The sequence below is a fragment of the Klebsiella sp. F11 genome (assembly GCF_056712265.1).
In genome coordinates this window covers 1,531,286-1,641,715 of the sequence record NZ_CM160060.1, presented here as the reverse complement: position 1 = coordinate 1,641,715, position 110,430 = coordinate 1,531,286, and the positions used below count along the sequence as shown (strand labels likewise).

The 110,430-nt window shown below is 54.4% G+C and carries 119 protein-coding genes, 1 tRNA gene, 12 pseudogenes and 1 other annotated feature (2 of these 133 only partly in view); of the genes and pseudogenes, 31 read left to right on the top strand and 101 right to left on the bottom strand.

Annotated elements, in window-relative coordinates; all coding sequences use genetic code 11:
• The 3 genes from truA to pdxB form a co-directional block, all read right to left on the bottom strand.
• Positions 1–538, bottom strand: partial view of a tRNA pseudouridine(38-40) synthase TruA gene (gene truA / locus AC1M2H_RS08285; protein WP_480150993.1) — the 5' portion only. 275 nt of this gene lie to the left of the window's left edge; only the first 538 of its 813 coding nucleotides appear in the window; its start codon is at positions 536–538; its stop codon lies beyond the left edge, outside the window.
• Positions 538–1,551: an aspartate-semialdehyde dehydrogenase gene (locus tag AC1M2H_RS08280; RefSeq protein ID WP_480150992.1), complete on the bottom strand. Its 1,014-nt coding sequence runs from the start codon at positions 1,549–1,551 to the stop codon at positions 538–540. Before AC1M2H_RS08280 ends, truA begins: the two co-directional genes overlap by 1 nt.
• Before the next feature lie 63 nt (positions 1,552–1,614).
• The gene (pdxB, locus tag AC1M2H_RS08275) at positions 1,615–2,751 is read right to left on the bottom strand and encodes a 4-phosphoerythronate dehydrogenase PdxB (RefSeq protein WP_480150991.1); all 1,137 of its coding nucleotides are present in this window, start codon (positions 2,749–2,751) and stop codon (positions 1,615–1,617) included.
• 109 nt (positions 2,752–2,860) lie between these two features.
• On the opposite strand from pdxB, the gene flk reads away from it, so the two are divergent.
• Positions 2,861–3,844 (top strand): flagella biosynthesis regulator Flk, encoded by a 984-nt coding sequence (flk, locus tag AC1M2H_RS08270; RefSeq protein WP_480150990.1) that lies wholly within the window; start codon positions 2,861–2,863, stop codon positions 3,842–3,844.
• Positions 3,845–3,963: 119 nt separating this feature from the next.
• Here the strand turns inward: flk and AC1M2H_RS08265 are convergent, their stop codons facing one another.
• Positions 3,964–5,139: an arabinose transporter gene (locus AC1M2H_RS08265; RefSeq protein WP_480150989.1), complete on the bottom strand. Its 1,176-nt coding sequence runs from the start codon at positions 5,137–5,139 to the stop codon at positions 3,964–3,966.
• A gap of 111 nt (positions 5,140–5,250) precedes the next feature.
• Entirely contained in the window at positions 5,251–6,468 is a 1,218-nt protein-coding gene (gene fabB, locus AC1M2H_RS08260; RefSeq protein WP_480150988.1) for a beta-ketoacyl-ACP synthase I, read from the bottom strand.
• A gap of 158 nt (positions 6,469–6,626) precedes the next feature.
• Between fabB and mnmC the strand changes: the two genes are divergently transcribed.
• Complete coding sequence (gene mnmC, locus AC1M2H_RS08255) at positions 6,627–8,615, top strand: bifunctional tRNA (5-methylaminomethyl-2-thiouridine)(34)-methyltransferase MnmC2/FAD-dependent 5-carboxymethylaminomethyl-2-thiouridine(34) oxidoreductase MnmC1 (RefSeq protein WP_480150987.1); 1,989 nt, start codon at positions 6,627–6,629, stop codon at positions 8,613–8,615.
• A gap of 89 nt (positions 8,616–8,704) precedes the next feature.
• On the opposite strand, the gene AC1M2H_RS08250 is transcribed toward mnmC, so the two are convergent.
• Genes AC1M2H_RS08250 through prmB form a run of 6 tightly spaced genes read right to left on the bottom strand, consistent with a single transcriptional unit; the run spans position 8,705 to position 13,244 of the window.
• Positions 8,705–8,980, bottom strand: coding sequence for a YfcL family protein (locus AC1M2H_RS08250; protein WP_480150986.1), 276 nt, complete (start codon positions 8,978–8,980; stop codon positions 8,705–8,707).
• Positions 8,981–9,011: 31 nt separating this feature from the next.
• Positions 9,012–9,560: an elongation factor P hydroxylase gene (locus AC1M2H_RS08245; RefSeq protein ID WP_480150985.1), complete on the bottom strand. Its 549-nt coding sequence runs from the start codon at positions 9,558–9,560 to the stop codon at positions 9,012–9,014.
• The gene (locus AC1M2H_RS08240; RefSeq protein ID WP_480150984.1) at positions 9,560–10,369 is read right to left on the bottom strand and encodes a sulfite exporter TauE/SafE family protein; all 810 of its coding nucleotides are present in this window, start codon (positions 10,367–10,369) and stop codon (positions 9,560–9,562) included. The genes AC1M2H_RS08245 and AC1M2H_RS08240 overlap by 1 nt, the downstream gene beginning before the upstream one ends.
• Entirely contained in the window at positions 10,369–11,193 is an 825-nt protein-coding gene (gene mepA / locus AC1M2H_RS08235) for a penicillin-insensitive murein endopeptidase (protein ID WP_480150983.1), read from the bottom strand. Before mepA ends, AC1M2H_RS08240 begins: the two co-directional genes overlap by 1 nt.
• Positions 11,194–11,196: 3 nt before the next feature.
• On the bottom strand, positions 11,197–12,282 hold the full coding sequence (aroC, locus tag AC1M2H_RS08230) for a chorismate synthase (protein ID WP_133599292.1): 1,086 nt from the start codon (positions 12,280–12,282) through the stop codon (positions 11,197–11,199).
• 29 nt (positions 12,283–12,311) lie between these two features.
• A complete protein-coding gene (gene prmB / locus AC1M2H_RS08225; protein ID WP_480150982.1) occupies positions 12,312–13,244 on the bottom strand; it encodes a 50S ribosomal protein L3 N(5)-glutamine methyltransferase in 933 nt (310 codons plus the stop codon).
• Positions 13,245–13,410: 166 nt separating this feature from the next.
• On the opposite strand from prmB, the gene smrB reads away from it, so the two are divergent.
• Positions 13,411–13,962, top strand: a complete 552-nt coding sequence (smrB, locus tag AC1M2H_RS08220) for an endonuclease SmrB (protein ID WP_076945821.1) — start codon at positions 13,411–13,413, stop codon at positions 13,960–13,962.
• Positions 13,963–13,983: 21 nt separating this feature from the next.
• Here the strand turns inward: smrB and sixA are convergent, their stop codons facing one another.
• The 4 genes from sixA to AC1M2H_RS08200 form a co-directional block, all read right to left on the bottom strand.
• Positions 13,984–14,469, bottom strand: coding sequence for a phosphohistidine phosphatase SixA (gene sixA / locus AC1M2H_RS08215; RefSeq protein ID WP_480150981.1), 486 nt, complete (start codon positions 14,467–14,469; stop codon positions 13,984–13,986).
• Between the two features lie 209 nt (positions 14,470–14,678).
• Positions 14,679–16,823: a fatty acid oxidation complex subunit alpha FadJ gene (fadJ, locus tag AC1M2H_RS08210; protein WP_480151876.1), complete on the bottom strand. Its 2,145-nt coding sequence runs from the start codon at positions 16,821–16,823 to the stop codon at positions 14,679–14,681.
• On the bottom strand, positions 16,823–18,133 hold the full coding sequence (gene fadI, locus AC1M2H_RS08205; protein WP_480150980.1) for an acetyl-CoA C-acyltransferase FadI: 1,311 nt from the start codon (positions 18,131–18,133) through the stop codon (positions 16,823–16,825). Before fadI ends, fadJ begins: the two co-directional genes overlap by 1 nt.
• A gap of 158 nt (positions 18,134–18,291) precedes the next feature.
• The gene (locus tag AC1M2H_RS08200) at positions 18,292–18,576 is read right to left on the bottom strand and encodes a YfcZ/YiiS family protein (protein ID WP_480150979.1); all 285 of its coding nucleotides are present in this window, start codon (positions 18,574–18,576) and stop codon (positions 18,292–18,294) included.
• Between the two features lie 371 nt (positions 18,577–18,947).
• On the opposite strand from AC1M2H_RS08200, the gene fadL reads away from it, so the two are divergent.
• Entirely contained in the window at positions 18,948–20,288 is a 1,341-nt protein-coding gene (gene fadL / locus AC1M2H_RS08195; RefSeq protein WP_480150978.1) for a long-chain fatty acid transporter FadL, read from the top strand.
• Between the two features lie 61 nt (positions 20,289–20,349).
• On the opposite strand, the gene mlaA is transcribed toward fadL, so the two are convergent.
• Positions 20,350–21,111, bottom strand: coding sequence for a phospholipid-binding lipoprotein MlaA (gene mlaA, locus AC1M2H_RS08190; protein ID WP_480150977.1), 762 nt, complete (start codon positions 21,109–21,111; stop codon positions 20,350–20,352).
• Between the two features lie 271 nt (positions 21,112–21,382).
• Between mlaA and AC1M2H_RS08185 the strand changes: the two genes are divergently transcribed.
• The 4 genes and pseudogenes from AC1M2H_RS08185 to AC1M2H_RS08170 all read left to right on the top strand — a co-directional run.
• Positions 21,383–22,297, top strand: a complete 915-nt coding sequence (locus AC1M2H_RS08185) for a formate/nitrite transporter family protein (protein ID WP_480150976.1) — start codon at positions 21,383–21,385, stop codon at positions 22,295–22,297.
• Positions 22,298–22,371: 74 nt separating this feature from the next.
• Positions 22,372–22,443 (top strand) — tRNA-Arg (locus AC1M2H_RS08180).
• Between the two features lie 164 nt (positions 22,444–22,607).
• Positions 22,608–23,765 (top strand): tyrosine-type recombinase/integrase, encoded by a 1,158-nt coding sequence (locus AC1M2H_RS08175; protein WP_480150975.1) that lies wholly within the window; start codon positions 22,608–22,610, stop codon positions 23,763–23,765.
• A 612-nt stretch (positions 23,766–24,377) separates the two neighbouring features.
• Positions 24,378–24,470 (top strand): annotated as a pseudogene (locus AC1M2H_RS08170) (DinI-like family protein); the annotation flags it as partial.
• Positions 24,471–24,658: 188 nt separating this feature from the next.
• On the opposite strand, the gene AC1M2H_RS08165 reads toward AC1M2H_RS08170, so the two are convergent.
• From AC1M2H_RS08165 to AC1M2H_RS08020, 30 genes are all read right to left on the bottom strand, one after another.
• Positions 24,659–25,411, bottom strand: coding sequence for a hypothetical protein (locus AC1M2H_RS08165; protein WP_480150974.1), 753 nt, complete (start codon positions 25,409–25,411; stop codon positions 24,659–24,661).
• Positions 25,412–25,414: 3 nt separating this feature from the next.
• The gene (locus AC1M2H_RS08160) at positions 25,415–27,217 is read right to left on the bottom strand and encodes an SGNH/GDSL hydrolase family protein (RefSeq protein ID WP_480150973.1); all 1,803 of its coding nucleotides are present in this window, start codon (positions 27,215–27,217) and stop codon (positions 25,415–25,417) included.
• A 32-nt stretch (positions 27,218–27,249) separates the two neighbouring features.
• Entirely contained in the window at positions 27,250–27,447 is a 198-nt protein-coding gene (locus AC1M2H_RS08155) for a hypothetical protein (protein ID WP_480150972.1), read from the bottom strand.
• Positions 27,447–28,313 (bottom strand): hypothetical protein, encoded by an 867-nt coding sequence (locus AC1M2H_RS08150; protein WP_480150971.1) that lies wholly within the window; start codon positions 28,311–28,313, stop codon positions 27,447–27,449. Before AC1M2H_RS08150 ends, AC1M2H_RS08155 begins: the two co-directional genes overlap by 1 nt.
• Positions 28,313–29,086, bottom strand: a complete 774-nt coding sequence (locus tag AC1M2H_RS08145) for a baseplate wedge 1 family protein (protein WP_480150970.1) — start codon at positions 29,084–29,086, stop codon at positions 28,313–28,315. Before AC1M2H_RS08145 ends, AC1M2H_RS08150 begins: the two co-directional genes overlap by 1 nt.
• The gene (locus AC1M2H_RS08140; protein WP_480150969.1) at positions 29,083–30,279 is read right to left on the bottom strand and encodes a baseplate J/gp47 family protein; all 1,197 of its coding nucleotides are present in this window, start codon (positions 30,277–30,279) and stop codon (positions 29,083–29,085) included. Before AC1M2H_RS08140 ends, AC1M2H_RS08145 begins: the two co-directional genes overlap by 4 nt.
• The gene (locus tag AC1M2H_RS08135; protein WP_480150968.1) at positions 30,279–30,632 is read right to left on the bottom strand and encodes a contractile injection system sheath initiator; all 354 of its coding nucleotides are present in this window, start codon (positions 30,630–30,632) and stop codon (positions 30,279–30,281) included. The genes AC1M2H_RS08140 and AC1M2H_RS08135 overlap by 1 nt, the downstream gene beginning before the upstream one ends.
• Complete coding sequence (locus AC1M2H_RS08130) at positions 30,629–31,285, bottom strand: Gp138 family membrane-puncturing spike protein (RefSeq protein WP_480150967.1); 657 nt, start codon at positions 31,283–31,285, stop codon at positions 30,629–30,631. The genes AC1M2H_RS08135 and AC1M2H_RS08130 overlap by 4 nt, the downstream gene beginning before the upstream one ends.
• Positions 31,286–31,497: 212 nt before the next feature.
• Positions 31,498–32,706, bottom strand: a complete 1,209-nt coding sequence (locus AC1M2H_RS08125; protein ID WP_480149382.1) for an IS256 family transposase — start codon at positions 32,704–32,706, stop codon at positions 31,498–31,500.
• A gap of 58 nt (positions 32,707–32,764) precedes the next feature.
• A complete protein-coding gene (locus AC1M2H_RS08120; protein WP_480150966.1) occupies positions 32,765–33,154 on the bottom strand; it encodes a hypothetical protein in 390 nt (129 codons plus the stop codon).
• 38 nt (positions 33,155–33,192) lie between these two features.
• On the bottom strand, positions 33,193–33,534 hold the full coding sequence (locus AC1M2H_RS08115; protein WP_064793747.1) for a hypothetical protein: 342 nt from the start codon (positions 33,532–33,534) through the stop codon (positions 33,193–33,195).
• Positions 33,534–34,556, bottom strand: a complete 1,023-nt coding sequence (locus AC1M2H_RS08110) for a hypothetical protein (protein ID WP_480150965.1) — start codon at positions 34,554–34,556, stop codon at positions 33,534–33,536. Before AC1M2H_RS08110 ends, AC1M2H_RS08115 begins: the two co-directional genes overlap by 1 nt.
• Positions 34,557–34,558: 2 nt before the next feature.
• Positions 34,559–34,861, bottom strand: coding sequence for a phage baseplate plug family protein (locus tag AC1M2H_RS08105; RefSeq protein WP_480150964.1), 303 nt, complete (start codon positions 34,859–34,861; stop codon positions 34,559–34,561).
• Positions 34,862–35,461, bottom strand: a complete 600-nt coding sequence (locus AC1M2H_RS08100; RefSeq protein WP_226323381.1) for a phage baseplate protein — start codon at positions 35,459–35,461, stop codon at positions 34,862–34,864.
• Positions 35,461–37,347 (bottom strand): hypothetical protein, encoded by a 1,887-nt coding sequence (locus AC1M2H_RS08095; protein ID WP_480150963.1) that lies wholly within the window; start codon positions 37,345–37,347, stop codon positions 35,461–35,463. The genes AC1M2H_RS08100 and AC1M2H_RS08095 overlap by 1 nt, the downstream gene beginning before the upstream one ends.
• Positions 37,337–37,489, bottom strand: a complete 153-nt coding sequence (locus AC1M2H_RS08090) for a DUF6889 family protein (protein WP_032409090.1) — start codon at positions 37,487–37,489, stop codon at positions 37,337–37,339. Before AC1M2H_RS08090 ends, AC1M2H_RS08095 begins: the two co-directional genes overlap by 11 nt.
• A 35-nt stretch (positions 37,490–37,524) precedes the next feature.
• Positions 37,525–37,953, bottom strand: coding sequence for a phage tail assembly chaperone (locus AC1M2H_RS08085; RefSeq protein ID WP_142970217.1), 429 nt, complete (start codon positions 37,951–37,953; stop codon positions 37,525–37,527).
• A gap of 3 nt (positions 37,954–37,956) precedes the next feature.
• Positions 37,957–38,400, bottom strand: a complete 444-nt coding sequence (locus tag AC1M2H_RS08080) for a DUF3277 family protein (RefSeq protein WP_480150962.1) — start codon at positions 38,398–38,400, stop codon at positions 37,957–37,959.
• Positions 38,401–38,410: 10 nt separating this feature from the next.
• Positions 38,411–39,556 carry a DUF3383 family protein gene (locus AC1M2H_RS08075; protein ID WP_480150961.1) on the bottom strand — a complete coding sequence of 382 codons (1,146 nt, stop codon included), beginning with the start codon at positions 39,554–39,556 and terminating at the stop codon, positions 38,411–38,413.
• Between the two features lie 3 nt (positions 39,557–39,559).
• Positions 39,560–40,102, bottom strand: coding sequence for a phage neck terminator protein (locus AC1M2H_RS08070; RefSeq protein ID WP_480150960.1), 543 nt, complete (start codon positions 40,100–40,102; stop codon positions 39,560–39,562).
• Positions 40,095–40,481: a head-tail adaptor gene (locus tag AC1M2H_RS08065; RefSeq protein ID WP_480150959.1), complete on the bottom strand. Its 387-nt coding sequence runs from the start codon at positions 40,479–40,481 to the stop codon at positions 40,095–40,097. The genes AC1M2H_RS08070 and AC1M2H_RS08065 overlap by 8 nt, the downstream gene beginning before the upstream one ends.
• The gene (locus AC1M2H_RS08060; RefSeq protein ID WP_480150958.1) at positions 40,481–40,978 is read right to left on the bottom strand and encodes a hypothetical protein; all 498 of its coding nucleotides are present in this window, start codon (positions 40,976–40,978) and stop codon (positions 40,481–40,483) included. The genes AC1M2H_RS08065 and AC1M2H_RS08060 overlap by 1 nt, the downstream gene beginning before the upstream one ends.
• Positions 40,975–41,382, bottom strand: a complete 408-nt coding sequence (locus tag AC1M2H_RS08055; protein WP_480150957.1) for a DUF4054 domain-containing protein — start codon at positions 41,380–41,382, stop codon at positions 40,975–40,977. Before AC1M2H_RS08055 ends, AC1M2H_RS08060 begins: the two co-directional genes overlap by 4 nt.
• Before the next feature lie 33 nt (positions 41,383–41,415).
• Entirely contained in the window at positions 41,416–42,366 is a 951-nt protein-coding gene (locus AC1M2H_RS08050) for a DUF2184 domain-containing protein (protein WP_480151875.1), read from the bottom strand.
• A gap of 18 nt (positions 42,367–42,384) precedes the next feature.
• Complete coding sequence (locus tag AC1M2H_RS08045) at positions 42,385–42,909, bottom strand: structural cement protein Gp24 (protein WP_480150956.1); 525 nt, start codon at positions 42,907–42,909, stop codon at positions 42,385–42,387.
• A 3-nt stretch (positions 42,910–42,912) separates the two neighbouring features.
• Entirely contained in the window at positions 42,913–44,142 is a 1,230-nt protein-coding gene (locus AC1M2H_RS08040; RefSeq protein ID WP_480150955.1) for a DUF2213 domain-containing protein, read from the bottom strand.
• Positions 44,143–44,389: 247 nt separating this feature from the next.
• Complete coding sequence (locus tag AC1M2H_RS08035; RefSeq protein WP_480151874.1) at positions 44,390–44,938, bottom strand: phage head morphogenesis protein; 549 nt, start codon at positions 44,936–44,938, stop codon at positions 44,390–44,392.
• Positions 44,939–44,993: 55 nt separating this feature from the next.
• Complete coding sequence (locus AC1M2H_RS08030) at positions 44,994–46,454, bottom strand: DUF1073 domain-containing protein (protein WP_480150954.1); 1,461 nt, start codon at positions 46,452–46,454, stop codon at positions 44,994–44,996.
• Positions 46,455–46,463: 9 nt separating this feature from the next.
• The gene (locus AC1M2H_RS08025) at positions 46,464–48,074 is read right to left on the bottom strand and encodes a TerL protein (protein WP_480150953.1); all 1,611 of its coding nucleotides are present in this window, start codon (positions 48,072–48,074) and stop codon (positions 46,464–46,466) included.
• A 207-nt stretch (positions 48,075–48,281) separates the two neighbouring features.
• A complete protein-coding gene (locus AC1M2H_RS08020) occupies positions 48,282–48,911 on the bottom strand; it encodes a hypothetical protein (RefSeq protein WP_480150952.1) in 630 nt (209 codons plus the stop codon).
• Between the two features lie 146 nt (positions 48,912–49,057).
• Here AC1M2H_RS08020 and AC1M2H_RS08015 point away from each other — a divergent pair, with 146 nt between their 5' ends.
• Positions 49,058–49,183, top strand: coding sequence for a small membrane protein (locus AC1M2H_RS08015; RefSeq protein WP_480150951.1), 126 nt, complete (start codon positions 49,058–49,060; stop codon positions 49,181–49,183).
• A 3-nt stretch (positions 49,184–49,186) separates the two neighbouring features.
• On the opposite strand, the gene AC1M2H_RS08010 is transcribed toward AC1M2H_RS08015, so the two are convergent.
• The 8 genes from AC1M2H_RS08010 to AC1M2H_RS07975 form a co-directional block, all read right to left on the bottom strand.
• A complete protein-coding gene (locus AC1M2H_RS08010; protein WP_480150950.1) occupies positions 49,187–49,369 on the bottom strand; it encodes a hypothetical protein in 183 nt (60 codons plus the stop codon).
• A gap of 652 nt (positions 49,370–50,021) precedes the next feature.
• Positions 50,022–50,411 carry a hypothetical protein gene (locus AC1M2H_RS08005; RefSeq protein ID WP_480150949.1) on the bottom strand — a complete coding sequence of 130 codons (390 nt, stop codon included), beginning with the start codon at positions 50,409–50,411 and terminating at the stop codon, positions 50,022–50,024.
• Positions 50,412–50,439: 28 nt separating this feature from the next.
• Entirely contained in the window at positions 50,440–50,691 is a 252-nt protein-coding gene (locus AC1M2H_RS08000; protein WP_480150948.1) for a DUF1378 family protein, read from the bottom strand.
• On the bottom strand, positions 50,688–50,942 hold the full coding sequence (lysC, locus tag AC1M2H_RS07995; protein WP_480151873.1) for an Rz1-like lysis system protein LysC: 255 nt from the start codon (positions 50,940–50,942) through the stop codon (positions 50,688–50,690). Before lysC ends, AC1M2H_RS08000 begins: the two co-directional genes overlap by 4 nt.
• A complete protein-coding gene (locus AC1M2H_RS07990) occupies positions 50,830–51,234 on the bottom strand; it encodes a DUF2570 domain-containing protein (RefSeq protein WP_480152069.1) in 405 nt (134 codons plus the stop codon). The genes lysC and AC1M2H_RS07990 overlap by 113 nt, the downstream gene beginning before the upstream one ends.
• The gene (locus AC1M2H_RS07985) at positions 51,231–51,443 is read right to left on the bottom strand and encodes a DUF7940 domain-containing protein (protein WP_480150947.1); all 213 of its coding nucleotides are present in this window, start codon (positions 51,441–51,443) and stop codon (positions 51,231–51,233) included. Before AC1M2H_RS07985 ends, AC1M2H_RS07990 begins: the two co-directional genes overlap by 4 nt.
• Positions 51,440–51,889, bottom strand: a complete 450-nt coding sequence (locus tag AC1M2H_RS07980; protein WP_480150946.1) for a lysozyme — start codon at positions 51,887–51,889, stop codon at positions 51,440–51,442. Before AC1M2H_RS07980 ends, AC1M2H_RS07985 begins: the two co-directional genes overlap by 4 nt.
• Positions 51,873–52,196: a phage holin, lambda family gene (locus tag AC1M2H_RS07975; protein ID WP_480150945.1), complete on the bottom strand. Its 324-nt coding sequence runs from the start codon at positions 52,194–52,196 to the stop codon at positions 51,873–51,875. Before AC1M2H_RS07975 ends, AC1M2H_RS07980 begins: the two co-directional genes overlap by 17 nt.
• Before the next feature lie 561 nt (positions 52,197–52,757).
• Between AC1M2H_RS07975 and AC1M2H_RS07970 the strand changes: the two genes are divergently transcribed.
• The gene (locus AC1M2H_RS07970; protein ID WP_480150944.1) at positions 52,758–53,138 is read left to right on the top strand and encodes a hypothetical protein; all 381 of its coding nucleotides are present in this window, start codon (positions 52,758–52,760) and stop codon (positions 53,136–53,138) included.
• On the opposite strand, the gene AC1M2H_RS07965 is transcribed toward AC1M2H_RS07970, so the two are convergent.
• Positions 53,127–53,932 (bottom strand): IS5 family transposase gene (locus tag AC1M2H_RS07965; protein WP_480147878.1). Its coding sequence is split into 2 segments (ribosomal slippage): positions 53,127–53,579 and positions 53,582–53,932, totalling 804 coding nucleotides; the frame shifts between segments, so codons are not numbered across the junction. The two genes, AC1M2H_RS07970 and AC1M2H_RS07965, sit on opposite strands and share 12 nt — an antisense overlap.
• A gap of 284 nt (positions 53,933–54,216) precedes the next feature.
• On the opposite strand from AC1M2H_RS07965, the gene AC1M2H_RS07960 reads away from it, so the two are divergent.
• A protein-coding gene (locus AC1M2H_RS07960) for an IS3 family transposase (protein ID WP_480151872.1) occupies positions 54,217–55,424 on the top strand; the annotation gives its coding sequence in 2 pieces (ribosomal slippage) (positions 54,217–54,538 and positions 54,538–55,424; 1,209 coding nt in all).
• A 61-nt stretch (positions 55,425–55,485) separates the two neighbouring features.
• A complete protein-coding gene (locus tag AC1M2H_RS07955; protein WP_480150943.1) occupies positions 55,486–55,653 on the top strand; it encodes a hypothetical protein in 168 nt (55 codons plus the stop codon).
• 229 nt (positions 55,654–55,882) lie between these two features.
• On the opposite strand, the gene AC1M2H_RS07950 is transcribed toward AC1M2H_RS07955, so the two are convergent.
• The 17 genes and pseudogenes from AC1M2H_RS07950 to AC1M2H_RS07870 form a co-directional block, all read right to left on the bottom strand.
• Positions 55,883–56,698, bottom strand: coding sequence for an antitermination protein (locus tag AC1M2H_RS07950; RefSeq protein WP_480150942.1), 816 nt, complete (start codon positions 56,696–56,698; stop codon positions 55,883–55,885).
• Entirely contained in the window at positions 56,695–56,844 is a 150-nt protein-coding gene (locus AC1M2H_RS07945) for a YlcG family protein (RefSeq protein ID WP_480151871.1), read from the bottom strand. The genes AC1M2H_RS07950 and AC1M2H_RS07945 overlap by 4 nt, the downstream gene beginning before the upstream one ends.
• 35 nt (positions 56,845–56,879) lie before the next feature.
• Positions 56,880–57,164, bottom strand: a complete 285-nt coding sequence (locus AC1M2H_RS07940; RefSeq protein WP_480150941.1) for a hypothetical protein — start codon at positions 57,162–57,164, stop codon at positions 56,880–56,882.
• 19 nt (positions 57,165–57,183) lie between these two features.
• Entirely contained in the window at positions 57,184–57,888 is a 705-nt protein-coding gene (locus tag AC1M2H_RS07935) for a phage antirepressor KilAC domain-containing protein (RefSeq protein WP_480150940.1), read from the bottom strand.
• A complete protein-coding gene (locus tag AC1M2H_RS07930) occupies positions 57,885–58,322 on the bottom strand; it encodes a recombination protein NinB (RefSeq protein ID WP_480150939.1) in 438 nt (145 codons plus the stop codon). The genes AC1M2H_RS07935 and AC1M2H_RS07930 overlap by 4 nt, the downstream gene beginning before the upstream one ends.
• A 232-nt stretch (positions 58,323–58,554) precedes the next feature.
• Positions 58,555–58,815, bottom strand: a complete 261-nt coding sequence (locus AC1M2H_RS07925) for a DNA polymerase III subunit theta (protein WP_480150938.1) — start codon at positions 58,813–58,815, stop codon at positions 58,555–58,557.
• A 739-nt stretch (positions 58,816–59,554) separates the two neighbouring features.
• A protein-coding gene (locus tag AC1M2H_RS07920; RefSeq protein WP_480151850.1) for an IS3 family transposase occupies positions 59,555–60,762 on the bottom strand; the annotation gives its coding sequence in 2 pieces (ribosomal slippage) (positions 59,555–60,441 and positions 60,441–60,762; 1,209 coding nt in all).
• Between the two features lie 212 nt (positions 60,763–60,974).
• A pseudogene (locus tag AC1M2H_RS07915) lies at positions 60,975–61,196 on the bottom strand (ead/Ea22-like family protein); the annotation flags it as partial.
• Between the two features lie 277 nt (positions 61,197–61,473).
• The gene (locus AC1M2H_RS07910; RefSeq protein WP_480150937.1) at positions 61,474–61,908 is read right to left on the bottom strand and encodes a dynein light chain family protein; all 435 of its coding nucleotides are present in this window, start codon (positions 61,906–61,908) and stop codon (positions 61,474–61,476) included.
• Positions 61,905–62,129 carry a hypothetical protein gene (locus tag AC1M2H_RS07905; RefSeq protein ID WP_480150936.1) on the bottom strand — a complete coding sequence of 75 codons (225 nt, stop codon included), beginning with the start codon at positions 62,127–62,129 and terminating at the stop codon, positions 61,905–61,907. Before AC1M2H_RS07905 ends, AC1M2H_RS07910 begins: the two co-directional genes overlap by 4 nt.
• 64 nt (positions 62,130–62,193) lie before the next feature.
• Positions 62,194–62,985 carry a replication protein P gene (locus AC1M2H_RS07900; protein WP_480150935.1) on the bottom strand — a complete coding sequence of 264 codons (792 nt, stop codon included), beginning with the start codon at positions 62,983–62,985 and terminating at the stop codon, positions 62,194–62,196.
• Positions 62,967–63,305: pseudogene (locus AC1M2H_RS07895) on the bottom strand (replication protein); the annotation flags it as partial. The gene AC1M2H_RS07900 and the pseudogene AC1M2H_RS07895, both read right to left, overlap by 19 nt.
• A 117-nt stretch (positions 63,306–63,422) precedes the next feature.
• Positions 63,423–64,661, bottom strand: a complete 1,239-nt coding sequence (locus tag AC1M2H_RS07890; protein WP_480150934.1) for a hypothetical protein — start codon at positions 64,659–64,661, stop codon at positions 63,423–63,425.
• 4 nt (positions 64,662–64,665) lie between these two features.
• Positions 64,666–65,319 (bottom strand): hypothetical protein, encoded by a 654-nt coding sequence (locus tag AC1M2H_RS07885; RefSeq protein ID WP_480150933.1) that lies wholly within the window; start codon positions 65,317–65,319, stop codon positions 64,666–64,668.
• Positions 65,320–65,615: 296 nt separating this feature from the next.
• Positions 65,616–66,116 (bottom strand): annotated as a pseudogene (locus AC1M2H_RS07880) (replication protein); the annotation flags it as partial.
• An 87-nt stretch (positions 66,117–66,203) separates the two neighbouring features.
• Positions 66,204–66,524 carry a CII family transcriptional regulator gene (locus AC1M2H_RS07875; RefSeq protein ID WP_480150932.1) on the bottom strand — a complete coding sequence of 107 codons (321 nt, stop codon included), beginning with the start codon at positions 66,522–66,524 and terminating at the stop codon, positions 66,204–66,206.
• Between the two features lie 39 nt (positions 66,525–66,563).
• Complete coding sequence (locus AC1M2H_RS07870; protein WP_480150931.1) at positions 66,564–66,809, bottom strand: helix-turn-helix domain-containing protein; 246 nt, start codon at positions 66,807–66,809, stop codon at positions 66,564–66,566.
• An 84-nt stretch (positions 66,810–66,893) separates the two neighbouring features.
• Here AC1M2H_RS07870 and AC1M2H_RS07865 point away from each other — a divergent pair, with 84 nt between their 5' ends.
• The 4 genes from AC1M2H_RS07865 (at position 66,894) to tnpC (ending at position 70,597) form a co-directional block, all read left to right on the top strand.
• Entirely contained in the window at positions 66,894–67,658 is a 765-nt protein-coding gene (locus tag AC1M2H_RS07865; RefSeq protein WP_480150930.1) for a S24 family peptidase, read from the top strand.
• Positions 67,659–68,213: 555 nt separating this feature from the next.
• Positions 68,214–68,627: an IS66-like element accessory protein TnpA gene (gene tnpA, locus AC1M2H_RS07860; RefSeq protein WP_480148419.1), complete on the top strand. Its 414-nt coding sequence runs from the start codon at positions 68,214–68,216 to the stop codon at positions 68,625–68,627.
• The gene (gene tnpB / locus AC1M2H_RS07855) at positions 68,624–68,974 is read left to right on the top strand and encodes an IS66 family insertion sequence element accessory protein TnpB (protein WP_191939720.1); all 351 of its coding nucleotides are present in this window, start codon (positions 68,624–68,626) and stop codon (positions 68,972–68,974) included. Before tnpA ends, tnpB begins: the two co-directional genes overlap by 4 nt.
• 30 nt (positions 68,975–69,004) lie before the next feature.
• The gene (gene tnpC, locus AC1M2H_RS07850) at positions 69,005–70,597 is read left to right on the top strand and encodes an IS66 family transposase (protein ID WP_480150929.1); all 1,593 of its coding nucleotides are present in this window, start codon (positions 69,005–69,007) and stop codon (positions 70,595–70,597) included.
• 29 nt (positions 70,598–70,626) lie between these two features.
• Here the strand turns inward: tnpC and AC1M2H_RS07845 are convergent.
• The 11 genes and pseudogenes from AC1M2H_RS07845 to AC1M2H_RS07795 form a co-directional block, all read right to left on the bottom strand.
• Positions 70,627–71,748 (bottom strand): annotated as a pseudogene (locus tag AC1M2H_RS07845) (ParB/RepB/Spo0J family partition protein); the annotation flags it as partial.
• A gap of 941 nt (positions 71,749–72,689) precedes the next feature.
• The gene (locus tag AC1M2H_RS07840) at positions 72,690–73,196 is read right to left on the bottom strand and encodes an antirestriction protein ArdA (protein ID WP_480150928.1); all 507 of its coding nucleotides are present in this window, start codon (positions 73,194–73,196) and stop codon (positions 72,690–72,692) included.
• Positions 73,197–73,240: 44 nt separating this feature from the next.
• A complete protein-coding gene (locus tag AC1M2H_RS07835; RefSeq protein WP_480151870.1) occupies positions 73,241–73,669 on the bottom strand; it encodes an antirestriction protein in 429 nt (142 codons plus the stop codon).
• A 437-nt stretch (positions 73,670–74,106) separates the two neighbouring features.
• On the bottom strand, positions 74,107–74,871 hold the full coding sequence (locus AC1M2H_RS07830; protein WP_480150927.1) for a hypothetical protein: 765 nt from the start codon (positions 74,869–74,871) through the stop codon (positions 74,107–74,109).
• 52 nt (positions 74,872–74,923) lie between these two features.
• Positions 74,924–75,334 carry a DUF1380 family protein gene (locus tag AC1M2H_RS07825; protein ID WP_480149783.1) on the bottom strand — a complete coding sequence of 137 codons (411 nt, stop codon included), beginning with the start codon at positions 75,332–75,334 and terminating at the stop codon, positions 74,924–74,926.
• Positions 75,335–75,379: 45 nt separating this feature from the next.
• Positions 75,380–75,601: a hypothetical protein gene (locus tag AC1M2H_RS07820; RefSeq protein WP_480150926.1), complete on the bottom strand. Its 222-nt coding sequence runs from the start codon at positions 75,599–75,601 to the stop codon at positions 75,380–75,382.
• Positions 75,601–76,302: a DNA methylase gene (locus AC1M2H_RS07815; protein ID WP_480150925.1), complete on the bottom strand. Its 702-nt coding sequence runs from the start codon at positions 76,300–76,302 to the stop codon at positions 75,601–75,603. The genes AC1M2H_RS07820 and AC1M2H_RS07815 overlap by 1 nt, the downstream gene beginning before the upstream one ends.
• A 381-nt stretch (positions 76,303–76,683) precedes the next feature.
• A complete protein-coding gene (locus AC1M2H_RS07810) occupies positions 76,684–77,019 on the bottom strand; it encodes a hypothetical protein (protein WP_480150924.1) in 336 nt (111 codons plus the stop codon).
• Positions 77,016–77,246: pseudogene (locus AC1M2H_RS07805) on the bottom strand (hypothetical protein); the annotation flags it as partial. The pseudogene AC1M2H_RS07805 and the gene AC1M2H_RS07810, both read right to left, overlap by 4 nt.
• A 35-nt stretch (positions 77,247–77,281) precedes the next feature.
• Positions 77,282–77,437, bottom strand: a complete 156-nt coding sequence (locus AC1M2H_RS07800; protein ID WP_480150923.1) for a hypothetical protein — start codon at positions 77,435–77,437, stop codon at positions 77,282–77,284.
• A 437-nt stretch (positions 77,438–77,874) separates the two neighbouring features.
• Positions 77,875–78,105 carry a hypothetical protein gene (locus AC1M2H_RS07795; protein ID WP_480150922.1) on the bottom strand — a complete coding sequence of 77 codons (231 nt, stop codon included), beginning with the start codon at positions 78,103–78,105 and terminating at the stop codon, positions 77,875–77,877.
• 206 nt (positions 78,106–78,311) lie between these two features.
• Between AC1M2H_RS07795 and AC1M2H_RS07790 the strand changes: the two genes are divergently transcribed.
• Genes AC1M2H_RS07790 through AC1M2H_RS07780 form a run of 3 tightly spaced genes read left to right on the top strand, consistent with a single transcriptional unit; the run spans position 78,312 to position 80,286 of the window.
• Positions 78,312–78,557, top strand: coding sequence for a DinI-like family protein (locus AC1M2H_RS07790; protein ID WP_480150921.1), 246 nt, complete (start codon positions 78,312–78,314; stop codon positions 78,555–78,557).
• Complete coding sequence (umuD, locus tag AC1M2H_RS07785) at positions 78,554–79,003, top strand: translesion error-prone DNA polymerase V autoproteolytic subunit (RefSeq protein ID WP_480150920.1); 450 nt, start codon at positions 78,554–78,556, stop codon at positions 79,001–79,003. Before AC1M2H_RS07790 ends, umuD begins: the two co-directional genes overlap by 4 nt.
• 11 nt (positions 79,004–79,014) lie before the next feature.
• Positions 79,015–80,286: a Y-family DNA polymerase gene (locus AC1M2H_RS07780; RefSeq protein WP_480150919.1), complete on the top strand. Its 1,272-nt coding sequence runs from the start codon at positions 79,015–79,017 to the stop codon at positions 80,284–80,286.
• Positions 80,287–80,432: 146 nt separating this feature from the next.
• On the opposite strand, the gene AC1M2H_RS07775 is transcribed toward AC1M2H_RS07780, so the two are convergent.
• Together AC1M2H_RS07775 and AC1M2H_RS07770 are read right to left on the bottom strand one after the other, a co-directional pair.
• Positions 80,433–81,404, bottom strand: a complete 972-nt coding sequence (locus AC1M2H_RS07775; RefSeq protein WP_480150918.1) for a ParB family protein — start codon at positions 81,402–81,404, stop codon at positions 80,433–80,435.
• On the bottom strand, positions 81,401–82,606 hold the full coding sequence (locus tag AC1M2H_RS07770; protein WP_480150917.1) for an AAA family ATPase: 1,206 nt from the start codon (positions 82,604–82,606) through the stop codon (positions 81,401–81,403). Before AC1M2H_RS07770 ends, AC1M2H_RS07775 begins: the two co-directional genes overlap by 4 nt.
• Before the next feature lie 321 nt (positions 82,607–82,927).
• Between AC1M2H_RS07770 and AC1M2H_RS07765 the strand changes: the two are divergent.
• The 3 genes and pseudogenes from AC1M2H_RS07765 to AC1M2H_RS07755 form a co-directional block, all read left to right on the top strand.
• Positions 82,928–83,077 (top strand): annotated as a pseudogene (locus AC1M2H_RS07765) (recombinase family protein); the annotation flags it as partial.
• A gap of 63 nt (positions 83,078–83,140) precedes the next feature.
• Positions 83,141–84,004: a PA3715 family protein gene (locus AC1M2H_RS07760; RefSeq protein WP_480150916.1), complete on the top strand. Its 864-nt coding sequence runs from the start codon at positions 83,141–83,143 to the stop codon at positions 84,002–84,004.
• Between the two features lie 378 nt (positions 84,005–84,382).
• Positions 84,383–84,961, top strand: coding sequence for a recombinase family protein (locus AC1M2H_RS07755; protein ID WP_480150915.1), 579 nt, complete (start codon positions 84,383–84,385; stop codon positions 84,959–84,961).
• Between the two features lie 165 nt (positions 84,962–85,126).
• On the opposite strand, the gene AC1M2H_RS07750 is transcribed toward AC1M2H_RS07755, so the two are convergent.
• Entirely contained in the window at positions 85,127–85,357 is a 231-nt protein-coding gene (locus tag AC1M2H_RS07750) for a VOC family protein (RefSeq protein ID WP_480150914.1), read from the bottom strand.
• 85 nt (positions 85,358–85,442) lie between these two features.
• Between AC1M2H_RS07750 and AC1M2H_RS07745 the strand changes: the two genes are divergently transcribed.
• Positions 85,443–86,656 (top strand): IS3 family transposase gene (locus AC1M2H_RS07745; protein WP_480150913.1). Its coding sequence is split into 2 segments (ribosomal slippage): positions 85,443–85,731 and positions 85,731–86,656, totalling 1,215 coding nucleotides; the frame shifts between segments, so codons are not numbered across the junction.
• Positions 85,724–85,840: a sequence feature (AL1L pseudoknot), on the top strand. It overlaps the preceding gene by 117 nt.
• A gap of 225 nt (positions 86,657–86,881) precedes the next feature.
• On the opposite strand, the gene AC1M2H_RS07740 is transcribed toward AC1M2H_RS07745, so the two are convergent.
• On the bottom strand, positions 86,882–87,913 hold the full coding sequence (locus AC1M2H_RS07740) for an IS630 family transposase (protein WP_480151833.1): 1,032 nt from the start codon (positions 87,911–87,913) through the stop codon (positions 86,882–86,884).
• 331 nt (positions 87,914–88,244) lie between these two features.
• Here AC1M2H_RS07740 and AC1M2H_RS07735 point away from each other — a divergent pair, with 331 nt between their 5' ends.
• Complete coding sequence (locus tag AC1M2H_RS07735; protein ID WP_480150912.1) at positions 88,245–88,913, top strand: epoxyqueuosine reductase QueH; 669 nt, start codon at positions 88,245–88,247, stop codon at positions 88,911–88,913.
• Positions 88,914–89,237: 324 nt separating this feature from the next.
• On the opposite strand, the pseudogene AC1M2H_RS07730 reads toward AC1M2H_RS07735, so the two are convergent.
• The 8 genes and pseudogenes from AC1M2H_RS07730 to AC1M2H_RS07695 all read right to left on the bottom strand — a co-directional run.
• Positions 89,238–89,543: pseudogene (locus AC1M2H_RS07730) on the bottom strand (GTP-binding protein); the annotation flags it as partial.
• 1 nt (position 89,544) lies between these two features.
• Positions 89,545–90,731, bottom strand: a protein-coding gene (locus AC1M2H_RS07725; RefSeq protein WP_480151836.1) for an IS3 family transposase whose coding sequence is annotated in 2 segments (ribosomal slippage) — positions 89,545–90,455 and positions 90,455–90,731 — 1,188 coding nt in all. Because the reading frame shifts where the segments join, the coding sequence is not laid out codon by codon here.
• 84 nt (positions 90,732–90,815) lie between these two features.
• Positions 90,816–90,887, bottom strand: a pseudogene (locus tag AC1M2H_RS07720) (hypothetical protein); the annotation flags it as partial.
• A gap of 251 nt (positions 90,888–91,138) precedes the next feature.
• A complete protein-coding gene (locus tag AC1M2H_RS07715; protein WP_480150910.1) occupies positions 91,139–91,612 on the bottom strand; it encodes a hypothetical protein in 474 nt (157 codons plus the stop codon).
• A 3-nt stretch (positions 91,613–91,615) separates the two neighbouring features.
• Positions 91,616–93,688, bottom strand: coding sequence for a kinase (locus AC1M2H_RS07710; protein WP_480150909.1), 2,073 nt, complete (start codon positions 93,686–93,688; stop codon positions 91,616–91,618).
• A 10-nt stretch (positions 93,689–93,698) separates the two neighbouring features.
• The gene (locus AC1M2H_RS07705) at positions 93,699–96,050 is read right to left on the bottom strand and encodes a type VI secretion system Vgr family protein (RefSeq protein WP_480150908.1); all 2,352 of its coding nucleotides are present in this window, start codon (positions 96,048–96,050) and stop codon (positions 93,699–93,701) included.
• Positions 96,047–96,325, bottom strand: a pseudogene (locus tag AC1M2H_RS07700) (type VI secretion system ATPase TssH); the annotation flags it as partial. The pseudogene AC1M2H_RS07700 and the gene AC1M2H_RS07705, both read right to left, overlap by 4 nt.
• An 18-nt stretch (positions 96,326–96,343) precedes the next feature.
• Positions 96,344–96,544, bottom strand: a pseudogene (locus tag AC1M2H_RS07695) (type VI secretion system contractile sheath small subunit); the annotation flags it as partial.
• 759 nt (positions 96,545–97,303) lie between these two features.
• On the opposite strand from AC1M2H_RS07695, the gene AC1M2H_RS07690 reads away from it, so the two are divergent.
• Entirely contained in the window at positions 97,304–97,702 is a 399-nt protein-coding gene (locus AC1M2H_RS07690; protein WP_480150907.1) for a VOC family protein, read from the top strand.
• A 10-nt stretch (positions 97,703–97,712) separates the two neighbouring features.
• On the opposite strand, the gene AC1M2H_RS07685 is transcribed toward AC1M2H_RS07690, so the two are convergent.
• Together AC1M2H_RS07685 and AC1M2H_RS07680 are read right to left on the bottom strand one after the other, a co-directional pair.
• Positions 97,713–98,936, bottom strand: coding sequence for an arabinose transporter (locus AC1M2H_RS07685; protein WP_480150906.1), 1,224 nt, complete (start codon positions 98,934–98,936; stop codon positions 97,713–97,715).
• Positions 98,937–99,021: 85 nt separating this feature from the next.
• Positions 99,022–99,681 (bottom strand): O-methyltransferase, encoded by a 660-nt coding sequence (locus AC1M2H_RS07680; RefSeq protein WP_480150905.1) that lies wholly within the window; start codon positions 99,679–99,681, stop codon positions 99,022–99,024.
• Between the two features lie 127 nt (positions 99,682–99,808).
• Between AC1M2H_RS07680 and AC1M2H_RS07675 the strand changes: the two genes are divergently transcribed.
• The gene (locus AC1M2H_RS07675; protein WP_480150904.1) at positions 99,809–100,456 is read left to right on the top strand and encodes a TetR/AcrR family transcriptional regulator; all 648 of its coding nucleotides are present in this window, start codon (positions 99,809–99,811) and stop codon (positions 100,454–100,456) included.
• A gap of 54 nt (positions 100,457–100,510) precedes the next feature.
• Here the strand turns inward: AC1M2H_RS07675 and cynR are convergent, their stop codons facing one another.
• Positions 100,511–101,398 carry a transcriptional regulator CynR gene (cynR, locus tag AC1M2H_RS07670; protein WP_480151869.1) on the bottom strand — a complete coding sequence of 296 codons (888 nt, stop codon included), beginning with the start codon at positions 101,396–101,398 and terminating at the stop codon, positions 100,511–100,513.
• Between the two features lie 215 nt (positions 101,399–101,613).
• On the opposite strand from cynR, the gene AC1M2H_RS07665 reads away from it, so the two are divergent.
• Entirely contained in the window at positions 101,614–102,819 is a 1,206-nt protein-coding gene (locus AC1M2H_RS07665) for a cyanate transporter (protein ID WP_480150903.1), read from the top strand.
• 360 nt (positions 102,820–103,179) lie between these two features.
• Positions 103,180–103,251, top strand: coding sequence for a membrane protein YpdK (gene ypdK, locus AC1M2H_RS07660; RefSeq protein ID WP_115193904.1), 72 nt, complete (start codon positions 103,180–103,182; stop codon positions 103,249–103,251).
• Positions 103,252–103,307: 56 nt separating this feature from the next.
• Here the strand turns inward: ypdK and alaC are convergent, their stop codons facing one another.
• Positions 103,308–104,546: an alanine transaminase gene (gene alaC, locus AC1M2H_RS07655; RefSeq protein WP_426811896.1), complete on the bottom strand. Its 1,239-nt coding sequence runs from the start codon at positions 104,544–104,546 to the stop codon at positions 103,308–103,310.
• A gap of 399 nt (positions 104,547–104,945) precedes the next feature.
• Here alaC and AC1M2H_RS07650 point away from each other — a divergent pair, with 399 nt between their 5' ends.
• The gene (locus AC1M2H_RS07650; protein WP_480151868.1) at positions 104,946–106,625 is read left to right on the top strand and encodes a LytS/YhcK type 5TM receptor domain-containing protein; all 1,680 of its coding nucleotides are present in this window, start codon (positions 104,946–104,948) and stop codon (positions 106,623–106,625) included.
• An 11-nt stretch (positions 106,626–106,636) separates the two neighbouring features.
• The gene (locus AC1M2H_RS07645; protein WP_480150902.1) at positions 106,637–107,383 is read left to right on the top strand and encodes a LytR/AlgR family response regulator transcription factor; all 747 of its coding nucleotides are present in this window, start codon (positions 106,637–106,639) and stop codon (positions 107,381–107,383) included.
• Between the two features lie 40 nt (positions 107,384–107,423).
• Here AC1M2H_RS07645 and glk read toward each other — a convergent pair whose 3' ends face one another.
• Complete coding sequence (glk, locus tag AC1M2H_RS07640) at positions 107,424–108,389, bottom strand: glucokinase (RefSeq protein WP_480150901.1); 966 nt, start codon at positions 108,387–108,389, stop codon at positions 107,424–107,426.
• Positions 108,390–108,654: 265 nt separating this feature from the next.
• On the opposite strand from glk, the pseudogene AC1M2H_RS07635 reads away from it, so the two are divergent.
• A pseudogene (locus AC1M2H_RS07635) lies at positions 108,655–109,889 on the top strand (ion channel protein).
• Here the strand turns inward: AC1M2H_RS07635 and AC1M2H_RS07630 are convergent.
• Positions 109,886–110,430, bottom strand: partial view of an alpha-keto acid decarboxylase family protein gene (locus tag AC1M2H_RS07630; protein ID WP_480150900.1) — the final stretch only. 1,117 nt of this gene lie beyond the right edge of the window; only the last 545 of its 1,662 coding nucleotides appear in the window; the start codon falls outside the window, past its right edge — the gene reads right to left on this strand; the stop codon is at positions 109,886–109,888. The pseudogene AC1M2H_RS07635 and the gene AC1M2H_RS07630 overlap by 4 nt on opposite strands.

Here is a 110,430-nt window from a genome sequence, read left to right as displayed (position 1 = left end):
GGCTAATATTGCGCCACGGCGTGCGCGACTGGCACTGCACCGCCCGGAACGAGGTAAAATCATTCTCGCCCAGCAGGCACTGCGCCGCGCGCTGCATCCGCTCGGCGTCCAGAGGCTGATGATAATGGGTCACCCCCTGGCTTAACACCGCCGGGCGCAGCCGATGATTATAGATAACGTAGCGGTAGCGGCGCGCCGTGGCGCTAAAGCGCGCGTGGAACGCTTCCGGCACATGTTTAACCCAGCGCACGGCAATGTCACCAGGCAAATTCGCATTCACGCCCAGCGTCCAGGCCGCGTCTTTACGCAGCGCCCGCGTTTCAAAATGCACTACCTGGCCGGTGCCGTGCACGCCGGCGTCGGTGCGGCCGGCGCAGAAGACGCTAATCGGCTCATTCGCCACCTGCGAGAGCGCCTTTTCCAGCTTCTCCTGCACGCTACGCACCTCGTTCTGCCGCTGCCAGCCGTAATACTTACTGCCGTCGTACTCGATGCCCAGCGCGATTTTATAGACCGGCTGCTGCTCCATCTCAGACATCAGTAAAAATACTCCTGCACCAGCTTCTCGGCGATTTTCACCGCCATCAGCGCGCCGCCGAAGCGGACGTTGTCGGCAACGGACCAGAACTGAACCTGCTCCGGCATCCCGTAATCGTTACGCACGCAGCCGACGGAGAGCTGAGTGGTGCCGGAAGCATCGCCAACCTGAGTCGGGAACTCGCTCGCTTCGGACAGCTCAATATCTTCGCCGCGTGCAAAGGCATCGCGCGTCTCTTCTGCGGCCAGCGGGCGCATGGCTTCGAAATTAACCATCTGCGCATGGCCGTAGAAAACCGGCGACTGAACCACGCTTGCGGAGATCATCAGCCCTTCATCCTGGAGGATCTTGCGCACCTCATCGACAATGCGTCGCTCTTCCAGCACGCTGCCTTCACGATCGGGCAGCAGCGGCAGCATGTTGAACGCCAGCTGACGACCGAAGTAATCATCTTCATCAATCGGCATGCCGTTGAGCAGCTTAGCGCTCTGCCCCGCCAGCGCGCTGACGGCTTTTTTACCGCGGGCGGAAACGGAGAGCAGGCTGGTGACCTGAATACGCGACAGACCGCCCTGATCAATCAACGGCTTCAGCGCGGCCAGCAGCTGGCTGGTCAGGCTGTTGGCCACGGCAATAACGTTCCGATTGCGGTAATCCGCCAGCACGAATGGGTTAACTTCCGGCACGACCAGCGGGACGTCCGGCTCCAGCGCGAACAGGCCGCTCAGGTCGATAACCAGACAGCCTGCGTTAGTCGCCTCTTCAACGTAGGCCGCGGTGGCCTCGACGCCGGCGGCGAAAAAGGCCAGCTGGGCCTGGGTCCAGTCAAACTCCGCGGCGTCCTGTACGATGACCGACTTACCGTTAAAGCGCAGATGTTCGCCCGCGCTTTCGTTACGCGCCAGGGCGTAAATATCTCCCACCGGGAACTGGCGTTCAGCAAGGGTTTCGAGCAGGGCTTCGCCAACGGCGCCCGTTGCGCCCAGTATGGCAATATTCCAGCCTTCAGACATGGTGGTTTACTCCAGGAAAAAGCGACCCTGCAGGAGTATCCAACAGGGTCATTAAGAATGATATTAACGAACAGGGTGATGTATGGCATTAAAGCCGAGCTGCCGCAACAGCGTCGCCGCCTGCTCATCGCTGCACTGTACGTACAGCGAAGACCATTCACGGCGTTCCTGGTAATTTTTGCGCAGCTTGTCAAATTCGCCCGCGGCGCCGGCCACTTTTCGCAGCGGCGCATCGTCGCGGCGCACATCATACACCAAATGGACCAGCCTTTTCAGGGTAGCCTGATCGAGCGCCTCGTGGAGAGTAATGCGGCCAAACTCAGGCGCCGGCAGCAGAGTATCCAGCGCCACCTGCTGCGGATGACCGATAAACGCGCTGTAGGCTTCAAACACCTGGGTCGTCCCGCGCGCTTTTCCTTCCAGAGTATAGCCCGCGATATGCGCGGTACCGATATCCACGCGCTCCAGCAGCTCAAGGTTAAGATCCGGCTCCGGTTCCCAGACGTCAAGCACGACGCTCAGCGGCTGTCCGACCTGCAGGCGTTTCAGCAGCGCGGCGTTATCGACCACCGGGCCGCGGCAGGCGTTAATTAACACCGTTCCCGGCTTCAGGCGGCTAATCAGCGCCTCATCCGCGAGATGCAGCGTCTTGTACTGCCCTTCTTTATATAAAGGCGTGTGGAACGTCAGCACATCGGCCTGCTGAACCAGCTCGTCGAGGCTGCGGAAATCGCCTTCATCGCCGCGATCCGCGCGCGGCGGATCGCAAAGCAGCGTTTTGATCCCCAGCGCTTCAAGACGTTTTTGCAGGTGTCCGCCGACGTTGCCCACCCCGACGATCCCGACGGTACGATCGGTCAGCGCAAAGCCGTCGCGCTCGGCCAGCATCAGCAGCGCCGAGAAAACGTACTCAACCACCGCAATCGCATTACAACCGGGCGCGGCGGAAAAACCGATCCCCGCCTGCTGCAGCCACGCCTGATCGACATGATCGGTACCCGCGGTCGCGGTGCCGACGAACTGAATAGCCTTGCCGGCAAGCAGCGCTTCATTGACTTTCGTGACGGAGCGGACCATCAGTGCGTCGGCATCGGTCAGCGCTTCAGCCGGAATTGGGCGGCCGGGGACCGCCCTCACCTCGCCCAAACGGCTAAAAAGCTCACGGGCATAGGGCATATTTTCATCAACGAGGATTTTCACGGTTCAGTACCTGTCTGAGAACGAGAGTAAACCGGGGAAGTGTGCCATAATCTCGCCGCCAGGAACATCATCACCGGGCCTCAGTACAGTAATACGGAAAGGATTAATCATGATACAACCCGTTTCAGGTATGTCCGATCGCCCTCCGGGGACAGCTCCCTCCGGCGCTTCCGTCGCCGGGGAGCTCTCGCTGACCACCCAGCAACGCACCGTTCTCGAGCGACTGATCACCCGCCTGGTGGCGTTAACATCGCAGCAGAGCGCGGAAGTATGGGCCGGAATCAAGCACGATCTGGGACTTAAAGGCGATGCGCCGCTGCTGGCATGCCACTTTGCCGCCGCCGAAAGTCACCTGAACCAGCGCCTGACCGTTGCACAACAAAACCATCACCACCGCCAGACTCTGGCTCAGCTCGGCGAGCTGCTGAATCAGGGCAACAATCGTCAGGCGGTGAGCGATCATATTCGCCAGCGCTACGGGCAAACCGCGCTACACGCGCTGAGCCAGCAGCAGCTTGAAAACGTGCTGCAGCTGCTGCAAAACGGTCGGCTGTCGATTCCCTCGCCCCAGCAGCGTCAGCCTACGCTGCGCCCGCTGCTGCCGGCGGAGCACAATACGCTGAACCAGCTGGTGACCCGCCTTGCCGCCGCAACCGGTGAGCCCGGCAAGCTTATCTGGCAATCGATGCTGGAGCTGTGCGGCGTGAAAACCGGCGAGCTGATCCCGGCAACGCATTTTACCCCGCTCTCCTACTGGCTGCAGGCGCGACAAACGCTAAGCACCCAGCCCAGCCCGACGCTCAACTCGCTGCAGGCCGCGCTGAAACAGCCGCTTGAAGCGCAGGAGTGGCAGAAGATCGCCGATTTTGCCCGCCACAGCTGGCACGTGACGCCGCAATCGGTGCTGAGCGCCAGCCAGATACTGACGCTACTAAACAAAGTTTTTGTGCTGCGCGTGGCGCGGGCCCAGGAGACCCTGGCGATCCCGTCTCTCCAGTCGGAGCCTGCCCCGCTCTTCGCGCGAATCAAAAAGCCGTGGCTTATCCTGCTGGCGCTGGTCGCGGTGGCGCTGCTATGGCTGATGGTTGCATAACCCTGTCCGCTGTCGATACGCTGTTGCAAAAGATGACGGGCCGCTAAATCACCGCTACGTTTACGATTACGCCCGCGCAAGGCGGCCGGCCCTCACTCACCGAGGGCCGAACCATAGGCCTATTTTCGTAACGATATCAACGTGATGACAATACCCAGCGCGGCGCAGACGGCTGCTGCCAGGAAGACGGACGAGTAGCCCAGGGAGGTCGCCAGCAGTCCGGCAAGCGGGCCGCTAATGCCGTATGAGATATCCTGAAACGCCGCATAGCCGCCCAGCGCGGTACCCCGCACCTGTGGCGGAACGCGTTTCACCACCTCCACGCCCAGCGACGGGAAGATAAGCGAGCAGCCGCAGCCGGTCAGCGCGGCGCCGGCCAGGGCTGTCCAGGCATTCGGCGCCAGCCACAGCAGCGTCAGGCCTGCGGCCTCAATCAGCAGTGAGACCGTCGCCACCTTCACCCCGCCGAAGCGATCGGGCATCCAGCCAAACAGAATGCGCATCAGCACGAAGGCGCCGCCAAAAGCGGTCAACGTAAAGCCGGCCATCGCCCAGCCGTTGCTGGCAAAGTAGAGCGAGACGAAGGTGCCAATCACCGCAAAGCCAACGCCCTGCAGGCCAAGACCAATCCCCGGACGCCAGATCATACCGACCACGCTCCACAGCGACGGGCGTTCGCCGCCGTGGGCCGGAACCTTGCGGACCGTGCCGTTAATCGCGAAGGCCAGCAGCGGCAGCGCCATGGTAACGCAGGCCAGCACCGCGACGCCGTAATGCGTGTAGATCAGCAGCCCCAGCGGGGCGCCAGCCGCCAGCGATCCATATATGGCCATTCCGTTCCACGACATGACTTTTCCCGAACGCGTCGGCCCAACGAGTCCCATCCCCCAGCTCAGGTTGCCGGTTAGCAGCTGGCTCTCGCCAAAGCCAAGGATCAGCCGGCCGAGCACCAGTAGCGCAAATTTCGCCGCAATCGGCACCGGCAGCAGCGCCGCCAGCAGCCACGCGCCGCCGGCCAGCGCGCAGGCCAGCATGCCCTGCAGCACGGAGCGTTTAGCGCCGTACTGGTCGGCCAGGCGACCGGCGTAGCCTCGCGTCAGCACCGTCGCCAGAAACTGTATCCCGACGGCGATGCCGACCATCGTGTTGCCAAAACCAAGCTCATGGTGGACAAAAAGCGGGATCACCGGCAGCGGAAGGCCAACGGTCATATAGGTCAAAAATACGGAGAGCGTAATGCGAAATAGCGAAATATTCGCCGAAGAGGGGTTTGCGGTTTCTGTCGCTGCGGACATGCTTTACTCCAGTTCGCAGAGTAAGACGAAGTGAGAGTGCCTCCCTGCGCCAGGCTCTGTCAATAATGAAAAAAAAGGAGCCAGCCGGCTCCCTTTTCAATTACTGACTGACTATGCGTCGTGTTTACGCATCACCAGGGTGGCGTTGGTGCCGCCAAAACCGAAGCTGTTGGACATCACGGTCTTCAGCGCACGTTCGGTCGGCCTGGTCACGATGTTCAGGCCTGCCGCCTGCTCGTCCATCTCGTCGATGTTGATGCTTGGCGCGATAAAACCGTGTTCCAGCATCAGCAGAGAGTAGATAGCTTCCTGCACGCCAGCGGCGCCCAGCGAGTGGCCGGTCATCGCTTTGGTTGCGGAGATTGCCGGGCTGTTATCGCCGAAGACTTCGCGGATCGCACCCAGCTCTTTCACGTCGCCAACCGGAGTGGAGGTACCGTGGGAGTTCAGGTAATCAATCGGGGTATCAACGCCCTGCATCGCCATGTGCATGCAGCGAACGGCGCCTTCGCCCGACGGGGCGACCATGTCGGCGCCGTCGGAAGTTGCGCCGTAGCCGACGACTTCCGCATAGATGTGCGCGCCGCGCGCCAGAGCGTGCTCCAGCTCTTCAACCACAACCATACCGCCGCCGCCGGCGATGACGAAACCGTCGCGGTGCGTATCATAGGTACGGGACGCTTTGTCCGGAGTTTCGTTGTATTTGGTAGACAGCGCGCCCATTGCGTCGAATTCGCAGGCCATTTCCCAGCATAGCTCTTCGCCGCCGCCGGCAAAAACGATGTCCTGTTTACCCAGCTGAATCTGCTCTACGGCATTGCCGATGCAGTGTGCGGAAGTCGCACAGGCGGAGCTGATGGAGTAGTTAACGCCGTGGATTTTGAACGGGGTAGCGAGGCAGGCGGAAACGGCAGAGGCCATCGCTTTGGTCACGACGTACGGGCCAACGGCCTTCAGGCCGCGCGGGCTGCGCATCGCGTCTGCGCCAAACACCTGGTATTTTGAGGAACCGCCGGAACCGGCAATCAGGCCTACGCGCGGGTTATTCTGATAAACCTCTTCTTTCAAGCCGGAGTCTTCTACGGCCTGCTGCATTGAGAGGTAGGCGTAGATGGAAGCATCGTTCATAAAGCGAACCACTTTACGGTCGATCAGACCGGTGGTGTCCAGCTTAACGTTGCCCCATACGTGGCTTCGCATGCCTGAATCTTGAAATTCCTGAGAGAAAGTGATCCCTGAACGTCCTTCACGCAGAGATGCCAGGACTTCCTGCTGGTTATTACCGATGCTGGAAACGATGCCCAAGCCAGTAATCACTGCACGTTTCATTCAATACCTCTGTAAGTCGCACTATTTTAAGTTTCGAGTCGCACAATAGCGTACACTTGTACGCCGAACAAGTCCGATCAGCCATTTTGTGTATAAATTTGCGCCTCCCGGCACACATCGTTAAGATCGTTCTACGCCTTGAGATTCGAGTAACTTACGTGAAACAAAACGCCATACAACCTGCCAACCTGGAATTCAACGCTGAGGGTACACCTGTTTCCCGAGATTTCGGCGACGTGTACTTTTCCAATGACAACGGCCTGGAAGAGACCCGCTACGTCTTTCTCGGCGGCAACCGCCTCGGTGAACGCTTTCCTGGTCATTCGCAGCCGCTGTTTGTGGTTGCTGAGAGCGGATTCGGCACCGGCCTCAACTTCCTCACGCTGTGGCAGGCGTTCGATGTTTTTCACCGTGACAACCCCGAAGCTACCCTGCAAAGATTACATTTCATCAGTTTTGAAAAATTTCCGCTCACCTCCGCCGATCTGCTCCTCTCCCACCGGCGCTGGCCGGAGCTGGCGCCGTGGGCAGAGCAGCTGCAGGCCCAGTGGCCGCTGCCCGTTGCCGGCTGCCATCGGCTGTTGCTTGATGACGGACGCGTGACCCTTGATTTATGGTTCGGCGATATCAACGAGCTGACCCTTGAGCTGGATGACTCCCTCAATCAGCAGGTCGACGCCTGGTTTCTCGACGGGTTCGCGCCGGCAAAAAACCCGGATATGTGGACGGCTGAACTCTTCGCGGCTATGGCCCGGCTGGCGAAACCGGGCGGAACGCTGGCAACCTTCACCTCCGCGGGCTTTGTCCGTCGCGGCCTGCAGGAGGCCGGCTTCACCATGCACAAGCATAAAGGCTTTGGCCGCAAGCGGGAGATGCTGATCGGCGAGATGAGCCGCGAGCTGAACCTGCCCGCGCGCGCGCCGTGGTTTGCCCGCAGCGCGACCGATAAACGCGACGCTGCCATTATCGGCGGCGGGATTGCCAGCGCCCTGCTGTCGCTCGCGCTGCTGCGCCGCGGCTGGCAGGTGACGCTCTACTGCGCCGACGATGCCCCTGCCACCGGCGCATCCGGCAACCGCCAGGGGGCCCTGTATCCTTTACTCAGCCAGCACGACCCGGCCCTGACCCGCTTCTTCCCCGCCGCATTTACCTTCGCGCGCCGGATTTACGATGCGCTGCCGGTTACCTTCGACCACCAGTGGTGCGGCGTGACTCAGCTCGCGTGGGATGAGAAAAGCGGGCAAAAAATCGCCCAGATGCTCGAGCTCAATCTGCCGGCGGAAATTGCCGTTGCCGTCAGCGCCGAAACGGCGGCGCAGGCGACCGGCGTCGAGACCGGCTGCGGTGGGATCGCCTATCCCGCAGGAGGCTGGCTCTGCCCACAGCAGCTGACGGCCGAACTCCTCGCCCTGGCGGCAACCCGCGGGCTGCACGCACGCTATGGCGTTAAGGTAGAGACGCTCACCGCCGACGGCGACGGCTGGCAGCTGAACCAGCGCCAGCGGCACGACGTGGTGGTATTGGCGAACGGCCATCAGCTGACCACCTTCAGCCAAACCGCGCAGCTGCCGGCCTATCCGGTAGGCGGACAGGTTAGCCACATCCCGACAACGCCGGGGCTTGCTCAGCTGCGGCAGGTGCTGTGCTATGACGGCTACCTGACGCCGCAAAACCCGCATAACCAGCAGCACTGTATCGGAGCCAGCTATCACCGCGGACGGACGGAGACGACATTCAGCGCAGAGGATCAGTGGCAGAACCGGCAGCGTTTGATCGACTGCTTCCCGGACGCGGAGTGGGCTCATGAGGTCGATGTCAGCGCCAATGAGGCCCGCAGCGGCGTACGTTGCGCCACCCGCGATCATTTACCGATGGTCGGCAACGTGCCGGACTATGATGCAACTCTTGCCCGCTACGCGCAGCTTGCCGGGCAGAAAGAGAATGCGCCGTCGGCGCCGGTGCACCGCAATCTGTATCTCCTCGGGGCGCTGGGATCGCGCGGGCTGTGCTCCGCGCCGTTAGCGGCGGAAATTCTGGCAGCGCAGATGAGCGGCGAGCCGCTGCCAATGGATCGCGAAACGCTGGCGGCGCTCAATCCCAATCGGCTATGGATAAGGAAACTGCTGAAGGGAAAAGCGGTGAAATAATCCGTAGAGGTAGTCCGGATGGCACTCACCGGGCGATTCCCCGACCTCGCGACGCTCGGCCGGGGCTTTCTAACAGGCGCTTCAGCTGATTAGCGTGTTGCCTGCTGATATAAACGTTCCCACATCTCCTGAACGAGGATCTGATCCGGTGGCGAGAGCTCTCCCGCGCCGATCGCTTTTTCCAGACTGTGAACGACCCGGTCATTGATCGCTTGCGCTGAATGATCGTCTCCGCCTTCCAGCTCGGCTATCGCCAGCGTCAGGTGGCCACGCAGATAGCCGCCGGCAAACAGTTCATCATCGCTGGCGTGGTCTACCATTTCGTCGATTAGCGCCAGAATGCGTGATTCAAACTCCGCGAGCATTGTCTTTCCTCTTCTAGTGTAAAGCGTGGCCTTAGTGCAGGTCTTCCGGCCACGGAAATTGTTCTGCCGTCAGTGGCGGCGTTTGATAATAGTTTTGTAATGCCTGAATAAATCTCGCCGGACGCTCCGGGATCCCCTGCTGCAGATAGCTCATCACCTGGGCATGGACCCGTCGCTGAAAGGCGATGCGATCGGGCTCGACGTCCCCTTCCAGGTTGTCGCAGCTGACGTTGAACGGGAAGCCCGCCGCCACGCAAAACAGCCACTCAAATGCCTGGGGTTTCACCTCGACGTCTTCAAACTGGCCCTGGGTCATCGCATCCCGGCCATCCGGGCAGTACCAGTAGCCGAAATCAACCTGTTCGCGACGCGCTTTCCCGGCAATACACCAGTGCGAAATTTCGTGCAGACCGCTGGCATAAAAGCCGTGGGCAAAGACGATACGGTTAAACGGTACGTCGTTGTCAGCCGGAAGATAGATCGGTTCGTCGTCACCTTTAATCAGACGGGTATTAAAATCATCGGCGAAGCAGCCGTCAAAAATGGCGATCAGCTGCTGATAATGGTGTTGCTGTTGCATTAATTCATTCCCAACCACTGCAGGATTTCCGCCCCGTGGCTGTCATAAAGAAGTTTCGCGCTCATCACTGCGGACACGATCACGATCATCGGTCGAATCAGCGATTGCCCTTTGCTCAGAACCAGCCGCGAGCCGGCGCGAGCGCCGATAAACTGCCCCGCCATCATCACGAATCCGGTGGCCCAAACCACTTTGCCGCCAATGATAAACAGCAGCAGCCCGCCAACGTTGGAGGTCGCGTTAAGCACCTTCGCGTGGGCGGTTGATTTCGCCAGGTTGAACCCGGCCAGGGTAACAAAAGCCAGGGCGTAGAACGAACCGGCGCCCGGGCCGAAAAAGCCGTCATAGAAGCCCACGCAGCCGCCGGCGACCAGCGCGAACGGCAGGCCGTATAAGCGGCGCTGACGATCGTCCTCGCCTAATTTTGGCATCAGCAGAAAATAGAGGCCAATGCCGATAATCAGCAGCGGCAGAATCTGTTTGAGGATATCGGACTGGACGTGCTGCACCAGCAGCGCGCCGCCGGTGGAGCCAATAAAGGTCATCAGAATATTAAGCTTCTGATCGGCGAGGTTCACCACCTTACGGCGGATAAAGTAGAGCGACGCGGAGAGCGAACCGCCGCAGGCCTGCAGCTTGTTGGTCGCCAGCGCCTGCGCCGGAGGAAGCCCCGCTGCCATCAGCGCCGGGACGGTCAGCAGCCCGCCGCCGCCGGCCAGGGAATCGATAAATCCGGCGAGAATGGCGACGAAGAACAGCACCACCAGTACCGTAGGCGAAACCATAAACAGGTCGATAAAACTATCCATTAAAGCACATGCTCATCCAGTAGCGCCTGGCAGGAAGGCGGCAGCGGAGGCGGCGTCTTCTTCACAGGAGAGGTTGATCCGGGTTTCGGGGGTTCGAACCAGCTTTGCAACTCTGCACCGCAGCCGTCGCCGGCAGGCGGCGGCGCCTGCTCTTCGCACTCCAGGCTTCCGGCAGGACAGCGCAGACGGACGTGCATATGCGCGCGATGCTGGAACCACGGGCGAACTTTATGCAGCCAGTCGCGATCGCTCCCGGCATCGAGGCATAGCTGCTGTTTGATCGCCGGGTTAACGAAGATGCGCGTGACTTCGCTATCTTCTGCCGCCAGCTTGATCAGCTGGCTAATTTGCGGGCTCCACCGCGCCGGGACAACGCGCTTGCCGTCGGCGGAAACCAGGTCCAGCGCCTGCGGCTTGAGCAGCTGCGCCTGGCTCCAGCGCACCTGCGGCAGTTGGAGGAAAATATCGACATCCAGGCCGCTCTGGTGGCTGGCGTGGCCGCCGTTAAAACGTCCGCCGGCGGGCATACCCATATCGCCAATCAGCATCGTGCCCATTCCCCGACTGTGCACCTGATTACTCAGGCGCTGGATAAAGCGGACAAGATCGGGATGGCCGAAATAGCGGCGCTGGTCGGTACGCATCACCTGGTAGTTTTCCGAGTTCAGCGGCAGCGCCTGGGCGCCCACAATGCAGCCGTTGGCAAAAGCGCCGATAGACTGCGCGCTGCCGGCTATCGGCTGAGTGATTTTTTGCCACGGCGTTGCCGCAGAACAGGCAGAGCTGGCCAGGAGCGCCAGCAGAGCGATAACGGTTTTTTTCATCGATTACCAGCGTGGAATTGATGTCGTCACGTCGCCGTTTTGCGCGCGTTGACGCATAAAGTGATCCATTAACACGATCGCCAGCATCGCTTCCGCGATCGGCACCGCGCGGATCCCCACGCACGGATCGTGACGTCCTTTGGTGATCATCTCAACTTCTTCGCCAAAGCGGTTAATGGTATGCCCCGGAACGGTGATGCTGGAGGTCGGCTTCAGCGCAATATGCGCAATAATCTGCTGGCCGCTGCTGATCCCGCCGAGCACGCCGCCCGCGTGGTTGCTCTGGAAACCGGCTTTGGTGATCTCATCGCGGTTTTCGCTGCCGCGCAGCTTAACCACCTCAAAGCCGTCGCCAATCTCAACGCCTTTCACCGCGTTAATGCTCATCAGCGCGTGGGCAATATCGGCATCCAGGCGGTCGAATACCGGCTCACCGAGTCCCGGAGGCACGCCATCGGCGACGACGGTGATTTTTGCACCAATCGAGTCGCCCTCTTTTTTCAGGCCGCGCATCAGCTCATCAAGCGCTTCGATTTTATCCGGATCGGGACAGAAGAACGGGTTCTGTTCAACCTGCTCCCAGTCCTTAATGGCCAGCGGGATATCGCCCATCTGGGTCAGGCAGCCGCGGATGACGATGCCAAACTTCTCCGCGAGGAACTTTTTGGCGATCGCTCCCGCCGCAACGCGCATCGCGGTCTCACGCGCCGACGAACGTCCGCCGCCGCGATAATCGCGCAGGCCGTATTTCTGCTCGTAGGTGTAATCCGCGTGGCCGGGACGAAAAACGTCTTTGATCGCGCCGTAGTCCTGCGAACGCTGGTCGGTATTCTCAATCAGCAGGCCAATGCTGGTGCCGGTGGTGACGCCTTCGAATACGCCGGACAGGATCTTAACCTGGTCCGGTTCGCGGCGCTGGGTGGTGTAGCGCGAGGTGCCGGGGCGGCGGCGATCGAGGTCGTGCTGCAGATCGGCTTCGGTCAGCGGAATGCCCGGCGGTACGCCGTCGACGATGCAGCCCAGCGCCAGGCCGTGCGACTCGCCGAAGGTGGTTACGCGAAAGAGTTGTCCAATTGTATTTCCTGCCATCACGGCTCCGTCATATTTGCGTGTTGTTTTTAGTCTTTATAAATACCGAAATGCACCCGGGCGGCGATCAGCTGCGGTTTGGTCAGCATAAACACGCCGTCTCCGCCGTTATCGAATTCAAGCCAGGTGAACGGGACATCCGGGTACTGCTCAATCAGATGTACCATGCTGTTACCGACTTCACAAATCAGAATACCGTCATCGTTGAGGTAATCCGGGACGCAGGCGAGGATGCGGCGGGTCAGCTTGAGGCCGTCGCTACCGGAAGCCAGGCCGAGTACCGGCTCGTGACGATATTCGCCCGGCAAATCGGACATATCTTCTTCATCGACGTACGGCGGATTGGTGACGATCAGGTCATATTGCACCTTCGGCAGGTCGCGGAACAGATCCGAGCGAATCGGCGTGACCTGATGAATAAGCCCATGCTCTTCCACGTTTTGTTCAGCGACGGCCAGCGCGTCAGGGGAAATATCCACCGCATCGACTTCCGCTTGCGGGAAGGCATAGGCGCAGGCGATGGCGATACAGCCGCTGCCGGTGCACATATCGAGGATGTGCTGCGGCTGATGGTCGATCAGTCCGGCAAACTGGTTTTCGATAAGCTCGCCAATCGGAGAGCGCGGCACCAGCACGCGTTCATCGACGTAAAACTCATGGCCGCAGAACCAGGCTTTATTGGTCAAATAGGCGACCGGAATACGCTCGTTGACGCGACGAATCACGCGCTCAACGATGCGATGTTTTTCACTGGAGGTCAGCCGCGCAATGCGCATGTCCTCCGGGATGTCCAGCGGCAGGTACAGTGAAGGCAGCACCAGCTGCACCGCTTCGTCCCACGGGTTGTCGGTGCCGTGACCGTACCAGATATTCGCCGCGCTGAAGCGGCTTACCGCCCAACGCAGCATGTCCTGAATGGTTTGCAGCTCATTGACCGCTTCATCAACAAAAATTTTATCCACGCCATCCTCCAGGACACGCTCTACTGTAAATTCGGCGGCTAGTTTGCCATGAAGACGGCGATAAATCAGCATTCTTACGTCAGGCAGAGGGGGAAAAGTACGTTTTGCTTGCCTGGATCTACTCCGGGTCAGGTAAACTAGCGCAAAGAAAAGATGAGAGTGGGCAATGAAAAAGAAAACATCGCTTAGCGTGGAGGATCAGACGCTGTTCCGTCAGCTCATGACCGGCACGCGTAAGATTAAGCAGGACACTATCGTTCACCGCCCGCTGCGCAAGAAAATAACCGAAGTGCCGCCGAAGCGTCTACTTCAGGAGCAGGCCGACAACAGCCACTACTTTTCGGATGAATTTCAGCCGCTGCTGAATACCGAAGGGTCGGTAAAATACGTCCGTGCGGACGTGAGTCACTTTGAGTTGAAAAAACTGCGCCGCGGGGACTATTCGCCAGAGCTGTTTCTCGACCTGCACGGTTTAACCCAGCAGCAGGCAAAGCAGGAGCTGGGCGCGCTGATTGCCGCATGCCGTCGGGAACACGTGTTCTGCGCCTGTGTGATGCACGGACACGGGAAGCATATTCTCAAGCAGCAGACGCCGTTATGGCTGGCGCAGCATCCGCATATTATGGCGTTCCATCAGGCGCCAAAAGAGTACGGCGGAGACGCCGCACTGCTGGTGCTGATAGAGATTGAAGAGTGGCAACCGCCGGAGCTTCCGTAAAACGTCGGCTCCGGGGAGAGATTAGATAGCTTTCGCCATCTTCAGGTTGCAGGGGCTCATCTGCCAGTTGAATTCGCCCTTGCCGTTGGCATCGAGCGTCACGCAGGCAATGGCCGACGTGGTGAACATCGGGGGCGTCTCTCCCGGGCACAGCTCTGAGACGAGGTACCCTACCAACGGCAGGTGCGAAACGACCAGCGCCGTTGCCACACCTTCATTGGCCAGCGCCTGAAGATAAGCGTTGACCATGCCAACGTCGCCGCACGGCGTCAGCTCCGGCATGACGTCGACGTCCTTCGGCAGGTTCATGCACTCTCTTACGATATCCAGCGTCTGTTCCGCACGCAGGTAAGGGCTCACAAGAACCCGCTCAATATCCACTTTCTGGCCTTTCAGCCAGGTTGCCATCAGACGCGACTCATCACAACCGCATACGGTTAATGGACGAACCGAGTCACTGGCTGCATCGAGGGCAGCGTCGCCGTGACGCATGATAAAAACTTGCATATTGCACCGCTTTTGTTAACCAGAAGCACCGAAGTCTTGCCCGCGCAGATAATACGCAGTTAACCCGGTGGCCGGGCATTGTGCCTGATCCATCCAACGAATGAAACGCTGTTTTTTACCTCAGTGGCGTAAGTATAGTCAATATCTGTTGACAAAATAGCCAATCGACAGCGGCATTCATCGTCGGATTTATCTTCTTTGACCAGAACTTAGGTCGTCCGTTCGCCAGCGGGCCAAAACGTTGCCCCCTGCTCGGCCATGCGCAATAAATTTTCACATGGCGTAAAACGCGGGCCGTACTGCGCGGCCAGACGCTGCAAAATTGCAACCACTTCACCCGCACCAGATGTATCCATATAGCGGAATGGACCGCCAAGAAACGGCGGGAAGCCAATACCAAACACGGCGCCGATATCGCCATCGCGAGCGCTGCGAATAACCTGCTCATCGAAGCAGCGCGCCGCTTCATTGAGCATCATCATCACGCAGCGTTCAGCCACCTGCTGCGCCGACAAGCGCGCCTGCGGGGCGGAAATCCCCAGCAGCGAATAAATTGCCGCATCGGGTCGTTTTTTGCTTGTACGCCCTTTTTTCTTATAAAGATAGAAACCGCGGCTATTTTTTCTGCCTTTGCGATCGTCATTCAAGATCGCGTCAATGATATTTGCAGGCGGGCTAAAACGTTCCCCCCACGCCGACTCCAGAACGGGAATAATTTTGGTGCCGGTGTCGATACCAACTTCATCGAGCAGCTGGATAGGCCCTACCGGAAAACCGAATTTAACCAATGCGTTATCGATATGTTCAACGGGTTCACCCTCCGTCAGTAAGCGCATCGCCTCGTTGATGTAGGGGGCGAGAATGCGGTTGACGTAGAAGCCGGCTTTATCCGCCACCACGATCGGCGTTTTGCCCTGCATTTTTGCCAGCCGGACCACCGTGGCGACGGCCTGCGGGTCCGTATGCTGATGCGGGATAACTTCCACCAGCGGCATTTTTTCAACCGGACTGAAATAGTGCAGGCCAATCACCCGCTGCGGCCTGCTGGCCTGCGCCGCGATCGCGGCGATCGGCAGCGACGACGTATTGGAGGCAAAGATCGTCTCCGGGCCGCAATGCTGCTCTATTTCGGCGACCATTCGCTGTTTGAGCGCTAAGTCCTCGAATACGGCCTCGATCACCACGTCCCGGTGGGCAAACCCTTGATAATCCGTGGTCCCGGAGATAAGCGCCAGCTGGCGATCGCGCTCGCTGGCGCGCAGGTAGCGCCGGCGTACCTGCTTGTCCAGCAGCGCCCAGCTGTACTTCAACGCATGGTTAATTCCACTGGCCTGAATATCCTTGATTCGCACCGGCAATCCGCCCTTGCTGGCGGTAACCCAGGCGATCCCCCCGCCCATCAGGCCGCCGCCGAGAACGGCGATGCTGTTTAAAGGTCCGGCTTGCGCATCGGCGCCGCGATCTTTCTTCAGCTCGGTGCTGGCGAAGAAAATGGAGCGGAGCGCCTGGGATTGCGGCGTCATCGCCAGCTCGCCGAAGGCTCGCGCCTCCTCGGCGTAACCGCTACTGCAGCCATGGGCCAGCCCGTTCTCAATGACCTGCAGAATTTTCTTCGCGGCAGGATAGTTGCCCTGGGTCTTCTGCTGTGTCTTCTTCGCCACCAGGTGAAACAGCAGATTCCGCCCTAGCGGGCCGGCGAGGACGCGCTCGCGGATTGGCATATTGCGGCTCGCCGGACGCTCTTTCAGCGCCAGCTCCACAGCCGTTTGCAGTAAAATAGCCTGGGGCACCACGTCATCCACCAGCCCGGCCTTCAGCGCCTGACGGGCGCGCAGCTGTTTGCCGGTGAGAATCATCTCCAGCGCGCTGCTGACGCCAATCAACCGCGGCAGCCGCTGCGTGCCGCCGGAGCCCGGCAGCAAACCCAGCTGCACTTCCGGGAGGCCAAGACGGGTTTTATCATCATCGCTACAGACTCGCCCGTGGCAGGCCAGCGCCAGCTCAAGGCCGCCGCCGAGGCAGGAGCCGTGGATGGCGGCGATGACCGGAATTGCCAGCCCGTGGATCTCGGCCATAATCTGCTGCCCCTGACGCGCCAGCGCCTCTGCTTCTTCCGCGCTGGTGCAGCAGGCAATCATATTGATATCCGCCCCGGCGATGAAGTTGTCCGCTTTAGCAGAAATAATCACCACGCCGCGCAGAGATTTGTTATCGCGGATCTGGCGGATGATAGCCCGCACCTGGCTGCCAAATTCGGCCTTCAGGGTATTCATTTTTTCGCCGGGCGTATCGATGGTGATCACCGCCACGTTGTCCGGACAAATATCGAGAGTAAACGCCGATGCAGCAGTCATCATTCCACCTCCAGAATCATGGCGGCGCCTAAACCGCCCGCCGCACAGGCGGTGACCAGCCCAAACCCTCCCCCTCTGCGCCGCAGCTCATGCAGGGTTTGCGTGATCATCCTCGCGCCGGTCGCGGCAAAAGGATGACCATAGGCAATCGAGCCGCCGAGGACGTTAAATTTGCTGTCATCCACTTCGCCGGTAGCCTGCGAGCGGCCAAGCATCTCGCGAGCAAAACGATCGCTGGCCAGACACTTCAGGTTAGCCAGCGTTTGCGCGGCAAAAGCCTCATGCATGTCGATAAGGGTTAAATCGGCGAGGGTCAGCCCCGCCCTTTCCAGCGCCAGAGGCGTCGACCACGCCGGCCCCAGCAGCATGTCCTGCTTAACGTCAATGGCGGTGAAAGCATAGCTGCGCAGATAGCCCAGCGGGGTTAATCCCAGCTCTTTGGCCCGGGATTCCGTCATCATAATCACCGCCGCCGCGCCGTCGGTTAACGGCGTGCTGTTGGCCGCGGTGACCGTGCCGTGCTTGCGATCGAAGGCCGGACGTAACTTTTGGTAATCAGCGAGGGTTGAATTCTTACGAATATTGTTATCGCTTGCTACGGGCCCGCGGAACGGCGGCGCGTAGGCGGTCATCACTTCGGCCGCCAGCTTCCCCTCTTCCCAGGCTTTGGCCGCCAGCTGATGCGAACGCAGCGCCAGCGTATCCTGCTGTTCACGGGTAATGCCCCAGCTTTTCGCCATCTGCTCGGCGGTATCGCCCATCCGCAGCCCGGTCGAGTATTCGGCCACCGCGGGCGGTACCGGTAGCAGATCGCGCAGGCGCAGGCGAGAAAACAGCTTCAGCCGCTGGCCGAGGCTTCGCGCCTTATTGGCATCCACCAGGGTGCGGGCCAGCTTTTTACTCACGCCGATGGGCAGCACCGACGAGGAGTCGGCGCCGCCGGCAATGCCCGCCCGGATCGTCCCGGCCATCAGGCTTTCGGCAACGTTAGCGACGGCCTGAAAGCTGGTCGCGCAGGCGCGGCTGACGCTGTAGGCATCGGTGTGCACGCTCATGCCGGTGCCGAGCACGATCTCGCGCGCGATATTCGGCGCTTCCGGCATCTGAACCACCTGGCCAAAGACCAGCTGTTCAATAATCTGCGGGGGAATATCGCTGCGAGCCAGCATTTCACTGATGACCATTTTTCCCAAATCAATCGCGGGAACGCCGTGAAATACCGTTGCCTGACGGGCAAACGGAGTACGTAAACCACTGACGATGGCAATGCGATCGCCCTGACGGGTGACAAGCGGTAGTGCCTGACTCATAACTCTCCCCTGTTAACCGATAAAACCAAGTGGTCTGACCTGATAACAGTTTTAACTAATTTTTTACATTAAGCCAATCGGGGAAGCAAAAAAGTGCGAGCCAAAACACATTGAAAGGAGAAGATAACGCCCCGCTGAAAGGGGGCGTCAGAGCGGAATTAACGCAGGCCGAGCTGGAAAATCAGGGTTTCCGCTTCGCAGCAGAAGACAAAATCGATATCCAGCTGCACGCCGCCTGCAACATCGCTAAAGGCCGGGGTAATTTTGCACGGTTCAGATTCCACGCCGCGGGCCCTTTCAGTCAACGCCGCCAGGGTTTCGTCTGCTTCAGCGCGGTTGGCAAACACGCGGCTGTAGGAGGCGGTGCAATCGGTGTTGTCCATAATGGTGCCAACATCCATACAGCAGCAAACCGGGGTTTCATCTGCACTAACTTTACTCATCGTAGATTTCCTCTGTATATGCACGCAAGGTGCCAGACAAATAGTAGGCCTATTTTACGCCCGGCCGGGGAGTGCCTCCAGTCGTTAATGATGACAACGGCGCTAAGTGACCGAAATCACACTTAAAAATGATCCAAAACAAGAATTACCCGAATCGGACACCCGGGTTGAGGGCAATTTTGCCGGCTGGATCGCGTTTTTCGTATCACAATTGAAAAATCTCATAAACAAACTTGCAACATCTTATCTGGTCAGACCTATACTCAGCGCACTGGTCTGATTTCTCTGTCGTAAAGCAGACCCTACACTTCGCGCTTCTGTTACGGCATGTAACATAGTTTGTATAAAAATAACTCAATGAGGTTATGGGCATGAGCCAGAAAACCCGCTTTACCCAATCTGCCCTCGCAGTGGCTGTAGCACTTGTTTCCACCCAAGCTTGGTCAGCAGGCTTCCAGTTAAACGAATTCTCTTCATCAGGTCTGGGCCGCGCCTATTCCGGTGAAGGCGCAATTGCGGACGATGCGGGCAATGCCAGCCGCAACCCGGCATTGATTATGATGTTCGATCGCCCAACGATGTCCGCCGGTGCGATATTCATTGATCCCGATGTGAATATTTCCGGCAAGTCGCCATCTGGCAAAAGTCTGAATGCTGACAATATTGCCCCAACCGCCTGGGTGCCGAATTTACATTACGTCGCTCCGATTAACGAGCAGTTTGGTTGGGGGGCTTCCATTACCTCTAACTACGGTCTGGCAACCGAATACGCCGACGATTACGCTGCTGGTACCATGGGCGGTAAAACAGATTTGACAACCGTCAATCTAAACCTGAGCGGTGCCTATCGCCTTAACGACAACTGGAGTTTTGGTCTTGGCTTTGATGCGGTCTACGCCAAGGCTAAAATTGAACGTTATGCTGGCGATGCCGGCATGCTCGCTGCGGGCCAGATTATGCAGCAGGTGCCTAACTTACCAGCTCCTGCGCGGCCAGCGGCAATTGCCAAAGCGCAGCAGCTTGCAGCGATACCAGCGGATCAACAGATTGCTCGCCTGAAAGGTGATAAATGGGGATTTGGCTGGAACGCGGGTATTTTGTACGAAGTGGACAAAAACAACCGCTACGGCCTAACCTACCGGTCTGAAGTTAAAATCGATTTCGACGGTGATTATCGTAGCAATATGAATACGGCTGTCCCGGGGTTCCCTTACCCAACCGGCGGCTCGACAATCCCGGGCTCTTTGACGCTGAATCTGCCTGAAATGTGGGAGTTGTCAGGTTACAACCGCGTCGCGCCAAAATGGGCCGTACACTATAGCCTTGCTTATACCAGCTGGAGCCAGTTCCAGGAGCTGAAAGCGACCGGCAGCAACGGCCAAACGCTGTTCTATAAAGACGAGAGCTTTAAAGACGCCTACCGCATCGCGCTGGGTACCACCTATTACTACGACGATAACTGGACCTTCCGTACCGGTATCGCCTTCGATGATAGCCCGGTACCGGCAGCCACTCGCTCTATCTCCATCCCGGATCAGGATCGTCTGTGGCTGAGCGCAGGTACCACCTACGCCTTCAACAAAGATGCATCCGTAGACGTTGGCGTATCCTACATGCACGGCCAGCACGTGGAAATCAAAGAAGGTCCTTACACCTTCCGTTCCGAAGGCAAAGCCTGGCTGTACGGCGCGAACTTCAACTACCGCTTCTGATAAGCTGCCGGCATAAAAAAGGGTGAACATCATGTTCACCCTTTTTATTTATAGCGACCGGTTACTGTGAGTCGATATCCTTCAGATCGCCCTGAATCGCCTGGGCGTTCGGATTATCCGCCGGCGTGAGCTTACCGCCATTGGCGATAAAGTCGTGGCGCTGGAAGTAGGCCTCACGCACCAGGATATACGGGTCTGAGGACTGGCGCAGCAGGCCATCGGAATCCAGCAGCTGGGCGCGGGTCTCGACCCCTTCAACCGCCCATTTACCGATAGACATCGGCCAGGTCAGCCAGGAGAGCACCGGATACAGCCCATCGGCCATATCGCCGCCTTCATCACGCAGCGTAAAGCTACCGTAGAACGGCAGCTGCAGGTACGGGCCATAGCCAACGCCGTAGTGGCCCAAAGTGCTACCAAAGCGATGCGGTTCGACGCGCTGCAGCTGCGGATTCGCCATCCCGGCGACGTCAATCAAACCGCCCATCCCGAGGATGGTGTTGAGGAAGAAGCGGGTAAAGTGGATCATACCTTTATAGGGATCGCCCTGCAGAAAGTAGTTTGCCATCACCGCCGGTTCTTCAAGGTTGCTGGTAAAGTTACTCAGCCCGTTACGCGCCGGCTGCGGGACATAGTCACGCCATGCCACGGCTACCGGACGCAGGACGTACGGATCCACCACGTTAAAGTTGAAGTTGAACATCGTACGGTTAAACCCTTCAAGCGGGTCTGAACGCCCCTGCGGCGAATCGCCAGGGCTGGAACTGGCACATCCCACCAGCAGTGTGGCGCCGAGCGCAAGCGCCGACAGGCGATAATTCATAGGTGTGTCTCCCTGTTAATTTTGGCTATCGCTGTGGGTCATCCGGGGACTGCAGCCTCCATGAAGATATCGCCCGAAGCAAGGTGCACTCTGGTGCCTGCTTTCAGCATAGCCCTCTTTGGTATTAAGTATTGCGTCCTGATTCTATACATATTTTGCAATATCCGTATTGCTATTCTTGTCATTGGCTAAAAAATAGGAGGTTCACCAGCACCATACGCCAAAAATATCTCTACGCTTATGATAATGAAAAATCATTGAGGGAAACGGCATGATTTCATCCCCAAAGCCCCCAAAATCGCCCGATCGCCACGACAGCGAAGAGATGGCGGTTGAGAGCGACGAGAAACAGCAGGGCGAGGAAATAGAGGTTGATGAGGATCGCCTGCCCTCACGCGCCATGGCAACGCACGAAGAGATCCGCCAGGAGGGGGAGAAGGAGCTTGAGCGCGACGGCATGGCGCTGCTGTGGTCTGCGGTCGCTGCGGGCCTGTCGATGGGCGCCTCGCTGGTCGCCAAAGGGATTTTTCACGTTCATCTTACCGACGTAGCGGGCGGGTTCTTACTGGAGAATCTGGGCTACACCTTCGGTTTTATCATCGTTATCATGGCTCGCCAGCAGCTGTTTACCGAGAATACCGTGACCGCCGTGCTGCCGATCATGCATAAGCCCACTCTCGGTAACATCGGCCTGTTATTACGTCTATGGGGCATCGTGCTGGCGGGAAACCTCATCGGCACGGCACTCGCCGCGTGGGCCTTTGATGTGATGCCAATATTTGACCCTGCCACCCGCGACGCCTTTGAGAAAATCAGCCTGAAGGTCATGCAGAACACGCCGGGCGAAATGTTTGCCAACGCGATTATTTCCGGCTGGCTGGTGGCAACGATGGTGTGGATGTTTCCCGCCGCCGGGGCGGCAAAAATCGTGGTCATTATTATGATGACCTGGCTTATCGCGCTCGCCGATACCACCCATATAGTGGTCGGCAGCGTCGAGATATTTTATCTGGTCTTTAACGGCTCGCTACCGTGGCAGGAGTTCATCTGGCCTTTCGCCCTGCCGACGCTGGCCGGCAATATCTGCGGCGGGACGTTTATTTTCGCCCTGCTCAGCCACGCCCAGATCCGCAACGACATCAGTAACGAGAAAAAAGCGCGGGCCACAGCCAAAAAAACGCCCTAAGTGGCGATAGATTAAGCAGTCAGCCGATAGCGGCTTAACCTGTAAGGAAAAAAACGCTATAATCCCGCCGCTTCGTCCCCTTAGTTAAATGGATATAACGAGCCCCTCCTAAGGGCTAGTTGCAGGTTCGATTCCTGCAGGGGACACTTCTTCACAGTTCGCTCCGATTCGCTACAGTTCGCAAAATCCCCCTCATAGCAAGCTCTCCACAAAAAACGCAGTTCGCCATAGTTCGACTCAGATCGTTGACAGCCGCACTATTCAGCGGGTAAAAAACGAGTAAATAATTTTACCCACCGGAATTTTACCCATGCTTACCATCAAGCAGATCGACGCGGCAAAGCCGAAAGATAAGCCATACCGCCTGCTGGACAGCAACGGCCTGTACCTCTACGTACCCGTATCCGGCAAAAAGGTATGGCAACTGCGCTATAAGATTGATGGCAAGGAAAAGGTTTTAACAGTCGGAAAGTACCCATTGATGACACTGCAGGAGGCGAGAGATAAAGCGTGGCTTGCAAGGAGGGATGTTTCGGTAGGGTTTGACCCGGTCAAAGCGAAAAAACTTTCCGTTAAGGACAACTCATTTTCTTCTATCTACCAGGAATGGTTCGATCACAAAAAACAGGTATGGTCCGCCGGCTACGCCGATGAATTATCTCGCATGTTCCGGGATGATATTCTGCCTATGATCGGCAGTCTGGAAATTCAGGATATCGAGCCACTACAAATTCTTGAGGTTATCAGGCGATTTGAAGACCGCGGGGCAATGGAGCGCGCCAATAAAGCACGGCGCCGATGTGGGGAGGTTTTCAGGTATGCGATAGTCACAGGCAGGGCCAAATACAACCCGGCTCCTGACCTTGCTGATGCGATGAAGGGATACAGAAAGCAGAACTATCCTTTCCTGCCTGCAGACCAGATACCGGCATTCAACAAGGCCCTGTCAGGTTTCTCAGGAAGCATAGTTTCGAAGATTGCTACTCAGGTTTTGCAATACACTGTGCTCCGCACCAAAGAGCTCAGGTCTATGCAATGGGCGAACGTCGATTTTGAAAACAGGATGATTACTATCGACGCCGCGGTGATGAAAGGCCGACGCGTCCACGTTGTGCCTATGTCGGATCAGGTAATCAATCTGCTAAACGCACTGAAGCCAATAACCACCCCGATATCGGATTTCGTTTTCGCCGGCCGCAACGACAAAAAGAAGTCCATCAGTGAAAATGCCGTTCTGCTTGTCATACGGCAGATAGGATATGAAGGACTGGCTAGCGGCCACGGATTCCGCCACCAGTTCAGCACAATTATGAACGAGCATGAATGGCCGGCTGACGCGATAGAGAAACAACTAGCGCACGCTAATAGCGGCTCCATCCGCGGAATCTATAACCACGCCCAGTACATCGACAAGCGAAAAGAAATGATGCAGTGGTGGGCGGATTATTTAGATGGAAAGGTGGCGTGATGCCACCTTGGTCATACCGGGCAGTCATCCCTACGCAGGTCGTTGACGGTGAACGTTACGACGCCGAACACTTCGACACCATCACCCTCGATCGCCTTATCGTCTCAACTTGCCCGCCCTTGAGCTCTGCTTTCGTTGTCTGTCGGGGAACATTAAAATATTTAATGAGTCATTAATCACACTTCAGGTGTAAATTAGTGGATATTATTACTATTTACATGGATTAACTGACAGTGAAAGGTTTTCTGGTTCTTCCCTTGTTGCTGATTTCATTGATATTAATTTTTAACGCCTTTATCAAAACACCTTCAGTAGAGGTCGTCAGAAAAAAATGTATGTGGTTTGACGGTGTAATGCTCTCGTGTATGAAAAACTACAAACTGGATGAAGACCGGTAAATTTAACCACAGGTTAGGCTCCAGTTATTGTGTGTAGCATATTTGATTGTCGAATTCGACACCGCCTTTCTCTGGGCGGTTTAATCTTCATCGTTGAGGCTCTCTTGTGGGATTACAAACAACCTTCACCTGCATGCTGGTTCTGTTGGCAATGAGTTTACTCATCCCCTGAACTTAATGCTTCGACTTTCATCATGCAGTATTGTTAAATAATAAGACAGCCAGCAATGATGTTCTGAGCATCAGACCGGCGACTGATAAGGAAATCGCGAAGGAGTTTGTCGAGACTACTCTGAAAGATTCCTAGGAGACGGCGGACGACTGGTTTGTACGCTGATTAGCTTCTAAAGTATTCAGTGATGCCTGTTCTGCCCGAAGGCATTATCCCCGCCCGGCAGCTCTTGCATACGGCTGTCGGGCGGGCTCAATCCTCAGGACCAGTTCAGGAGAGGTTGTGCCTGTCAATTTTTGTGACAGGCGCTATGATGCTGCTGATTATTTAGCAAGGAGATATTGCTGAACGGCGATATGCTCAGCTGTAGATAAAGCTCCATTAATCAGGATGACTGAGCGGACATCACTGCTTAATGATGTTGCGTTGTTGTCTTGTTTTCTTCCAATGAGTACATTTTTAGTTCCAGCTGCACGCTCTCCGCCCAGACCTACAGCAGTAGAATCATATTGCTGAGTATCCGGGTTATAGACGGCAACAGTCACCGTACCATTGCGGATGAAGGCTGTAAAAGCACAGTAATCGCCAACCGCGATTGATGACGGGAAATCAACATCAGCAATAGTCGTCTGAGCAACCCCGGAATTTTGTGCAGCAGCTCGTAGTTGTCCGGCGGCGCTAACCCCAACAGCAAAACCGATTCCGTCTGAACCGGAACCGCTGAAATCGCTGATAAAATACAGACTACCGGATGGTACCGCTGGACGTTTAAAACACCCGCCAACGGTGAGCTGCAATGCGGCTTTTTCATTCGTATCAAGATAATTATCAGCACTCACGGAAACATAGCCTTTGCTGCTGGCCAGTGAACCAGTTATTTTTGCTGGATTTTCGGGATTAAAGCTATTGTTCGCGACATCTGTTACATCCTGACCAAAGTAGTACCCAGCATAGGGCGTTGCAGTACTTAAACCAGGAAAATCCTTAAACCAGTTTTTCACTGTAAAATCAGCCAGCGTTTTCATACCAGAAATAACCGGCAATTTCCCGTCGATATAGATAGAAGTGATTGACATCAGTTATTCCTCAAAAAAGTTTTTTTTTATGCTTTTGGTCAAAACGAAAGCGCCAAGATTGCTCAGGTGCAAAGTGTCTTCCCACGCCCCATTAGAATTGCTGTAGGTTTTGGGGAAAATTTTATAGCCACTGATATAGCTGCAGTTCGTTTCAATGGCGATATCGCGCATTTCATTATCATAGTCAGACAGAGCAGGAACCCCTGTCGCATTTGATTGCGCTGGAGATATCAGGCAGATACATACGCCTGGGATTGCTTGCTGATACTGCGTAATGATCTCCGTGATACCTTCGCGATACTGGTCCAGTCCCTTGCTCTTCCTGAAGTCATTTGTCCCGAGGATAATGAATAACAGATCGATATCCAGATACTGAGCGGTAGGCTTTATCCAGTTTGACCAGTTAAGGTAATCGCCTGCTGTTGAAGCGCCGTTCCCCATGCGAGAAATTGTCACCCCGGAAGCCACTCCGGAATCCTTACCATACATACCAAAGATTGAAACTAACCCGTTACCTACGGTGGTGATCATGACTGTGTGGGCTGCTGAGGTCAGGCCTGATAAATCATATTTTTTACCCTGCCCGGTATTGGTACCGGCAATCGTTGCCACTGTAGTGCCGTCAACAATCAGGTTAAAGCTGCCGGTGCCATCGTAATAAAAAAGTGAAAGTTCGGTAGCCTTCACGCCTGACCAGGTCATTGTGGCCACAGAACCGGTGTTATACATCGCGTTTCCGTCCGGACCACAACCATATGCCGGCGGAGCGTTATTGTGCTCGTTGTCACCATCATAAATTGTGAAGCCGGTAGAGGAGAGCGTAATCCCGGCCATCACGGCATCGGGACGCGTAGATACGCTAATCCAGCCAGGGTCTTTATACGACCCACCCAACATACTGATTAGTGATTTAGGAATGGTGTTTTTTTCTGTCCAGGAGTCACCAGTGAAAGCCACGTTAACGCTCGGTGCTTCGGAATTAAAGACCAGGCCTTTCTTGAAAAGGAATTTAAAAATATCCCCTTCAATATATTTTGAGTCCGCTCCGCCGGCTGCACTAATGATTGCCTGAAGAGTTGGCCCGAACCCTGCGGCGTCTATTCTTCCATTATCCAACCAGAAGGGAACATTGCCATCTTCGTCATAAATCAAGGGGAAATATGATGTGTTGTAATCGAGTTGGTTGATCATTTTACTAACCAGTAGGTTAGGTATTGATGCTACGGCTTCTTTGAGTTGAGGCCCGAACCCTGCGGCGTCCAACAGACTGTTAACCAACCACAAAGGAACGTAGCCATCTTTGTCGTGAAATAATGGGATCATTTCTGGAAGGTAGTCTCCGGGAGTGAGTCTGGCATCTATTTTATTATCTACTGTTAAATCCGATGGCATCTGGCGCCCGGTAGCTTCCAGGGTACCACCGTTGTTGATGTACTCGTCTGCCAGAGAACTCCCGTCGGCGCTACGTACATACGTGGTAGAGCCATCGGGGATATTCGCAATATCAGCCTGCGCCGCCTCAAGTGTCATGTACTGCCGGCTTAGGGGGATCAGGTTCTGCCGGGTTTCCTCTACGACCGTATCGGCATCAGCTAACACTTGATCAAGTGTGTCATCAACATTTTTATCTATGCCCGCCATTGTCTTACGGACAATTCCGGCGCGCGTTGTCAGCTCTTCCTCTTCGCTATTAACGAACTCATCGACAGACAGCATGTTGTCCCATGCATTAGGCATGGAAGCTGACGGTACTGGATCACCGGTATTATATTTACTCATGGTCGCCCCAATAAAAAAACCAGCCATGAGGCTGGTTTGAGTGCAGGTAATTTCGGAGGTTAGCTTGCGCTATTTATTTTTGAAAAATCTTTATCGTCATAAAACAGACCATCAGTCTCGTTATAAAACATTCCAGACTGACAAAAAATTTCACTGGAATATTCAATAATCTGCAATCCTTCCAGCGAATAACCACTTTCGGCAACAATGATATTAATCACCCGCCCATTATCCACGACAGCACAGTTACCAGGCATTATGAGAACTCCTCAATAATTACATAGCCGTTAGCGCCTTTACCTGACGATCGAGCAACAGTATCGTAAGACGCACCGGCGCCACCTGCTCCGGGAAAAAATCCATCATCGCCTGAAGAGCTGACATGAGGCAGCCCCCCGTAACTGCTATGAGATGCACCACCAGTCCCCCCGAGGCTCCCGACAAACCCCTGGCCGCCCTGTCCCGTAACAGAGAAAATAGTCCCCACAGATGGGGCGCCAGGAACGCCGCCTGCGGAGTTTCCTGTTGAGTTTCCGCCCTTCCCGCCTCCCGCGCTTATCCCAAGAGCTGCCAGCGTCGTGTCACCACCATTCCCGCCATCTCCTGCAGAGTTAGCTGCAACTGCCGAGCCGCCAGCGCCGATGACGATACTGTCACCAGAGATAGCCGAAATGTCATATAGCCCCTCAACATAAGCCCCACCGGCACCGCTTGCAGCACCGGTTCCTGCTGTGGCAGTACCCTGACCACCTCCGCCAGCACCCCAGGCTTTAACCCTGGCCTTTTTGGCTCCAGCCATCTTTGTCCAGGTGCCGCTCGCGGTGAATACCTGAACATTCAGCAAGCGCCCTTCTGCGTGGGTGTTAAGAGCTGACTGGAGAATACTAAGCAGCAACGCTGTATCACCACCATCCAGAACATCGCTACCAGTGCTGTCTGCCATAAACTGTGCCAGAACAGCGGCAATCGTTGAGGACTGCCTCAGGGCTTTATTCACCTGAGCAGATGATGCTTTGCCAGACATAAATCCCGAAGCCAGCGCAGATAAAACCTCATAATCAGCCTGCGAAAGTACGTTTGCACCACTGCCGATAGCAAAGGCCTTGAAATTGTTAATAGCCATTAAAGTTGTTCTCCCCATGCGCCTTCATCAAATCCAGCGATATATTCATTTTCAATATCGAAACCAAAAAACTGATAACTATCGATCGTGGTTTCTATATCCCGGACACGAACCCCGGCAGCCTTTATCGTCATGTATCCATTTTTTATTGCCCACCAGAGCTCGCTATTTATCTGGTCTATCGGGTTTAGGTCATATCTGGAAGGAACATACCCAGGAGGCAAAGTAATAAACGGACCGCGATTAACAGCGCTATCCAGGATAAGCCTGTCGATTTCACTCATAGCCACCGCAGGGTCACCGAGTATCCAGATAGAAATCGACATATCCTGGTTATCTATAATCGCCATACGAATGCCTGATCCGGATAACGCTTCATCCAGAATAGCTGGCAGAGAATCGTTCTGGCCGTTCCAGTTATTTATCGCCACTTTCACCTTTAGCATTAGCCGGTATATTTCATCACTCAGATCAATAAACCCGTCGTCAGGGTCGTATGGCCCCTGCCAAACTCCCTGATCCCATCCAACGCGTTCGGTATCCCACGAAAAATAAATACCGGTGACTGGTGTAGACACTCGACGCGATCTCCCTACCCATTCACCAATGGCATCAAGCTGTGTACCTACCGCGCTATCAATATCAAAAGCAGAGATGAGACCAGAAACCACTGTCGATACATCAGTGAGAGGCCTGGTAGACAGGTCAACGTGAGCGAAGAACCCTGGCTTTCCAGCGTGATAGTTGGTAATCAGATCGGTGTATTTGCTCATGGCACCACCAGATTGATATTGCTGACGCTGCAGGATGCTGACTGGTCAAACGCGATAACAACATTAGCCGCAGCCACTTCGTCTGCTGATATGCCTATCAGGAGCTCGGTGATGTCGTAATAACGCGCGTTCCCGCCGCTGACGACGCCAAGGTTTGCCGGAGAATAAACGCGGCTCAACCGCACGCTGGCACCAATAGCCAGAGAGTTAATATACGCCGTGATGGCCGACTTAATTTCCTCACCGACCTGTGAGGTATATCCCGTCAGCGGGTCGATGGTGATTTTGACAAAAATCGGCACATCGACCGGGCGGGAGAATCCCACATTGTGAGGGTTGCCGTATTTATCCAGAACAGTGATTACCGTACTACCATATGGAGTGGTTCCCTGTCCTTTCACGCCCCGGATGGTATCGGCGATAACCGTAGCATCTCCACCCTCTACGATCGCTGCAATGGAGTGCGGCGGCAGCCCGTTTGCATCCGGAACATCTTTATCGTTCTCATAGAGCTTGTGACGGGTCACGCCTTCAACGTTGGCAATCGCACCATCGACCGCATCAAACGGCGTGAGAGAGGCCAGCGCAACGCTTTGCGACTGCCTCACCCGTAGCTCGGCGTCAGTCTCTGCGGCGATACCAACGGTGGCCGCCAGCGGGTTAGTTACAGAAGCCCACCCGCGAGTCGGCGTATTGATGCCGCTTACCGACCCGGCGACCGCAGAAACCGCCCCGCTATTCGCACACGTTGCCGTAGCGACCACGGTACCGTCAGTGCCGATCACCACCGTTGCCGGCAGATTCCAGATCACGCTATTGGTATCGCGTACCGAGCCGTTCGTGATGGTTGTACCGACGGTACCGGTCAGCAGCAGGTCAACAGTTGAATTCGTCGCTGCACGACGGGTGATGCCGTTAATTTTGACGTTGCTCGTCAGTGCGTCACCCAGAGCCGTCGCCGGCGAGAATGACCGGTAAACCGAAATGGCCGTGTTATTGGCGTCGTGGATAGCCAGAGCCACCAGCGCCACCATCTGGCCGTCTTTGCTGTCCGGTTCTAGGTAGGCATCATTGCCGTAAATCTGCTGGAAATAGCCGGTAATGGTGTCCAGCACGGTTTGATAGTCGGGCGCACTTATCCCCTCAGCGGTTACCGTTGCCGATAAGCCGAGTGTGTCGAGGTCCAAAGACATTACGCCTCCGAGGTTACTGTGGTTGTCCCGTAGATGGTTTCTACCGTTGCTGTGAACGTTACACGCCGCGTACGCCCGTCAACTTCGGTGTTAAATTCGGTGATGCCGCTGACGCCCTGTGTTTCCAGGATGCGCCGGCGGATAGCCAGGTTATAGGTGTCTGGCCGTTGTTTGCCGAGGACTGACTGAATCCAGGGCGTTCCCTCAGTTGTGTCGAGGAACCACTGACCATACCAGAGCAGGAAGCGCGTTTTTATGGCCTGCGCGACGGCCTCCGGAGAGTTCACCAGCCAGGTGTCATCACCCTGACCAAACGTGTAATCCCCGCCATCATCCTCGCGTCGGTATCTCATTGCGGCGCCCCCGTGCTACCACCGCCACGCTCAACGCCTCCGTGGGTATGGCCTATCTGGCTGATGCCGCCAGCGACCTGATCGCCAGTTGAGGTGATTTCGCCATTGACCTGCAGGGGCCCGTTAATGGTTATCTGCGGGCTGGTGATGGTTACTGCACCGCCGGCGGCCAGTTCAATGATTGCGGACCCGTCATCGGTACGCAGCTGCGCGGACTTAGTGCTGATGCCGCTGATTTTCTTCGCCTGCGACTGCGGGCCTACGATACAGAACGCATCCGAGAGATCGTGCATCCTCCCGTCTACCGGTTCCTGTATACCCCCGTTCTGCCACCAGAAATCAATGCAGCGGTCGGAAAAGGTAACCAGGCATTCATCGCCGGCGCTGATGGGAAATGTAAGCGTGCAGCCACCACCGCGGGGGAATATGACAGGGACATCCACAAGCAGCGGCAGGTTTACGGATACTTCGGCGCCAGAAGAGTCATGTTCAACGCCTTTAATTGCGGGCTGAATAACGGCGGTTACGGCGTCTGGATCAAACGACTGGATGATACCGGGAATGGATACGCGCATCGTGGACATGATCGCCTGCGCCAGCTGCGCGTCGGCCTGCTCTTTGCTGCCGAGCTGGGAGTTTAGTGCTACGGGCATTTGGGTTACTCCGGGCATTAAAAAACCCGCCGGAGCGGGTTAGTTGAATGTTCTATAAGTTACACTGTGCGATGGGTCACCTATGGTCCCATAGCACTCAATAGTGTGTGAGTCTCGGACATTGAAAGCATTAACCCCAGAATAATCAAGAGTGAAGTAATAGACTTGCTTTCCATTTGACCCTGTACATGATTCTGTGTAAATGCCTTTTCTCAGAAGTGACCGTCCAGACGGTCACCGAACTCGATAATAAAGCGGCTCATTGCCATACGCCAGTCCCTCAGCGGCATCGTCCATTTCTGTGATGCCGCCTGGATTGCCAGCCACACCACCTTTTTCACCGCGTCGTCTGTCGGGAATACCTTCCGTTTCTTGATTGCATGCCGGATCACGCTGTTCAGCGACTCGATGGCGTTGGTCGTGTAGATCACCTTGCGGATGTCTGCCGGGTAAGCGAAGAACGTCGTCAGGTTGGTCCAGTTTGCCTGCCAGCTCCGGCTTATCTGCGGGTAGCGGCTGTCCCAGGCACTGGAGAACGCTTCCAAAGCCTGCAAGCCGGCCTCTTCCGTGGCAGCCTGATAGATGGCTTTCAGGTCACGGGTCACTGCTTTGTAGTCCTTCCAGGAGACGAACCGCAGGCTGTTGCGCACCATATGCACGATACACAGCTGAATGCGGGCTTCCGGATACACCGCGTTGATGGCGTCGGGGAAGCCTTTCAGCCCGTCAACACAGGCGATGAGGATATCGTTCAGACCACGGTTTTTCAGCTCTGTCAGCACATTAAGCCAGAACTTCGCACCCTCATTTTCGGCCAGCCACATACCCAGCAGTTCTTTCTGGCCTTCGATATTGATACCCAGTGCCAGGAACACAGATTTGTTGATAACGCGGCTGTCCTGCCGGACTTTCAGGACGATACAGTCAAGATAAACAATGGGATAGACTGCATCCAGTGGACGATTTTGCCATTCGACAACCTGCTCAATGACAGCATCGGTGACCTTTGAGACCAGGGCCGGTGAGACATCCGCGTCATACAGCTCTTTGAACGCGGCGGCGATCTCACGGGTGGTCATCCCTTTGGCGTACAACGATAAAATTTGGTTATCCATCCCGGTGATCCGGGTCTGGTTTTTCTTTACCAGTTGCGGTTCGAAAGAGCCATCGCGATCGCGCGGTGTACGCAGCTCCAGCGGGCCATCGCCAGTGATAACTGTCTTTTGGGTATAGCCGTTGCGGGCGTTGGTCGCCGGTTTGGGCTGATGTTTATCGTAGCCGAGGTGATGGGTCATTTCGGCGTTGAGCGCCGCCTCAACACTGATTTTTTTGAGCAGGCGATCGAACTGGTTGAGATCGTCAGGGGTTTTGAGATTTTTGGCCAGTTCATTAGCCAGAGCCTGCAACTGTTTTTCGTCCATAAATTAACCTGTTTTTGATGTTGGATTGAACATATCAAAATCAGGCAATTACACAAATCTATGTACAGGCTCTTCCATTTTGGTTATCTACACCGCTATTGGTATTTTCAACTTCAAAAGAATCAGGATAGTTGAGAGAATTTTTTGCAATGTCTTTGCATGTAAATATCACATCATTTTGCAGCAAAACTTTTTCCGATAAAGGTTTTGGTTTTGCCTTTTCCTTCTCATCTGCCTGTTTTTTCTGGTAGTCGCGTCGCTCGGCTTCTGCTTTCTCCCGTCCATCCTCAATCGTTTTAATAAACAACTTATCATCCTGACTTAGGGATGATGGTTCCTTGTTTTTTAGTTCTTCATACTTTTTACTATCGTTCGAGTGGTTGCCGATTAAATATGCAACGACAACAATAACAGCCAAAACAATCTTCTTCCCTGTACTGACCGCCATTTATAACCTCCGACAAAACGCAATCCGTTATGTAACAATCATTTTATACGCTTGCAATCATAGGTCCAAAATTGCCGGGGATCATCCATATTTTTACGAACAACTTCAACGTTAAGGATGGCTTTGCCGTTGCGCTTAACGTAATCGAGACCGAGCCAGCGGCCAGTGTTGGCGTCAGGAAGCATCCATTGCATCATGACGTTATCGAAATCGTTTTTTTGCTTAAAAAATGACATTTTCTGAGTTGCCGGAGCCTGGCCGTTGATATGCATCAACCCATCGCTTTCACCCTTCAACAGAAAGGGCCCACACTGCGTAGCGGAAAATGCACCGCAGGAATAAAACAAAGTGACGCCAAGCAACAACTCCCAGCCTTTCATCATCCCACCTTATTTAACGTGCTTACAGATTGTAGCTCAGCAGCCCCCTTCGCAAGGCACAGCAGATCCATATACCACGCCTGCCCGCGAGTATCGCCAGTATAGTCAATGCTGCCGACAATGTAATCACCATCGGTATTGATTGCAGACAACTGTGCGCCTGGCAGCCCATCGACATAGATATTGCCATCCGTGGTGTTTTCGCCCAGGCGCCCCGGTGACTGTCCAACCTGGTCGTTGCCAAGAGCCACGCGGTACACTGACACCTGATCCAGCCGGATAAGGCCGCCCAGCTTAATGTTTGGGTTTATCAGACAGCGTACATTAACGCCGGCGCCCATTGTCTGCTGAGGCATGCCAATCAGGCCGGTATCGGCGTTGAGTACGATCGCCTCCTGAATATACTTATCTTCAGGAACGATATGCACCTGGTTGTTTTCGTACCACCAGTTGGCTTTGCACTGACCCGCCAGGCTGTACATCAGGCGGCCGGTGTTCTGGTAGATAGTGCGCCCGCGGGGAAAAATGGTTGCGCCAAAGTCCGGCCTGCTGCCTTCAGTTATGCCGTAAGGGCTCAGGGTCTGCATGCCGAGATCAAACAGGTCTGCATGCTTCCAGCCAGCCGCTACGGTCGTTTTTACGCTGGCGTTCAGGTGACCTTCCCAACCGTCAATACACTGAATGAGCACCCAACTGTCGGTTACGTTTTCCTTCCCTGTGATAGTAAACCGAATATCGCCATTGAAAATCAGTCCGATGTTTTTATCGGGATACTCCCCGCTCTCGTCAGCAATTCCGTTGTAACCGGCGATGACCCTTATACGGGTAAATTCCTTTCCCATTATTCGGTTCTGGGTTTCTGGCGCCAGATTGTAAATTTTGAAGTTACCCACAAAACCATTAAATATCGTGGCGGGCATCTTCTGGATGTTAAACGTCACTTTGAAATCTGACAGCGAAATTCCGTCGCCTTTATCATTGATAAGTTGCAGCTCGAAATGCCGCATCCAGTTTTGTGACATGATTACTCCGTTACCACGTATAGATGGCTTTTGATTCCGAGGTCTGTTTCCGTAGGGTTGTCGTTCGCCGTGTCATCACAGGCGACATAGAGCGAAAACCCCAAACCAAGAAAGCGGTACTGCGCCAGCAGGTCGGCGCCGGTGATCAGGGGTATGCCCTTAATCAGGTCGGCGCCGGCGCTGTCCATAATATCCAGACACCAGAACATCGCCCGCCAGGTAACAGCCATTTGAAAGCTCTTTCCCGCCAGAGCAACTGCGAACTGCTGGTTATCGGGTGACAATGGGATTTCTGATACAGCCATTTAACCTCCGGTGAAGAAACGTACACCCCGGCTTAGCAATGACTCATCCTTAGGCGTTGGAGTTTTCACGCCTGAGTTTTGGACTGCCGAGGTATTAGCCCCCTCTTTCATGTTTTCCTTTGCGGCCACACTAACTGTCTGCGTCTGGGTGGTGATGACCTCCCTTAGCGTAATGGTCGCCATCAGGACATTCTCGCTGGCGCGATCGGTAGTCACATCGAGGGAGCGAATTACCATATTGGTATACAGTCGCTTACCTGTGGTTACGTCGAGTAACTGCCTTTCCCGCTGCATTTTTAGAAGCTCTGCATAAACTTCCTTTGGCCCCATGCTATTGAGCGGCGTCGATAACCCAATGTTGCGGGTATCGTAAAAATCCAGCAGTGAACCGCCACCAGCAAAGCCAGTCTCCATTACAACTTCTGATGGTCGGCGATAGGCGTGATCGGAGATAAACCCGGTCCCGGCGGTGGTTGCCCTTTCCACCGGGTGCTCGGTTATTTCCAGTGCATCACTATGCCGTTCGGTAACCACCACGTCGGGGATCATCAGGCCAATTCGCCTGGTCTGCTGCTGGAATAGCGTAGAGAGAATATCCATCAGCTCGGCCCCCTCGCCAGTTGCTGAGTCGTGCGGGCGCTAACATTGCTCTGGTTATCAGCAACGATTTTACCCGCCTCGCGCGGGTCGCTCACGCCGGAGATATTGATAACGGTATTCTGGTTCACCGTTGCCCCTGCCGCCTGATGAGCCAGTGGGCTATTCCAGTTCGAATAGCCCTCCTTGCGAGCCATAGACTGCATCAGAGCCCCCATCGTATTTGGGTCTGACAGGTTAAGCGCTGCTGTTGGCGATACGCCCATCCATCCTGCGACCTGTCTGGCGTACTGCTGCGGGTTGTTATTGTCTCCCGCTGGCGCCCAGGTGCTGACGATATCCATGATGGTCTGCAGGCGGCGGCCGGTGGTTTTTCCTGTGAAGTAGCGCATCAGCTGGTTTTTCATTGCAGTCCAGCCGTGGAGAGCATTCTCGAAGGTGCGGAAGCCCCCGCCGCCCACGGGGCGGATGTTACCGGGGTTGTTGTTGCGATCAGCCAGAGTGTTGCCCGTCCCGCCTGGAATATCCGGCTGGATATTGGAACCATGAACAATACTCGTCTGAGTTTCTCCGGCGCCGGCGCCTGGCGTCTTGCCCTGTTGCCATATCGCGATACCCAGGCGCTTCACTTCGCTCCAGTTACCTTCGTTGATGGCATTCAGCAGATCGCCGATCATGCTCAGCATCTTGCTGAACTCCCCCATCTGCATGATGAAGTTATCGAAGTCCCATTTCAGTGACCAGGCTTTCGGGTCTATGCCAAGCAGCTTTGCGATTGAGTTGGTAAGGTCAGAAACCGTATTGCGCAGCGACCTAATAAACTTCTCTGCGTTGTCGATCTCCGTCTTCCACTTGCCCCAGTCAACCAGGCTTTTCCCGCCCTCCCTCCAGGTCTGGTAGTCCTCCCAAAGCAGTGCTACAGCAGCGGCTAGACCGAGAACCCACGTAATCGGGGATGCGAGCATTGCGCGGTTCAGTAGCCACCACGCGGCAGTCAGCGCACCCAGCAGCTCTATCAGCTCCTGCGACTGTTTATCGAGAGAATCCCACCAGCTGCTGATACTCTGGCCCAGTTGAATGAGGCGGTAAATTACCCGCCCCACCATCTCACCAGCCCAAAGGATGCCCTTAACCGTCGCGGTGATTGCCCCTTCGATTTTTGGGAAGTTATCCAGGATCTGGCGACGCAGCCGATCCAGTGACCCGGCCAGACCATCAGCCAGGTTAGAGCCGATTTTGTCTCGTGCCATGCCAACCATTTCACCGAACGAGCGCAGCGACGTCATGAATTTATTTGCGCTAACAGCGGCCGTGTTTGCGTTATAGCCGATCGCCTTCGCCATTGCGGTGTATTCAGCGCTGAACTGACCAATCCCCCGCCGCATTGCCATGAGGGTATTTTCATCAATACCCAGCATCTGCGCGTACTGATTAGCTCGGTAGTACGGCATGCTGCTGAGACGCTGGCCGACGCCGGTAAAGATCGTCGCCATGTCCCGCATGTTGCCTTTAGCATCGCGCGTCTGCACACCCAGGCGATTCAGGAAACCTTCGGCGCCGGGATTGTTACGCACGAACCGTGATAGGTTTTCCAGGGAGCCGCGGGCTGCGTCCACGCTGCCGCCCATCTGGCTTACGGCGTAACCTATCTGTTTGATGCCCTGCACCGTTGCGCCGGTACGCTGAGAGGCCCAGTACAGGTTATCGAGGCTACTGGCTATTTTAGCGGTGAACGCCACAACTGAAGCCGCCGCCAGTTCAACTTTAGTACCGAGCTCGATCGCCTTCAGCGTCGTCCCTGCAACCACGGCATCAAATTTTCTGGCGCCTGCCTCGTCAACCTTGAACCCAAGCGAGATCAGAAAGTCCTTGAGCGTTTCAGCGTTCATTAGCCTCTCTCCATTTCGCTATGCGGTAATCGTTATCGGCTTTGAGGTCCAGCCAGTCATTCATGCGGGCGACGTCGGCCAGGTCGACCGAACCGTCCTTCAATGCGGTATAAGGAATGTACCCGGCTTCCACCGGGCGCATCAGGAAGCTTTCGCCTTCCGGCAGGGATTCCAGCGTTAAGCCTGCGGCGACGGGTCCGCCTTCTCGCTGTCTGGGAGTTCTTTCAAAAAATTTCCCAGGCTGTCGGCGACCACCCGCGCCACCAGCTGCAGCATCGTAAACAGGTCGATATCGTCGAACATCAGCGCGCCCTGGTCGAAAACCTTCACCCACCCTTTTTGATGCTGGCGATTGACTACGCTCAGGCACGGATAGATCACCGCGTTAACGTCTTCATCTGGCAGCGCGGACAGCGTATCGGCAATTTTCGGCAGCACGCTTTCCAGCACGGCACCGGAGTTACCGGCGGCCGCCTGCGCCTTCAGTGTCGAGAACTCGCTTACCAGACCGGCCAGCACCGGCAACAACTTACGGCTTACCTTCAACTGCTGGAAAACGTCGAGTTTGGCGGTACGGTAGTTAACGCCTTTGATTTCAAATTCCATCGGTTAGAACTCCCCCAGCAGCTGGTCGATTTTGATGCAGTCGAATACCCACGACACCGTATTGCCAACTTTGGCGTTAGCGTGATCCGGCTGTTTCTGGAACGCGCATCCGCGGGCGGTCGAGATATCGCCGGATGCTTTGTTTCGCACGACGATAACGTTGTTGCCCCAGGTGGCGGAGGACTGACTCTGTGCGTTGTACATCAGGGACAGCTTTTTGTTTACCGGGGAGGTTTTCAACAGAGTGACGGTGATTGTGCCGCTTTTGCCGCTGTGCAGGCTGTGCATGCCTTCGCCGTCTGCACCGATGGTCATGGTGTTTTTTGCCTCGGTCATCGTAACCGTGATGCCCTCTTCGGAGTTCGCCGAGCCGTAGCCCAGATCGATACTTCCGGTCGGGCCGGTAAGGGAGGCCGAGACGTCAATAAAGCTGTAGGTATTTCCCATTTATTCCCCCTTAACGAACCACGTTGATCTGTACGTCGCCATAATGAATGGCGCCCGCAAGCTTAATCGCCGCCTGAATCACCGGCGACTTACGCGCTTCCCTGTCGGATTGTGCCTGGTTGGCTACCGCGTCGGCGTAGACGTAGTAACCCTTGGTCAGCGTGTCACCGGATTCAATCTGGCCAATCGGGCCACCATTCCAGACGCCCGGAGCAATCAGGCCGTTATTCACCGCCTGATCCAGCGACGCTTCGACGTTGGTCATTAACCGGGTAACGCCGGCATCGGTCTGCGGAATTTTGGTGGTCGAGGTGTACAGCAGGTTAAAGAGATTGGTCTGAACGTAGTTTTGCAGCCAGTCCAGCCCGTGGCGCTCGTCGAAGAAGTCGCCGTTAGCCATTACACCCTGCTGGATAATCGCCGTATCGTTGGCGTAGTAGACGTAGACGTTACCGTTAATGGCATCAATGGCGGCTGCCTGTGCGGTCGTCAGCGTCTCGTACGTCACGCCAGGCTCGGTTTTGAACTTCAGGGTGATAGTGGTGTTGTTGCCTGTGAAATTCACCGTAAACGCACGACCGAAGGCCGAGATAGCGGCATATTTGCTGCTGGTACTGTACTGCCATAACGTACGGGAGTAGCCCGCCGCCTTCAGCTTGTAGCCGATATTGTCGGTATTACCGGATACCAGCACATTCGCGTCATCAGTGGTAACGGCCAGAATGCGGCTCAGACTGGAAGCCTCGATCGCCGCGGACACCGAAATCACATCCGCTTCAACCAGATCAGCGCTATCTGCAATCGCCAGACCGTACCAGTTGGTGTATTGCAGTGAGGCATTAACCGCCTGCAGCAGGGTTTCTACCGTACCTGCTTCACCCTCCGCCAGCGTTTTCGCCCAGCGGCCGATATAGACCAGCGTTGGTTTTGGTGACTGTGAAAAGAAGATGGTCGCCGCCTCGTACTCGGGAGAGTCGACACCAAAATCATCACCGATATCCTCAATGGCTGAATACTGGCGAATACGCTCAGTGACCGGGATAACCGTAGAGGTACCCAGAATGAGGAGCGCCCCGAAGTTACGCCCCGTTGCCGCTACCGGTGACATGATGACGTCAACGTTAACGACATTGGAAACAGGTAAGCCCTGTGCCATGTTTTAATCTCCAAAGAATTGCACTGGCGCGTCGACCAGCGATTTAATGCCGTACTGGCGGATGATTTTGCGGCGCAGGTCAACGCTGATATCGTAGCGGCGTACCCACTGGTTATTGATGAGTTCGGGCAGATTGAGCAGTCGCCCCTGCTGCAGGAACGTCAGACCGACGCGGTTCAGTTCGTCGTTGTTCTGAGCAACCAGCAGGCCATCACGAAAGCGTGTGGCCGTCGCCAGCCCCTTCGGGCCATAAAAACAGAGGATCAGGCTGATGGTTTCATGCGACCACTGCTCGGTGTTCTCTTCGCCCTGCACGTACGCGGGGTTGAAGTCCTCCTGGATGCCGTTAATACCGAACGCGCACCAGGTGGCGCCGTTTTTGGGTATCTGCTTTTGCGGGTCGGTCCAGCGCGGGTAAACCAGCGTGGCAGCCAGCCCGGTCACGCCCCGTATCCAGCGACTGATTAGCCGTTCCAGATCTTCATCGTAGGGCGGCGAATCTCCGACTGGAGTCAGGTAACCCGCCGTAGTGCTGTCGTTACTCAATTGGCGTTCCCCCGTCGAATTCCATCAACTCACAATGCGCCTGAACGAAACCGGCGCCGTATGCCGTGTACGGGTCGACAAAGGTCACGCGGTACTCTCTCCCCCTGTACGTCACAGCGTCAGCGTCTAACCCAGGCTGGCCCTGCGTCAGGCGGAATTGCGTCACGATGAGTATAGCCCCGTTGATGTTCTGTCCGGCGGCCATGCGCTTCGCTTCCAGAGAGCGGTCGACGGTCACCACCCCGGAGAACGGGATATTCTGAGGTGTATTGACCGTGAAGTTATCCGCGTCAACCGTCTGCACCTGCCGGTGACATACCAGCGTCAGATCGACAAAATCCGGGTCCAGCAAAACCTCTGTCACATCGAGAAAAGGCATTATTTCTTCCTCACGACACAGGTGATCGAGTCCATCAGGCTGTGCGTGTCATACAGGGGTTTGAAGTCCTGCCCGTTCCTGCGGCGCTTAGCCTTCGTTTTCTCAGATAAGGGGGCCAGACGGTCACCGGCACCAATCACAGCCTTTGCCGCCATCTGCGCAATCTGCCCTGCGGCTTCAAGGTGTTGTTCTGCCATCGCTGCGTTACCCTCAAGCGCAGCCTGTGCGGCGAGTTTTAACCGCTCCGTGGTTTTGTCCCGTGAATCCTCAATCCCCATGTCGAGAAAAGGCCGGGGTCGCAGCGTCACGGTCTGGCCGTCAATCTCCACGGTCGCGCCAGTGGACTGCAGGTAACCAATTTCGGCGTTGCTCAGTGGCGAATCATCGCGCGGTGGACTCGCCGGGATACCGACCAGCACATCAGTGCCGGACAGCTTATTCAGCGCATCCAGAACGGCAGCGTAATTGTCTGAGCGTATCGTAAGTCCACTTCTCACAGCTGTATCCCCCCGGCACCAAACATCGTTATCAGCTGCCAGAATTCAGCGCCATAGCGGCTGTTATTCCAGAAACCGGCGTCGGGATTAAGCGTCGCGCTGGCATCGTAGCTGACAGAGACTTTATCCACTGATTTGGCCGTCGCCACGCCGCTGTTTGCCCCACCGGCAGTCCCCGCCGCCACGCCACGCATATCGGCAGCGTACAGATACAGATAATGCGCGACGAACAATCCGGCAAAGTAGGGAAACAGTTCTTTACCCGTGATTTTCTCGCTCAGCAGGTGGTCAGCCAGGTTAAGCCGGAAGGTCACCTGTGCATCCGGAAAGGTCGTGGTGCCGGCAAACTGCGGGAAATCACGCCGGAAATCCGCCACGCCCGGAAGCGTTGTGTTTCTGCTCATCACTCCCCCTGAAAGCCCCCGGAGGGGCTGCTGTCAGAGTCCGTCGAGGTAAGCAATGGTTTCCGGATAAACCGGCTCCACCGCACCCAGCTTGCCGTAGTAGGTCACTATCTGCCACAGACCGCGATACTGCACCGGAATGCTCTGCAGCGGCACCATCGGGAAGCGCACAAACTTGTGGTCTTTGGTGTAGGCCACCGCCCGGTTAACGCCTTTCGCGCCCGCGCCTTTCAGCCATTTCACCGCACGGATGTTCAGCGGTACGCCGTTCTGGTGATAGGCGATGGTGTTGGTGGACAGGTAGGTCAGCAGCGACTGGTTACCGGCAGACGACACAATCACGCTCGCCAGATAGGCAAACTGCTCGGGAGGCAGTAACAGGTCGGTCGGCACCACGGCATAAGCCGTTGACGCCCACGCCGCACTGAGCAGCGTATTGATATCATTGCGGATATCGTCCGGGGTTCCCCCGACCCACGATTTGGCGGCGGCGGAGGTGTTAATCCCTGACAGGTTAATCAGCCCCGGCACACCGCCACTCCCCAGCGTTTTATCACCGACGTAAACCTGCTCATCGATATCCATATTCCATTTGAGCTGCATACCCGCGTGTTTCTGGGTATCAATCGGGCGTCCGACGTGCTGCGCGGCGGCCAGCTCTTCCACCGTCCAGCCCAGCTCCATCCCCCACATGTTCAGGGTCCGGAAGCTGCGCTCAATATTGATGCTCACGCCTGCAATCGCCGTGGACTCCTGCGAAACCCAGTTTTTACCGTTCGGATTGGCACCGGTACCGACTGCGCCGAACTGCGTGTTCGTCCAGCTGGAAATCTGGTCGAAAATGGCCACGTCAGTGCGCAGGTCGATATCGCGGCTCCAGGTGTACTGCACCAGCGGTTCATTCAGCGTCTGATCCAGGCGCTCCAGTTCCCCGACGAGAAAAACGCCGGTACTGTCGTAGGTGGCCCGGTCGTAAGTCTGCAAATTTTGCATCACGTATCCTTAAATCTTGTAGGAAATTTCGACATAACCGTCGCTGTCACCGGCACCGGTGAATGCCGCGTCCGGCAGAATAATGGTGTTGATCTGCGGCTTATCGGCAGTCCCGGTGTTTTCTTCGGCGGCCAGTTTCGCGCCCAGCGGGCTGGCGTCAGTCGGGTTCGCATTACGCACGTAAACCGTTCCGCCGCGCGTGATGGCGGAGGCATCGCTTCCGACGTACACCGCCAGATAGCCACGTTTGAGGATGTCGCCGGTGAAGCCAAACCCGGCCCCCACCAGATAGCTTTTATCGGGCACGCTCTGCGTCGGATAGGGCTCTATCAGCAGTCCCTGAATTTTGTCGGCCGTATCGCCTGCCGCCAGCGGCACAAAGGCCACGCCGTCATATTTTCCCGCCAGACCGTAGGCCGGAAACGTACTCCCGGCGTCCGTTCTGAGCATGGCGGGTTCAGCGGTCAGATCCTGCGGACGCGACACGACCCCCGCACGGCCCACGCCCATACGGTAAAGAATGGTATTTTTCATGAATTATTTGCCCCGTTTTTCCCAGAATTCGCGGTTGCGCTGGTTGATGGCCTCAATGGTGGATGACACTGTCCGGCTTGCATCCGCCGTTTTCGCGAATGTGTTGCGGCTTTTCGCCAGTTCGGAAACCGCGTTAAACGCCATATCAACGGTGGGACGGCTCATTTTGCGCACATCCGAATCGCCGACAATCTGGCGTACCAGCGCCTGATCTGCTGAGGCCAGCACGTCACGCTTGAATGCAGTCGGCCTGATATTGCGATCAAGGTTGACGCCCGGCAGGATGAGCTCAGCGCGGTACGCCGCATCGCCGGTGACCTTCTCTTCCTTCTCGTCGGTCTCATCGTCTCCGGCATCGCCGGTTTTGTCCTTATCCTTGTCTTTATCGTCTTCCTGGCTGTCGCCCGTTTTACCCTCAAGCTTGTCAAGGCGGGCCATCAGTGATTTGGCCCAGGCGGGTGCGTCTTCACCTTCATCGGCAGTTGCCCCCACGATGGGTTTGGGATCAGGCGGCAACGGCTGTTGCGGCGGGAGATGGATATTCACCACGCCCGGCAGGTCGTCCGCATCGCCGGTGACAGAGCACGGGGCGCTGTCAACCAAATCGCTAATCGTGTCGGCATCGCCGGTCTTGATGGCGCGTCTGAGCTTCTGAAACCAGCTCTGGTTAAATTTATTCATCGTCAAACTGTCTCCGATAGAACAGATAATTCCGGCCCTGCCTTTCGGGACAAGAGCCACATGATTACCGGTGATCAGGTGCTGGGCTGCTTTGCCCGTCCCGGTCTGCCGGTACTTTGCGTTGTAGCCGCATGAAACCTCACGCAGACCACTTTCAATAGCGTCAATAGCGACTTCATCCTTGATAATGAGGTCAGCGAGAAGCAGTTCTGACTGTTCCCCCTCACCGCGCCGCACGTTGGAGACGTGGCCCACGGCGAGGTCACGCCAGTTCTCCGGATCGACAAACAGCAGGTTGCCAAGGTCGTCTTCCGGATGAAGCAGCGTGACGGACATGCCTTCAAACGAGGCCATCGCCTCGGGGCTGAACACTTCTTCCGCTGTGCGTTCAACAACAATTTCGCCGTCCTCGTCAGGCTCCAGCTCGGGGAAATCGGCCTCCCCGTACAGCTGCTTACCGGTACGGGCGATCGGAACGTCTTTACAGAGGAGGCCGCCGTCACTCATGCGATAGCGCGTCTCCCCCAGACGGGTGGTGAAGAGATATTTCATGGTGTCTCGCTAGATAAGCGCGGGGTCAGAGTTTCGGATGAACTCGCGGAGCAATGCTTTTACCTGGCGGACGTTGCCGCGGCCCGTAGCTTTTAACTGTGAGCGCTCGCCGATGGAGCGATAAGTCGCAGTGACACCACCTATCGAGATTTCTATAACCCGGCGGTCTCCTGCGCGTTTCATATCGATACATGCATTTTTCATTTTCACCTCTTCGAGCAATAAAAAAGGTCGCCTGAGCGACCTGTTATTTACGTGGTTCCGGTATCTGCACTTCCGACCAGCACTTGCAGTTCGGCAGGCATCCGGCGTGCCCGGTCATGCCGTCAAGCGTCGGCGGGTTATCCCAGCGCACAAATTTATCTTTTATTTTGCGGTGTGATGGCCGGGTGCCTGCGCCCTCAATGCGCCACCAGTAGCCCTCTGAGCCAACCGATAACGCACGGGCCTGCGTCAGTGCGCCGGTGGCACGTCCAATTTCGGTACGGGCTATCATTCTGGCCCGGCTGGCCGCCACATCGCCGGTCTGCATAATCATCCCGTACAGCTGTTCCGGTCGCTCGCCGTTGATGACGGCCTGTATCGCTCGCTGCTGAATATCCTTAACCCGGTCAGCGGCTTCCAGCGGCAGCGACTTCATCAGCTGAATCTGACGGAACACGATATCCTGCGCCACCATTCCGACCGGCGTGTTACCCACCACATCCCGCAGCCCGGCAGAAATCTCTTCTGAAACTGACCGCCACTGGTTCCACTCTTCCTGTTCCACCTGGGCGAACATCTTGCGACCAACCATTTCAGCCCAGTCATCAATCACGCCAGAGTAGTCGATGAGCGTTCTGGCAATGCTGTCAGCGCTGGCCTGTGAACCATCGTAAGAAGCGGTGACTGTCTGATTTATCTGGCTGACTATCGCCAGCAGGCTTTTCTGATACTGTCGCTCCGACCGGCGGCGGAGGTTTGGTTTCAGATTCAGCCTCCTGCCACTCTTTCGCCGCATTCGCAATATCCTCATCTGAAACAGCGGAGCCTATCCCCGTGACGTCGGCCATTTCCCGCAGGTCGGTCAGCGCCGCCGCTGGTGACATCCCCAGTTCACGCACGGCAGTGGCCAGCGCAGTCGTTGTGTTCGTGGCGACCGTCGAGCGGTCAACGTCCGACATCTGCCAGAGCGGGTTAAATTCAAAGGTGAAATCTTCGGGAAGAGGACTCCCCAGCTCTGAGCGGTGCATCACGTCGAGCAGCTTACGCAGCGGCTGACGCAGACGGCGCTCCTGCTGGGTGCTGATGTTGTCGTAATAATTGGCAAGGTCAGCATCACCGGTACTGAAACCCTTCGGTGACTGACCAAAGAGGCGCACCAGCGGAATGCCGGTCGCGCCGCTGATTTGCTCGGCCAGCTGGCTGATGACGTCATTGAGTCCGGCAAAGGAATACTGGTGAGTTTCGAACTCATCCGACTTATCCATGAGCGTCAGACCTTCATTGCTCTGAAAAGCGCGGATCATGTTCATCTGTTTGAGCAGCTTTTCCAGTCCCGGCCCTCCGAGAACAATCAGCTCACGCAGCTTGTCCACCTTATAGGTGCGAAGGTGTGCCTTATACACCAGCTGGGCCGCGCCCATCGTGGCACTGTCAAAGGCGGTCAGGCGGTCCCAGATACGCTCAACGACAGACATCCCCCATTCGTTCTCGGTCTGGGCCTGCTGGTAGGGCAGCGTGACGCCATCAAACCGGATGAGGCGGGTGTGATGAATTATCCACGCCGGAATACCCGTTCCGGTTGCCACCACATCGTAAAATTCAGGCCTGCCGAGATTTGGCCCCATCTCCTTGATGCGGCGATTCAGGTTCGGGTTAATCATCCAGCGGTCGAGCGGCAGGATACCTTTAAATTTGCCCTTCCCGATGGTCTCCGGTCTGAGCGGGGTGAACGGAGCCTGTCCCTCAATCATGATGAAGCCCACCGCGCCGCCGTACAGCCGCGACCACTTGATGATGTCGTTGAGCCGGTCCCACAGCTCCAGCTCGTCAAAAAGCGACTCCAGAACGCCCCGCGCTTTCGGGTCAATCTCAGAGGTGATACGCATCCCCTTGCGGGTCATGTCGTCGGCGATGGCATCCACGGCGGAGCCGATGATTGACGATGAGCGGTAGGCCCATTCAATCTGCATGCGGTTACGGCTGGTATAGTTGGCACGGTAGGTGGATGCGGCGTGCTGGTTAGGCTGCTGCATCCCCACGCGGGCCATGAAGTTATCGTAGCTGTCAGCCGTTGCGGTGGTGCCGGGCGATTTTACTTTGCGTGCCATAAATCCTCATTACAGGCGCATCCAGATATCCAGCGCGGTATTCATCGGTGCGAAACTGATCATCACCGAGTCGGCCAGATTGGGCGAACGGGTGCCTTCCGGTTGTTTGTCCACGATAATTTTCCCCACCCCGTTGATGGAGTAGGTTGGCTGTGAAAGTTCGACGATGAGTTTGTCCTTGCTTTTCATCGTGCCGCTGATGGAGATAATTTCGTCGGGGTTGTACGGCATTTTTTCGTTAACCGCCCGCCACGTGTTCTGAAACAGCTTTCTGAGATACCACCAGCTCTGCGCTTTGGCGTTGGCAAAGAAGTCCTTGTTGAGTCGTGCCTGCTGGCCGTTGTCGCCGCGCACCGCCTCATCGTCAGGATCAAAGACCGCGCCGCTGCCACGAAACGGCGTGGCCAGTATCCGTAGACGGGTCAGCGATTTGCGCAGTTCATTGATGGCGCGTGCGTCACCGCGAACCCCCGCGCCGAGACCGTCTTCATCAAAGCGAAATTCCTCAAGCCGGTCTTTTTCACAGTAACCAAAAACCTTCTCAACCGAGCTGTAGATGTCGCTACCAACGCCTGACCACTCGCGGACGTTCTCCAGCAGGAAACCATGACGGGTGGAAAAGGCGTTTTTATCCCTGCCCTCGTCCGCCACGTCCATTGCGCCGAGGCGCCTGCCCGCAGGCTGAATACCTAAAGCAATATGCGCATCGACAGCCGCCTGCACCCATGCAGAGGGGATCAGCACGCCTTCTGCTGAAGCGCTGTAATTCAAATCCAGCTCCTGTGCAACGATGACCGGGTTATCAATTTTGTCGCATTCCCTGCGGTACCACTCTTTATCCTTGCGCGGATCGCTGCTCCAGTGAAAAGTGAATACCGGGATTTTGCCGCCGTGCCGCTTCTGCGCGAACGGGTTGCTCATGCCGTTGACCGAGGAGAGATCGATACGGCAGCGCGTGGTCTGGGACAGGGCCGCATCAATCAGCAGGGGTCGCTGAAGAAAGGCGGCCTCATCCACAAAGTAGAGCGTGGTACGGTCGCCACGACCGATGTTATCCCCCGCCTCACCCTTGATTACTGCGCCGGTTTCCGGGAATTCGACGCGCATATAGGGCGCGTGCTTCTTCTCCGTCCAGGCACCGCGAAACTCGACCGGAAGGGTTTCGACAAACTTACGGGCCTTCCAGAACAGCGCCTTCGGGTCGCCGGTGCTGTCCACGTACTCCTCTTTACGGGAGCCGAAGCCAATGACCATTTCCTTGTTAAACAGGCACAGCGAACACGCCAGCGCGACAGAGGTCCAGCTCAGCCCCATTTCCCGGCTCTTTTCTGTCAGGCCATGCTCAAGCCGCGAACGCCGCTCCATTATCCAGTTGATCCACTCTTCCTGTTTTGGGAACAGCAGGAACGGGACCGTGGCGGGCAGTCCGAAATCAAGGTTGCGCGGGTCGGTTGTCATCCCCCAGTCGATAATGAACTGCGCCGGGTTATCGCGGTAAAACAGCCTGAGTGCCGCAAGCATTTCCGGGTGCTGACGGATGCGCTGCAGCCGTTCCGTTCTCCACTCAAAAACCCTGTTGTAGTCCGGTTTTTTGAAGTCAAAGGGGAAAGGCAGTGGCATGAGATAATTTCCTGAAAACCGGGCTGATTTAACATAATGACCGTTACCCGCACCACGTGACAGGCACTCCCCCCTGATTCAGGGCGAAACGCCTGTTTGCGCGGGTGAACAGGCCAGAAGGGGTAAAATCAGAGTGAATAAAGCGTGCATAAAACAGGGTGCAAAATGCATAGCAAAAAAAATCAGCGAAACCATTATTTCCGGCACTTATCCCATCATCTTGCGATAAAGCTCGGCAGCCTGATCTGTGGTCAGATCAGTACTGTTATTGTCACCGCGAACAGGCACCGGCTCTTTACCCTCGTCGATATTGTAGGCCTGGCGTTCGAGGCCAATCAGATTCTTCAGCGCATCACTGAGCGCCTTAACCGATTTAACGCGTTCCGGCATGCTGATTATTGAGTGGTAAATCTCGTTCAGCTTATCTCGGCCGTTGTCGTCGGCTTCAAGCATCAGTTCGCCGAGCTTTCGCAGCGCTTCGACATCTGCACACTCGGTGCCGAGCTCATCAAACAGTGCATTGGTTATCTGTCGGGCTCGTTTGATATCGCCGCGATGCTCCATGCGTACAGCAGCAACCACCTCAGCGGTTGCCTCTATAAGTACGCGCTCCGACAAGGCTGTTTCGGTGCGTACCTGCCTGCGTACCTCTGCTTTGCGTACCAGATCGTCAGCACGCTCTTTCACCTTCGCGGCAAGGTCACGAGACCAGTCATCGCGTCTGGCTCGCTTACGGACAGCACCTTCGCTGATACCCTGCTGTGCTGCAATTTCACGGAGGGACATCACCCCGGCCCGGTACGCCGTTTCGATGGCCTCCCAGTCAGGTTTTGCCATGATTTATTCCTGTTTATTAAAGCCTTTCTTTACGGTAAATCTGATGTTCACAACTGACAGGCTTTAACTTTGCGGCTTTTTCAGTTGACAGTTTTTGCAATATCTGTATACAGCTATGTTTATTCAATAAACAGTGAGTGTGAACAATGATTAACTGGATCATGCTGGTCATTGCGGTGTTACTTTTAATCGTCTCAGTTTATTTTTTTATCTCTTACTTACGGGACCAACGTACTCACTTAACGCTATTTCGCAAAAACAAAAAGAAATAACGTTCAGCGAACCAGTGTCACCTTCGTCTTTATCATCCGGCGTACCAGCCGGGCACCTTCCCGCTCCATATCTGCAATCACCTTTGCCGTCAGCGGTTCCATGGCGTATTTGCGGCTTAACTCATCGAAAATCAGGTTAAGCTCATCGGCGGTGGGTGGAATAACTTCAACGTTTAAGCGTACCATCTTGTGTTTCCTCTTATGATGAGCCTTGCGCACGGCAAAGCCGTCAGGAGCAAACGACTTGCAGGCTCACTACTGAAAGACTCACGATTGTTTGGTGCATGCGAAGTGCAATAAAAAAGCCACCAGCAAATGCCGGTGGCCTGATTTGTTAAGTCAGCCTTCAGAAATTAATTTCTGATTTCCTAAATATTATTACAATTCATGCAATTACAAACACATAACAAAAAAGTGACAAAAAAATGATCTAAATCAATTCTTTCTGTTACAATTAATTAGCAAAGTAAATTATTTTTTCTTTTTTATGATAGGCCCGGTAACACAACTTCTGGTGATGGCGTTATGACTGTATGAGAAGGAAGTACCACCCCCCCTGCGAGATTAAAGGAATAGTCTGTAACGGATTTAAACGCAGGGGCCTTTTTCAAACTACCATGCTTCAAAACATAAAGCAATACCGTGCGCCACCTGCCGTCAGACCCCATCTTTACTTTTCCTGGTTAAGTTAATCCGTCCTCTCCGCCTTCAGACGACTCACTAACAGTCGCTTTTTTAAGTGCGACGATTGAAGTGTGTTTAAAATCTGTGGAGAAATTCATGCTGTCTGGTCTGAAGAGCATTATGGAGCCACCCCGGAAAGTGGCTCTGTAATGCCTTACTTAACCGTGATTTTGACCGGAATGTTAACGGTGCCTTTTGTTAACGTCGCCGTGGTTGCGCCAGCGTTAACGCCCTTAATCGTCAGTTTGCCGTCTGCATAGGTTGCCGTTGACAGGTTTTCATCAGCAGCCCTGACCGTGATCGGACTGTCGCCGGTGGCGGTCACGTCGATAACCACGGTGGCACCCCTTGCCACTTCCACGTTATCGACACTCAGTGTCAGCGTGTCGGCGTCTTTCACAAAACCCGCGTTTTTGAATTCCTCCTGCAATGCCGCGTCGATGCCGTCAGTTTTCAGCGCGATGATTTTGTTTTTCACCAGCGTCGCCACTTCTGCATCAGCGAGAACAATGGCGAGGTCGGATTTGGTTATATCAATAGACATGTTTAGTTCCTCTGTTGTGTGAACTGGTTTACTGCACAGCGGGGCCGGTGCCGCTCGTCGCCGTTGCCTCTGGCGCGGCTGCAACATCAGCCTGCAATTTCTTCAGGCGTTCCTGTACGGCAGCTTCGATTTCGTCAGCTTTCGCTTTTGCCGCTGCTTCTGCCGCTTCGGCTTTGGCTGCGGTCTTGTTGCGGAAATAGTCGCAGATTTTCACCCAGCCTCCGGCGATAAGCATTGCGGCCAGAATGCAGGAATTGATATACGTCAGTAGTGAGGTCATTGGGTCTGCCTCGATTGTTCGATTTTACGGATAGCGGATTTATCGGTATTGCAGTCGTCCAGAGCCGTCAGCAGCTGCTCATTCAGCGTCAGGCTGTCGCCCCAGGTGAGCGCGTCAGGGATGTCGGGTACAGGGCAGTCAGCCGTGAGGTTTGCCGGAAGTGGTATCGGCTGAGCGGGTACGTATTTTGTTTCGGTGCGCACGCAGGCGCTCAGTTGCGACAGCAGGAACAGGCTTAACAGCACAGCCATCATCCTTAACGGCCTGTCTGATATCACGCGCCCGTGTCGTGCTCTCTTCACTGTTCTGCTGCTTTTCATCAGTGACCGCCTGCGAAATGGTGTTGATTATCGATACGGTTTTCATGACATTTTCTGTCACCGTCTCTGCCTGACTCGCGTCCTGAGCGGCAGCCTCCGCCCGGCTCTCTGCGGCATCTGCACGGCTGTCGTTGCGTTCATAGCGATACCCGAGCCAGCCACCCAGACAGATAACCAGCACAAACAGCGCAATGATGACGGACGCTTTCAGTGAGGCGATCATTTCGGCTTAGCCTGATTCACCAGACGCCCGACCAGACCACATCCCGCCACCACCGCCGTGATGGCACTCATGGCTCCCGGCGGTATGGACGCTTTCAGGTCTTCAGGCAGTTCCACCCACACCACCGGTATCGCACCGGCCAGCGCCAGCGCCCATGAGGAAAACCACTTCCAGCACCCTTTCCAGTCCTCAACCAGTTCAATCTTCATGACAGAAATACCCCTCGCTCTGCTTTGCGTCGGTTAGTAAGCCCCGCCATTACTTTGCCGCCAGACTTATTCCAACGCAGGAACTCATCTGCAGCGCCTTTGATGTCACCGGCGTTAAGTTTCTTCAGCAGAGTGGAGGTTGAAAACGCGCGGGAGCCGACGTTGTACGCGAACGATACAAGCGCATCAAACTGACCCTGGGTTAACTTAACCTTCACGATTTTCAGCACGTCGTTTTCGTAGCTCACCAGCCCTGTTTTCAGCAGCCGGTCAGCGGTAGCCTGGTCAATGGTCATTCCCGGCTTTACTGGCTTACCATCAACTGGCAATGTCCATCCAAAGCCAATCGTCCACGGAGCACCACCCGTACCCGGATCGGGATATGCTGTAAGCCGGCAGCCTTCAAACCCTTTAATCAGTGCAATTCCTTCAGGACTGGTTTGCATCGTCTACTCCTGCTTTTCTGGCGGCAAACTTCTTAATCAGGTTGCCGATCGAGTCGGTACCGATATAGCCAATGAACACGCTGGCGATGTAAGCGAGATTGCTGCTCAATCCGGTGAAGTCGAGAAGGTCACGAACGAACCAGGCAATCATTGCGCACATCAGTGCATCAATTAGCGTCTTCGTCATGGCGCCACCGTTATAGCGGCCTCGTAGGTACGCCATAATGAAAGCCAGTATTGCGCCGATACCCTGCTCCTTAGCTGCCAGCAGAGCGGCGATGAAATCTTGTTTATAGGGCATTTTCATAGGCCTCACCTCCGTTGGTTACGGATGGCGCTGTGTGAAGCAAATAGGCGGGCTCTGCGCAAGCGCCCGGCGATTGGGTTATGAACCGTCGTCGGTGAGCCCTATATAGGGAAAGGCCGCCAGATGGATTTACGACAAAGCACAGAGTGAGTGACGTTCTGGCGGCACAAAACAGAAAAGGCCACGCATATGCATAGCCATTGAAATCAGGATTTACTTAACTGCCTTAGAAAACTATCATGAGCGCTCTGGAATGGAGACCTCCAGAACCCTTATATGTGTCATAGTTGTTTTATTTCCCGCCCGCTCTCTGATGCGGGCTTTTTTTCGCCCAAAGAAAAAGGCCGCGCAGATGCGCAGCCTCAGTATGTTGTTGTTAAATCTCACTTTACCGACTGTAGTCGTTTATGTTGCTCTATCAGTTTTCCTATCATTGCTAGTACTATCATTTCTTTTACTTCATCAGATGCGGAGTTATAGTGCTGAAATAATGTCGATTCTGGTCGATCGGAACACTGAAGAGCCGTATTAAGCTCATTTAGAAAGGGAGTTAAATTAATCATGCCCATGGTTTCCTTAGAAGATGTCACATGCCCGCACTGCCTTAGAGAAAACACAGCATTAGAGTGCATGTCAGAATTCATACTTAGCCGAAAAAGACTACTTGCCATGGTGTTTTTGTGTCGAAGTTGTAATGGCGTGGTCGTAGCTGAAATATCCCCTGATGAACATACCGTCAGAAATGGCGGGTATTTGCAACGCGCACAAAACTACGCAATTGATATTCATTTTTCACCACATGATGATACCTATGGGATTGTTGAAAATGTCTACCCTAAAGCAGACATTCCTCTCGCTCCCGCTGGCGTCCCTGAGAATATTGCAGATGCATTTCTTGAAGCTAAGGACAATCTCACGCGCGCTAAGAGCCTATCCCAATAGGATTTTGTTCCAGACAATGATGCCGCAGGCAAAATGCAACATGGCCTCGTAATTTTCGGCCTTCTTTTCCCATCGGGTCAGAACCCGGCGAAAGCGATTCATCCAGCTATGAGTCCTCTCGACAACCCAGCGATGGGCTTTGAAGTCGGTGTTTTTACCTGCATCAGACTCCTCTTTACGGGACTGGATATGCGGCTCGTAGCGGCGGCTCTGTAGATACGTTTTCAGCCAGCCAGCTTCGTAACCTTTGTCCAGGCAGAGTCTGAGTTTTTGCCCCGGACGCCCCGTCTGAAGTGCATCGAGCGTATCTGCAACCAGTTTGATATCGTGCGTGTTCGCTGCTGCAACAACCAGCGACAGAGGAAGCCCGTTGGCGTCTGTCAGCAGGCTACGCTTTACGCCTTGTTTCCCTCTGTCCGTGGGATTACGGCCTGTTTTTTTGTTCCTGACAATGGCGATTTGGTCATACAGCCGTCCATCGACAGCCAGGACCAGTCAATGCCGTCCAGATGTTCGCAGGCAAGCAAACCGTTCTGCCAGAAGCGTTCGAAGACTCCCGCATCGCGCCATTCCTGGAAGCGTCGGTGTGCAGAACTCGATGAACATATCCCGGTGGCGTTCAGGGCGTTCCACTGGCAACCGGTCCTGAGGACGAAGAATATGGCATCCATGGCAGCACGGTTATCAACGCGTCTACGATGAGTCCCCAGTGGGTGGCTGGTTTTATGCTCCGGGATGAGTGGAGCCATTTTTTCCCATAGTTCGTCGCTGATCTGCCACTTGCTACCCGCCATACATTCCCCCTCAGAAATTACCGTAACGTATTATACGATAATTCCTTTTGGGATAGGCTCTAAGTTCTCCACATCGGTAATGCTGTCAAGAAAAGCGCTTGATCTTGCAACAAAGCACTTAGGAGTTGCAGAAGGAATAAGTATTAATGATTTATCAAAGCGTGTATTCAAGCTCCGAGAAAGCGGAAAAATCTGATGTAGCCCCCTGAAACACCGGACAGTAGCTGTATCTCCAGATAAGAGATAGGCTTAAATATATGTCTAACAACCATGTTAATTTTGAGATGACCGGGATCCTGTTAGGGCAAGAAGCCCGTAAGCGTAAGACTCCGCAAGAGAAAATTGCCATCATCCAGCAAACAATGGAGCCGGGTATGAATGTCTCCCACGTTGCTCGTCTGCACGGTATTCAGCCCAGTCTGCTGTTTAAATGGAAGAAGCAATATCAGGAAGGTAGCCTCACCGCCGTTGCGGCCGGAGAGGAAGTGGTTCCGGCTTCGGAGCTGGCGACTGCACTCAAACAGGTCCGGGAACTACAGCGTCTCCTGGGTAAGAAGACGATGGAAGTTGAGATCCTCAAAGAAGCGGTGGAGTACGGCCAGTCGCGAAAATGGATAGCGCACGCGCCCTTGTTGCCAAAGGACGGGGAATAGCTCTGGTTAGTCGCACCATGAGCGTGTCGCGTGCGCAGTTATCACTGCGGGTGAGCCGCTCTGCCGACTGGCAGGACAGGCGCAGCAACCAGCGTAATGACGAAGCTGATGCAGAGATACTGTCGGAGATCCTCGGCATCATCAGCGACATGCCCAGCTACGGTTACCGGCGGGTGTGGGGTATCCTGCGTAAGCAACGCCGTGTAGAGGGACTTCCACCGGTGAACGCCAAACGGCTTTACAGGATAATGAGCGAGCATAACCTGCTGTTGTTGCGTGATAAACCAGAGCGTCCGAAGCGGGAGCATAAAGGCAAAATCGCGGTAGCGGAAAGCGATATGCGCTGGTGTTCAGACGGCTTCGAGTTCGGTTGTGACAACGGCGAGAAGCTTCGGGTGACGTTCGCACTGGACTGTTGCGACCGGGAGGCCATAGACTGGGCAGCGAGCACGGGAGGCTACGACAGTTCAACGGTACAGGATGTGATGCTGAGGTCAGTGGAAAGGCGCTTCGGTAGCACGCTGCCGGGTAAACCAGTGCAGTGGCTGACAGATAACGGTTCAGCGTACACCGCGCATGAAACGAAGAAGTTCGCGCGAGAACTGAATCTGGAGCCGTGTACAACAGCGGTGAGCAGCCCACAAAGTAACGGCATGGCCGAACGGTTCGTGAAAACGATGAAGGAAGATTACATCGCGTTCATGCCAAAACCAGATGTGGGAACAGCGCTACAGAACCTTGCAGCGGCGTTCAATCACTACAATGAAAATCACCCGCACAGTGCGCTGGGATATCACTCTCCGAGAGAGTACCGGCGGCAGCGGGCATCGTTAACTTAAGATACAAAAGCTGTCCGGAGATGGCGGGTCAAGATCAGAAAGCGGAAAAATCACACCCGAAATGGCTCAGTGGGCCAAAATAATTAGATTGGACGGTAATTCATCCGTACACTCAGATGATGTTTTTAGTGAAGCTGAGGCAACGGAAATAATAAACTATATAGAAACTTTTTTGCTATATGCATTTACCCTGCCGGGCTTGGTAGCAGCAAATAAACATACTAAATAATATTGCTCTAAACAGATTACAGCTTCTGAAGATAACAAGTCTGGAATGTTAGCTGTTCGATTTCCGGTGCTGACATTCCTAGCTCTTGAAACGAAAAACCCCGCCAGCTGGCAGGGTTCATAATGACTCTCATTTGGATGTAAATATCCATGATTAGAAGCATACAGGACACTTTTATGCAAAGTCAACTCTATCGTGCAAAAATTTGTCGCTATCTGTTCCGATCATATTAATAAGTGGTCGCCTTCTCAAACTCCGCTGCAGCTTGTCTCTCGCCTTTGTGGAGCATATCCACCAGCTTCTCATAGAACGGCTTCCAGTTGCGCGACCACGAGGACTGGTGCAGATCAGGGATGTGCATCTGGATGGCTCGATGTGCGTTCGCTGATTTAACGCTGGTGAAGCCAATCCCGGAGCAGCGCTCACAAGCTTTATAAACCGGAGCCCCATGCTCTTTCGTCGCTTTACGGTCCAGCACTTCACCAGAGCCGCCGCAGCGGCAGCGGGCGTTAATAATCCCCTTTCCGCCGCAGGCTTCACATTTAGCGCTGGTGATGGCGGTTACCTCGGTCCATTTCTCCCAGTCAGACGGACGAACAGCACGGGACCTTTTCGCCCAGTAAGGCGCTTTACCCCACGGGTAAGAAACTTTCCGCTCTGTTATCGTGGTCTGAGTTTTCCCTGTGCCGTTACAGAACTGACAATTTCCTGTCGTTGCAGCCGAACGGGAATATTCTGCAAAGGCAAACTGCGCCAGAATCAGGCAGCAGCGCCCCAGCGCTTTACCCGCGGCCTTGCGCACGTTTTTTGGTGCTGTATCAAGTGCATGCCGCGCCAGCGCCTGAACCGCCAGCTGCTCATCCGTCTTACTGATGCCAGCCTTACCGAAGAACGCCGCCAGCCCGAAGCGTGCCCGGCTGCTGGTCACCCCGATCCCGGTCATAACGTCTGTACCACTCAGGCGATCCGGCGATGTGCTTTTCACGTCGTCGCTGATGTGCATGCACTGCGGGCTGAAATGCTTTAACGATGATTCCAGTTTCATGCTTTCTCTCCCTGTATCCGGCAAATGCGAACAAAATTTTTCAGTATCCGGTAGTCGGTTATGACTGTGCCCCGGTGCCGGAACAGGCGGATCCTGTGCCAGTAGTGGCGGATGCGACGGGTTTCGTTACAATCCCGCTGGGTCATGCTGGCCACTCCCGGCGGCGTGATGTTGCAGGTTTTCATACCGGCACCACCAGTCCGCGACGCGCCAGCTCAACCAGCGTCAGAACGATGGCCCGGTTCATCATCTCCCGGCGCTCATCCAGCGTCAGGTGCCTGCCGTTGTCGATTTCGTGGTGACAGCGGACACACAGCGCCGCACTGGCGCAGTCGTCGGCTTTCATCCCCATTCCCTTTGACTCGTTCCGGTGCGCAACCTGAATGCCCCATGCCCCACACAGAACGCACTGTTCAAGCTGGCCTACCGCCGCCAGCCACTTTCGGTTCCGGTAAACTGATCGCATACTCACCTCCACATCCCTTTCACGCTGCATCCCCAATCGCTTTGAGCAATCCGCAGTCAAGGAGTTTGCGCGTCAGCCATTGCTGGCCTTTGCCGGTCAGTTTGGTGGTGAAGGAAATATGAATGCCGTGGTTGGTGTTGACCGCAGTCTCTTTCACGGTGAAGTAGCCGCGATCCATGTATTCCTGCTTCGGAACATTGCGACGGGAGCCGGAGGTGATCAGCACCCCGTTATCACGTAACCATGCGAATAACCTGTTCTGTCCGAGCTGCACGACTTTGGCGTAGTTGCCGATAAGCACACCTTCAGCCTCGCCAACCCGGTCAGCGAATTCTGCTTTTGGTGCCGCAATGGCCAGTTGCTGTTCAAGCTGCTGTTTCTGCTCAGCGAGGTCGGCTGCTAAACGAAGGGCTTCAGGGAGTGTCTGCGGTACCGGCGCACACCCACTCTCAAGCTCACGGATTCGTTTAATGACCTTCATTCGAAGGGCTGCACTGTATCCTGTGACAAGACACTCTGCATGGTCGCGATCGAGCCGGTACTCCCGGTATTCCTGCCCGTTCTGGGGGTGTCTCCGGTTCTGGATATACCCCTCAGCGGACTCATTTAACTGCCCGAACATCACTTCGATGTCGCGCATTACGTGAACGTGCTGTTTTCCGGTCAGCTCCGCAATTTCGCGGCTGGACATGGTGATGGTGTTCAAAGTGATCAGGTTGCTCATGACAGGGCTCCAAAAAAGTTACCGCGATAACGGACTTCACGAAGTTGTACGTTCTGGCTGACGGCAAATGCCTGGCTGTACTCAATCAGGCTGTTCATGCGCTTAATGCCCATTGACGAAGTGCTTTCGCGGATGGCGACAAGCTCCCCCTCCAGACCGGCGATGACCTTCCCCTGCCCGCCGGTAGCAACCGAATGACCGGATACCAGAATTGATTTCCATGAGGGCAGCGACCAGGCCGAACCGGCCCAGCGGATGCGGGCTTGAGTCAGATCCCCGCAAAGGGCATGAAAGAGTGAGTTCTGGGGAAGTGTGCGTTTCGGATCGGAAAAAGTGACGACCAGCGGAAAATCAGCGCTTACCGGCTGTTGGCTGATGTAGTCAATGAGGTTGCGACGTATCTGCTCGTCGCGAAGGTAGAATTTTATGCTCACGCTTCACCTCCGCAGAGGTCAAACGCCGGATACAGAAAATCGCCGGTGACTTTCGCCATCGGTGACAGGGGAAAAGCTTCAGATTGTGCGAGCGCCATAATGTCTCCATCGCGGCGCCGGATACCAGTGTCAGTTGTTCAGGCTGACACTGTATATAATATCAGTCAGAATGCCGAAGTCAAAGCAAGATAAAAAACTAAGTAATCCGGGTTAATCCTGTGCAATGTTCTGTTTACCTCCCGGAATTCCTTTCTGCCATATCATTAAGGTAACGCGGGTCATCAGAACCAGGCAGACGCAGGCTTAGCTCGCGATAGTAACGCACGCGCTCTACAAAGTATCCGCGCAGATGCTCAGGCTGTTCTCTTGCTACTATTTCAGCAACTACAGGTATGTTGAGACGTTCTTTATATGCGACACCGCTTGCAGCAAGGTCGACATGCATCCGTTCGCGCTCATCCTGCGTCTTTGCGGCGATGTTCCAGTTTGACATAAAAATTCCTCTCCATCCGTTCAAAGGAGTATATATCACCTAGTGGATACCTGCGCGTCTGTGCAGTGTTAGGGGGAATTATGAGCACCTCTCTCGATGAATAATTACAGCACACAGATGTTTCACTTCTCATCCTGAGATTGCAGCTCAGGCGGGCTGCTGGCTTCAATGAGTGTAGACCTGATGCTCAATAGCTATTTAAATTGCATCCCGGACTTGAGTTGGATTTTCAGATTATGCTTAAAAGCATTCTGCCCTAAGAAATATGCGCCATAGTTTACTTTCAATCCCCCCCTCTGATGGAGTAGTTATACCTAACATCAAATTCAATTGTCCGGTTTGTTCGAGGAATAAGTTTTTTTTCACAACTTTTCATCCTGAAAAAAACCTGCCGCATGGTGCCGTTTGTTCTCATTGTGGAACCAGACTCACCGCAATTTCATGCATAACAGTACCTAAACGGAGACGTTGGATTAAAAAACCTATTAATTAAGGGGCCTTTGGCCCCTTCCACTCAGTCTCTGGGCAACTTAGTATCAGAGGTGCGTATCGAATCGGTGCATCGAAATTTTGCCAGATTTTGACTTTACGACTCATATCAGATTTCATAATATTTTATATTCAATCTCACCAGTGAATTCTCATTTAAGGCAACTGATTATGTTCAAGGGAATTTCAGGTTTTATCGGATTATGGTCAGTCTGATCTTGACCCGCCATCTCCGGACAGCTTTTGTATCTTAAGTTAACGATGCCCGCTGCCGCCGGTACTCTCTCGGAGAGTGATATCCCAGCGCACTGTGCGGGTGATTTTCATTGTAGTGATTGAACGCCGCTGCAAGGTTCTGTAGCGCTGTTCCCACATCTGGTTTTGGCATGAACGCGATGTAATCTTCCTTCATCGTTTTCACGAACCGTTCGGCCATGCCGTTACTTTGTGGGCTGCTCACCGCTGTTGTACACGGCTCCAGATTCAGTTCTCGCGCGAACTTCTTCGTTTCATGCGCGGTGTACGCTGAACCGTTATCTGTCAGCCACTGCACTGGTTTACCCGGCAGCGTGCTACCGAAGCGCCTTTCCACTGACCTCAGCATCACATCCTGTACCGTTGAACTGTCGTAGCCTCCCGTGCTCGCTGCCCAGTCTATGGCCTCCCGGTCGCAACAGTCCAGTGCGAACGTCACCCGAAGCTTCTCGCCGTTGTCACAACCGAACTCGAAGCCGTCTGAACACCAGCGCATATCGCTTTCCGCTACCGCGATTTTGCCTTTATGCTCCCGCTTCGGACGCTCTGGTTTATCACGCAACAACAGCAGGTTATGCTCGCTCATTATCCTGTAAAGCCGTTTGGCGTTCACCGGTGGAAGTCCCTCTACACGGCGTTGCTTACGCAGGATACCCCACACCCGCCGGTAACCGTAGCTGGGCATGTCGCTGATGATGCCGAGGATCTCCGACAGTATCTCTGCATCAGCTTCGTCATTACGCCGGTTGCTGCGCCTGTCCTGCCAGTCGGCAGAGCGGCTCACCCGCAGTGATAACTGCGCACGCGACACGCTCATGGTGCGACTAACCAGAGCTATTCCCCGTCCTTTGGCAACAAGGGCGCGTGCGCTATCCATTTTCGCGACTGGCCGTACTCCACCGCTTCTTTGAGGATCTCAACTTCCATCGTCTTCTTACCCAGGAGACGCTGTAGTTCCCGGACCTGTTTGAGTGCAGTCGCCAGCTCCGAAGCCGGAACCACTTCCTCTCCGGCCGCAACGGCGGTGAGGCTACCTTCCTGATATTGCTTCTTCCATTTAAACAGCAGACTGGGCTGAATACCGTGCAGACGAGCAACGTGGGAGACATTCATACCCGGCTCCATTGTTTGCTGGATGATGGCAATTTTCTCTTGCGGAGTCTTACGCTTACGGGCTTCTTGCCCTAACAGGATCCCGGTCATCTCAAAATTAACATGGTTGTTAGACATATATTTAAGCCTATCTCTTATCTGGAGATACAGCTACTGTCCGGTGTTTCAGGGGGCTACATCAGGATTATGGTCAGTCTGGTTTATTGTCTATTTTTTTACTGATTTACTTATGACCCCCTGAATGATTTATTTTATTTTCTAATACTATGGTCGTGGCTCATACAGACGGTGAGTAACTATTCATCCAACGGCGGCAGGTCCGGAGTCGTCACGCCAAACAGCGCCGCCAGTGCGCGATAGTTCTGCTCGCTGTGATAGCGACCTTTGTAGCGAACCAGTTTCTCGGCTGCTGCGTGGATAGGCTCTAGCTCGTCAACTCTCTGCTGGCGCTCGAAAGACTCTTGGGCCAGTCCTGCATTCAACTTCCGCAATTCCGCTATACGCTGGCGGTAATCCGCAATCATGCGAGACACCTGCTCCAGTGGCGTTACGCTGCCACCGTCTGGCGGGTCCATGTACTCCGCGCCGGGCGCCAGGAGTTTACATAAAGCTTCGTCTACCTGGTCAAGTTTCCCGCGACGAATTGACAGAGACTCATCCTGGTTTAAGAGAATTTGCTCCTGACGTGCAATGTGTTGCTCCGCCTTCTCCAGCGCCTCTACCAGCTCGATGGTTTCTGCTGGAGAAAGATGCTCACCACATTCAGCATTGATTCTGGCTCTCTGCGCCAGTTCGGTGATATCAGTCATGATTGACTCCCTCGCGCAGCTGCTTGGCGAACTTAAGCGCCTCTTCTGTCGTGCCATTCCAACGACCACCTCTGCTCGAAACCCACTCCTCCACCCCATCAGCCTTAATCCCGGCCAGATAAGCGTCGGTGGCGGGGGTTTCAGGCTTAAGAGCATCCAGCACAGCGCGGATAACCTCAGTTTCGTTTTCAACCCAAGACCACTCGGAGGTTTCATTCCAGTCGTGGTCCATGACGGCGGTATCCATGAATGCGTCGACAGCTTCAGATGGAATTTCTTTCGGGCTAAATGCAGCCTTCAGCCCCACGTTCTCCGCAGCCAGCTGCTGGTACGCCTTAGCCAAGTCCAGATACTTCCGCTCTTTGATTGACAGTTCGCCTGCGCTCTCCAGCGACTGAATCAGCTCGCTTACCGCTTCGATGTTCATTTCGATGCTCCTGTTCCCAGCATGGCGATGATTTCTTCCGGGGTTTCCCTGACCTCAATACGCTCGCCAGAAGCCGTTCTGATGGAGGTTAGCCCGGCAAAGCTCATGCTCTCAATGTGGTCAGTGGCAATAAAAACCGGCTCGTAAACCGTTTCAGGCTCCCATCCATATTTGCCCTGGTGCTCTACCGTTGCCCTCTGGCTTAATTTGATGAATTTCATGATCTGTTCTCCCGGATGCTGCCCGATGCAGTTGATTGCGACTTGTATTCCTGAGTTATTTTTTTCAGATAAGCCCTCTTTCCTTTCCTCTCTGATACTCATCCCATAGCCACTGAGCCGGGGTTAGCGCGCCTAGCGATGTGGCACCAGGCATGCAGCCAAAGCTTTTGCCTTCCGGGTGATAACCTCGCTGCCTGCTGGCGTGATTTGTAGGGATCACTTCCTGGTTGTTCTCCAGAGCCAGCACCGGTGACGGTATCTGCTCTCCGGCGGCCACTTTCAGCGCCCAGTCTTCCAGTTTCTTGGCAGCATATTTCTCGGTTTCTGCCTCGCTGAGCTGGCGCTGGTACATTGCCCGCCGGGTATCGGTGACAATCCAGTACATGACCGGGTGAGACCAGGGGAAGCGTTCCGCGCCGCCGGTGTGGAGACCCTTCTCGCGGTTGTATCTCTGAAATTCATCCATCACGTCAGCCAGCTTGATACCGAGGACTGTGCCGCTGTCCTTGCACCACTTGATGAACTGGCCCGGCGATGGCCAGAACGGCGACTCACTGGCTCTAGCATGGCGCACGCCAGCGGATAACTGTTCGCGGGTGCGGATGCCGTTTTCCGAAAATGCCACTATCCACTGCTGCTTAGCCACTCGCTCGTCAGCATCGGACCGGAGGTTGGTTTGCGTTGCAGCCGGGAAAATCTGCTTCAGCTGCATGAACAGCGCGTCAACAAGGCGCTCAGCGTCTGAATTCACAACCCGGCCATGCTCGGGGTTGCCCCCGGCCATGCTTGCCATCGCTGCGCCATCCCGATTGTTTATTGCGCGGTAGAGTTCAGGTTTCACAGGAAATCCCTCCATGCATCCGGGCTGTTCCAGTGGAGGCCTTCCTGCCCTGCATCGCGACTGCGCTTCGCCTGTCCGTCAGGTTCGAACAGCCCCTGCCAGCCGTTGGCGATGCTTCGGTTGATAATTTCTTCAGGTACGTATCCGTTCAGCCTGCAGCGGTCGAGCAGGTTGATAGCCTGCGTCACGGTCTGTTGAGACTTGATCGGCTTTTTCAGGTCTCGCCGGTATTCGACCCACGAAGACCAGGTAACTGCGGATAACCAATCAGGCAGCTGAACACTGGACGCATCGAACGAAACCGCTCTGGGGGATTTAGGGGGTTTATTTGTATTAGCTCAAACTTGACCTGACACAGCTGTGGCACAGAGCTGAACCTAATCTGACCGGCGGCTCTGTGCCAACAGCGGACATTTGTTACTACTCAACCTAAAATAAATTAATTGTAATCATTAAATAGTGGTAACTCCAAAGATCTTAGGTTCGGCACAAAAAATATGAGAATGGGCTTGATATGCTGCCAGACGGTTAAATTTTTCAAGAAGGCTCATGTTATTGTGATGATGCAGTGCTGAAAAGTTTATTTTGTACGCCCCTATTTTTCCATTCATGCTCGCCGGTATTTTTTCAAGGTTCTGCTTTGGCAAGTTCACCACATTGAATATAGCAAACGCACTTCGACTCAAATTGAAAAGAAACGCATTATGATTAGGATCATTAGTTCCTTGGAGGTAGCCGGTATCAGGTACAGCAACTCTCCTGCCCGGAATATTGTCAAAGGTTGCTAGTATCAAATGACACATATTTCCCTCCGACTCAACCATCTCCTCAATAGTCAACTCTAAGATACTTTTCGTTACTTTTGGCGGAGTCATTAAAGCTAGAAAAATAATTTCCAGCCACTGGAAATATTGCTCACTCGTCACCCCAAACATTGCGCAAACCTCGCTTAGGTGAGGTTTTTTTCCCACGCGAATAGCGGAAAAGTTTTTTAGCAAAAGAGGGTCAGTTGGTTGAAAATCCACCGACTGATAAAACATGTCGATTGTTTGAGAAATTAAATATGGGTTTCTAATCATTCCCATGATCTTTGCTTTGAACACTCGTACAGCAGCATCCTTCAACATATCGCTTACAGAATTTACCTTTGATTCGGAGATAAGGATCTTTGTTGCTGGAACTAAGTCCATTTCAAATTTCTGAAAAAAGTCCTCAAAATTTTTTCTTAACTTTGAGCTTTTCACGTCGAAACTAAAAAGATCATAAAAAAAGAGGTTCTTCTTTATTTTAGCACCTTCAGGGTTAATCAAGCGAACAACTCCTTTTTCTCGGTCTTCGATTTCAAATTTGTAGATTCGCTGCATATCTTTTGGTCTGCTCTCGTCAATGCAGTTACTACGCTGCTCTGCTTGAGATATAAAGTGTTGAATTTTAGTTGTATTTTCCATAATCTCTCTTAGTTGCGACGAGCCATCGGTCATGTAATTTTCCTGCCACCATTGATTAATATGCGGTAAGTTAGCATTGCCTCCATATACTTTAAGTCCAACTGTGAACTTCCGCACTTCGCTCACAGCGGACATGCCAGCCCACTGGACTGGCCGCTTCGTGCCAACAACGGACATTGTTGGCACATGGTATGTTAGTTTAATGGGGGGGCAGGTCATCTCTTTACATAAAACCCATGCCATTGAATTATTTTTTGTCTGTTATTGCGCTGATCCCCCTTATTGTGAACCTCTTATTACCATTGAAATATAGAGGGGATTTGAAATAAGGACCATCTTTAATTCTTGTTGCTGTGTTTATTAGATCCTCGATTGCTTTTTCGAGACCTTTATTCGCAAATGCTATCGAGTCATCACCTACTGGATGGCCGGGCGTTGAAACTGTACACGGTATATTAGGGTGATTAACACAATCTAATAAGTATTTATAAAATACTTCTTTGGGGATGACTAATCCAAACTCGCGCCATGCATACTTTCGCCCCCAATAGTAATCATTTTGCACGGCGTGATTTACTCTTGAATCATTTTTTCCTTTGTTTTCATCATGCTTTTCTCTAGAAACTAATTTTGCACATTCGTAGCTAATATATTGATTAACTACAGAGGACTTCGATACACAAGATATATCTACCATTTTAACGCCACCTACTTCGGTAAATCCTATGTTGTATCTTTCTCCAGGGACTAACTCGTTTTCAAAGTTAGCTTCGAATTGATAGGTTGTATCTGTTGTTGCTGGCTGGAATGTGTGTAGATAACGACCATTACCTAAATCATGTTTCTGGTAGTTCGTGACAATCAGGTCATGAATTGTTTTTAAATCTCTAGACTTCATCATTTGATCCTTTTTATAAAAGTGTATAGGTAAGATTACCCCACTATCACACATCCGTACGCAGTGAGACTAAAAATAAACCTATATCAGATAACAGCCTTCTTTGTAAGAGCGCTTCCTTTTCGTAGTTCCCTTTGACCTGCTCCCTGTTGCTTAACACGCTACAATTTTAGTAATGCCATTATCAAATTGCGAACTTCCGCTCCTCGCTCAAAGCAGACTGTCAGATTTGGTTATGCTCAACCTGCGAAACCTGTCAGGTCAAGTCGCGACTAATACAGTTTATTACTATTGTCTTTATTGTCTTTTGTATGTTTGTCTTTTGTGTTTACCTGATTCGGGTAATAGGCATTACCTGATTCGGGTAAACTTTTCTTACCTGATTCGGGTAATATTACCTCTTTCGGGTAAGCTTTGTTTTCCTTACCTGTAACGGGTAATAATGACCATTCTTCGACCGCTTTGTTAATGCTCACGATTCGTCCGGTTTGAGTAAAAATGCCCCGCTTAACCAGAGCACTTTTTGCGGACGAGCACTTGTGCGGAAGAATTCCGGTCAGCAATGAAATCTGCTCGTTGCTCACCCAGTCAGATTTCTTGTTGAAGCCGTATGTTTTGCGCATGACCGCCATGAACACCAAAAGCTGATGCTGGGTTAACCCCGCGAGCATAACAGCCTCAAGGAGCTCATTGGCGATGCGCGTAAACCCATCGTCGAGATCTGCCACGCGCAGCTCCTGTAGTGCCACGACAGGCACAGGGAAATTGATTATTTCGGCAGTATTTGTCATAATTACTCCTGTGAATTGAGACAGTTAATTCCACCAGAAAGCCGTTGGTGTTAGCGCACCGCGGCTTTCGCCTTTTCTGATTGCTTTGCTTTCCATTCAGCTCCACCCCACCACGCTCTTACTCTCCCGCTGCGCTTTCAGGCCGAAATCAGCCAGGATTTCAACGGACTGGAGGTAATGGAGCGGAACCACCACCGCTTCAGGCGGAACAACCCGGAGACCAAGGAAAGAGAGTTCCTTTGCTATCTCTGCAAAATGACCTTCCCCCTTGCGTCTGCTGGCTGCTGATTCGCTTATCCCCAGATACTCCGCATATGCCTTCTGACTGACTGCGGAAAGGCGATTCAGCAAAATTCCCTCCAGTTCAACCGGATTGAGTGCCGGGGGTTCTAAGTTACGGGCTATTGCGTTTTTCATTTGCCATACTTCCTCTGGTGTTGATTGAAAGGCCGCCGGTTAAGCGGCTGATTTTGTATTTTTGTCTCGGTCTGGATTTGCCGCGTGCAGTAACCATTCGGCAGTAAATTTTCCACCCGAGGCTTCAGCCAAAAGCGCTGAGTAATTGGTTTTCTCGGTATATTCAGTTCGGGGAAGAGACTTGTTCTTAACCCATTTATGGATAGCCACATTTGACAGGCCGCATATACGCGCTGCGGCGGTCTGCCCTCCCACAGCATCAACAGCAAATTGCATTGGATTCATAATTTTACCCGTTAACTTAATTAACTCCGAGTTAATGATAAATCTTAACTGACAGTTATGTAAAACATATTTAATAATTAACGTATGGTTAAAAAAGACGATCTAAAAGAAGAGTTCTCTAAGAGGCTTCTCGCTGCATTAAATGATGCTGGCGTAGGTGGGCGTGGACAGGCGAAACGAATTCGCGAAGCGATGAACTTACAAGGGATAAGTGTCACAGAACCGGGCATCTGGAAGTGGTTAAATGCTGCTGCGATACCGGATCGCTCAAACATTCTTGCGCTTAGTCGATGGCTTAAGGTTTATCCTGAGTGGCTAGAGTATGGAAGGAGTGGAGAATCAGAAAGAAAAAATAAACAATCATCAATTCCTCCAGAATCAGAATGGGAAGCCGTTGATACTTGGGATAAAAAAACACCTGTCACAAATGATGAGGTTGAAGTCCCTTTCCTTAAAGATATTGAATTCGCCTGTGGTGACGGTTGTATAGGCGATACCGACTATAACGGATTCAAGTTGAGATTCTCTAAGGCAACCTTGCGCAGAATTGGTGCTGATACAGACGGTCATAGCATTTTATGCTTCCCCGCACGAGGGGACAGCATGGAACCTAACATTCCGAACGGCACTACAGTCGCTATTAATACCGAAGATAAAAAAATTGTTGATGGAAAAATTTATGCCATTAGCGAAGACGGCTGGAAGAGAATCAAGCTTCTTTACAGAACTGGCCCGGATACAGTTAGCATCCGTAGTTATAATTCAGCAGTGCATCCTCCAGAAGAAAAGGCACTCGATAAAATCACTATCATAGGTCGTGTATTTTGGTGGGCAATTCTGGATTGCTAATATGTAGCCCGGCCTCAGAGCCGGGTTTGCTTTACGCCCCGCCCAACACCATTCCCAACCTATGATATTGTAATTAATAGAAATATCGTCACCCCACTAAGCCTGATACTGTTAATCTCTTACAGCTAGACTCAGAAGGATATACGCAAAGTAAACTATAGCCGGTACGCAGTTCCTGTAACCAAACCTACTCAAAACTTCCTCACAATCATCCCCCACTGGTTTCCTTTAGACCAACACCAAAACCAAATTACTATTTATTGATAATAAAATCATATTGTTATATAAAAAACATCAAAATTAACCCAAAGTTATTGACTAAACATAACTAACGGTTAATAATATTCTCATCCAAACAACACCGGTCCTCCCGGATGCCAGCAAAACGTTCCGTTAGCCGCGATAAGGCTTGAGGGTGAGATGAGTAAAGAAAAAGTTCTGGTTCTTCGTACCTGCAATGCCGATATGTCGTAAGCGTAAACCCAGTGCCGTATGTAGCCATTAAACCAGTACTGGTAACTTAGACGCCCACTTGTTACAGACGGACATCTAAGTATGGAATCCCAATACTGGCGAAAAGAACCCCGCAAGAATTATTCGAATGACTTCAAGCTCCGTATGGTTGAACTGGCTTCCCGTCCCGGCGCCTGCGTTGCTCAGATTGCCCGTGAAAACGGCGTTAATGATAACGTCATCTTCAAATGGCTGCGGCTCTGGCAGAATGAAGGCCGCATATCGCGCCGCCTTCCGGCTACCGTAGTGACTTCATCACTACCAACGATACTACCTGTTGAGGTTGTACCTGATCCGACTCCATCTGGCAGGATGAACACTGAGCCAGCTCAGTTCTCAGCGCTGAACGCCTCCTCCTGTTGCGTCGAGTTCCGCCACGGCAAAATGACGCTTGAGAACCCGTCACCGGAGTTGCTGGCCGTGCTGCTCCGCGAGCTGACCGGGAGAAGCCAATGATATCCCTCCCGTCAGGCACCCGTATCTGGCTGGTTGCTGGCGTCACGGATATGCGTAAATCGTTCAATGGACTGGGCGAGCTGGTACAGCATGCACTTGATGAAAATCCGTTCTCCGGGCACCTGTTTATCTTCCGTGGCCGCAAAGGTGACACCGTGAAGATCCTCTGGGCTGATGCTGACGGTCTGTGCCTGTTTACCAAACGGCTGGAGGAAGGCCAGTTCATCTGGCCTGCTGTACGCGAGGGTAAAATCGCCATCACCCGCTCACAACTCGCCATGCTCCTCGATAAGCTGGACTGGCGTCAGCCAAAAACAGCCCGACTTAACTCACTGACAATGTTGTAAAAAGAGCATGACCGCATTATAAATGAGGTCATGAGTCAGGACTATATCGCCCGTATCGCCGCGCTGGAAGACGCGCTTCGCCAGAAAGACAGTCGGCTCAGCCTCGTTGCAGAGACTGAGTCGTTCCTGCGTTCTGCGCTGGCCCGCGCAGAAGAGAAAATAGAGAACGAAGAGCGCGAAATAGAGCATCTGCGGGCACAGATAGAAAAACTACGGCGGATGCTGTTCGGTACCCGCTCCGAAAAACTTCGCCGACAGGTTGAAGACGCCGAAGCCCTGCTGAAACAGCAGGAGCAGCAAAGCGATCGTTACAACGGCCGGGATAACGATCAGCAGGTTCCGCGTCAGCTTCGACAGTCGCGCCATCGCCGTCCTCTGCCTGACCATCTTCCACGCGAAATAAACAGGCTGGAGCCCGCCGAAACCTGCTGTCCGGACTGCGGCAGCGATATGGCATACCTCAGAGAAGTCAGCGCAGAGCAACTGGAGCTGGTCTCCAGCGCTCTGAAAGTGATCCGCACGGTCAGGGTGAAAAAGGCCTGCACCCGATGCGACTGCATCGTTGAAGCGCCTGCGCCATCACGCCCTATCGATCGGGGTATCGCCGGTCCGGGTCTGCTGGCCCGGGTGTTAACGGCCAAATACTGTGAACACCTGCCGCTATATCGCCAGTGCGAAATCTTTGCCCGTCAGGGCGTGGATCTGAGCCGGGCTCTGCTCTCCAACTGGGTGGATGCCTGTTGCCGGTTGATGGTCCCGCTGGATGAGGCTCTTTACCGCTACGTGATGGACTGCCGCAAACTGCATACGGATGACACTCCGGTGCCGGTACTGGCACCGGGCAGAAAGAAGACGAAAACCGGGCGCATCTGGACGTACGTTCGCAATGACCGGAACGCGGGGTCGTCAGACCCGCCCGCAGCGTGGTTCGCCTTCTCGCCGGATCGGCAGGGGAAACATCCTCAACAACATCTTCGCCATTACCATGGCGTTCTGCAGGCCGATGCCTTCGCTGGTTACGACAGGTTGTTCAGTGCAGAGCGTGACGGCGGCCCGCTAACAGAAGCAGCCTGCTGGGCTCACGCGCGCCGAAAAATCCACGACGTCTATTTAAGTACTCAGACGGTCACAGCAGAGGAAGCCCTGAAACGTATCGGTGAACTGTACGCGGTAGAAGAGGAAATACGCGGCCTCCCGGCAACTGAGCGGCTGGCAGCCAGGCAGTCCCGGAGTAAGCCGCTGCTGGCATCCCTGCATGTGTGGTTGGAGGAGAAAAGCGCAACGCTGTCGAAAAAATCCCGGCTGGGGGAGGCGTTCGCATATGCCCTGAACCAGTGGGATGCGCTGTGCTACTACTGCGATGATGGCCTGGCAGAGCCTGATAACAACGTGGCAGAACGCGCGCTGCGAGCTGTCTGCCTTGGCAAGAAAAATTATATCTTCTTCGGGAGCGATCACGGTGGTGAGCGTGGAGCCCTGCTGTACGGTCTGATCGGTACGTGCAGGCTGAATGGCATCGACCCGGAGGCTTACCTACGCCATATCCTGAGCGTTCTGCCGGAGTGGCCCAGCAACAAAGTGGCTGAACTTCTGCCCTGGAACGTGGATCTCACCAATAAATAGCCGTCAATACGGCACTCGCTGAACGCTTACGTCCATTCACGATGAACCGCCTGACTTTCTGTTTCGTCAATCAGCATCTGAATGGCGTCTTCATCCTCGCAGGATTCCGTTGTTTCGAGTGTGGCGTACAAGCCGTCGAGGCGCTGTTGCTCATCCGGGGTGTACTGTGGTTCAGGCACCGGAAGCAGGCGGTAATTTTCCCGGTCTTCGCCGTAGTTCCGCAGGGGGATTTCCCGCGCCAGTGACCATGACCACCCTTCCTGCTGTTCGGTTGCCAGTGCGGCGGACGCCAGTTTCTCCATAACCAGACGGTCTACCAGCGCCCCGTTCGCCGTCCCGTCCCCCTCATGGGCGCTGAACAAGTCCTCACGCACCACACCCCCTGCGGCCTCATACGCTTCCCGCCCGATAAACACAAACCGGGGGTGGGTCACAGCAATTTCTGTGTCCGTGATGGCCCGCTTCAGCAAATGTGCCGGAGCGCTGCCGTATGCGGCCTTCACCTGCGCATAAACCTGAACCTGACGCGCCGGGTCGTTCTCCAGACTCAGGGCCTGACACTGCTCCACGTCGAGCCGGTTCTCTGCCAGCAGGGCCATCAGTTCCGGGGCGAGGTTTGCCAGCTTCAGCATCCGCTGAACGTGACGGGCGCTGTACCCCAGCAGGTCACCCGTCTGCGCCGGGGTGTTGCCCTGCTCCGACAGGGTGCGGAAACCGCTGATTTGCTCCGCCGGATGCATCGCCACCCGCTGGTTGTTCTCCACCATCGAGGCCACCACCGCCAGTTCGTCGCTGACGCGCTTCGCGATAACCAGATACCCGGCACCGATGCGCTGTTCACTGAGCAACAGTTGCAGGGCCGCAAGACGACGCCCACCTGCCGCGACGCCAGACAGACCGTCCGGCAGTGAATGAACCACCAGATTCTGGATCAGGCCGACCGTCATGATGGAATCAGCCATTTCCCGGACGCTCTCTGCCGGGTACGGAATGAGACGGACGTTCAGCGGGGATTTGACCAGCGCCGAGAGCGGCACCATCTCAATCTGTGCGGCCTCAAGTGCCGCCTTCAGGGCGGCGGATTCGGAATTTTCTACAGTTCTTTTGCTGGTTTTAACCGGCGCTTTTGCTTTAGACTCGGTCACTGACATAATTGATACTCCTTCTGGTTATTGATGACTGTCTGCCGGACAGCCCATCTGCCCGGCACCTCTTACTGCTCTGTTTTCGCCTTTCTCCGTTGTGTTGCCTTTAAACCCCGTCACCCGTTGAGTTTCGGGAGCCGCGGTGTTGACGTTTTGCGGGAACCTGCTGTTTTGTTCCCGGAGGTCATGCCTTCACCCGTTTGAGAACCTTCGCCGCAGGGGCGTAAACCCGCGCGGGCGATGGCGGCTGTCCGGGGCGCGGTTTACCGCGTGCCATTTACCCTGGACTGCCGCCAGCGACTGTGCCTGTCTCAGCCCCGGCGACAGGGACTGAAACGGGTGATACGGCAGCGGAAGCGGACATGAGCGGGGATCCGCCGCAACGTCGGGGCGCGGCACGCGAAACGGCGTTGCCCCTTACGCCCCGGCGTCAGTTTGCCGGGGGGCATAAAGCGCAGGTCACGGCGCGTAAAAGGGCGGCGTATCCGTTCACGGATACTGCAGGCCTGCCGTTGACGTCAGCCTTCAGACACAAGCGCCAGCCCGAAACCGCCTGCGGGTTCGGCGTAGCCTGGCGGGTGCGGAGCAGCCGCCCGGCGAAGTGTGGCTGACGACTGAGCCGCGCCAGCGGGTCAGGAGCCGAAGGAGGCACCGGGTTCGGGTCGTGAGAAAGGGACTACGGAAGACAAAAAACAGCAGGAGAAAGCATCAGACCAGAAGACCTTTCAGCCGGGAAGCCGGTACACGGCACACCTGACAGAGTGGCAGTGGCGGCGCGTCAGCGCAGCCACGCCACCGCGCCGCAGGCAGGTTTTGGCGGGCTGTCAGGCGGGGTAAAGGTGACGGAAAAACAAGGGGTTTGCCGCGCCATCACCGGCACGGCTCATGGGGGAGTGTTTCAGTACGTTGTGTGGTTTTCACCGGCGGGTTTCCCCGCCGTGTGGTATTCAGAGACGGAAAACATACCCGTCATGGAAAACATAATCACTGCTGAATAAATCCCGCGCAAACGCCGCATAATCGAAATAGACGCGCAATGATTCGGGCACCTCGTTTAACAGGCCGTTATCCTCCACAAAGCCATAAGCAAAATCTTCCGCGCTTTCCGCTTCGCCGCAGTACGCCTCATCGAAGGCGTCATAATCACATTCGCCGGTATACGCCGCCCAGGCCACAAACGCGGCGGTGCGTCCTTCGTCCTGCGCCTGCCGGAACGCCTCAATATATGCCCAGTCTATCGACGATTCAGAGGCAAACTGTGACGGGATACCCTCAATGTCCTGAAACATCAGTTCGGGGTCATACTCCCCCGCGTGCAGCGCCCGGCAGGCTTTATAAAATTCGTCTTCATCGTCGAAATCCGTTAAATCAAACCATTGGCCAGAAAGGCTGCCGCAGTTGTACCGGTGATACGTACCCACCCGGACAGCAGGAACGGTGATTGATGAGTTCATTGTTTCTTCTCCCTGCGGGGCGGCGCTGCCGCCCCGGTCGTTAATCAGTCAAGAGCGGCACGAATGGCGGCAGATTCAGGATGAGATACGATATGATCCCACAGCTGGGCATCACGCAGCATATACAGCCGGGTCAGCGCGGCGTGGCCGCAGTCATGGTGTATCCAGCAGCGGCGACTGATGGCCAGGGAAGTCAGGATGATCCCGGCCGCTTCCGCGCTCACGGTGCGATCAAACCCGTTTTCGCCATTGACCATATGCACCCGTCCGCAGTCGGGCATCATGTAGCCGCCGCCCTCCGGTAAGCGGATGAAATGCCAGAAACCGCCTTCATAATCCGGGATCAGCTTTCTCGCCAGCGCATAAACCTGTAACTCTGCGAGCATGAAATCATTGCCGAACAGGTACGGCAGGAAGGACAGGCGGTCGGACTCTTCAACATTCAGGACAGGGCGCGTGTTCACATACTGCATGGTAAAACCTCCGTAATCACAGGGACTGCGACACCGGGCGGTGCCGTGCCGACACGACAGCCCGGCGGAAAGCGGAAGATGCAGGGGCGACACCGGAGGCCGCAGCGCAGATAAAGCGCGAAGCCGGTCTGGACGGTTTTCGAGCGAAACCTGAGCGAGAAAACGACGGGAAGAACGGCGAGCATCATAAAAAAACTGCGACCGGGCGAGGATGGCGGCGTCAGCGAACCCTTGCATCTGCAGCGGCCGGGCTAAAGTGAAGGCACGGCACAGCCCGCACACGACACCGCGATAACAGAGGAGGTTTTTCACCCGTAAGGCCCGGAATCCGGGCCGGGTGGACGCGGAGCCGGCACGGCGACATCCTTATCGCACCGGACCTCCGGCGACGGCAGGCAGACAAGAGAGGGTCTCCCCTCCCCCACTGTTCCGGCGTGTCACGCCTGAGTTCTGACGGCGCGGGCCTCGCTCACCACGTACCGTAATACGCAGCGATCAAGCCAGCGGCGGGCCGGATCGCCCGGAAAACGGAGCATGTCAGTGATAACGTCTGCGCCCTCTATGTTTTCCTCCCGCTCGTTAACCAGCGTGAGCAGGACCGGGCAGAAACGCGCATCGCGCAGCAGGATGGCGTCGAGAACCTGATCCAGCCTGTCGATCTCGCTTTCGTCCAGCCCGTTGTCATGATCGTACTCGTCGGCCAGCAGCCGCCAGTCACCGATACGCCTCTCCATCAGGCGCGGGGCGGAGGACGGTTGCAGGGCAGCGGCAAGGCGTTGCGCATCCCGGCGCACGATTTCCGCTATCTGGTCTGCTGAGGCTTTCAGAAAGGCCAGCAGGTCGTCACATTCCGCCGCCGTCAGCCACTCCTGCGCGTAGGGCAGCCGGATAACCTGACAGTCAGCCAGCCGTTCGGGGTGCAGATATGCCTTCGCCGGAAAGAGATGCAGACGCGCGGGGGTTCCCGCCAGTCGCCGGGCGCTGGCGGTTAACAACTCCGCCCGGCCATACGTGAGAGGCTGGCAAAGGTGCGTCGTCAGCGCCAGGATTTGCGCGGCATCAAGCGAGCCGCAGGCGGCCAGCCAGCCGGGAACGGTGTCCGGTGCAACCGGTGTCATATCAATGGGATCGGGCCAGCCAGCCTGACGTAGCAGGCGGTCGCCGTGGCGCAGGATGAGCGCGTTAAGGGTTTCATTTCTCATGTTTTGTTCCTGATCCGGTTGATGGCCCCGCAGCGCTGGCGGGGCGGGTGCGTTAAGCGGCCAGTTGCTGCCTGAGCCAGTTGATATCTGCCAGCGCGTCGGCGACGGTTGGATACTGCTGGCAGACCAGCGGCCAGACCCGCGCATCCTCCTCGCTGAGCGCCTGCCCGGCGATACAGGTCAGTTTCGCCAGCATACCGGCAGGGACAGTGACGCGGCGTGTGCTCTCCTGAATGCCCGCATACAGCGCCTGAACGGTGCAAAATGACACGCCTTCTTCGGCATGGTCGCCGGTGCCTGCCTGTCCGATGAGTTCGAGCACAATGTGGGCTTCGTCTTCCGTCATGTTCTCCACCTGGGCCATCACGTCCTCTTTCGTCCAGACCAGCAGGGCGTAACGTTCTTCGTCGCCGAACATGCGTTTCAGTTTCTTGTTGAGTTCTTTACGGGTGCCGTACAGCATGGTGTTTTCTCCGTGATTCAGTGGGGCGGCCTCGCCGCCCGGGGTTCAGTCTTTAAAAGATTCGTCGAGCATCAGGGCTTCGTTGTAAGCCTCATTCAGCAGGGTGTTGATGCGTCGCAGGCTCTGCCCGGCCAGCCGTTCAGTCAGTCCTTCATGCCGCCAGTGATAACGGTCTTCCAGCACTTTGAGGGTGGTACGCAGGTCGCACATGCTGTTGACCAGTGCCGCCACCTCGCGGCGAAGGGCTTCGTGTCCGTCGTAGTTCATCAGGCGGCCTCCGGCATCCACTCTTCGTTCGCCGCCGGGGTGTTGACGGCGCGGCGCATCGCGGCCAGCCGTTCGGCCCCTTTCCGGTGGTACTGCTCCAGCATTTCGATGCCGATATAGCGGCGTCCGGCGCGGTATGCGGCGACGCAGGTCGAGCCGCTGCCGGCAAACGGATCGAGGACAATCGCCCCCGGGGCACTGAATGACTCAATCAGCGGCTGTAGCGCTTCCACCGGCTTCTGGGTCGGATGCAGGGCATTGCCGGTATAGGGAAACGGCAGCACGTCCGGCAAGGGTTTTTCAGGTGGCAACGGGCGGCCTTTGGCGAGCACGTAGGCCCCTTCATGGCGGTATTCCACAAACCCGCGACGCCCCTTCGCGCTGCGGCGGTTGGAGGCATAGGTTTTGGTGAACACAATCTGCCCCACCGCGTAGAACCCCGCCGCTTTCCACGCCGCCATAAAGCGGTCAACGCGGTTCCAGCCGTAGAAGCTGACCATCAGCGCGTCTTTTTTCAGCACGCGGTACATCTCAAGGGTGGCAGGCTCCAGCCATTCATCGGTGACGTCGCCGGCAATCTGGCGGCCTGAACGGTCCTTAAAGCCGACGAGGTAAGGCGGATCGGTCACAATAAGGTCAACGGCACGGTCGGGAAATCCGCGCATCACGTCAGTACAGTCCCCGAGAATGAATCTGGACATGGCAGCACTCCTGTAGTCAGAGGGGGCAGGAGGCATCACCGCGATACCGTTCCCTGCCGCACGCTGCCTGTTCATCGCGTCCGGTCACGGGTCAGGCCGACTGTGGAATACCGCAGCCGTCAGTCTGTTCGACGGCGAGGATATGCCGCAAAAGCGGCTTGAAGGGCGTTCCTTAAAGGGCGAGGGGCTGGCGTAAACTGTCAACGACGCCGGGCCGGAGCGGAAAAGCCGCCCGCCCCGTACCAGACCGGACGCGAGATACTGGCAGCGTGCGGCAGTCTCATTCCCCGCGACGCCGTCGCGGATAAAAGCGGAGCCGGGATGAGGCGACAACCTTTGCCGGGGTAAAAAAACCGGGCAGAACGCCCGGTCAGGAAAAGGTCAGCGGGTGATATCCCGCCAGTCATCGCCCCACTCGTCGCAGACGACTGGCGCCTCCGGCTTACCGAAGACACGCCAGGTGTCGAGGAATTTAAGACCGTGCAGGATACGGGTCTCCAGGTCATCGAGCAGAATGATGCTGTTAAACCAGACGTCGCCGTCCGGATACAACCACCTGTGCCCGTCATCCTCACGCTTCAGCGCTGGCCACCATGTTCGCCCCATCGCCATCACTCCCGCTTCCGCCACTTCCAGGGTCTGAGCGGTGACCATGTGGTACACCATCCTTTCCACGTCACCGGTTTCAACGGTAAAACCAACAAGCCAGGTGTTCATACGCGTTTCACCTCGTCGATGGCGGATTGCAGGTGGCTCCAGTTAAATCCTGTACCGGCATCATGGCTGTCCTGAGCCAGCTCCATCGCGGCGTCGATGTCATCTTCCGTAAGCGTACCGTCCAGCGACAGGAAATCGTCGGCCAGCCAGAATGTTCCGCAGCAGAGTGCATCATCGGGATAGTGCGACAGACGGGTGATAAAGGCTTTTACTGTCATACGTTTTTCCATTGTTATCCGGGCGGTTTCCCGTCCGCCTCCTGTCAGCCGCCAAAGTGCGCGATGTTGTTGATGAGCGACGCCGAACCGATGACGTCAGAGAGGCTGTCCTCATCGTCCGGGGCAACCCACATTTTGAGGGCGTCATTGTCTTGTCTGATACCACTGAACGTCAGTCGGCTGGCACACCAGTTGGGCATGAGAAGCTCCTTACACAGTCAGCGTGGGCAGGAGGCATCACCGCGATACCGTTCCCTGCCGCACGCTGCCTGTTCATCGCGTCCGGTCACGGGTCAGGCCGACTGTGGAATATCGCAGCCGTCAGTCTGTTCGACGGCGAGGATATGCCGCAAAAGCGGCTTGAAGGGCGTTCCTTAAAGGGCGAGGGACTGGCGGAAACTCTCAACGACGCCGGGCCGGAGCGGAAAAGCCGCCCGCCCCGTACCAGACCGGACGCGAGACACTGGCAGCGGGTGGCAGACAACTGACCGCACCGGGCGGAGGAAGGGTTACCGGCACATCTGTCCACAATGCATCTGTTTAACCCTGTGGATAACCTGAAGGCAGGCAGCGGAGAGCCACGGAAAGACAGGCGTCACAACACTTGTTCCTTTTTTGAACAACCGGAAGGGAATAATCAGCGGTGCCGGGATGTATCCCCGGCCACAGACAGGCCGATATACACGCCTGCGCCCCAGATAACCTGCGACAGAACAAAAACCCACTGCGGTACGTCGAACACCAGAAGCGGGAGCAGGCAGAGGGTCACGGTCAGTATCAGCCGGCTGCCGAATTTTCTGCGTACCGGTTCACTGCTGTCGACGGGAACGCCGGCAAACCGGAGAACATTTATGAAGCCGGGTGACATAAAGCGCTCCTCGGGGAAAAAAACACATCGGATATCTGTATATGACAGGATACCTGCGCCTGCGCAGTCCTGCCCTCCGTTTTTTCCGCCACTCGCTCTTTTCGCCATGACAGCAGGGAATCAGCACGGACCTGCATAAAGAGGCTTGCAAATTCTGCCGAACGGAAAAATAATAGCTGTACATCCATACAGTAATAAGGTGCATCATGTTACAGATTTCCGTTCGTTTTTCTCCGGAGCAGGTGAAAGCTATGCGCAGCGGTACCTTTGCCGCACTGCAGCAGGAAATTGAGCGTCGCCTGACACCACGCTACCCTCAACTCTGGCTGAATATCGGGAAAAGCTCGCAGACTGCGCTGGATGTCAGCGGCGCGCGCAGCGACCAGGAAAAGTCGGACATCATGAACACACTTGAAGCCATCTGGCAGGACGACACATGGCTGCCGGAATGAGTCGCAGGGAGCCCCTGTATGACCCGGAGGCGGTGTTCACGCTTCCGGCCGCGCCCTCTTCCCTGCAGATGCCCCTGTTTGCGGATGCCTGTGCGGCGGGCTTCCCGAGTCCTGCCGGGGATTATATTGAGCAGGAACTCGATTTAAACAGCCTGTGCATCCGTCACCCTGCCGCGACGTACTTTTTACGCGCCAGCGGGGAAAGCATGAAAGACCTCGGTCTGTATGACGGCGACATTCTGGTGGTGGACCGGGCGGAAACCGCCGTGGACGGCGACGTGGTGATTGCGGAGGTGGACGGCGGATTTACCGTGAAGCGGCTGCGCCTGCACCCCCGCCCTGCCCTGGAGCCGATGAATCCCGCTTATCCGACGCTCTGGCCGGAAGAACTCACCCTGTTCGGGGTAGTGATGCACTTCATTCACCGTACCCGGGCCCGCCTGTAAGGAGTGCCGGTATGTTTGCCCTGGCTGACGTGAACAGCTTCTATGCCAGCTGTGAGAAAGTGTTTCGCCCGGACCTGCGCGACAGGCCGGTGGTAGTGCTCAGCAACAATGACGGCTGCGTCATTGCGCGCAGCAGGGAGTCAAAATTGCTGAATATCCCGATGGGCGCCCCCTGGTTTAAGGTGAAGGCGCTGGCGGAAAAGCACAACGTGGCGGTGTTTTCCAGCAATTATTCGCTTTATCACAGTATGTCAGAACGCGTGATGCGCTGTCTTGAGGACCTGTCACCGCGCGTGGAGCAGTACAGTATTGATGAGATGTTCCTCGACATCGCCGGCATCGACAACTGCATCGCCTTTGAGGATTTCGGTCGTCAGCTGCGTGAGCATGTTCTCCGCCATACCGCACTGACCATCGGCGTCGGGATGGGCCCCACGAAAACACTGGCAAAATCCGCCCAGTGGGCGTCAAAAGAATGGCCGCAATTTGGCGGCGTACTGGCATTAACGGCAGGAAATCGCCGCAGGACGGAGAAACTGCTCTCGCTGCAGCCGGTGGAGGAAATCTGGGGCGTCGGACGCCGCATCGGGAAGAAACTGAACACGATGGGCATCACCACAGCGCTGCAGCTGGCGCGCGCGGATCCGGCCTTTATCAGAAAAAACTTTAACGTGGTGCTGGAGAGAACGGTCCGGGAGCTGAACGGAGAGCCCTGTATTTCGCTGGAAGAAGCCCCTCCCCCGAAACAGCAGATTGTCTGCAGCCGGAGTTTTGGTGAACGCATCACGGAATATGACGCGATGCGCCAGGCGGTCTGCCAGTACGCGGAGCGGGCAGCTGAAAAGCTGCGCGGTGAGCGGCAGTTCTGCAGGCATATCGCCGTCTTTGTGAAAACGTCACCGTTCGCTGTGAGCGAACCGTATTATGGAAATCTGGCCAGCGAGAAGCGGCAGACCCCCACGCAGGACACCCGGGACATTATTGCCGCAGCCGTCAGGGCACTGGACCGGATTTGGGTGGATGGCCACCGTTATGCAAAAGCGGGTTGCATGCTCAATGATTTCACGCCTACCGGGGTTTCGCAGCTTAACCTGTTCGATGATATCCAGCCCAGAAGCAACAGTAGCCAGCTGATGAAGGTTCTCGACGGTATTAACCACTCAGGGCTGGGGAAAGTGTGGTTTGCGGGGCGAGGCATTGCTCCCGAGTGGCAAATGAAACGAGAAATGCTTTCACCAGCCTATACGACTCGCTGGTCTGAATTGCCAGTAGCCAAACTATGACGAAGCAAAAACACAAGAAAATTCGTGGTGATTTCACTATGAAAGAATTTAAAAAAAATATTTATAATCAATACAATAAACATCAAAAAAGCATGGTGAAAAAAGTAAAAAAAAGATGCCATTTGGCATCCTTTTTTTTAAAATTCTTATCGCTCAGATGAAGGCATTTTTTCAAGAATACGCTTAATAGCTTCATCAATCTCTGACTGCACTTCATTAGATATACGTGAGAATTCATAAACAACAAGCCGCTTCTTCGAGTCAGTTTTCTTCCTTGCAAACTGGTTGCGATCAGAAAACTCTTTCAACTTCTCAGTTTCAACAGTTTTTGCAGGCCGGTCCATAAGAGCTTTGCTCTCTGCCCGAAAGACTGACAGGATTTTGCTTTTATCAATTGCTGGATAATCAGGCAGAGCCATCAGCTTTTGCCGCACTTTATCCATCAACTCCTTCACTGACGTTTTTTTGTGGTTTGCTTCTTCAGACAGTTTCAACAAAAATTGATAATCCGACAGCGAAATATCATTTATTACAGGAAATACAGAGATCATTTCGTCCGGTACTGATGCCGCCTGAAATGCCCGTGTAACTTTTGCAGAAGAGATATTTTCAGCCAGAGCGATCTCTTCTTTAGTCATACTGGTCCCATAGGTAACTTCCAGTCGTTTTCCCAGTTCGCGAAGACTATGCTCTCTTGCAGTCTGTATGTCTTTTGCAAGCTGCCTTGCGTCTGCAAGATCAATATCGTCTTTTGTTACCAAAATTTCGAATTTTACGTTGTTATAGTTGCAGGCAGCTCGACGACGAGTACCGTCTAATATTTCAATTCGTCCGTTTACTTCCCGACCAATAGCCGGAAAGAATTGTTGAAGTTTAATCGTGCGGGAAATGTCAGTAACTGACTCGCGCGAAAGCATAGCCTGATCGCGTCCATTAACCGAAGCATCAACGAACGTCTTTGATTCAATCTCTCCGCTTAACACTACCGTTTTGACAAATTTGGCCTGCTTACCTGATTTAAGTGTAAAGGTTTTGACATCTCCGTCACCTTCAAGCATACGGGCGAACTCTGAATTGCTATTACCCAGAACGCGCCCTCGAGCTAAAACTTTTTTCATTTGGACGCTCCCCGGATGTATTCAATGCGGTCAAAAACGGCTTTAGTAAAACGCTCCGCTTCGGTACGTGCTTTTTTCAATGCCTCTGCGCTTCCTGGATACGAAACAGGGTTAGCACTGATGATAGTGTCAAAAGATTCACCACATCGTTCGAACCCGTCCAATCGAGGAAGTGATGAGTCAAGAATATTACTTGCATACACCTCACGAGCCAGACTATGGGAAGTTTCGTGATCGCGCTTACTGGTCATTTTAGACATAAACCCTATGCTCGCACTTAGGCGAGGCTCAACCCCTTCTTCTTCTAGACGTTCGAGCATTTCAGGTAAACGAGTCAGATATTTTAGGGTTGAATGGAAATCAACTTGCGCCGGGGGAGTAGGGGTGAGAAGCAAATCACTCGCAGCCAGGCCATTAAGAAGGAACGGATCAAGATGAGGACCAGTATCAATGAAGACAAAATCATAATCGCCGGCGATACGGTCAATGATGGTTTTCCTGAGTACTTCAGAAGGCTTAAAACCTGGTAAGTGTTCGGCAACCAAAGCCTCCCATTGACTTGCCACAAAGCCGTCATCAATAGAAGCAGGGATGACATCAACGCCAGGAATAATAGTGGGCCGAATAACTGCTTCTCGCAGTGTTTCAGCATCGAGATTATTTAGCATTGCCTGGGCGGCGGTTTCAAGAACAGTACCAATGCTATGGGTATGGTCCAAAAACATAGTGCTGGACGCCTGTGGGTCAAGGTCGATCACAAGGATACGAAGGTCATGACGTAGCAAATCCTGATGTACTCGTAGTGCATGCGCCAGCGTGACTGTGCTGACAGTTTTTGATACTCCACCTTTCAAGTTGACGACAAAGATTACGTAAGGTTCTTTATGAACATCGCGATATTTTGGTATCTGTCGGTGAGCGTATATATCAATCACGTTCTGAATTGTTAGTGCATATTGCTCGACGTTGCCAACCTGCTTTTTATTAAAATAATAGCCGCTTTCTTCCATTTCTTTCATGGCCAGTTCTACGATGCGTCGGCTTAGCTTCGGCAATTTTGCAACCGCATTACGAGTATATGTTTGATGATACTCTGTCAGATTGAATTCCTTTCTTTGATCCTCAATATCCCGGCTCATGGCCTGAAGTAGAGCGCTTGCTCTGAGCGCTATGGTACCGACACTACCGTAATCTCGTTTCATAGTTTTCCCCTGAGATAGATTCCCTGCCCATGAATTGCGTATAAAGCTCAATCACATTGTACACAACAACATAACACGTACAACACATTTTGCATTGTCAGTAATTTGATGTACGTAGGCAATCATCCTTCACATTGAAACGAGTCGTTAGACATGAAGGAGTAGGCAAAGCGTTGGAATAACCCGGCGGGAGCGTCAAACTGTCACATTGGGGTATACTTCATGTATACCACCCATAAACAGGACTTCACATATTATTGTGACCACATAAGTGATACCATGAATACCAATACCACTTAAACGTTACCACAAGGCAAAAAAATGTTCGTTTTCGGTTATCTTCGGACATCGACATCAGAGCAGGATGCTGGTCGTGCAAAAAATACACTGAAAGCATTTTCAAATCAGTATCGCCACCATATTACTGGCTGGTATATTGATAATGTCTCTGGCACGACAATTCACATCCCCCCGGAATAACCGTCCAGGTTCGCCAGAATACACAAACAAAGCCAAAAACAACCCTCAGATTTCTTGATCTGCATCTTTAATGAAAAGGAATATATGCCTTTGATAATCCGCATTAGCTTATCAGTACTTGCCGCCGCACTCCTTTTCATAGAGCCTGTCCATGCCTCTAATCATGATAACGACTGTGGATCAGGAGCAGAGCAAATATTGAAAGCACTGTATCCCCGAGCTGAAAAAACGGGATCTAATTATACCGTTGGTAGCGCGTCTGTAACGATTTCCGCTAACCACCATCTTGGCGACCCCTATACGATGATCTGCCGACAATGGCCGGCTTATCCCAGGTTTCTGCTTGTCGCTTTGCCGTTACTGAAAGAACAAGGCGAAGGCCGCGCGGTTGGCGATATCGAAGTCGCAGTGCTGAACCATGACAACTTTAAGCCTGTCGCGCGCCTCCGTCTCGTGAACATACTTGATGAGGACGCCTTTAGTCTGAACCAGCTTGATTTGGACACAGCAGCTTATCGGTTGTTTGATGATCGCCTGGCCTTTGGTCTTCGTATGTCGAGAAAGGGCTCGTCCAGCGTAAACCCTTTTGAACAGACAAGCCTATGGTTGTTTGATATGAACGGCTCTTCACTTCATCCTGTGCTTAAAAGTCTGGAGGTTGCCAGGTATGGAGGTGAGACGGACGGCAACTGCAATGGGCATTTCGAAGACATAGGCCGCACACTCGTCATTGACAAGGAAAAAAATAATGGGGCTGCCAACATCATGGTCACGACCCGAACGAAAAAAACTGGGGCTTTTACAAACAAGGAGGGTCAGTGCGACTCAATTGATAATGGTAAAGATATCAGCCGTAGTCTCCTGCGATATGACGGTCATCGTTATATCGTTCCCGGGGGAATGCAGTCAATAAGGTAATCTGTCTGTCAGAGCAGACTGGTAAACGATTTGGCCGCCTCCGGCGCTGAACCGGGAACAGCAGCAGACAGTAGCCGGACGCCTCAAAGCGGGGCCAGTATCAGCACTGTTGCCCGCTAATCCGTCATCTCACGGTAAACCATTATGCGCCTGTGTGATGGCACAGTACGCCCGGAGAGACCAGAACAGCAGGGAAGGGGACCGGCCCCGTTACAGCCCCTGAAGCTGTCAGCTTGATGATGTTCAATGATACCTCACAGAATATGTCCGAAATCGGTCGGTTTCGTACACCAATCTGACAATATGTCCGAAAGTCAGTAAAATTAATTTCGTACATACGTTATAATTCGGACATCCATTTCGTACGGAAAGTTTCCTATGTCACGTGTTTTTGCTTACTGTCGGGTCTCCACTCTGGAGCAAACAACTGAGAACCAGCGCAGAGAAATCGAAACCGCCGGTTTTGCTGTCAGACCCCAGCGAATAATTGAGGAACACATCAGTGGGTCAGTCGCGGCCAGCGAAAGACCGGGATTTATCAGGCTTCTTGATCGCATGGAAAATGGTGATGTACTGATTGTCACCAAACTTGACCGCCTTGGCCGCAATGCGATGGATATAAGAAAAACCGTCGAACAACTTGCAGTGTCTGACATTCGGGTACATTGCCTGACGCTGGGTGGCGTGGACCTGACCAGTCCGGCAGGGAAAATGACAATGCAGGTGATTTCAGCCGTGGCTGAGTTTGAGCGGGATTTGCTGCTAGAGCGTACGCACTCTGGTATTGCGCGGGCAAAAGCATCCGGAAAGCGGTTTGGACGTCCTTCAGTGCTGAATGAAGAGCAGAAAACCACGGTGATTGCACGGATTAACGCCGGGATCAGTATCAGCGCCATTGCCCGGGAATTAAATACTACCCGGCAAACCATACTCAGAGTAAAGACTGGGCAGTCATGACCCTGAGTTCTCAGCTGTACGGTCTGCTATGTGCCAGCAGCAGAAGTTGGAGAAAACATAAGATGTTAAGAATTATACTCAATAAACTTCAAAGTGCAGATTGTTTCAGGGAGCCACATTAAGTCCTGCAGATGAAAATATTTATTTTTGACTTTATTGAGTATTTTAACCTTGGTCTTTATTATCAGCAGCCATTAACTCCAGCAGATTTCCATCAGGATCCCGAAAGAAAACAGATTGTGATGGCTGACCTGAACTCGTTTCACGGGGCACCGGGCCATGGATTATTTCGATATCGTTTTTCTCAAGTAGCTCTAACACGCTGAGAATTGTCCCTCCCCACCGGAAGCATAAATCAGCACTCCCTGGCATTGGCCTTTTAGCTACAAGTTCCACGCCATTCTCAACCTGATGTAAACTCAGGACAATTGAACCGCCCCGGGAATCCTGGAGACTAAACTCTTTGAGAGAGGTAAACAGGATGACTAAAAATACTCGCTTTTCCCCTGAGATTCGTCAGCGGGCCGTTCGTATGGTTATTGAAAGCCAGAACGACTATGACTCACAGTGGGCAGCCATCAGCTCCATCGCCCCTAAAATCGGCTGTACGCCTGAGACCCTGCGTACCTGGCTGCGTCAGTATGAGCGCGATGCCGGTGCAGGTGACGGTGGGCTCACCACCGCTGAACGCCAGCGCCTGAAAGAGCTGGAGCGGGAGAACCGTGAGCTGAAACGCAGCAACGACATTCTGCGCCAGGCTTCCGCGTATTTTGCGAAGGCGGAGTTCGACCGCCTGTGGAAAAAATAGCGCCCCTGGTGGATACCCTGCGCAGTGAACACGGGGTCGGACCGGTATGCCACGAGCTGGATATCGCCCCGTCGACATATTACCGGCATCACCAACATCGCCGGCATCCGGACAGGCGCAGCCTGCGGGAACAGCGTGACGACCTTCTGAAAGTGGAGATACAGCGCGTGTACGATGAAAACCACAGTGTGTATGGCATTCGCAAGGTCTGGCGTCAGTTGCTCCGCGAGCACATCAGCGTGGCCAGATGTACGGTGGCACGGCTGATGAAGGCGATGGGGCTCGCCGGGGTGCGGCGGGGCATAAATATCCGGACCACCGTCAGCCGGAAAGACGCCGCCGCCGGCGACCGGGTGAACCGCCAGTTCGTGGCAGAACGGCCAGACCAGCTGTGGGTGGCAGACTTCACGTACGTGAGCACCTGGCAGGGCTTCGCGTATGTGGCGTTCATCATCGACGTGTTCGCGGGGCGTATCGTGGGCTGGCGGGTGTCGTCGTCAATGGAGACGGCGTTCGTGCTGGATGCGCTGGAGCAGGCGCTGTGGGCCCGGCGCCCGACGGGCACCATCCATCACAGCGATAAAGGGTCGCAGTATGTGTCACTGGCGTACACGCAGCGGCTAAAGGACGCAGAGCTGCTGGCATCAACGGGCAGCACAGGAGACTCCTACGACAACGCAATGGCAGAAAGCATCAACGGGCTTTACAAAGCGGAGGTCATACATCGTCAAAGCTGGAAAACCAGATCAGAGGTTGAACTTGCTACACTGACGTGGGTGGACTGGTACAACAATCGCCGGTTGCTGGAAAGGCTGGGTCATATGCCACCGGCAGAAGCCGAACAGGCATATTACGCTTCCATCGGTAATAAGGATCTGGCAGCCTGAGTTCACAGACAAAACACTCTCCCGGAAAACCGGGGCGGTTCACAATATCACCCAGCGATACCTGCCTTACAAGCAGTTTCCCAAAGGGGGCGTACTCTGCATGAATTTTTGCACCAAACAATTTATCGTAAAAACAGTAAGATACTTCAAGGTCGGCAACAGTTATTGCAACATGATCAATGAGAGTTATTTTGTTCACAGGTGAACACCTTACGCTATACGTCGTTATGTCTCTGACACGGAACTGAGCACCTGAAAATTGTCGTTGATACGACAGCCCAGTTTCTGCCCCAGTTCCGGCAGGGTTCGTTCAAAAAATCCTCTTATCGCGTCCCTGAAGGCTTTCGCTGACGCAAAATACCGGTTATTCCGCACATGCTCATTCATCACCTTCCACAACCGTTCTGTCGGGTTCAGGTTCGGGCTGTACGGCGGCAGATAATGCAGTTCAATATTCATCACGAAGGCCCAGTCCTTAACCAGCGATGCCCGGTGATAAGGCGCACCGTCCAGTATCAGATGCACTTTCTGCGACACCGGATAAGTCTGGCGAACTGCAATAAAAAAACGGCAGATAGCATCCGCATTAATCTGCGGATAATCACGGGTCACCGTCCGGGCCAGGTCGTTCACGCTGAGGGCGCTGATGATGTTCAGGCGGGTCCGGCTCCCGGTGGTTTTCACCGCTTTCAGTTCCCCCTTTCTTATCCAGCCACAGCTCAGCTTCGTTGACTGCGTCGGATGTACCGCATCCATAAACAGAATGGGTTCGCTGTCACCGGCAGCCTGCTTCAGCGCTTCATAATGCGTCATGAACTGCTGCTGTTGTGCCGGGCAGAACTTATGGGGAATACCTGACGGTTTTTTCCAGGTGAACCCGTTGCGGTGAAGCCACTTATTCATACCCGGAATGCTGTAGCGCACACCGAAGCGGTCACGGACAAGCGACACGATACTGGCCGTCGTGATGTGAACAGTGTCAGTCAGAAGCTGACGAAGTTCGGCAGACTCCCCGGGAGTCAGATGCTCCTGCGAACCGCCGTTATCAGAGGTGAGCTTACCGTCGCTGAGATAATCCGATAGATGACGCAGAACCGTGGTCTCATGAATGAGCTGAGACTGCGCAATCATGGCAGGAGACCAGCCCTGAGCAGAAAGCAGCACGCAGCGTATCCGGTCGCAGACACGGCGGTCACGACTCTGCCGGTGCTGAGCCTCAAGGGCGGCAATCTGTGCGGAGGTCAGTTTTACGTTCATGGCCTGAGCATGATCCTCAGCACCGACGAAATCAAGCAGTTTCAATGATCACGGGTATAGAAGCCAATAAGCATAAAAAAATTTAATTAGTGTATAGTTTCTGATAGCGCATGAATACAATAGAATGTTATGAGGAAAAGGATGGCAAATAATGTGTATTAGCTCAGACTTTACCTGACACAGCTGTGGCACAGAGCTAAACCTAATCTGACAGGCAGCTCTGTGCCAATAGCAGACATTGCCGGATATGTATGAGACAGGCCACCATTTCAGATAACACTGCGCTGATGCTACACTCATGGCAACTCTCATTATCCCAACAAATAAATGTATGACTACCGCTGATTTCAAACGTCCTAAACTGGAACTCCCGAATGGGGCAGACAAACTTCTGCTGCACTCTTGTTGTGCTCCCTGTTCCGGTGAGGTGATGGAGGCGATCCAGGCCTCGGGAATCGACTACACCATTTTCTTCTACAACCCGAACATTCATCCTCAGAAAGAGTATTTGATTCGTAAGGATGAGAATATTCGCTTTGCTGAACAGCACGGCGTACCGTTTATCGACGCGGATTACGATACCGACAACTGGTTTGAGCGCGCCAAAGGCATGGAATGGGAGCCCGAGCGTGGCATCCGCTGCACCATGTGTTTTGACATGCGTTTTGAGCGAACTGCGCTGTACGCCGCTGAAAATGGTTTCAGCGTGATTAGCAGCTCGCTGGGTATTTCGCGCTGGAAGAATATGCAGCAAATCAACGACTGCGGACAGCGAGCCGCCGCGCACTATCCGGGCATGGTGTACTGGGACTATAACTGGCGCAAGCAGGGCGGTTCGTCGCGCATGATTGAAATCAGCAAGCGCGAGCAGTTCTACCAGCAGGAATACTGCGGCTGCGTTTATTCACTGCGTGACAGCAACCTGCACCGCAAATCCCAGGGGCGTCCTCTTATCAAACTCGGTAAGCTCTACTACGGGAAAGAAGAAGGGCAAGACTGATTTTTGATGCCATGCCCTCCGGGGCGTGGAAGCGTTCCTGTATTGTCATCCTGATCGCGTGTCGGTTTCACGTTGCGCTGCTTGAGTCGGTTATTATCTCCGTCGTTATTTCACTGGCCGGGGTATGGCTGTCATTTTTATCGACAGCGCACCCCAGCGATTGTTGTATTATTTTCCGCAGTCTTTATCGCCGTGTTTCTGATGGTTACGGTTATTCCTGCCAAAGCATATATCTTTAATAGTAACTGTCTTACAAGTGGAGCTGTGATATCAACGCTTTTGCGATTATCTCGTCACATTGCTCTTCTACAGGGTTACTTCATATTAATCTTCAAACCAGGATTCAATAGGATCAGGGTATTGAGACCAGAGATGTGGGCCTTCTGCCATCTCTTCATCGGTTAACAGCGCTGCATCCAGTTTTGCGCGCAGTTCAGTTTCATTCATCTCTATCCCGATAAAGACCAGCTCCTGGCGGGCATCGCCAATGCCATCGACCCAGTTTGCCTCGATAAACTTCAGCGATTGTTCGTCATCTGGCCAGCGGTCTCTGGGCACGCTTGCCCACCACATTCCGCCGAGCCCCTGTCTTGCTACTCCTCCCGCCTGTGACCAGCTGCCGGTGATCTGGTCAAGTTAAACAGGACACTTTTTTCTCAGCCATCTGTTCATATCGCACTGGCGATAAATACCCATTCGAAGCATGGTTTCTGTCAAGATTGTAATAACGCATATAGTCTGCAACATCACGTTTCATACCTGCCCGCGTCTGCTGCGGGATCAACAGCACCCATTCATGTTTCAAACTGCCCCAAAAACGCTCCATTACCGCGTTATCCCAGCAGGCGCCAACATCTCCCATGCTGCTTCTGAGTCCGTAACTGGTTAACTGCGTTTGGAAGCGCTTGCTGGTATACTGCGCTCCACGATCGGTATGGACGACCAGCCCTGTCGGTGGATTGCGCAGGTTGTAAGCCTGCATGAGAGCCCGGCAAACCAGCGACGATGTCATTCTCTTGTCAATGTGCCAACCGACGATCCGGCGGGAATATAAATCCATGATCGCAGCCAGGTACAACCAGCCTTCACCCGTTTTCAGATACGTAATATCACTCACCCATATCTGGTCCGGTCCGGGAGGATTGAAGTTCTGATTCAACAGATTTGGTGCAAAATCAGCCCCTTTCTTCGGTTTCGTTGTGACCTTCCAGGCACGGCGTTGCCGGCAGAGAAGTCCCTCTTCGCTCATGATTTTTCTAACGCGCCAACGACTTATGGTGACGCCTTCTTCACGGAGCTTTTTAACCAGCGTTCGGCTCCCGGCACTTTCCCGACTGGCAGAGAATAACGCCTTGAGCATCACCCTGACTGCGGTATCTTTCGGCGGGCAGGCTATCGGCTTTTTTCGCCAGGCATACCATGCGGACGGGCTAATGCGCATCACGCGACAAAGCGTCCGTAGCCTGTAATTACCTGCGTTATCGAGGATAAACTGGTATCTCACGACATGTGCTTCGCAAAGAAGGCGCTCGCCTTTTTTAATATTTCCTTCTCAATGCGTAACTCTTTGTTTTCTAGACGTAGCCTTCGGAGTTCAGCTTGTTCATCTTCACTAAGCGGACTTTCATGGCGCTGGCGCGCGGCGGCGACCCAACTGCGCAATGTTTTGGCGCTGATCCCCAAAGAAGTTGCGGCACGCGCAATGGAGTAATTTTGCGTCAGCACCAGGGCCACCGTTTCCTTCTTAAATTCTGGCGTAAACTTTCGCTTCTGATTCACTAAACACCTCCATTTTGGATGTAAGTTTAGTGTCCTGATTATTCGACCACAGCACAGTTCTGTGGCTGTGGTATCAAACTCCAGCACGATGCCCCCATAGTCATTCCACTCCAGAGTCGGTTATTTGGGCTTCTGCTTCACCGCCATATGGGTCAACAGCTGCTGGCTCAGCACTGGCAGAATTTGCTGATTAAGTTAGCCGTCGACGTTATGCGCGATGCGCGCCGATATCCGGTAACATCCCAGGAATCAAACTTTCAGTCTCACGCGACCTTCTCCTGTCGATTAGCAATCGGGGTAACGAGCGTGATCCAGAGCACAACCAGTATGGTAACACCGCTGATGATCATCTGTGGTAACTGCCGGGCGATTTCAGTGGCGGCGGCAAAGCAAGTCATGGGACTGCAGCGCCGTCTTCAACGGACTGAACGGGATGCTTATTCTGGCTAATTGTACCGATTAAATTCCCACGATTTACTTTTATTACATGACTCAAAGTTATTATCATCTGAAGGATCGAAATCATTTTTCACCTCATCAATTTGACCACTGTTCAAATTAATAAATAAACCTTTTCCAGTGCCAATGAATGCACTGTTTTTACTTTTCAAATATTCAACATCAAACACGCCTTCACTTATACTCTTTTCAATTACCTGATTCTTATCATTCAGGTTGACGAGTATAACACTTGTATCTTGGGGATTTCCCTCGTTAAATTTAATGGGTTTACCCCATAGAATGATTTTATCACCGCTGCACTTGACAGTGTATCCATTAATGGATATGTCAAATTTTAATTTTTTTACGCCATTATTATTGGTGATTGTTATCAGGTTATTCCCAGTCAAAGAAATTTCGGAAGCCTGTGAGTTGAATGATGCAATGACAAAGGCTAACGTTGTTAATATTGCTTTCATAAATTAGTCCATCAAAATGTGAGAGATTCGAATTGTCTGTTTCCATCTTAGATCATCAGCAGTATATCCACCGTTAATTGAATATGTTATAGCTCGTGTGTGTTCGTATGAAACGTCTTGCTCTTTAATAATAGTATTAATAGTACGGAACTTGGCGGTTCTTGAACCGGCTATCCAGTACCAAGCTCCTGCATCGATACAATTATATGGATCGATTGACAGGAGTTGCGGTTCATCGATTGTTGGGGCATTACTTAATTTTATAGGATGCCACCATTGATGCTTAAAACCCTTGTAAGACATTGGGTATTCATTTAAATCTATCCATCCTCTATAACCCCAGTATTTACTATAATTTTCCCGACCTGTAAGCTGTTTCATACCTCGACCTCTAAATTTAGGACCATCCCCAGGCTCAATATTTCCCAGGCGACCATTTAGATAATCAAGGTACCCTCCTGCAGGTGGATTATAATATCCATTTACCTCAGAAGAAAAGCTCGCATGAAATGGATTTTTCGAAAAACTGGCTGCTCCCTCTATCATAAGTGAAAGCATTCCTGACTCGATAGCTCCTTGGCCAAAGAAATGAGACTTACGTGTCGGTGTTGTAATGAAATATTTCTCCAAACATTTATTTACCGTTGGTCTATATTTTTCTCGAATTTGGCTTGGCGTTTCACCAATTTTATCCAAAGCCTTTGTTGGATAAAGATTATCTGGATAGATTTTCTCGAACTCTTTCTCGGATAACCAGTTACACTTTCTAAACCATGAGATAAATGAGGAAGGCTCAAAATGCCACACTCTATTTTTAGGTATATCCCCATCAATACATAAAGCTCGAGCATGAACTAAAAGGTTATTCCACGATTCATCATCCAAAAGCGGATCAACAGTTTTATTTTTTTCCTGCAGCCAACCGAAGCGTTCTTCCAATGTTCCGGCATCCCATTCAAATGGAAATCTGCATACTAATCGACTTCTGTTTTCCTTTGGGGAGTTAAGAACAATTTCAGAGTTACATTGACTGTTCATATCCGAATCATCAGTAACCAAAATCCAGCCCATCCAATGGGGAAAGTCTGCGTCACTAAATTTTTTTATTTTCTCGGATGCTATATTTATAAAACCACTACCTCCTGGATGGTTAACGAGCATCCAGCAGTTCGATCTATCTTCTGATAGTGATTTACTCTCAGCATTCAACACTCTACCAAAACGTAGTAGTTCATAACCGGCTGAAATTGAGTCAGGATATAAATTCAGCGCAAACTCATACATATTTTCTTCATTTAGCCCACTCGCATCATTAATTGATGGCTTTACTAAATCATAGACATTTTTATCTGCTCCTTCTTTACGAGTACTAATGACCCTATCATTTCCATTCGTTTTAACGGTAATATACAGTTCTGTGCTGTTTTTATAGTTTGGCTCTTTGTCAATTATTGGCTTGCCGTCTACATATTTCCCATCAAAGAAAGGAGTTCCAACAGGAACTCTAAAATGAATGTCCCCAAAAACAACATCACTTCTACCATTTTTGGTTGTGTCAAGTAACGGTTGAGACCTTCCTGTTATTTTTTCTATCTCTTGATCTTCGCAATATATTTGAAAATGTGTTGAGTTCACACCATCAACCATTCCGGTTGTACCTAAAGAGGCCTTCCTTTCCACCGGTCCTCCTACAACAATAGATGGGGAAACTAAGTTCAGGTGCATATACATAGAATAAAATACAATCTTCCCACGTTCACCTGAGCCAATTTCGGTAACATGCTTAATCACTACACACCCATCATCGGTGTAACCATCATAATTCAATGGCTTTATTTTCGTCTTGTCTTTGCTACTCGGTTTTCTAACGAAAACAACTATTCCATCAGAAATGGCTCTAATCATTTCTGGAGGATGCCCAGAATCATTATGCGTTATATGCACTCCACCATGCCACGATTCTTTTCCATTAATCGGAAATCCTCTTTGCGGATCTTGTGGCATCATTTTACTTACCCATACTTCATCACTTTCATTAGGTGAATGCGGTCTTATATACGGAGGGCTGATAATCATGGTTTAAACCTCATGAGAAAGTGAATTTTCCTGATGGAGCTTTCTGAGTTGGTGATAATGCTGGAACCGGTTCTTTATTATTTGCTTTTTCCGTCCTTCCATAATGCCCAGCTTTAGTTCTATATTCACCATTTGTTGCTGACTCAATAGCATTCGCATCCAGAGTGATATAACTCCCTCCTCCGTTTAATATCAGTTTTTTATTGGCAATTATTCTGATTTCATCTTCAGTACTGACGATGCCGATTTCTTTGCGGGCTAACAATTCCATCAGGTCATTTTGCGCCTGTATTTTCACGGGCCCCTGGTTGGCAATGAGCTTAATACCTAGCTTACGTACAAACACGCTCAGGGCATTACCAACCCCGACAAACAAGTTTTTCACCACGCTAACGTCCGCATTTTTACCGGCCGTAGCAATCAGATTCTGACCGGCCGAGACCTGCAGATGCTGTCCGCTGGTCATCGCTATACCATCCGGCGCGCTGAGCAGCAGCACTGATTTTTTGAGGTCTGTCAGTTGCTGTTCCAGCAGTTTGATTTGCGCCTGGAGATCGGCCGGGTTCGCGGTCGCCTTCTGCGCGTTATCGGAGATGGACGTCATCTGCTCCCGGGCATCACCCAGATTGCTGACCGCTGGCTGCATCTCCAGCACCTGGCCCTGTGCTTTCGTCTGGCCATCAGCGCTGATGAATATCCCTTTCTGTGCCCGGATGGCTCCCCAGCTGTCGGTTCTGAGCTCAAAACCTTCCCCGCGCTTCTGTTTTTCGCTGTCGATGAGATGGCCGAGGTTCAGCTGGCTCTTGCCGCCGTACTCCGTCGAGACCTTGATGTGCTCCTGGCCGCGGTTATCGTCGAGGCGGATTTTGTTGTTCGCCGGCGTGCGCAGGACGTTGCGTTTGTAGTTCTGGATGGTGACGTGGTCGCCGTGCGCCGAGTCGTGCAGAACTCCGGCGATGTACGGCCTGTCCGGGTTACCGTCCTCAAAGCCAATCGCCACTTCGGTGCCCGCCAGCAGCGGCAGGTGCAGACCGTAAGTATCGCCAGCATACGGGCGGGACTGACGCACCCACAGGCTCTCGAACCCGGTTTCCCAGTTGTCCCGATCAAACAGCATGTTGACGCGATAGCGGCCATCTTTGTCGATATGCCCGTAGGTGTCATTTTCGGTGGTGCTGGTCACGCGGGCAGGCAGCGTACCGGCCATCACCGGGCGCCTGGCGGGCTCCGGACGGAAACCAAAATCGGTGCTGTCCGGAATGCCGTCAAAATCAACCGCAAAGTCCTTGTCACGGCGGGCATGCGTGCGCATGGCCGTGATGACTACACCTTTCGCGAACACGTCAGCCACTTCGTAGCCGCCAGTCACCTTCAGCAGCATACCCGGAAAGAGGGTTGGACAGCTGGTGATGGCGTGAGTCTTCGTCTGACCATTCAGGTAGCATTCATGGCGGATACGGGCATAAAAAGCACCGGATTCAGGGGCCGGGTTGCGGTCATATGCGCTACCCGGCGCCAGGTAATTATCGGCATAGTGATAAGCATCGCCGTAGGTGGTCTCATCCCCGCGGGTCGCGTCGACCAGCGTGTTCATGTCTTCCGTGGCCTGGCGGTAGTTGTAATCGCGGGTGCTGACCTGCTTCTGCACCACTATGTGGTGGCATTCCATCTCCCAGACCGAGTCCACCCCTTTGGAATGCTGACCGGACGGCGGCACAGACGGCAGGGTCAGGCCTTTCCCGTAACCCTGCTGGCTGTCGTAAAACTCCACCACGTCGATGTTCAGACGGGTGTCGGTGGTAAAGCGGAACCAGATCCCAACCTCGCCCAGAAGGCGGGTGATAAAATGCAAATCGTCTTCACCGTACTGCATCACCTGCTCACGGCGCGGGTACTCTCTGCTCAACGAAAACAGAAAATCCTGGCCGCGCATGGCGTGGCGCTCGCGCAGGATTTTTTCGACGATTTGTGGAACGGACAGGTCCTGATAGATGGCGTTCTGGTGTGAACGGTCAAGCAGCGCCAGACGCGGCGTGAGGATCAGGGCGTAGTGAGTTTCATCCTTCGAGGTTCCGAGGCGTTCGAACCCACTCACCACGCCCTGAAGGGTACGCACGGCCTGCTGCAACTTAATACCGAAACCCTGATCGACCGGGGCCTGCAGCGTCAGGGAGGCCGCTTTCATCAGCATCATCTCTTTACTGATGGCATGGTCTGTGCTGGTGAATTCAATGCGGTAGCTGAACGGTTTGCTCAGGGTTTCATTGCCTTCAAAGGCCAGAACATCGAGCCCTGCTTCACATCCCTTCACCGACAACTGGTGATGGTTGTGGCTGAATCTGATCGGGGGATTACTGCTCATGCATGCACTCCTTGTGTACGGTCAAACTCCAGCCCGATACCCTCTTCCTCATTCCAGCTAAGGCATAGCGACTGTGGTTGCTGTCTGGCGGCCATGTGGGTCAGCAGTTGCTGACTCAGCGCCGGCAGAATTTGTTGATTGAGCAGACTGTCGACGTTGCGTGCGCAGGTATCCGATAGCAGACAGGCGGCGGTCAGCGTGTCATACAGGCTCCCATCAATCTGCGTGGTCAGGTCGTAGTGACTATGCAGGCGCTTGCTGACCTGTGACAGCTTCTTTTGGGAATATTCGGAAAGAACCACATCGAATTTAATTTTATTAACATTGGCTTTTTCGCGCGCTGATAATGGCGCAAACTTCGGGCTGTTACTCAAATAACCCGCAGCCATTAACTTACCGGGCAATTCTGTTTTCTTACTCGCCCTGCATGAACGAAAGCCAAATTTTATATTAATACGTGCATTTGGCACCTCATTCTGAAAACCGTCAGTCATCTAATCCCCCCCTCTACTTATCGCTACGCGCATTTTCATACTTCGATTACTTAAAGGCGATAATAGAATAATGATTATTAAAAGATCAAACTCAAAGATATTCAAAGCGAAACAATAAAATCACCAGGAGTTTTCTTCTAATTATTAATAATGAGTTGCGCCAGGTCATCAGAAAAACAAACCATCACCAGCCGAAATAAACAATCATTTATATCGAAGAGGCCAAAACAATCAGAGCATTGTTATAAATTCGCCATTATATTGATGCAGCTCAATACTTAAAACAACAAACACCTGTTAATAACCAGAAAAAATACATTCAGACTGAAACATTAAAGAGCGAAATGAAAACCGAAAAAAAAAAAAAAATAGATTAGAAGATTTAAATTCATCAGCGTATAGACAACGACTCTTTTACACCCGATCCGAAGGTGATAAATGAGTCAGTGCAGAGAAAGCATAACTAACTTAACACCCCACAGCAGATAGCAGCCCAATATCCAAAAAGTTAAGCATCAGCGCTAACTTTCTCGCCAGTGCTGCGGAGATATATTCATATCCCGCTATCAACAGGATATAAATGCCACATATCACCGCAGAAATATCCAGCCTGTTCTATTCATGCAGAAGCCCTCCCTCATCATTTCCCCCACCCGCTCCAGCGTAGATACCGCACTGACGAGCAAGAGCCAGCCCGCGCGACATCTATATTAACGACACCTTCGCTTTCTCAGCACACAACAACCGCCAAAGGAGTTTATGGTGTCTTTTACCCATCTGCGTATCGCCCGTCCCGTAACCAATCTTGAGCACTCATTCAGGATGTATGCCCGGGGTTTAGGTCTACAAAAAATTGCCGATTTTTCGCATCACGACGGCTTCAGCGGGATAATGCTGGGCCATAAAGATTTGCCGTGGCATATCGAATTGACCCTCTGCCACCATCACCCGGTACGCCCTGCGCAGACGGCAGAAGACTTATTGGCTCTGTACTACCCCGATCGGCAAGAGTGGCAAAGGGAGTGCGCGAAAATGGAGCTGGCCGGTTTTACCCCAGTGAGTTCATTTAACCCATACTGGGATGTTTACGGGCGGACCTTTAGCGATGACGATGGCTACCGGGTCGTTCTGCAAAATAGAGCATGGTCATCGGCTTAGAATCAGCTCGTCATACCCGCGAACGGTTTGTTCCTCCATTGAGCAGCGCCAGCGCGACGGCGGCGGAGAGCGCAACGGCCGCCGCGCTCGCCAGATAGACGGCGTTAATTCCCCATTTACCCGCCAGAGCGCCGGCCAGCGGAGCGGTTACTCCTAAAGAGACATCGAGGAAAGCCACGTACGCCCCCATTGCCAGGCTGCGGGTTTGGGGAGGCGCGCGACGTACGGCTTCCACGCCAAATCCAGGAAAAGCCAGCGAGTAGCCAAAGCCGGTAAGCGCCGCGCCAAAATAGGCCAGAGAAGCAGTATCGGCTCGCCAGATAAGCAGCTGTCCCAGGGCCTCAATCACCACGCAGATTAACGCAACCCGCGCGCCGCCCAGCTTATCGGGCAGATGACCGAAGGCAACCCGCGCGGCGATAAAGGCCAGGCCGAAAGCGGTAAAAGCCAGCGAGGCGTTCCCCCAGCTGTGGGCGGTAAACAGCAACGCGATAAACGCTTCGATAACGCCGAAGCCTACGCTGCACAGCGCGAGGCCAAGCCCCGGTTTCCAGACGGCGTTAAGTACGGTATAAAACGAGGTTTTTTCCGTAGCCAACGGAGCAACGCCGCGAACTCTGGCAATAGCCAGCAAAGCAATAAAGGGGACCAGCAGCACGGCAAGCGACAGGCCAAAGAATCCGCCCCAGGCGTTAAAAGCGACCCCCAGCGGAGCGCCCGACGCGTAGGCGCCATACATCGCAATCCCGTTCCAGGACATCACTTTCCCGGCATTACGCGGGCCCACCAGCCCGATTCCCCAGCCCATTGCGCCGGTCACCAGCAGGCTTTCGCCCAGCGCCAGCACAATGCGTCCAGCCAGCAGGATCCACACGCTAACGCCGGGGCTGGTAATAAACAGTAGCGAGAACAGATACAGAATCCCTGACCCGGCCGTCACCAGCAGGCCGATAACCATCGCGCGCCTGGCGCCGTGGATATCGGCGAAGTTGCCGGCCCAGGAGCGCGAAAGCAGGGCCGCTACGAACTGCGACCCGATGACCAGCCCCACCACCAGCGTGCTCTGACCCAGAGTACCGTGCAGGTGCAGCGGTAGTACCGGCAGCTGCATGCCAATAATCAGGAAGCCAATATAAATCGATATCACAATCGGCAGCAGGGTCAGGAATACGGACCTGCCCTGCGGCACGGCGTGGTTAAGCGCCGCGGAAGTTTGATTTGGTTGTTCAGTCATAAGTAAATTCATTTAATGCGGGGATAAATTTCGGGCCGAAGGGACTCTTTCCCTTCGGCTCATTTGCCGTATTGCGGGCAATTTTTCATCTCGTGCGCAGCGAGAGCTCAACGTCATCAGCAAAGGGCACGGACAGATAACCGTTTTGCGGATCACGCACGTACTCCAGATATTCAGCGCTGTAGTCGGCATTGTCGGCGATGATAAACGCGCCGGGGCGCAGGCGGCTTTCGAGGAGAGCCAAGATCTCCGGATACAGCGCTTTTGCGCCGTCCAGCAGCACCATATCGATGGTCTCCGGCAGATTATCCGCCAGGGTTTGCAGCGCATCGCCCTCACGAACATCGACCAGAGCATCAAGCCCGGCCTCTTTCAGGTGCTCGCGGGCGCGGACGACTTTATTCGGCTCAAACTCGCTGGTGATCAGCAGACCACCGCCGTTATCCTTCAGCGCGGCGGCCAGATGCAGCGCTGAAATACCAAACGAGGTGCCGAACTCAACAATATGCTGCGCCCGAATGCTGCGGGCCAGCATGTAAAGCAACGTCCCGGTCTCCGCCGCGACGGGGAGCCAGAGATCTTTCAGGTGACCATAAAGCTCGAGATATTCGGTTTTACTGGTCATTATCCGTTCGCGCTCGGCACGAGGAATGCTGGAGAACGTCGCGCTTGCGGCGCCGTTTGCCTGTTGAAACAGTCGTTCTAATAATGCGGCCAGCGGCGCGGATGTCAGCGTGGTTGACATAATAAGTCCTTCAAAAGTTGTATGGTTTACGCCTGCGGCATAAAATGCGAATAATTCGTCACCTTTTAAAGAATACGATCAATTATTCGCATTAACTATTCGCATTCCGGCCCGGGAGAGAAGCGCCATGCCAACGGCTAAAAGTAAATTGATTTCATTAAGGAAAAAGCCAAAACAGGCCCGTTCAGCCGAGCTGGTAGCGGCGATTATTCAGGCGGCGCTTCAGGTTTTAGAAAAAGAGGGCGCGGTGCGCTTTACCACCGCAAGGGTGGCGGAAAAGGCGGGAGTCAGCGTCGGGTCGGTGTATCAATATTTTCCCAACAAAGCGGCGATTCTGTTTCGTTTGCAAAGCGATGAATGGCAGCAGACCACGGCCATGCTCAGCGGGATCCTCGGTAACGCCGATCGCCCTCCGCTCGACAGATTGCGCACGCTGGTGCACGTGTTTATCCAGTCGGAGTGCGAAGAGGCGGGGCTGCGCCAGGCGCTCAACGACGCGGCGCCGCTCTATCGCGATGCGCCCGAGGCTAAAGAAAATCGCACCGCAGCCGATAGCGTCTATGGGCAATTTATCGAGGAAGTCCTTCCCGACGCGTCGCCGGCCAGGCGGCAGCTGGCCTGCGAGCTGTTGACGACGACGCTAAGTTCGGTGGGCAGCGGTTTCTCCTCCAGCCCGCGCACGGCTGAAGAAATTAGCCGCTTCTCTGACGCGATGGCGGATATGTTTAGCGCCTGGCTAAGAGAGACCGCCCGGGAGGACGCAGAGCAGCGGTAATTCTCTGCCCGCCGGGCCCAGGCGGCGCCTGAACCCACGCTAGCGCCGGACCCCTTAGGCGTCGAGCCCGGCGGCCACCTCCAGCGCCATGGCGCTAAACGCCCGTACCGCTGCGCTCTGCCAGGCATCCTTATGCTGCAGCAGACAGGCCGTTCTTTCCAGCAGCGCCGGCGTTAGCTCGATGGCCACCAGATCGTTGCGCTCCCGCACAACGGCGGCAGGCAGCAGGGTCGATAGCGGCGTATGCTGGATCATGGTCAGTACCGTGCTGATAGAGTTTGCCTCCATCCGCACCTGCGGCTCAATCGCATACCGGCGGCAATAGCGATCGATCCGCTCCCGGGTTGCAAACTCTCCGCTGAGCAAAATCAGCGACTCCTGATTCAGCGCTTCCCGCTTTACGCGCCGCCGCGTCGCCAGCGGATGGTGGCGGCCAACCACCAGCGCCAGCGTCTCGCTCAGCAAAGGCCGGGACACGATATCTCGCGATCCGCCATCGTCAAAGGCAATCCCGAGATCGAGCTCATCATCGCGCAGCAGGGCCTCCATTCGGTCCTGATCCATTTCGCGCAGGCTCAGCGAAATATTGGGGTAGCGCTGATAAAAAGCGCCCACCAGCGGCCCCATAAAATAGGTCGTAAAGGTCGGCATCATCGCCACCCTCAGCGTTCCGCGCTGAAGGTCCTCCACATCGTGGATGGCGCGCTTCCCTTCTGCTAAATCCTGCAACGCCCGGCGCGCATAGATCAGCCATACCTCCCCGGCATCCGTTAAGCGTATGCTGCGCGAGCTGCGATCAAAAAGCTGAGTTCCCAACGTCTCTTCGAGCTGGCGGATCTGCTGCGATAGCGCCGGCTGTGAGATATGGAGCGCCGTCGCGGCGCGCGTAAAGCCGCGATGTTCGGCAACCGCCAGAAAGCAGGTGAGGTGGCGCAGCAGCATGCTGGAATCCATAAGTAATTCAAATTGAATCCATCATAAATAAGTCTTTTAACTTATGAAACAAGTTACGTAACCTGTCCGCGTGTTTAATCGGCCGCGCTTCCGCCGCCCGCCGCGTCCATTTTTGCCGGAGCCTTTATGCCCATCCACGTTAACGTTCTTCAGCATCCGACCGCCTCCCGCCTCTCGTGTCCGCTGCGGGCAGGCGGGTCGCAATGAGCCACGCGGCGCACGGCCGGCTGATGCTGCTGGTACTGGTCCTCATCGGCATCAATATGCGCCCCCTGCTGACCTCAATTGGCCCCCTGCTCCCCCAGCTGCAGCAGGCCAGCGGCATGAGCTTTACCCTCGTTTCGCTACTCACCGCCATCCCGGTCGTGGCAATGGGCGCGCTGGCGCTGGCCAGTCCGTGGATTGACCGCCGCCTTAGCGAAAAACGAGGGATCGCGCTGAGCCTGCTGGCGATCGCCGCCGGCGCGCTAATTCGCGAGCTCGCCCCGCGCAGCGGGCTGCTGTTGAGCAGCGCGCTGCTCGGTGGGATCGGCATCGGTATTATTCAGGCGACGATCCCGCGAGTGATAAAACGCCGGTTTCCGCAGCATACGCCCCAGGTGATGGGGCTATGGTCAGCGGCGCTGATGGGCGGCGGCGGCCTGGGCGCGGCCTTGACGCCGTGGCTGGCGCAGCGCAGCGCCGTCTGGTATCACGCCCTGGCCTGGTGGACGCTGCCCGCGGTGCTGGCGCTCCTCGGCTGGTGGTCCGTCAACCGCACGCCCGCGCGCGGAGCGCCTTTCGCCTCAGCGGCGGCGGAAACCGCTATTTTCCACCGCCGTCGCGCCTGGACCCTCGGGCTGTACTTCGGCCTTATTAACGGCGGCTACGCCAGCCTGATCGCCTGGCTGCCGCCCTACTATATGCAGTCCGGCTACAGCGCCCAGCTTAGCGGCACCCTGCTGGCCGTTATGACGCTTGGCCAAACCGTCGGCGCCCTGCTGCTGCCGATGCTGGCCCGGCACGAAGATCGGCGCAAACTGCTGATGCTGACGCTGCTGCTGCAGCTGATTGGCTTCTGCGGGTTTATATGGCTGCCGCTGTACCTGCCGCAGCTGTGGGCGATAAGCTGCGGTATTGGCTTAGGCGGCGCCTTTCCGCTGTGCCTGGTGCTGGCGCTCGATCACTCCCGACATCCGGCGATTGCCGGACGGCTGGTGGCCTTTATGCAGGGCATTGGCTTTATCGTCGCCGGCCTCTCGCCGTGGCTATCGGGCCTGCTGCGCAGCCTGAGCGGGGATTACGTGCTGGACTGGGCCTTTCACGCCGTCTGCGTGGCGCTGCTGATGGTCATAACGCGGCGTTTTGTACCGGCGCGCTATCCGCAGGAGTGGCGAAAAACGCCCCCAGCCGGCGATCGGACGGGATAACGTCAGGTGCGGAAGACCCGCTTCCGCCCTCTCTCCGAAGAGAAAAAAGCCAAAAATCAAACCGCTACCCGCAACCAGGCCGCCGCCGCAAACGGCCTTCGCCAGAATCGTATTTATTACCGAATGAAATTAATGTGTCGCCGAATCACGACACTCGTAAGTAACTAAAAATTAATAAAAAAATGCCTCTTGTTTCCCTCATTTTTTAGGCGTACATTAGCGCCTGCTGGAGCAGTTACAGCCCAGAATTCCGGGCAACCGCAGCCACCAGAAGGCTCTGGTTTTTCCTGCGACGGTTAATGGAAAACAATGAAAACGAAATTCATTTGGCGTTTCGCCGAGAATGCGGAGTAATGAGACGTGAAATACTTTTTTATGGGCGTGTCTTTTATGGTCATCGTTTGGGCCGGCACCTTTGCCCTGATGATCTAAGCAGCGTAAATAGTTAGAAAAAAGGGAGCCGATGGCTCCCTTCTTTATTGCCGTTTTTATTCCTGGCCCTCGCCCACCGGCTTGCCTGCGGCGGGAAGAAGTCCGTCCGCGCGGAACATCGATTTAATACCGCGAATAGCCTGACGGATCCGATCGCGGTTTTCGATTAAGGCGAAGCGCACGTGGGTGTCGCCGTAGTCGCCAAAGCCGATGCCCGGCGATACGCACACTTTGGCATCCTGCAGCAGCTTTTTGGCGAACTCCAGCGAACCCATCGCCGCGTAGTGTTCAGGGATCTTTGCCCACACGTACATGGATGCTTTCGGGCACTCCACCATCCAGCCCGCTTCGTGCAGCCCCTTAACCAGCACATCGCGACGACGCTTGTACTGTTCTGCGATATCGCGCACGCACTGCTGATCGCCTTCCAGCGCGGCGATGGCCGCCACCTGCAGCGGGGTGAAGGTGCCGTAGTCGTGGTAGCTTTTAATTCGCGCCAGCGCGTTGACCAGCGTTTTGTTGCCGACCATAAAGCCGATGCGCCAGCCGGCCATATTGTAGCTTTTCGACAGCGTGAAGAACTCAACCGCCACGTCGCGCGCGCCGGGCACTTCCATAATGGAAGGCGCCTTCCAGCCGTCATAGACGATATCGGCATAGGCCAGGTCATGCACCACCAGCACGTCGTAGCGCTTAGCCAGCGCCACCACCTTTTCAAAGAACTCCAGCTCGACGCACTGCGCGGTCGGGTTAGAGGGGAAGCCAAGGATCATCATTTTCGGCTTCGGATAGCTTTCGCGGATCGCGCGTTCCAGTTCGTTGAAGAAATCAACGCCTTCCACCAGCGGCACCGAACGTACCTGCGCGCCGGCAATCACCGCGCCGTAAATATGAATAGGATAGCTGGGATTCGGCACCAGTACCGTGTCACCGTGATCCAGCGTCGCCAGCATCAGGTGCGCCAGCCCCTCTTTCGAGCCGATGGTCACAATGGCTTCCGATTCCGGATCAATGTCGACGTTATAGCGATCCTGATACCAGCGCGATATCGCCCGGCGCAGGCGCGGAATACCGCGAGAGGTAGAGTAGCCGTGGGTATCCGGCCGCTGGGCGACGGTGCACAGTTTTTCAACGATATGCGGCGGCGTCGCGCCGTCCGGGTTGCCCATGCTGAAATCAATAATATCTTCACCGCGCCGACGCGCAGCCATTTTCAGCTCAGCGGTGATGTTAAAAACGTACGGGGGGAGACGATCGATGCGCGTAAAGCGGCGTTCAGGACTGAATTCAGCCATAGATTCCTCGAATTAACGTGAGCGCCCGGACCGTCCGAGCGACGCTGCCGCTGCTGCGGCACGTTTAGAAAATAACCCGAAAAAATTCATTCTGTCGAGAGGGCGGAGAAAAAATAAAATCTGGCACAAAAAACGGGTACTTGTTCCAATAAATACGGCAGCGTCCGATACGGATTTAGCCAATACGATCGCGGAAAGTAACATCTTAATATCTTTTGCATTACCTTATTTTCGCCGTAGCGCCCTCGCCTGCGCAGTTGAGCGGGGTTCAGCGAAGATCCCCTTTTAAAAGTGCGCCTGTTCCCTATTATTGTCCGCGGCTGGCCTTCTGGGGCGAGGTTTTTTATCATAGCGTTTTCCCGCGAACGACACGGCGCTCCCATGCACGAAATATTCACCATGCTGCTCGCAGTTTTTGACCGCGCGGCACTGATGCTGATTTGCCTTTTTTTCCTCATCCGCCTGCGGCTGTTTCGCGAACTGCTGCATAAATCTGCCCATACGCCGAAGGAGCTGCTGGCCGTCACCGCCATCTTCTCCCTGTTTGCCCTGTTCAGCACCTGGTCAGGCGTACCGGTGGAGGGATCGCTGGTCAACGTGCGCATCATCGCAGTAATGTCCGGCGGTATTCTGTTCGGTCCGTGGGTCGGCGCTATCGTTGGCGTCATTGCCGGGGTGCATCGCTATCTGATCGATATCGGCGGCGTTACCGCCATACCCTGTTTTATCACCAGCATTATCGCCGGGCTATTGTCCGGGTTGATCGGCCGCAGGGTTCCCAAGGCCCAGCGCTGGAAGGCAGGGATCCTCGCCGGGATGCTCTGCGAAACGCTGACCATGATCCTCGTGGTGCTGTGGGCGCCCTCTTTTTCGCTGGGTCTCGATATCGTCTCGAAAATCGGTATTCCGATGATCCTCGGCAGCATCTGTATCGGTTTTATCGTCCTGCTGGTGCAGAGCGTTGAGGGAGAAAAAGAGGCCAGCGCCGCGCGCCAGGCCAAGCTGGCGCTGGATATCGCCAACAAAACGCTGCCGCTGTTTCGCCATGTTAACAGCGAGTCGCTCCGCCAGGTCTGCGACATTATCCGCCGCGATATCAACGCCGATGCGGTGGCGATCACCACCACCGATCGGGTACTGGCCTACGTTGGCTTCGGCGAAGGCAACTATCACGATCGCGACAATGCCATTAGCCCCACCACCCGCCAGGCGATTGAGAGCGGAAAAATTATCATCAAGAACAACGATGAGGCGTACAGAACCCCTGAAATTCACTCGATGCTGGTGATCCCATTGTGGGAAAAAGGCGTCGTCACCGGGACGCTGAAAATCTACTACTGCCACGCGCACCGCATCACCTCTTCGCTGCAGGAGATGGCGATAGGCCTGTCGCAGATCATCTCTACCCAGCTGGAGGTCTCCCGCGCGGAGCAGCTGCGGGAGATGGCCAACAAGGCCGAACTGCGCGCGCTGCAGAGTAAAATCAATCCGCACTTTCTGTTTAACGCGCTCAACGCCATTTCGTCGTCAATACGCATGAATCCGGATACCGCGCGCCAGCTTATTTTTAATTTATCGCGCTATTTACGCTATAACATTGAATTAAAAGACGATGAGCAGATTGATATTAAAAGGGAGCTGTACCAAATCAAGGACTACATTGCCATTGAGCAGGCGCGTTTTGGCGACAAGCTCACCGTTATCTATGATATCGACGATGAAGTCAGCTGCGTCATTCCCAGCCTGCTGATCCAGCCGCTGGTAGAAAATGCGATTGTTCACGGCATCCAGCCCTGCAAGGGTAAAGGCGTGGTCACGATAGGCATCAATGAGTGCGGAAACCGGGTGCGGATTAGCGTCCGTGATACCGGCAACGGCATCGATCCGGCCGTCGTCGCCCGGGTGGAGGCCGATGAGATGCCGGGCAATAAAATCGGCCTGCTTAACGTTCACCATCGGGTCAAACTGCTGTACGGCGAAGGGCTGCATATCCGGCAAATGACCCCAGGGACGGAGATTACCTTCTACGTGCCAAACCGCAACGCCCCCCAGCGTACGCCGGCGTCGCTGCTGCCATGAGCGGAGAAAAAATGAAAGTCATCATCGTTGAGGACGAGTTCCCGGCGCAACAGGAGCTCACCTGGCTGATTAACACCCACAGCCAGATGGAGATTGTCGGCACCTTTGACGACGGGCTGGACGTGCTGAAGTTTCTGCAGCACAACAGGGTCGATGCCATTTTTCTCGACATCAACATCCCCTCGCTGGACGGCGTTCTGCTGGCGCAGAACATCAGCCAGTTTGCCCATAAGCCGTTTATTGTGTTTATCACCGCCTGGAAAGAGCACGCCGTCGAGGCGTTTGAGCTGGAGGCGTTCGATTACATCCTCAAGCCCTATCAGGAATCGCGCATTATCAACATGCTGCAAAAGCTAAGCAGCGCCTGGCAACAGCAGCAGCAGCTTCCTGCCGCCGGCGCCAGCGCCGCGCCAAACCCGCAGCGGGAAAACGACACCATCAATCTGATCAAAGATGAGCGGATTATCGTCACCAGCATTCACGATATTTACTACGCGGAAGCGCATGAAAAAATGACGTTTGTCTATACCAGGCGGGAGTCGTTCGTGATGCCGATGAACATTACGGAGTTTTGCGCCAAACTGCCGCCGGCGCACTTCTTCCGCTGCCACCGCTCCTACTGCGTCAATCTGAACAAAATTCGCGAAATTGAGCCGTGGTTCAATAACACCTATGTCCTGCGGCTGCGGGATTTGGAGTTTCAGGTGCCGGTGAGTCGTAGCAAGGTCAAAGAGTTCCGCCAGCTGATGCACCTGTAGTCGGCGGCTTATCCGGGCCCTCAGGCCCGGAGGCGCTATTTTAGAGGATTTGGCCGAGCGTCTGGCGCATATGCGCGCCGGATCCCAGCAGCCCCGGGTTGTCGTGGACAATCAGGTACACCGGGACATCCTGCACAAAGGCTTTAAACCGCCCTTTATCTTCAAAACCGCCGCGGAAACCGGAAGCCTTAAAGAATTCAAGGAAGCGCGGCACGATACCGCCCGCGATATACACGCCGCCAAAGGTCGCCAGCGTCAGCGCCAGGTTGCCGCCAAAACGGCCCATAATCACGCAGAACAGCGACAGCGCGCGGCGGCAGTCGATGCAGGAGTCGGCAAGCGCGCGTTCGGTCACGTCTTTCGGCTGCAGATTCTCCGGTAAACGACCGTCGGATTTCACTATCGCGCGATAGAGATTCACCAGCCCCGGACCTGACAGCACGCGTTCGGCGGAAACGTGCCCCAACTCGGCGCGCAGCTCTTCCAGAATAAGCCCCTCTTCTTCGCTGTTCGGCGCAAAATCGACGTGGCCGCCCTCGCCCGGCAGGCTCACCCAGCGTTTATCAACGTGGACCAGATGCGCCACGCCGAGGCCGGTCCCCGCGCCGTAGACGGCGATAGGTTTCCCCTCCACCGGCGCCGTACCGCCAAACTGGATCAGGTGCTCGGCTTTTAACATCGGGATCGCCATCGATACCGCCGTGAAATCGTTGATGATTTCAAGATGCGCAAACCCAAGGTTGCTTTTCATTTCGGCAATGGAGAACGCCCAGGTGTGGTTGGTCATCGCCACCCAGTCGCCGGTAATAGGGCAGGCGATGGCAATGCAGCCAGCCTCGACGTCAACGCTGTGCTCGTCGAGATAGACGCGAACAACGGCTTCAAGACTGGGATAATCGAGCCCGGAATAGGTTTTTGCGCGGGAGATCTCCCCGCTCGCGATATCACATAATGCCAGGCGGGCGTTGGTTCCGCCGACATCTCCTACTAAAGCAAATTTTGTCATTCCGTTACGGCTCCACTAAAGTCAAAATGATTCTTTTGGCACACTGTAAATTCATGATGCCTTAACAACAACGACCAACGTATAAGCGCCCACAGTTTAGCGACCTATATCACATTTAGGCTGAAAACTGTGAAAAATGGTTTATCCCGCACCGCCGGGATCGTCAGGCATAGCCTTAACTTTATCGTTTCAGCACCATTTGCATCGACGCCCTTCCGGGGCGCAGGCAAAAGTCGTGTTTCGCCATCTTCAAAAGGAAATTTTCATGCTGCATCCGCGCGCCAGAACAATGCTGTTGCTATCGATCCCGGCGGTTATCATCGGGATTGCGTCCAGCCTGGTACTGATTGTGACGATGAAGGTTGCGAGCGTCGTGCAAAATATCCTCTGGAGCGCGTTGCCGCTAAGCCTCGGCCTGAACGCCGACGGGCATCTGTGGACCATTGCCATTCTGACGCTCACCGGGATTGCCGTCGGTCTGCTCATCCGCTTTAGCCCTGGCCACGCCGGGCCCGATCCGGCGGCTGAATCGCTGGTCAGTGCTCCCGTCAGCACCAGCGCCCTGCCGGGGCTGATTGCCGCGTTAATTTTAGGCCTGGCGGGCGGCGTCAGCCTGGGGCCGGAGCATCCCATTATGGTGGTCAATATCGCCCTTGCGGTGGCCATGGGTTCGCGCCTGTTTCCGCGCGTCAGCGCCCTCGACTGGACGATCCTTGCCGCCTCCGGCACTATCGGCGCGCTGTTTGGCACGCCGGTTGCCGCCGCGCTGATCTTTTCGCAAACCCTTAACGGCGGCAACGACGTCCCGCTGTGGGACCGTCTTTTTGCCCCGCTGCTGGCGGCAGCGGCGGGCGCCCTGACAACGAGCCTGTTCTTCAACCCCCACTTCTCGCTACCTATCCCACACTATCCGCAGATGCGGCTGGTGGATATCTTTAGCGGCGCGGTGGTCACGCTGATCGCGATTGCCGTCGGCATGGTCGCCGTCTGGTGCATCAGCGCCTGCATGCGCTGATGCACCGTCTGAAAAGCCCCGTTTTAACGCTCGGGGTTGGCGGTTTGCTGCTGGGGATCCTCGGGACCATCGGCGGGCATATCACGCTATTTAAGGGGCTGGATGAGATGCAGCAAATGGCGTTCAGCCAGACCCTGAGCGGCAGCGACTTTATGCTGATTGCGCTGGTGAAGCTGGCGGCGCTGACGATCGCTGCCGCCAGCGGCTTTCGCGGCGGGCGAATTTTCCCGGCGGTCTTCGTTGGCGTGGCGCTGGGCCTGATGCTGCACGCGCACGTTGACGCCGTCCCGGCGGCGATTACGGTCTCCTGCGCAATCCTCGGAATGACACTGGTGGTCACCCGCGACGGCTGGCTGAGCCTGTTTATGGCCGCCGTCGTGGTGCCGGACACCACGCTGCTGCCGCTGCTGTGCATCGTAATGCTCCCGGCCTGGCTGCTGCTGGCCGGGAAGCCGCTGATGATGATTAAACGACGCCCCGACTAGACGCGGCTGTTGCGCTCCTCAAGGGCCTGAGTTACCGCCCGCAGAAAGTCGGGGATGTCCATTTTGGGCAGCATTACCTCGACCAGCGTCAGCCGGTCGGAGGCCACGCTGTCGTTCATCGCCTCCTTCAGCTCCGCGGTGCGCGTCACCCGCCAGCAGCGCGAAGGGACCTCGGGGGCAAACGCCTCCGGCAGGCGGTTCCAGTCCCACAGGGCGATATCGTTATAGCGCTGCTCCGGGCCGTGGATCGCCCGCTCAACCGTATAGCCTTCGTTGTTAAGCAGCAGAATAAGCGGCCGCTGTTTGTCGCGCAGCATCGAACCCATCTCCTGAATCGTGAGCTGCGCCGCGCCATCGCCGATAATCAATACCACCCTTCGGCCCGGCGCGGCGGTCTGCGCGCCGTAGGCCGCCGGTAGCGTAAAACCGATCGATCCCCACAGCGGCTGAACCAACAGCGTCGCATCCGATGGGAGCCGCAGCGCCGCGACGCCGAATGCCGCGGTTCCCTGATCGGCGAGAATAATATCCCCCGGCCGCA

Excerpts from the sequence above, each read along its gene's own strand:
- AC1M2H_RS08280 (WP_480150992.1), bottom strand. The coding sequence starts at position 1,551 with ATGTCTGAAGGCTGGAATATTGCCATACTGGGCGCAACGGGCGCCGTT.
- flk (WP_480150990.1), top strand. The coding sequence starts at position 2,861 with ATGATACAACCCGTTTCAGGTATGTCCGATCGCCCTCCGGGGACAGCT.
- AC1M2H_RS08265 (WP_480150989.1), bottom strand. The coding sequence starts at position 5,139 with ATGTCCGCAGCGACAGAAACCGCAAACCCCTCTTCGGCGAATATTTCG.
- fabB (WP_480150988.1), bottom strand. The coding sequence starts at position 6,468 with ATGAAACGTGCAGTGATTACTGGCTTGGGCATCGTTTCCAGCATCGGT.
- AC1M2H_RS08250 (WP_480150986.1), bottom strand. The coding sequence starts at position 8,980 with ATGCTCGCGGAGTTTGAATCACGCATTCTGGCGCTAATCGACGAAATG.
- AC1M2H_RS08245 (WP_480150985.1), bottom strand. The coding sequence starts at position 9,560 with ATGCAACAGCAACACCATTATCAGCAGCTGATCGCCATTTTTGACGGC.
- AC1M2H_RS08240 (WP_480150984.1), bottom strand. The coding sequence starts at position 10,369 with ATGGATAGTTTTATCGACCTGTTTATGGTTTCGCCTACGGTACTGGTG.
- mepA (WP_480150983.1), bottom strand. The coding sequence starts at position 11,193 with ATGAAAAAAACCGTTATCGCTCTGCTGGCGCTCCTGGCCAGCTCTGCC.
- aroC (WP_133599292.1), bottom strand. The coding sequence starts at position 12,282 with ATGGCAGGAAATACAATTGGACAACTCTTTCGCGTAACCACCTTCGGC.
- smrB (WP_076945821.1), top strand. The coding sequence starts at position 13,411 with ATGAAAAAGAAAACATCGCTTAGCGTGGAGGATCAGACGCTGTTCCGT.
- sixA (WP_480150981.1), bottom strand. The coding sequence starts at position 14,469 with ATGCAAGTTTTTATCATGCGTCACGGCGACGCTGCCCTCGATGCAGCC.
- fadJ (WP_480151876.1), bottom strand. The coding sequence starts at position 16,823 with ATGACTGCTGCATCGGCGTTTACTCTCGATATTTGTCCGGACAACGTG.
- fadI (WP_480150980.1), bottom strand. The coding sequence starts at position 18,133 with ATGAGTCAGGCACTACCGCTTGTCACCCGTCAGGGCGATCGCATTGCC.
- AC1M2H_RS08200 (WP_480150979.1), bottom strand. The coding sequence starts at position 18,576 with ATGAGTAAAGTTAGTGCAGATGAAACCCCGGTTTGCTGCTGTATGGAT.
- fadL (WP_480150978.1), top strand. The coding sequence starts at position 18,948 with ATGAGCCAGAAAACCCGCTTTACCCAATCTGCCCTCGCAGTGGCTGTA.
- mlaA (WP_480150977.1), bottom strand. The coding sequence starts at position 21,111 with ATGAATTATCGCCTGTCGGCGCTTGCGCTCGGCGCCACACTGCTGGTG.
- AC1M2H_RS08185 (WP_480150976.1), top strand. The coding sequence starts at position 21,383 with ATGATTTCATCCCCAAAGCCCCCAAAATCGCCCGATCGCCACGACAGC.
- AC1M2H_RS08175 (WP_480150975.1), top strand. The coding sequence starts at position 22,608 with ATGCTTACCATCAAGCAGATCGACGCGGCAAAGCCGAAAGATAAGCCA.
- AC1M2H_RS08165 (WP_480150974.1), bottom strand. The coding sequence starts at position 25,411 with ATGTCAATCACTTCTATCTATATCGACGGGAAATTGCCGGTTATTTCT.
- AC1M2H_RS08160 (WP_480150973.1), bottom strand. The coding sequence starts at position 27,217 with ATGGCTGGTTTTTTTATTGGGGCGACCATGAGTAAATATAATACCGGT.
- AC1M2H_RS08155 (WP_480150972.1), bottom strand. The coding sequence starts at position 27,447 with ATGCCTGGTAACTGTGCTGTCGTGGATAATGGGCGGGTGATTAATATC.
- AC1M2H_RS08150 (WP_480150971.1), bottom strand. The coding sequence starts at position 28,313 with ATGGCTATTAACAATTTCAAGGCCTTTGCTATCGGCAGTGGTGCAAAC.
- AC1M2H_RS08145 (WP_480150970.1), bottom strand. The coding sequence starts at position 29,086 with ATGAGCAAATACACCGATCTGATTACCAACTATCACGCTGGAAAGCCA.
- AC1M2H_RS08140 (WP_480150969.1), bottom strand. The coding sequence starts at position 30,279 with ATGTCTTTGGACCTCGACACACTCGGCTTATCGGCAACGGTAACCGCT.
- AC1M2H_RS08135 (WP_480150968.1), bottom strand. The coding sequence starts at position 30,632 with ATGAGATACCGACGCGAGGATGATGGCGGGGATTACACGTTTGGTCAG.
- AC1M2H_RS08130 (WP_480150967.1), bottom strand. The coding sequence starts at position 31,285 with ATGCCCGTAGCACTAAACTCCCAGCTCGGCAGCAAAGAGCAGGCCGAC.
- AC1M2H_RS08125 (WP_480149382.1), bottom strand. The coding sequence starts at position 32,706 with ATGGACGAAAAACAGTTGCAGGCTCTGGCTAATGAACTGGCCAAAAAT.
- AC1M2H_RS08120 (WP_480150966.1), bottom strand. The coding sequence starts at position 33,154 with ATGGCGGTCAGTACAGGGAAGAAGATTGTTTTGGCTGTTATTGTTGTC.
- AC1M2H_RS08115 (WP_064793747.1), bottom strand. The coding sequence starts at position 33,534 with ATGAAAGGCTGGGAGTTGTTGCTTGGCGTCACTTTGTTTTATTCCTGC.
- AC1M2H_RS08110 (WP_480150965.1), bottom strand. The coding sequence starts at position 34,556 with ATGTCACAAAACTGGATGCGGCATTTCGAGCTGCAACTTATCAATGAT.
- AC1M2H_RS08105 (WP_480150964.1), bottom strand. The coding sequence starts at position 34,861 with ATGGCTGTATCAGAAATCCCATTGTCACCCGATAACCAGCAGTTCGCA.
- AC1M2H_RS08100 (WP_226323381.1), bottom strand. The coding sequence starts at position 35,461 with ATGGATATTCTCTCTACGCTATTCCAGCAGCAGACCAGGCGAATTGGC.
- AC1M2H_RS08095 (WP_480150963.1), bottom strand. The coding sequence starts at position 37,347 with ATGAACGCTGAAACGCTCAAGGACTTTCTGATCTCGCTTGGGTTCAAG.
- AC1M2H_RS08090 (WP_032409090.1), bottom strand. The coding sequence starts at position 37,489 with ATGCGCCCGGTGGAAGCCGGGTACATTCCTTATACCGCATTGAAGGAC.
- AC1M2H_RS08085 (WP_142970217.1), bottom strand. The coding sequence starts at position 37,953 with ATGGAATTTGAAATCAAAGGCGTTAACTACCGTACCGCCAAACTCGAC.
- AC1M2H_RS08080 (WP_480150962.1), bottom strand. The coding sequence starts at position 38,400 with ATGGGAAATACCTACAGCTTTATTGACGTCTCGGCCTCCCTTACCGGC.
- AC1M2H_RS08075 (WP_480150961.1), bottom strand. The coding sequence starts at position 39,556 with ATGGCACAGGGCTTACCTGTTTCCAATGTCGTTAACGTTGACGTCATC.
- AC1M2H_RS08065 (WP_480150959.1), bottom strand. The coding sequence starts at position 40,481 with ATGCCTTTTCTCGATGTGACAGAGGTTTTGCTGGACCCGGATTTTGTC.
- AC1M2H_RS08055 (WP_480150957.1), bottom strand. The coding sequence starts at position 41,382 with ATGAGCAGAAACACAACGCTTCCGGGCGTGGCGGATTTCCGGCGTGAT.
- AC1M2H_RS08045 (WP_480150956.1), bottom strand. The coding sequence starts at position 42,909 with ATGAAAAATACCATTCTTTACCGTATGGGCGTGGGCCGTGCGGGGGTC.
- AC1M2H_RS08040 (WP_480150955.1), bottom strand. The coding sequence starts at position 44,142 with ATGAAATATCTCTTCACCACCCGTCTGGGGGAGACGCGCTATCGCATG.
- AC1M2H_RS08035 (WP_480151874.1), bottom strand. The coding sequence starts at position 44,938 with ATGGTTGGTCGCAAGATGTTCGCCCAGGTGGAACAGGAAGAGTGGAAC.
- AC1M2H_RS08030 (WP_480150954.1), bottom strand. The coding sequence starts at position 46,454 with ATGGCACGCAAAGTAAAATCGCCCGGCACCACCGCAACGGCTGACAGC.
- AC1M2H_RS08025 (WP_480150953.1), bottom strand. The coding sequence starts at position 48,074 with ATGCCACTGCCTTTCCCCTTTGACTTCAAAAAACCGGACTACAACAGG.
- AC1M2H_RS08020 (WP_480150952.1), bottom strand. The coding sequence starts at position 48,911 with ATGGCAAAACCTGACTGGGAGGCCATCGAAACGGCGTACCGGGCCGGG.
- AC1M2H_RS08015 (WP_480150951.1), top strand. The coding sequence starts at position 49,058 with ATGATTAACTGGATCATGCTGGTCATTGCGGTGTTACTTTTAATCGTC.
- AC1M2H_RS08010 (WP_480150950.1), bottom strand. The coding sequence starts at position 49,369 with ATGGTACGCTTAAACGTTGAAGTTATTCCACCCACCGCCGATGAGCTT.
- AC1M2H_RS08005 (WP_480150949.1), bottom strand. The coding sequence starts at position 50,411 with ATGTCTATTGATATAACCAAATCCGACCTCGCCATTGTTCTCGCTGAT.
- AC1M2H_RS08000 (WP_480150948.1), bottom strand. The coding sequence starts at position 50,691 with ATGACCTCACTACTGACGTATATCAATTCCTGCATTCTGGCCGCAATG.
- lysC (WP_480151873.1), bottom strand. The coding sequence starts at position 50,942 with ATGGCTGTGCTGTTAAGCCTGTTCCTGCTGTCGCAACTGAGCGCCTGC.
- AC1M2H_RS07990 (WP_480152069.1), bottom strand. The coding sequence starts at position 51,234 with ATGATCGCCTCACTGAAAGCGTCCGTCATCATTGCGCTGTTTGTGCTG.
- AC1M2H_RS07985 (WP_480150947.1), bottom strand. The coding sequence starts at position 51,443 with ATGAAGATTGAACTGGTTGAGGACTGGAAAGGGTGCTGGAAGTGGTTT.
- AC1M2H_RS07980 (WP_480150946.1), bottom strand. The coding sequence starts at position 51,889 with ATGCAAACCAGTCCTGAAGGAATTGCACTGATTAAAGGGTTTGAAGGC.
- AC1M2H_RS07975 (WP_480150945.1), bottom strand. The coding sequence starts at position 52,196 with ATGAAAATGCCCTATAAACAAGATTTCATCGCCGCTCTGCTGGCAGCT.
- AC1M2H_RS07970 (WP_480150944.1), top strand. The coding sequence starts at position 52,758 with ATGCCCATGGTTTCCTTAGAAGATGTCACATGCCCGCACTGCCTTAGA.
- AC1M2H_RS07955 (WP_480150943.1), top strand. The coding sequence starts at position 55,486 with ATGGCTCAGTGGGCCAAAATAATTAGATTGGACGGTAATTCATCCGTA.
- AC1M2H_RS07950 (WP_480150942.1), bottom strand. The coding sequence starts at position 56,698 with ATGAAACTGGAATCATCGTTAAAGCATTTCAGCCCGCAGTGCATGCAC.
- AC1M2H_RS07945 (WP_480151871.1), bottom strand. The coding sequence starts at position 56,844 with ATGACCCAGCGGGATTGTAACGAAACCCGTCGCATCCGCCACTACTGG.
- AC1M2H_RS07940 (WP_480150941.1), bottom strand. The coding sequence starts at position 57,164 with ATGCGATCAGTTTACCGGAACCGAAAGTGGCTGGCGGCGGTAGGCCAG.
- AC1M2H_RS07935 (WP_480150940.1), bottom strand. The coding sequence starts at position 57,888 with ATGAGCAACCTGATCACTTTGAACACCATCACCATGTCCAGCCGCGAA.
- AC1M2H_RS07925 (WP_480150938.1), bottom strand. The coding sequence starts at position 58,815 with ATGTCAAACTGGAACATCGCCGCAAAGACGCAGGATGAGCGCGAACGG.
- AC1M2H_RS07910 (WP_480150937.1), bottom strand. The coding sequence starts at position 61,908 with ATGAACATCGAAGCGGTAAGCGAGCTGATTCAGTCGCTGGAGAGCGCA.
- AC1M2H_RS07905 (WP_480150936.1), bottom strand. The coding sequence starts at position 62,129 with ATGAAATTCATCAAATTAAGCCAGAGGGCAACGGTAGAGCACCAGGGC.
- AC1M2H_RS07900 (WP_480150935.1), bottom strand. The coding sequence starts at position 62,985 with ATGGAGGGATTTCCTGTGAAACCTGAACTCTACCGCGCAATAAACAAT.
- AC1M2H_RS07890 (WP_480150934.1), bottom strand. The coding sequence starts at position 64,661 with ATGGCATGGGTTTTATGTAAAGAGATGACCTGCCCCCCCATTAAACTA.
- AC1M2H_RS07885 (WP_480150933.1), bottom strand. The coding sequence starts at position 65,319 with ATGATGAAGTCTAGAGATTTAAAAACAATTCATGACCTGATTGTCACG.
- AC1M2H_RS07875 (WP_480150932.1), bottom strand. The coding sequence starts at position 66,524 with ATGAAAAACGCAATAGCCCGTAACTTAGAACCCCCGGCACTCAATCCG.
- AC1M2H_RS07870 (WP_480150931.1), bottom strand. The coding sequence starts at position 66,809 with ATGAATCCAATGCAATTTGCTGTTGATGCTGTGGGAGGGCAGACCGCC.
- AC1M2H_RS07865 (WP_480150930.1), top strand. The coding sequence starts at position 66,894 with ATGGTTAAAAAAGACGATCTAAAAGAAGAGTTCTCTAAGAGGCTTCTC.
- tnpA (WP_480148419.1), top strand. The coding sequence starts at position 68,214 with ATGGAATCCCAATACTGGCGAAAAGAACCCCGCAAGAATTATTCGAAT.
- tnpB (WP_191939720.1), top strand. The coding sequence starts at position 68,624 with ATGATATCCCTCCCGTCAGGCACCCGTATCTGGCTGGTTGCTGGCGTC.
- tnpC (WP_480150929.1), top strand. The coding sequence starts at position 69,005 with ATGAGTCAGGACTATATCGCCCGTATCGCCGCGCTGGAAGACGCGCTT.
- AC1M2H_RS07840 (WP_480150928.1), bottom strand. The coding sequence starts at position 73,196 with ATGAACTCATCAATCACCGTTCCTGCTGTCCGGGTGGGTACGTATCAC.
- AC1M2H_RS07835 (WP_480151870.1), bottom strand. The coding sequence starts at position 73,669 with ATGCAGTATGTGAACACGCGCCCTGTCCTGAATGTTGAAGAGTCCGAC.
- AC1M2H_RS07830 (WP_480150927.1), bottom strand. The coding sequence starts at position 74,871 with ATGAGAAATGAAACCCTTAACGCGCTCATCCTGCGCCACGGCGACCGC.
- AC1M2H_RS07825 (WP_480149783.1), bottom strand. The coding sequence starts at position 75,334 with ATGCTGTACGGCACCCGTAAAGAACTCAACAAGAAACTGAAACGCATG.
- AC1M2H_RS07820 (WP_480150926.1), bottom strand. The coding sequence starts at position 75,601 with ATGAACTACGACGGACACGAAGCCCTTCGCCGCGAGGTGGCGGCACTG.
- AC1M2H_RS07815 (WP_480150925.1), bottom strand. The coding sequence starts at position 76,302 with ATGTCCAGATTCATTCTCGGGGACTGTACTGACGTGATGCGCGGATTT.
- AC1M2H_RS07810 (WP_480150924.1), bottom strand. The coding sequence starts at position 77,019 with ATGAACACCTGGCTTGTTGGTTTTACCGTTGAAACCGGTGACGTGGAA.
- AC1M2H_RS07800 (WP_480150923.1), bottom strand. The coding sequence starts at position 77,437 with ATGCCCAACTGGTGTGCCAGCCGACTGACGTTCAGTGGTATCAGACAA.
- AC1M2H_RS07795 (WP_480150922.1), bottom strand. The coding sequence starts at position 78,105 with ATGTCACCCGGCTTCATAAATGTTCTCCGGTTTGCCGGCGTTCCCGTC.
- AC1M2H_RS07790 (WP_480150921.1), top strand. The coding sequence starts at position 78,312 with ATGTTACAGATTTCCGTTCGTTTTTCTCCGGAGCAGGTGAAAGCTATG.
- umuD (WP_480150920.1), top strand. The coding sequence starts at position 78,554 with ATGAGTCGCAGGGAGCCCCTGTATGACCCGGAGGCGGTGTTCACGCTT.
- AC1M2H_RS07780 (WP_480150919.1), top strand. The coding sequence starts at position 79,015 with ATGTTTGCCCTGGCTGACGTGAACAGCTTCTATGCCAGCTGTGAGAAA.
- AC1M2H_RS07775 (WP_480150918.1), bottom strand. The coding sequence starts at position 81,404 with ATGAAAAAAGTTTTAGCTCGAGGGCGCGTTCTGGGTAATAGCAATTCA.
- AC1M2H_RS07770 (WP_480150917.1), bottom strand. The coding sequence starts at position 82,606 with ATGAAACGAGATTACGGTAGTGTCGGTACCATAGCGCTCAGAGCAAGC.
- AC1M2H_RS07755 (WP_480150915.1), top strand. The coding sequence starts at position 84,383 with ATGTCACGTGTTTTTGCTTACTGTCGGGTCTCCACTCTGGAGCAAACA.
- AC1M2H_RS07740 (WP_480151833.1), bottom strand. The coding sequence starts at position 87,913 with ATGAACGTAAAACTGACCTCCGCACAGATTGCCGCCCTTGAGGCTCAG.
- AC1M2H_RS07735 (WP_480150912.1), top strand. The coding sequence starts at position 88,245 with ATGACTACCGCTGATTTCAAACGTCCTAAACTGGAACTCCCGAATGGG.
- AC1M2H_RS07715 (WP_480150910.1), bottom strand. The coding sequence starts at position 91,612 with ATGAAAGCAATATTAACAACGTTAGCCTTTGTCATTGCATCATTCAAC.
- AC1M2H_RS07710 (WP_480150909.1), bottom strand. The coding sequence starts at position 93,688 with ATGATTATCAGCCCTCCGTATATAAGACCGCATTCACCTAATGAAAGT.
- AC1M2H_RS07705 (WP_480150908.1), bottom strand. The coding sequence starts at position 96,050 with ATGAGCAGTAATCCCCCGATCAGATTCAGCCACAACCATCACCAGTTG.
- AC1M2H_RS07690 (WP_480150907.1), top strand. The coding sequence starts at position 97,304 with ATGGTGTCTTTTACCCATCTGCGTATCGCCCGTCCCGTAACCAATCTT.
- AC1M2H_RS07685 (WP_480150906.1), bottom strand. The coding sequence starts at position 98,936 with ATGACTGAACAACCAAATCAAACTTCCGCGGCGCTTAACCACGCCGTG.
- AC1M2H_RS07680 (WP_480150905.1), bottom strand. The coding sequence starts at position 99,681 with ATGTCAACCACGCTGACATCCGCGCCGCTGGCCGCATTATTAGAACGA.
- AC1M2H_RS07675 (WP_480150904.1), top strand. The coding sequence starts at position 99,809 with ATGCCAACGGCTAAAAGTAAATTGATTTCATTAAGGAAAAAGCCAAAA.
- cynR (WP_480151869.1), bottom strand. The coding sequence starts at position 101,398 with ATGCTGCTGCGCCACCTCACCTGCTTTCTGGCGGTTGCCGAACATCGC.
- AC1M2H_RS07665 (WP_480150903.1), top strand. The coding sequence starts at position 101,614 with ATGAGCCACGCGGCGCACGGCCGGCTGATGCTGCTGGTACTGGTCCTC.
- alaC (WP_426811896.1), bottom strand. The coding sequence starts at position 104,546 with ATGGCTGAATTCAGTCCTGAACGCCGCTTTACGCGCATCGATCGTCTC.
- AC1M2H_RS07650 (WP_480151868.1), top strand. The coding sequence starts at position 104,946 with ATGCTGCTCGCAGTTTTTGACCGCGCGGCACTGATGCTGATTTGCCTT.
- AC1M2H_RS07645 (WP_480150902.1), top strand. The coding sequence starts at position 106,637 with ATGAAAGTCATCATCGTTGAGGACGAGTTCCCGGCGCAACAGGAGCTC.
- glk (WP_480150901.1), bottom strand. The coding sequence starts at position 108,389 with ATGACAAAATTTGCTTTAGTAGGAGATGTCGGCGGAACCAACGCCCGC.